Origin of the sequence: Cryptosporangium aurantiacum (genome assembly GCF_900143005.1) — a bacterium.
GTDB lineage: Bacteria > Actinomycetota > Actinomycetes > Mycobacteriales > Cryptosporangiaceae > Cryptosporangium > Cryptosporangium aurantiacum.
Genome location: NZ_FRCS01000010.1, coordinates 113405 through 222913, shown reverse-complemented (window position 1 = coordinate 222913; position 109509 = coordinate 113405). Strand labels below are relative to the sequence as shown.

Below are 109509 nucleotides of genomic sequence, written 5' to 3'. Positions count from 1 at the left end.
CCAGGGCGCGGCTCGTCGTCCTCACCGAACGGGGCTGGGCGTGCACCCGCGCCGCCGACGCGGCCGCTGCCGAAGCCGTCGGCGCCTGGGTGGAAGTTCTCGGCCAGGACCGGATCACCGCGCTGGTCGACGATCTGCGCCGGGTCGTCGGGCGCGGACCGCTCCGGCCTGCCGTCTGGTGAGGTGTTAAGCCCGCGCCGGAGCGGGCATCAAGCCTCCACACCGGGGAGGGAGCGGCGTGGAGTCCTTGAGCAGGTCCGATCAGGCCACCGTGGCGATGGTCGTCGTGGTAGTCGGGATCCTCGTCGCGCTCAGCCTGCGTGGCACTCGTCCGGGCGCCCCGGCGCGCATGGGCGCGATCGTCGCGGGCATCGTCCTGCTGCTCGCGCTGATGGTCGGTTTACGGGCACACGACCTGACCAAGCCGCGCTCCGCCGACCGGCCGACCCCGGCGGCATTGCGTCCGACGACCGCTCAGGCGTTCGGCGACGCGACGGTGAGCGGTGATCCGCAGAGCGGGCTGACCGTGAACGCACCGGCGGCAACCGGCGGCGCATACCTCTCGGACGCCGAGTTCTGCGACGGTCGGCTGGAGGCCAGCGTTCACGTGAAGGACGTGCGGCAGAGCACGACGCGGGCTGCGACAGAGGTCGCGGCGGTGGAGCCGCCGGCCTCGGGCCTGCTCCTCGGCATCCGGGCCGGTTCCGACCCGACGGTTCCGGCAGCGCTGTCGATCGAGTACTCCCGCGTCGATGAGCAGGTGCGGGTGGCGGACGCGCGCGGCACCACGCTCGCGGTGCTGGCCAGCGCCGAGGAGAACCCGCGCATCCGGGTCGACCTGGCCGGTGCACGCGCCCGGGTGTGGTTCGACGGCCAGCCACTGCCCGACGGCGGCGTTCCACTGGCCGGCGGGTGCGGTGCGGTGCGATTCAGCGCGTGGGGCACCGACGCGGTACTCCGCGACCTGGTGATTCGACCTGCCGGGTAGAGGCGACCGGCGATCCGGTCCGACCAGCGCTACCCGGCTGGCCGACCAGTCCGTTCATTCCGTCCCACCCCGCCGCGGAGTCCGGCCGCAACCTGCCGACCGGACGCGGTTCCGCGAGCGGGGAGCCCAGGTGGTGGGTCGTGCGTTTCAGATCAGGTCGAACTCTCCGGACTTGGCACCGACGATGAACGACTGCCAACCCGCCGCGGGCAGCACCAATGCTGGGCCACCCCGGTCTTTCGTGTCACGCACTGCAACGACAGACTCCATCAGCGCAACCTCGACGCAGTTGCCGTTACCCGTGCTCGCACTGCTCTTACGCCACGGAGCGTAGGTGAGATCGATGTTTGCCATACCTGCCTCAGCTTTCCTGCCACGACTACGACATGTCACCAGCGGCTTCGCGGATCCGGAGTACGGATTGCTCCGGCGTGAGCGCTATGCCACACAGCTTTTGGTGCACGAGGGTATACCCATCCACCTGGTCCGGTTCCTCCAGAGCGATACCCACAGTGAGGTTATCCAGGTAGACGACAGAATTGTCGTCAGGATCCGGGAAACTAAGGATGACATAGGGTGTCGTCATCGCGGGGTGCCCGCCGACCGAGAATGGCAACACTTGAACGGTTACGTTGGGTAGCGCCGCTAGCTGAGCTATGTACTCAAGTTGCTCGCGCATCACCGTTACGCCACCGAACGGCCGCAACAAAACTGCTTCGTTCAGAACGACGGACAATTCAGCCGGGGAATCTCCTCGGAGTAGATCCTGGCGACGCAGCCGGGCCGCGACTTTGCGGTCGACGTCGTCGTCCCCCGCGGTGGCCCGGAAGGCCGCGCGGGCATAGGCCTCGGTCTGCAGGAGGCCGGGCACGGCCTCCGCCTCGTAGGTGCTGATTCGAACCGCCTCGGCCTCCAGGCCGATGTAGAACTCGAACCAGGCCGGCAGCACGTCGGCATAGTTCTGCCACCAGCCGCGCTGCTGTGCGCCACGTGCGATCTCGATGAGCGGTTCGGAATCGTCCCCGGTGATGCCGTAGAGGGCCAGTGCGGCCCGGACATCCCTGGGCTTGATCCCGATCTGAGCGGTCTCTATGCGGGACAGATTGCTGCGTGACATGTCGAGCTGACGGGCGGCTTGCTCGAGCGTCATCCCCGCCTTCTCGCGGAGGTGGCGCAGTTCTCTGGCGATACGACGGCGACGAACCGTGGGGCTTCCTGACACGGCGCGAGTGTGGCACCACGCGAACCGCCACACCAGCCTCGAAATCGCACCACGCCGAAGTGGGAGTTGCATTGCAGGGGACACAGATGCACTATCGAGACAGAGGTCGTCAGCATGTGACCCACGGCGTCTACCGGGACCGCCGAGGTGTCACCGCATTGGTCTTTCCGTGCGGTGACGCGTGCCCAGCACCCGAGACCCGGAGAGACCCAGATGGCAACGACCGTTGTCGGTTACTTGCGACCGCCGCGTGCAGGCGCCGTGGATTCGCACGCCGAACTCGAAGCACTTCGACGCTACGCCGAAGACCGCGCCTTGGAACTACGACACGTCTATGCGGACGCGATCGGGCCCGGTGCGATCACGGGTAGGCGCGGTGAACGAAGTGGATTCGCGGCGGCCTTGGCTGACGTGCGTGAACGCCGCGCCGACGGGGTCCTGCTGCTCGACGTCGCGCACCTGTCCTGGCATCCGGACATCCGCGACTCGCTGGCCTATCTCGTGGAAGACGCCGGCGGTCGCCTGTTCGTAGCCGACGAAGCGCTCGCCTCGGCGCAGTCCAGAACGTGACCGGTCGACCGTGACGGCGCAAGGAGTACCGACGAGCATGACCCCGGCCGCATCGGGTGGCGCGGGACGGCACGGCTTCGCCGCGCCCGTCACGCTTCCGGCCGCACCCACCACTCCGACCGCTTGGCCCCGGCTGTCGGTCTCCGCCCCCGAAGAGCATGCGGACGCCGTCCGCCTGCTCGCCGCACTCGACATGCCGTCGCCGACCATCGAACGCGAACCGAGCCGGCCGCGCAGCGACGTCTCCCGCGTGGTCGTCGGGTACCTCCGAGCGGTGGTGACCCCGACGGACCCGCTCGCGGCGTTGGCCAGAGGCACCGATGACGTCGACGACGATGCGACCGCGCCGCTGGTCGAGGCGATCGCGCAGTACGCCAGGGAGCGCGGGCTGACGCTGCTGCGGGTACACCGCGACGACGTCACCGACGACGACGCCCGGCGGCCGGGGTTCTCCGCCTGCCTGCGTCACCTGTACCTGCGCGAGGCGTCGGCGATCGTGGTGCCCACGTGGACACACCTGGCGCCCAACGACGTCCTGCGCCGGGCGCTGTGCCACAACGCGACCTCGGCGGGCGGAACCATCCAGGTCATCGACCCGGCGGCGGACTAGAACTCACCCGAGAACACGGACGGACCGGAGGACTTTCCGGTCCGTCTTTTCGTGTCCGGAGTGGATCGAAGAGAACGGCGAAAGCGACACAACCCTCGCAGCTGTTCTTCGGGTTAGGTAACGGGCATCTGGGCGAAACCGACCGAACGGCGGAACGACACGTCTCCCAACGGATCTCCCCGACTCACTCTGCTGGGCAAAACTCCTTAATTGCACAAATAGTGATTGGCGTAAGGCTCAATCGGGGCCGAATAAACACCGATGCGTCTGCTTTGCTCATTCCGCCTGAAACATCAGAGGAGGCAGGAAATGGGAAGCAAGGCACGACGGACGGCTCTTTCGGTCGCTGGGCTGGCGCTCGCCAGCGGCGCCACGCTGGGTCTCGCCGCGCCGGCGTCCGCGGCGACGCACACCGGTGACGAGTACTCCGGTGGTAGCTACCAGAACGACTGGGGTTCGGACCACGAGTCGTCGAACGCGGTCGCCGGGTCGTACACGAAGGTCGAGAAGACCGAGGTGAAGTGGGCTTCCGCGGATAAGAAGAAGGACTACTCGTCCGGCCGGTCGAAGGGTGACTGGCACAAGAAGGACCACCGCAAGAAGCACGACGAGTGCGACGACGAGTGCGACCGCGGCTGGGACAAGGACAAGGGTCACTTCCACGGCAAGCACAAGTGGAAGCACGACCGGGTGAAGGGCTTCCACCGCAGCTACAAGGCCTGCAAGTCGGCCGGCAAGCGTGGTGTGCACAAGGGGTGGTGGGACTCCTACGACTGCGACTTCACGAAGCGCGGTTACAAGGGTTGGCACCAGAGCTGGAACAAGTGGGGCAGCAACGACTGGCGCTGCCGCGGGACCTGGGTCCTGAACACCCAGGGCTACTGATCAGGTCGAATCGGACCTGATCCACCGGCTCGATCCGAACGCCTCGGGTGCCACGGTCACGGCACCCGGGGCGTTCGGCCGTTCCATGCTCAGGCGATCGCCGGAAACAGCGTCAGCGAGCCGGACTCGGCCGTGACCCCGGCGTATTCGTTGACCAGCTCGGGCGCTGCACCGGCCGCCGCGTTGCGAACCGCCCCGGTGCGACCGTCCAGAATGACCGGCTTGCCGGCCAGCACGCCGTAGACGGCGCCGTGCCAGGCCGCCGTCACCCGCGGAGCCGCCCGCTCACCGACCGGCAGCTCCCAGATCTCGGTCAGGTCCGACCAGTTGTAGCCGACCGCGATCGTCCGCGTGCCGGACGCCCCGCAGACGACCAGCGTCCGGGAGTCGAACCAGCAGTCCTGGTAGGCACTCAGATCGTCGCTGTCGCCGGGATAGCGACTCTGCCCGGTGGCCGGATCGAGGAAGTCGAAGAACGGCTCGGTGCTGCTGAACTCCCGGCCCTGGACGGCCATCAGCCCCGGGCCCAGCGGGAACGACCGCCCCTGCTGCGCGGCGACCGGGCTGGACCAGAGCTGGACGCCGTCGGTGAGCCGCAGTCCGACCGTCCGCGTCTTGGTCTCGGTGGCGTCCTCGCCGAGTTGACCGGCGACCACGGTGCCGTCGACGACCGTGGGTTCGAAGAACTGCGTCTTCCACCGGGTCTTCCGTGTCTGCGGATCGACCACGTACGTGGTGGTGGAGGTATCCAGGACGATCGAGTCGGCGGTGACGCCCACCAGCCGGACGTCGCGGACCGGGTCGCCCGGTAACACCTCGATCGTCGCGGTCCAGATCTCGTTGCCGGTGACCGGGTCGACCGCGACCAGCGAGATCGCCCGGTGGCTCGTCACCCGGGGGCCGGTCGGCACGGTGATCGCCGCTGCGGCGTAGACCCGGCCCTCGAACAGGGCCGGCGTTGCGATCTGGGTGGATTCCGCGCTGGTCACGCCCGGCATCGGGGTCACCCAGCGCTCGTCCCCGGTCGCCAGGTCACGGCCGGCCAGCGAGGACTCGTCGACGTAGACCAGCGTCGCGCCGACGAAGACCGCGGCCACCTCGGGCTTTCCGAGTGACCCCCCTCGCCGCGGCGCCACGGCGAGGGTCTGGCCGGAGTTGAGGAACTTGGCGGGCGGATCGAAACGCTTGGGTTCGGGGGCGACGGCACCGGGTGGAGCGGAACTCGGAGGGTCGTCGTCCGGGACGCCACGCGGATCACCCCCGCACCCCGCGGTTACCAGGAGCACGGTTGACACCACTCCGAGCAGAGCTCTCCGGCGCACCACAGCCCCCTTGAAGACTGAACTGGACGCACGGTAGCCAAGGTTGCGCTCCGAGATCAGGCGATCACGGATTTGCGTCCAAGCGACGGTGGTTTCCGCATTGTGTGACTGGTCGTATCCGTCCGGTACCTATCGGGCTTCGAGAATCCCCAGGTTGAGACGGGCGCGGCGGCCGACGTGGGTCGTGGCTCCGGGCGGCAGCGCGTCGAGCGACCAGGCAGCGGCGGCGGCGGCGTCACCACGTGCGGTGGCCACCGCCGCGCGGACGCCGTCCTCGGTACTCACCACGACGAACGCCTGCGCCGGAGCGCCGTCCCGGCCGTGCTCGACCGTGGCGGTCTCGACTACCACGTCCACATCGCCCAGCTGGGCGGCGTCCACCACCGGAAGGCCGCCCGTACGGGCCTGCACCGGACCACTCGCATACGCCACCGCGGACGAGCCGAGGACCACCACGTGCTGATAGGTGAGGAACCCACCGTTCGCGTGCACCAGCGCGAGGCGGTCGCCGCTACGGATGCGCTCGACCGCGCGCGCGAGCGCGTGCAGCGAGTAGCTGTTCAGCGGTCCGCCGAACGAGGAGTGGCCGCCGGTGACCGAGAGGACCGCGTCGCGGGGCAGCCCGAGCGCGAGCCCGGCGAGCTTCGGGACGATCGGGAAGCAGCTGTAGATGTCGACCAGGTCCAGCTCCGCGGCGGAGACGGAGGCCCGGTCGAGCGCTCCGGTCAGCGCCTCGGCCAGCGCGGTCGACCGGCCGAGCTTCGGGCGGGCCAGGACGTCGCCGACGTCGTCGACACCCGCGGCGGCACGGATGTGCACGACCTTCTCGGCGGGAATTCCGGCTGCCCTGGCGGCCGCCAACGACGTGACGATCACCGCCGCCGCCTGGTCGACGAACGGCAGCGCGTTCATCGAGAGCGGATACGGCTCGCTGACCAGCCGGTTCTTCGCGGTGACCGTGCCGACCTCGGCCGGGCTGAGCGCCTCGGTGTTCCAGGCGATCGGGTTGGTCGCCGCGATCGCGCTGAGGTCGGAGTAGAGGCGCGCCGACCAGTCCGCGTTCTCCGCCGGGGTCAGCCCGAGGTCGGCCTGCAGGCGGTTCTCGTAGAGCGGGTAGACCCGGGTGGGCAACAGCAGCCCGGCAGCCTGCATCGCCGGGCTGCCGAGGTCCGCGGCGTCGATCGGCGCCGGACCCCCGGGGTGGGCGCTCCACCCGAGGTCGGCGACCGGGTCGACGCCCGCCTTCAGCAGCGCGGCAGCCGACGCCGCCGCCTCACCGCCAACCAGTAGCGCGACGCTGCTCTCGCCGGACGCGATCCGGGACGCGGCCTGGTCGAGCAGCCGGATCGGCCACTGACCACCGATCGGGCTGTCGACCCGGTGCTTGGGGGTCGCCTCGACGCCGTCGGCCACCACGGCGGACAGCTCGTCGTACGCCCAGCTGGCGACGCGGACCGTGTAGATCGCGTCGGCGGACGTCAACAGTTCGGGTGCGCCGGCGTCTGCGGCGGCCGCGTCCAGCGCCTCGAGGATCAAGGCCAGCGGTTCACGCGCCTCGGCGACCGACCGTGTGCGGTTGGCCCGTACCTGCCCGACCCCGACGAGGACGGGTAACCGGTGGTCATCCATGTCTAGCCCTCCAAGCGGGCGGCGGCGGTGAACAGTGCGGTGAGGTGCTCGACGAGCTCCGCGGCGCCACGGCGCCGGACGGCTAGAGCACCGAGATCGGTGGGACCGCGTCGCGGCCCGGCCTCGTTCGCGGTGGCGCCCGCGATCAACACTTCGACGACGCCGCCGACGAGGAGCCCGGCCGACAGAAGGTCTTTCCGCTCGCGCGCCGGGGTGTCGTCCGGGTCGTCGGCGCGCAGCGGGCGCATCAGGCGGGCCGCGAGCTCGACAAAGCTCGAGAGCAGCAGCCGCCGCTGCTCGCGGAACTCCGGCGTAGCCAGCGACTCCATCAGCGCGACCCGCACCGTCCGCGGGTCGGCGGTGAAGTACTCGGCCAGCGCGGTGAGCACGTGCCGCGCCTGGGTCTGGACGTCACCCTCGCCGGTCGCGATCGCGTCCCGGACCACCTGCTCGACCTGGCTCGCTACCCGGTCGGTGGTGGCCAGGAACAGCAGCTCGCGGCTGGGGAACTCCTCGTAGAAGAAGCGCGGCGACAGCTTCGCGGCGCGGCAGATGTCGGCGACCGTGGAACCGGCCCAGCCGACCGTTCCGAAAACGTCGACGGCGGCGTCGAGGAACTGCTCGCGGCGGCGGGCGACCCGCTCGGCCGGGCTCAGCCCACCGTAGACGCGCTGCCCACCGGGCGGTCGTTCCTGCGCCATCTTTCCTCCCCCATCTTGAAGGGGACTTTACAACATGAACGGATGCGTTCACGATGTGCGCATGAAGACCGCCATCTGTGACTTACTCGGCATCGACCTGCCGCTGCTGGCGTTCAGCCACTGCCGCGACGTGGTCGTCGAGGTCAGCCTGGCCGGTGGGTTCGGTGTGCTGGGCGGCTCGATGTTCACCCCGGAGCAGCTCGAGACCGAGCTGAAGTGGATCGACGACCACATCCAAGGTCGCCCCTACGGGGTCGACATCATCGTTCCCGAACGTGCAGCCGCGCTGCAGCCGGGCACTCCGATCGATATGGACGCCCTGCTCGCGGCGATCCCGGCGGAACATCGGGCCTACGTGGACGAGATCCTGGCGGCACACGGGGTGACCCCCGCCGCAGGGCCGGCGACGGACGGCCTGGCGTTCGCGCAGAGCATCCCGGCGCCGGACGAGCTGCTGGACGTCGCGTTCAGCCATCCGATCAAACTGATCGCCAACGCGCTCGGCGTGCCGCCCGCGGTGATGCTGGAGCGCGGGCGTGCCGCCGGAGTGCCGGTGGCCGCGCTGGTCGGTGCGCGCGAGCATGCGATCAAGCAGGTCGCGGCCGGCGTCGACATCATCATCGCGCAGGGCACCGAGGCCGGTGGGCACTGCGGCGAGGTCACCACGATGGTGCTCGTGCCGGAGGTGGTGGAGGCGGTGGCGCCGGTTCCCGTTCTGGCGGCGGGCGGCATCGTGACCGGGCGGCAGATGGCGGCGTCGATCGCTCTCGGCGCGGCCGGTGTCTGGACCGGCTCGGTGTGGCTGACCACGCCCGAGGCGGAGACCGCGCCGCACACCAGGGAGAAGTTCCTGGCCGCGACGTCGCGGGACACCGTGCGCTCGAAGGGGCGGACCGGTAAGCCGTCGCGGCAGCTGAAGTCGCCGTGGACGGACGCCTGGACGCGGCCGGGTAGCCCGGAACCGCTGCCGATGCCGCTGCAGACGCTGATCAGCGAGCCCGCGCTGCGGCACGTGGACGCGCTGGCGGCGGCCGGCGACGCTGGGGCGCAGGATCTGGCGACCTACTGGGTCGGGCAGGGCGTCGGGTTGATGAACGAGGTGAAGTCGACCCGGGACGTCGTGTACGACATGGCAACCGACTACGCCGACGCGGTAGAGCGCGTAGCCCGCACCCTGGAGTAACCGGGGCGGGTGCCGTGGCGCGGCTTGGCCGCGCGGGGTTAGGCGTCGGCGGCGCGGCGGATCGGGGCGGCGCCGCGGAACGGGACGCCGGCGTCGTCCAGCCACCCCGGCCGGAGCGCCGCGGCCGACGCGGTCGCGAGGTCGAGCGCGAAGCTCATCGCGTCCGGGTGGCGCTGCTCGGGGAACCCGTTCAGCGACCGCTCCAGGACAGCGGCGATGCCGGGCGGGATCGCGCCCATCCGAGCCCTGGGCGTTCCGTTGGCGCTGGGCAGCGGCGGCGTCTGGCCGCTGAACATCCGGTAGAGCGTCGCCGCGAGCCCGTACAGGTCGGTGCGGGCGGTGATCTCGTCGGCATTGAGCTGCTCCGGCGCGGCATACCCGGGCGTCAGCGCGAGGATGCTAGCCGGCTCACCGTCCCCGCCCGCGAGCAGCTTCGCGATGCCGAAGTCGGTGACCTTGACCGCCCCGTCCTCGGCGAAGAGCAGGTTGCCCGGCTTGATGTCCCGGTGCACGACCCCCCGGGAGTGGGCGACCGCGAGCGCGTCGGCCACCGCGAGCCCGATCGCGCAGATCGGCCCGGGCCGGCCGAGCAGCTCCGCCCGGCGCGCCGCGGCGCTGCCACCGGACAGGAACTCCATGACGATCAGGTTGAAGCCCGCGTGCTCGACGTACTCGTAGACGCGGGCGACGTGCGGGTGGTCGAGGCTCTCCATCACCTGGGCCTCGCGCAGGAAGCGGGACTGCGAGTCCGGCACCAGCTCGGTCTCGGTGAGCAGTTTCAGCGCGCGTAACCAGCCTGCCTGGCGGTGCTCCGCGAGGAACACCATGCCGCAGCCGCCCTGGCCCAGCTCACGCCGCACCGCATAAGCGGGGAGGGCGGACTCGAGCATCGCGATCGCGTCCGCCACGCTCGGCCGCCCGTCGTCCGGCACCCCGACCGGCGTCGACCTCCCTGGCGAAGGCGTCGGGCCGTTGGGCGTCGTCGGATAACCCGGCGTCGCCGGCCCGTCGGCCGCCGTCGCCGGGCCACCGGCCGCAGGCCCGCCGGGCGTCGGACTGCCGGACGGCGGGCCGCCAGATGGCGGGCCGTGGGGTGGCGTCGGGCTCGGCTCGCGGGTCGTCGGGGGCGTGGGGGCGGTCGGCGTCGCCTGCGCCGTCGGCGTCGTCGGAACGGCGGGCGTCGTCAGCGCCGCGGGATCCACGACCGTTGACGTGGCAGGCGGTGTCCCGCCCGAGAGCACGGTCGGCGCGGACGCGGTAGATCCGATCGGCGCCGTGGGCTCCGCGGACCCCGGCGGCGGAACGGTGCCGCCCAGCGTCTCCAGCCGGGTGGCGAGCTGAGCCTCCCGGCGCCGGATCCGACCCACCCGGCGGCGCAACATCAAATACCGCCCGACCGACCGCCAGATCCCCACCACGACCAGCGGCACCGCGAGCAGCGTCAAGACACCGAACGTCTGCCCGCGCCCGTCCTGTCCGGACGCGTAGGAAACCACGGCCACCGACGCGAACACCGCCAGCCCGACGACCATCAACACCAGGCTCACGACGTCGGTGCGGTCCAGCGCGCCACGCTGGCGCGCGGTCACCTCGTCGAGCTCAGTGCGCACACTCCGAATCTCGGCGCCGAGCAGGGCCGACTCGGCCTGGTGGTCGCCCTGCTGCCACATGAGCGCCAAGGTACTGCACCGGCGCAGGCAGTTACCGGCGAAAGCATCGGAACATCACACACCGTAAGGAACGGCCCGGCCAGAGCGCCGCTCGCCCGACCGTCGACGGCACCGGTCACAGAGCGCGATCCCACCCCCGATACGACACCTCAGCCGTTCGTTGACATCGCCGTTCCACCGGACGGTGTAACCGTTCCTCGGCCGGTCAGGGCGGTTGTCCACACCTCGGCGTCGCTGGTCCCGAGCCGCGCGCGAGGCGGGTAGGGTGCTTGGTGCTCCCCGCCACTCCCGCCCCAGGAGGCGCTCTCCCGATGCCCGGCGCCGCCGATGGATTCGTCCACCTGCATGTGCACACTGAGTATTCGATGCTTGACGGAGCGGCGCGCCTGAAAGAGATGTTCGCCGAGGCCGAGCGGCTCGGGATGGGCGCGGTCGCGATGACCGACCACGGCAACACCTACGGTGCGTACGACTTCTTCACCAAGGCCACCGCGGCCGGCATCACACCGATCATCGGCACCGAGGCCTACATCGCGCCCGCGAGCCGGTACGACAAGAAGCGCATCCAGTGGGGCCGCCCCGACCAGAAGAGCGACGACGTCTCCGGCTCGGGCTCGTACACGCACATGACGATGTGGGCCCGCAACAACGACGGGCTGCACAACCTGCTCCAGCTCTCCTCGCGCGCCTACACCGAGGGCTACTTCGTCAAGTGGCCGCGGATGGACGCCGAGCTGCTCGCCGAGCACTCGAAGGGTTTGATGGCCACGACCGGGTGTCCCTCCGGTGAGGTGCAGACCCGGCTCCGGCTCGGCCACTACGACGAGGCGCGCGCGGCGGCAGGCAAGTACCAGGACATCTTCGGCAAGGAGCACTTCTACCTCGAGCTGATGGACCACGGCCTCCACATCGAGCGCCAGGTCCGCGACGGTCTGCTCCGGATCGGCAAAGAGCTCGGCATCCCGCCGGTCGTCACCAACGACTCGCACTACACGCACGAGTCCGAGGCCACCTCGCACGCCGCCCTGCTGTGTGTCCAGACCGGCTCGACGCTCGCCGCGCCGACCTTCCAGTTCGACGGCACCGGGTACTACCTGAAGTCGGCTGCGGAGATGTACGGCATCGACTCCTCCGACGCGTGGCAGGAGGGGTGCCGCAACACGCTGGCGATCGCCGAGAAGGTCGACACGGCCGGCATGTTCGTCAAGAAGAACCTGATGCCGAAGTTCCCGGTCCCGGAGGGCGAGACCGAGGAGAGCTGGTTCCGGCACGAGGTCTGGGAGGGGATGAAGCGCCGCTTCCCGAACGGTTACGACGAGCAGCACCGCAAGCAGGCCGAGTACGAGATCGGCGTCATCCTGCAGATGGGCTTCCCGTCGTACTTCCTGGTCACGGCCGACTTCATCAACTGGTCGAAGGCCAACGGCATCCGGGTCGGCCCCGGGCGTGGTTCGGCAGCCGGTTCGATGGTCGCGTTCGCGATGGGCATCACCGACCTCGACCCGCTGCCGCACGGCCTGATCTTCGAGCGGTTCCTCAACCCCGACCGCGTCTCGATGCCCGATATCGACATCGACTTCGACGAGCGTCGGCGCGGTGACGTCATCCGGTACGTCACCGAGAAGTGGGGCGCCGACAAGGTCGCCCAGATCGTCACGTACGGCACGATCAAGGCCAAGGCTGCGATCAAGGACTCGGCACGCGTCCTCGGCTACCCGTACGCGGTCGGCGACCGGATCACCAAGGCGATGCCGCCCGCGGTGATGGGGAAGGACATCCCGCTCTCGGGCATCTTCGACCCCAGCCACAAGCGGTACAACGAGGCCGGTGAGATCCGCGGACTCTACGAGAGCGACCCGGACGTCAAGAAGGTCATCGACACCGCCCGTGGCCTGGAAGGGCTGATCCGGCAGGCCGGTGTGCACGCCGCCGGCGTGATCATGTCGGCCGAGCCGCTGACCGATCACATCCCGGTCTGGATGCGGGCCTCCGACGGCGCGATCATCACGCAGTTCGACTACCCGACCTGCGAGACGCTCGGCCTGCTGAAGATGGACTTCCTGGGCCTGCGGAACCTCACGGTCCTGGACGACTGCCTCAAGGCGATCGTCGCCGACGGCGGCCCGGACATCGACCTACTCGATCTGCCGCTGGACGACCCGGCGACCTACGAGCTGCTCGCGCGCGGCGACACGCTCGGCGTCTTCCAGCTCGACGGCGGGCCGATGCGGTCGCTGCTGCGGCTGATGCGGCCGGACAACTTCGAAGACATCTCCGCGGTGCTCGCGCTGTACCGGCCGGGCCCGATGGGCGCGAACTCGCACATCAACTACGCGCTGCGCAAGACCGGCCAGCAGGAGAAGACCCCGATCCACCCGGAGCTGGCCGAGCCGCTCGCCGAGATCCTGGACACGACGCACGGCCTGATCGTGTACCAGGAGCAGGTCATGTCGATCGCGCAGAAGGTCGCCGGGTACACGCTCGGCAACGCCGACCTGCTCCGGCGCGCGATGGGCAAGAAGAAGAAGGAGATCCTCGACAAGGAGTTCAAGCCGTTCTCCGAGGGCATGAAGCAGAACGGCTACTCCGACGCGGCGATCAAGGCACTCTGGGACGTCCTGGTCCCGTTCTCCGACTACGCGTTCAACAAGGCTCACACCGCCGGGTACGGGCTGGTCTCGTACTGGACCGGGTACCTCAAGGCCAACTACCCCGCGGCGTACATGGCGGCACTGCTGACGTCGGTCCGCGACGACAAAGACAAGATGGCGGTCTATCTCAACGAGTGCCGCAAGATGGGCATCAAGGTCTTCCCGCCGGACGTCAACGAGTCCGACGCGAACTTCACCCCGCGTGGCACCGACATCCGCTTCGGCCTGGCCGGCGTCCGGAACGTGGGCGCGAACGCGGTCGACGCGATCATCGCGGCGCGCGGCGAGAAGGGCGCGTACAAGGACTTCTACGACTTCCTCAAGAAGACGCCGGCGATCGTCTGCAACAAGAAGGTCGTCGACGCGCTGATCAAGGCCGGTGCGTTCGACTCGCTGATGCACACCCGGAAGGGTCTGCTCGCGGTGCACGAGGCCGCGGTCGAGTCGTTCGCCGAGATCAAGAAGAGCGAGGCGGTCGGCCAGTTCGACCTGTTCGGGTCCGGGTTCGGGGGCGACAGCGGCGGCGAGGACCTCAGCGTGGCGTTCACGCCCCCAATCAGCACCGACGAGTGGCCCAAGAACGAAAAGCTGGCGACCGAGCGGGAGATGCTGGGTCTCTACGTGTCCGACCACCCGCTCTCCGGGGTCGAGCACCTGTTGGCGGCGAAGGTCGACTGCCCGATCTCCGCGCTGGTCGGCGACGACTACCCCGACGGCAGGCAGGTGGCGGTCGGCGGCCTGCTCTCCGGGCTGCAGAAGCGGGTGACCAAGCAGGGCAAGCTGTGGGCCAGCGCGCGCCTGGAGGACCTCGAAGGCGGTATCGAGGTCCGGTTCTTCCCGGCCACCTACGAACTCGTCGGCCAGCACCTGGTCGAGGACGCGATGGTGCTGGTGAAGGGGCGGCTCGACAAGCGGGAGGACCAGCCGCAGCTGCTCGCGCAGGACCTGGCGCTGCTCGACCTGGGCGAGGCCGACTCGGAGAAGCCGGTCGTCATCCTGCTCTCCGCGAACCGGGTCAACGACCAGCTGGTGGCCCAGCTGCGCGAGACGCTGTCGATCCACCCCGGGACGACCGAGGTGCACCTCAAACTGCAGCACAAGGCACGCGCCACTCGCTGGAAGCTCGGCGACAATGTCCGGGTCACCCCGACCCCGGCGCTGATGGCCGATCTGAAGCAACTACTCGGACCGGCGGCGATCGAGTGAATTCTTTTCGACCGACCCCTGCGGGCGGCGCTCAGCCTGCGGAAACAGGTGAGGTTGAAAAGAGTTCATCAGACGTGGCCAGGTGCCCCCGGTGCTCCGGGCCGGCGCTGCTCGCGGTCGATCTGTGCCCTGATGAGGCGAGCTCGGCGGGGAGGGCAGTGCTGTGCGCGGCGTGCGACCTCGACCATCCGACGGGTGGTCCGGTCGTGATGTGGTTCGCGGTGCACGGCCGCATCAACACCGCTGCCCAGGTCGAGGAGTTGGCCGCGCTGCTGCTGCCGTGGGTCGAGACGGTGGGGCCGCCGTCGGTCGACAGCGTGGCGCTGCAGGCGACGGTGGACGCGTGGGCGGCGTCGGTGGCGTCGCCTGCCGCGACCGGTGCGGGGCTGATGTGTGACTTCTGCGAGGCCGCGGTGCCGCGCTGGGCCTACCGTGCGGGTCCGGCGGTGTCGGTGCCGGCCGGTGACTGGTTCGCCTGCGACGGCTGTCGCCCCTACGTGGACGCCCGGGAATGGACCGGGCTGGCCGGCGTGGTGGGCGGCGACCGCACCGACGACTGGGTGGCGTTCGCGGACGCCGAGCCACGTGCCGCCCGCCCGTGGCCCCCGAGAGCCCGCATCTACCGCTGGCCCTGACCTCGCCGTCACGACCGCCGCGCGCCCGCCACCGACCCGCACCGCGCCCTCAAGGCGCCGTCCTATCTAGATCAGTGGAGTTACTGCCGCTGGGGCGACAGCGGCTCCACGCTGTACCACTGTGGACGGCCAGCCGACGCGCGGTTGGGCTGTCGTTCGAGCATCAGTGGCGGCGGATGTAGACCCCGGCGGCGGTGAGTGCGGCGCCGGCGATGCTGCCGGTCGTCGTCAGCGCGACGGCCGAGGCGTCGACCAGACCGAGCCAGCAGACCGCGGGGATCCCGGTCGCGCCAGTACCCGCGCAAATCGTCGCGATCAAGCCGGAGCCCGCGGAGCCGCCTCGCTCAGACGAGCGGCGGACCCTCCGACGAGGACGCGGTCGCGGCCGCTCCGGCGGTCCGCTTCGGTCCGCCCGGCGCGGCGGAGCCACGCGTCCAGGACGGTGCGCCGCGCCGTGGCGAGTGCGGTGCGGGCTGCGGCGCCGATCCAACCCGGTCATGACGTCATCCCCCTCGTTTGTTCGGTGGCCGCGATCACATCAACTATGGCATGCACGTGCAGCAGCGCGTGCAGGTGCACGTGCATAAGCTGCCTGTACCGATCCCGAGGCGCACTCTAAGCCGAGCCGACCAGCGCGGATATTCTTCGTACACAGGTTCTATCCACAGGTGTGGAAAGCTTGGGGAGTGCCGAAGCTGCCGGGAACCGACCTGCCGATCGTCCAGTCACCGATGGCCGGTGGCGCCACCACACCCGAGCTGGTCGCGGCCGTCGCTGACGCCGGTGCGCTGGGATTCGTCGCAGCCGGTTACCTCAGCGCGGAGCAGCTGCGCGACCGGATCACCGCGGTCCGCGAGCGCACTCGCGCACCGTTCGGCGTCAACCTGTTCGTCCCCTGGCCCGATCGCGCCGACAGCCGGGCGGTGGATGCCTACGCCGAACGTCTCGCGCCGGACGCCGAGCGGCTCGACGTGGCGCTCGGCAAACCGCGCTGGGACGACGACGACTGGGCCGCCAAGGTCGAATTACTGCTGGCTGATCCGCTGCCGGTCGTCGGCCTGACGTTCGGGTGCCCGACCGACGGGACGATCGCGGCACTGCAGAACGCCGGTTCGGCGGTCGCGGTGACCGTCACCACCCGCACCGAGGCAGCCGACGCCGTCGCCGCGGGCGCTGACGCGCTGCTGCTCCAGGGCGCCGAAGCCGGTGCGCACCGCGGCTCCTGGACGCCCGACGCCGAGCCGGTCCCGCTGGCCACTCTGCTCGCCGAGGTACGCCCGCTGACCGACGTCCCGCTGGTCGCGGCCGGTGGCCTCGCCGACGTGGACGCCGTCCGCCGGATCCTCGCGGCAGGCGCTACGTACGCCCAGGTGGGCACCGCGCTCCTCCGCTCGCCGGAGAGCGGCGCGCCCCCGCTCCACAAGGAAGCCCTGGTCACGCGCACCGGAACCACGATTACCAGGGCTTTCACCGGCCGCCGCGCCCGCGGTCTGGTCAACGGATTCATCCGCGACCACGGGCCGGACGAGGTCGAGGCGTACCCGCAGGTGCACCACGTCACCCGGCCGCTGCGTGCCGCCGCCGCGAAGGCCGGCGACCCCGAGCGGATGGCGCTCTGGGCCGGCACCGGCCACGCGTCCGCGCAGGACGCACCGGCGGCGGAGATCATCCGCGCCCTCACCCCCTGATCCTTTGGGTGCAAGCACCCTGGCCGGGGCCGCGACCGGACCGTTACCTAGTAAGCGTGCTAACCGGTCGGGCCACGCGGGTGGGTCGTCATCGTTTCCTGGTCACCGCCGCGGTGGTGACGGTCGCCGCCGGGGCGTTCGCCGCTGAGGTCCAGCGGCCGCTCTGGGTGGCCGAGCCGGTGCTCGCTGCCGCGAACGCGTTGGTGGCGTCGTTCTTCGCGCTGGTGGCGACGTTGATGGACGGCTTGCGCCCGAGTGTTGCTGGTCGGGTGGCGGCGTCGGCGTGGGGCGCCTGCGCGCTGCTCTGGCCGATCGGATGGCTCGGCTGGTGGGCAACGGAGTCGACCGAGCGCCTCGGGTCGGGTGCCGCCCTCGCGTTCTGGCCGGTGCTCGCGGTCGCGGTCATGCTCGCGGCCCGCGCGACGACCGGCACCGCACGGCGCGTCGTACTGGCGCCGCTGGCGCTGGTGGTGCCGGTCGCGCTGCTCGATATCAACACGCTGGCCCTCGACGCCACGCTCGCGCTCCTGGCCGGCACCACCGCGGCGGCGACACTCCGGTTCCGCCTGTTCCAGCTCAGAGTCGTCGAGCACGTCGCGGCGCTGCCGTGGCCGATCACCGGCGACGCGGTGCAGTCCGCGCTCCGGCGGCTGCTCGATGATCCCGGGCTGGAGATCTTCTACTGGTTGCCGGGCGCGGACACCTACGTCGACGCGGCCGGCCACGAACGGCGCGCGGCGGCCGCGCGGGACGAGCGGCTGGTGGTCAACGTCGCCGGATCCGCCCCGGAGCCCGTGGCGGTGCTGTACGCCGATCCCCGGCGAGTCCGGTTCCCCGACCGGGTGCCCGAGACCGTGACGTTGATCGGCCCGGAGCTGGAGGCCGCCCGGCTGCAGGCCGTCGCCAACGCGCACGGCACCCAGTCCCGGGCGCTGGAGGCGGGGTGGGCCGAACGCCGGGAACTCGAACAACTGCTGCACGACGGCGCGCAGACCCGGCTCTCCGCGCTGACCATGCGGCTCGGCGCGGCCCGCAGCCGCACCGACGCCCAGGCCGGCGAGGTGCTGGCCGACGCGCAGGCCCAGCTCGGCCTGGCGCTGCGCGAACTGCGAGAACTGGCGCACGGCATCCACTCGATGACGCTCACCGAGTCCGGTCTGGGGGTGGCGCTGGAGTCGGCGGGCGGACGGTACGGGATCCCGGTACGCGTCGCGGTGCCACCGGGCCGATTCACGCCGACGACCGAGGCGCTGGCCTACTACGTGGTCTGCTGGATGCTCACCAGGTACATCCAGCGAGCGGACGGGGTGGTCGACGTGACTGCGACGACGGACGGCGTCCAACTGCAGTTACGGATCACCGGCCGACCGGATCCCTGCGCGTCCGCACAACGGCCCAGCGCCGCCGAGGCGCTGGACAGCTCGATCGCCCTGCGGGTGCGGGCCGCAGGCGGGTCACTGTCGATCACCGAACTGCCGACCGACCGTCTTGTCGTCGACGTCGATCTCCCGTGCCGGTGAGGGTCCCACGGTGACCACCCTCGACCGGACGCCCCGGGTCGCGATCGCGGACGACGCCGCGCTGTTCCGCGAAGGTCTGCGGCTGTTGCTGGAGGCCGCCGACGTCGAGGTCGTGCACCAGGCCCGGGACGGCACCGAGCTGCTGTCGCTGGTGGACGACGACGTGCCCGACGTCGTCATCCTGGACATCCGGATGGCTCCGCACCCGGAGGGTGGGCTGGACACCGCCGAGAAGCTCCGGGAGCGGTATCCGCGGATCGGCATCCTGATGCTCTCCCAGTACGCCGAGGCGCCGTACCTGATGCGGCTGCTCAAGCGGCTGGGATCGCGTGGGCTCGGTTACCGGCTGAAGGATCAGGTCGCCGACGTCGAGACGCTCCGGAGCGCGCTGCTGCGCATCATGGCCGGCGAGACCGTGGTGGAGCCGGAGCTGGTCGATCGTCTCGCTGCCGAGGGCCCACACGAGTTGGACCGGCTCTCCACCCGGGAGCTGGAGGTCCTGCGGTCGATGGCCGAGGGGCATTCGAACGAGGGAATCGCCGCCGAGCTGCACCTGACCACGAAGACCGTGGAGAACAACATCGCCCGGATCTTCACGAAGCTCGACCTGCCCGCCGACACCACGCAGAACCGTCGAGTGATCGCCGTCCTCCGGTACTTCCGGGCGCTAGACCGGTAGCCGGATCGTCACCCGGGTGCCCTGCCCCGGCTCGCTGTGCAGCTCGGTCCCGCCGCCGAGAGCCGCGATCCGCTCCCGGAGGTTCTCCAGGCCCCCGGCCGGGCTCAGCCGGGCGGTTCCGCTCCCATCGTCGGTCACCCGGCCGACCACCACGTCCCCGTCCTGCTCGACCTCGACGACGATCGACGAGGCCCCGGCGTGCCGTACCGCGTTGGCCACCGCTTCGGAGAGGGCCAGGAACAGCCCGGACTCCAGCGCCGCCGGGAAGCGGGTGGCGACGACCTTGGCGTCCACCAACCCGGGAAAGCCGTCGGCCAACGCGCGCAATGCACCGCGCAGGCCGTCGGACTCCAGTACCGCCGGGTTGATGCCGCGCGCGAACAGGCGGACGTCACGCGACGCCGCGTCGAGCAGCCGCCTGCACTCGGCCAGCAGCGCCGCGACCTGTGGATCGTCGTTCCGGTGCATTGCGACCGCGAGCCGCTGGAGGGTGGCCGTGATCTGCACCTGTACGCGGTCGTGCAGGTCGTGTTCCAGCCTCCGGCGGGCGCGCGTCTCGGCGGCCAGCGCCTCGGCCTGGGCGTGACGCGTCCGCCGTAGCTGCTCGACGACCGTCGCCTGCTGCGCCCGCACGACGGCCTCGAGCTGGGCGTTCTGCAGCGCCGGACGTCCGGCGCTGATCGCGGCGTCCACAAAGCGCCGGCTCGCGCCCAGCGACCGATCGACGTCGACGACGGCCAGCGGGCTACCGTCGGTCGACGCGACCAGCCGTAACCACCGCCCGTCCGGCGTACCGGCGGCCCTGGTCGCAGCACGGCTGAGGTTCACGGTGGTCGGATGGCCGGCGGTGTCGACCCAGCCGCTCTGGTCGGGCGACCAGAACAGCAGCTCCAGCGTGGGGTCGCGAAGCACCGTGCGGAGCGCGTCCCGGATCCGGACCACGGACGCCGGCTGGGTCTGCCGGAGCAACCGGTCGGTGACCGACGCGGCCAGCCAGCGCTCGTAAACCCCGGCGCCGAGCAGGGCAAGCGGCACCACCAGCGCGACGGTGCCCTGGACGAGCGCCGCGTCGTAGGCGGCGTCGAGCTCGACCAGCGCCTGTCCGCGCTGCGTGGCGGCGACGACGAGGCCGACACTCGCGACGACCACCACGACGCCGATCGTCGTCGGCCGGGCGAACGCGGTCGCCCGCCGGACGCGGAAGCCGAGCACCGCCGCATAGGTCAGCGCGAGCACGACCGTCGCGGCCGACACCGCGACCAGCACCCGCTCGAACGCGTCCCGGTCGCCGAGCAGCGTCGGCCACGCCACGTCGGCGGAGTAGCCGAGCCACTCCGGCCGCCCCACGACCGTGACCAGCAACTGTCCGATGCCGATCGCCGCCACCGCGCCGTAGGTCCACCACGTCTCGACGCGGTGCTGCAGGCGCCCGGTGGGATAGAGCAGCACGGCCACGCTGAGCGTCAGGAAGAACGTCGCGCTCGCCCAGTCGGCGAGCAGCGGGAACACCCCGGCGTTCCGACCGGCGGCGCCGGACACGGCCCAGGCCAGCCCGGCGACGATCAGCAACGCTCCGGTCGGCCGGGTGGCCGTGGAGCCGAGGAGCGCGGCGCCGGCCGCCGCCGTGACGCAGCACTCGGCCACCGCGAGCGCGCCGTGCCAGGGGTGATCGGCCCAGTACGGCAGGCCGCAGCCGAACGCGATCGCGCCTGCTAACGCGGCGATGGCGAGCACACGCAGGGCCGAATTGGTGCGTCGAGCCACAGACACCCCCATCCGGTGATCATTCTGTTACCCGCTTTTTTGGCCTTCCGGGCAATGCCCACATGCGACGGACGTGGACGGTGTTCACCTGCGGTCGTGCGGACCGAACTGATTTCCCTAGAGTGATAACCCCCAGTGATGGCAGGGGATTTCCCGATTATCAGTCGGGTGGACACCCTCGCCGGGCTTGCGTCGAGCAGAAACGCTGATGAACAGCGAATCTGACGCGACGTGGGGAGATGTGTCGATGCGAGGAAACGGACTGTCCGGTCAAAGTCGGACCCGTCTCTCGTTACTGATCGTAGCCACCACCGCTCTCACCATTCTCACTGGTTGCCAGAGCGACGAGCCGTCGGAGGAAAACGGCACCACCCGTTCGGAGTCCCAATGCGCCCGAGTGGCCGACGTCGCCCCGGAGGCGAGTGCCCGCAAGACCGCGCTCGTCGTCGACAACACCGCGTCCGGGCTGTTCGGCTCCTTACCGCCGGGCGTCACGTCGGCGCTGCGCGCCGCGCAGGAGCGAGGAGATTCCCTCGTCCTGGTCGGCGTCGACGGTGCCGGCGCGCCGCCGTCACGCACGATCGCGCTCGACCCGGCGCCCGGGTCGGACTCACAGGCCTCGCAGCGGGCCCGCGCGCTGACGCTGGAGTGTGTCCCGACGTGGGCTCGCGGTGACGACCTGCGGCCCACCGGACCGGGTAGCCGCATTCTCAGCGCGCTCGGCCGAGCCGCCGAGGACCAGCCCGAGACGATCCTGGTGGTCTCCGACGGCGTATCGAACAGCGGCGAGTTCGACCTGAACAAGCAGCAGTTCGACGTCGAGCCGAAGGGCCTCGCCGACGCGCTGCGGGACGCGAACGCGCTGTCACCCGCCCTGCGGGGGAAGAAGGTCGTGTGGGCCGGGCTCGGTGACACGTCGGACGAGCAGAGGCTGCCGCAGTCCGCGCGGACGTCGCTGGAGAAACTCTGGGGCGCGGTGCTGAAGGCCGCGGGCGCCACCGTGACGTTCGAGTCCGAGCACGCCCCCAGCACGACGCCGGCGCCTCCCGGGTTGCCGTCCGACCCGATCACCGTGCCCGCCGCGACCGAGGTGCGGGACGGCTGCGCGACCCGGGTGTCGATCCCCTCGTCGCTGCTGTTCGCCGCCGACAGCGCCGACCTGCAGCCGGAGGCGGACGGCGTCCTCGACCCGGTCGTCGACCAGCTGCAGAAGGACGCCGAGGCGACCGCGATCGTGGCCGGCCACACCGCGAACTACGGCGACGCGGGCTACCGCAAGGACCTCTCGACGCGCCGCGCGCAGGCCGTCGTGACCGCCCTGTCCGCCCGCGGAGTGAACACCGCACGGCTGGAGTCGGTCGGCTACGGCGCCGAACGGCCGGCCGTCGAGGAATTCGTCAACGGTCGCCACGACACCGCCGCGGCCGCACGCAACCGGCGGGTGGAGATCGAGATCCGACCCGGAGGGTGCACGCGATGAGCTTCTTCGCCCGGTTGTTCGGCACCCGCGGGGTCGAACGTCAGCGTCAGCGTGTCCTTCAGCGTGAAGCGGCCGCCTCCGGCGGCATGACGCCGGGCCAGATCGGTGTGCTCGTCGAGGTCAACTCGACGATCGCTGCCGCGGACGCGAAGGCCTCGCGCCGGCTGTTGCGGAAACAGCATCGCCTGGACGCCGCCGACTTCGCCGCGGTGCTGGCCGGTCAGCGCCTGGACGCCACCCGGGCCGACCCGATCTGGCGTGGCCACCGCCGGGCCGCGTCGAACGGGGCGTCCGACCGTCGTACGGAGGTGTTCCACGAGGACTTCGACCCGCATCGTCCGCTGATCACGAGCAGGGTGCTCACGGTCGTCGAGATCATCTTCATCGTCGTCGAGGTCTTCTTCTGGTACTCGATCTTCGACGACATCGTGGAGCCTGGCACGCCCTGGTACGACCCGTCGAAGGTCGGGGCAGCGCTGCTCGCGGTGTTCATTCCGGTGGTCGGTGTCGCGACCGCGCGGGTCGTCGGGCCGCTGGGGCACCGGTGGCTGGCCGGGTATCCGGGGGTGGGGCGCAAGGACCGGATCGGTGCGGTGTTCGCGGCGATCGCGTTCGTGTTGGCGCTGGTGGCGGTCGGTTGGCTGATCAACTTCCGGTTCGACGAGGAGACGGCGCCGATCGGGTCGCTGCCGCCGCCCGCGCTGCCGATGGCCGCGGTGTTCGTCGCGGTGCTGCTCGCCGACGCCGCGGCCCGGGTGTTCCTGGTGTCGGAGATCCGGGAGCAGACGCAGGAGCGGTCGCGGGTGTTCGACCGGCTGGTGGTGGCGAAGACCAAGGCCGATCTGGCTCACCACCGGGCTTGGGAGGACCTGCGAGCGGAAGTGCAAACCCATTTGGACGCCATTGAGCGCGTCGTCGCGGTGGGGGCGCGCATGATCGCGGACGCGAGGGCCGTGCCACCGCAGTACGCGACCCCGCAGTACCTACCGCCCGTCTACGCACCACCGCAGTACGGGCAGTGGCCGCAGACACAGGCTCCGGAGGTAGCACAGCAGCAGCCGGTCCCACCGACCGAACAACTGCCGGCCGGCCCGGGCGCGGAGCCACGAGCAACCGCGGCCGACGCGCAGCCGGCCCCGCCGCCCGACGCGGTGCAGGCGACTGAGAACGCACCGACGCAGCAGCTGCCCGCCACCCAGCCACCGACCGCTCTCGGCCCCTACCCGGTCACGCCGGTTCCCCCAGCGGTCGGCGACCCGCGTTCGGCACACCTGGGCAGCTGGGCCGAGAACGGGACGCGGGACGGGCTCACCGGCCTTCCCTCGACCGAGCCGCTCACGCTGTTCGGCACCGGCATGGCGATCGGCCCGCTCCGCCGGATCGAGGACGCGATCGAGCACCTGTCCCGGTGCCGTCCGGAGGACTCCGCGTCCGCTGCGCGGCGGATCACCGAGCTCCGGGAGCGCCTGTTCCACCTCGAGCCGTTCGGCCCCCGGGGAACCGCGGTGACGCCTACGCAACCGCTGCCGGCCCGCGACCCGGCGGACCCCATCGACCCGATGCCGGTCAACGGATACCAGCCACCTGCCCCGGCCCCTGCCCCGGAGCAGCGCCCGTGACAACGCTCGCGCCCGGCCCACGCTTCGGGCGGTCGCCACGCCTGGGTGAACCGAACCGCCGCTTCCGGCTGGCGCTGATCGCGCTGCTGCTGCTCGTACCGCTGCTCTGGCTGCTGTTCACCAGCTGCCAGAGCGAGGAAGAGAACGGCACCGCGCCGGTCAGCGGCGCCCTCGGCGACTACGCGCTGGAGGGCCGCCGCGGCCCGGAGTGCCTCCGGCTGACGCTGATGGTGGACTCGTCCGGCTCGATGCAGGACTACGCCGGGGCGCGCGACGCCGCGTTGAACCGGCTGGTCCCGTGGCTCGCCAAGAACCTTCGCGACTCCGACGAGCTCGCGGTCATCGACTTCGCCCAGACGGCCAACGTCCGCCTCCCTCCGACCGCCGCCAGGTCCGTCGGGTCAGCACCGGGCGCTCCGGCCGTCGCCGACGGCGGCGGGACCCTGCTCGCGCCGGCCCTCGCCGAGGTCGACAGGTTCCCCGCGTCCAAGTGCGACACCGCGGTGCTGCTGCTCTCCGACGCTCAGGTCTCCGATCTGCCGCTCGGCGAGCCCGCCGGGCGGACGCTCCTGCAGCAGCACGACGTCAGCGACATCGAGTTGCTCGTGCCCGGCCACGCGATCGACGTCCCGGCCGGCTGGACCACGGCCTTCCCGGCGGCGCAGCCGCGCAAGTTCGACGGGTACGACCCGGACGCGACGGCCGTCGCAATCGGACGGACGGTCGCCGAGCTGACCGGCCAACAGCTCGCCCGCTCCCGCGCCTCCGCGACCCCGAGCCGGTGAGCGCGGCAGCACCGCGCTGACACACTTGCCGACATGGTCGACTGGTACACGCAGGCCGAGGTGAGTAGCGACGTCGTCCGGATCTCCGAGCCGCACGTCAACGAACTGCTGTCGGCGAACCTCTGGTGGTTGCGCGGCAACGACCGCGACATCGTCATCGACGCCGGGCTCGGTGTCGTCGCCCTGCGGGAGGCGATTCCGGGCCTGTTCGAGCGCTATCCGATGGTCCTGCTCACCCACGCGCACCTGGACCACGTCGGTGGGGCGTCCGAGTTCGGTGACCGGGCCGCCCACCCCGCCGAGGCCGAGCTCTTGGCGGCGGGGGTACCGGCGAGCCTGTACGGCGCGGAGCTCTACGACAAGCTGGGGGTCGACGCGGCGGGAGAACCCGTCCCGGAACTCCTGATCGACGCGCTACCCCGTCCCGGCTACGATCCGGCCTCCTACCGCGTCGAACCCGTGGCCCTGAGCCGCGTGCTCGAGGACGGCGACCGCATCGACCTGGGCGGGCGCGTGCTGACCGTGCTGCACCTTCCCGGCCACACACCGGGAAGCATCGCTCTGCTGGAGGAGCGGACCGGGACCCTGTACTCCGGCGACATCGTCTACGACGGCTTTTTGATCGACACCCTGCCGAACTCCGACGTGGCTGCCTACCGGCGAAGCATGGAGTTCCTCACCGACCTCGACGTGTCCGTCGTCCACCCCGGCCACGGACACAGCTTCGACCGGACACGCCTTCGCCAGCTGGCCAAGTCCTACCTGCGCAGAAGAGCTCAATGATCGCGCGCATGTCGCAGCGGGAGCATGGACCACTTCAGCCGTTTTAGCACGGATTCCCCCGTACGCCCCATCCGGCGGGCATATTGCCTTAGCCTGAAAGGCGGGGAACCGCAGAAGCGGGATCGAGGGGGATACATGGTCCAGAAGGAGACCGCCTACACGCTACTCAAACGATTATCCACCGGAATGCAGCTCCTGCTGCTCTCGGTGATCGCACTGGCGGCACTCGGTCTGCTGTGGTGGGCGGAGTCGACCTCCGGCGCGACGAAGTCGTTTCTGAGTGCGGTGGGAACCGGCCTATTGACGTCGGCGCTATTCGGTCTGGCGCAAGCCCTGATCACCGGCCGGGTGACAACTGAACTCCTCCGCGCCTCTGTGGTCAACGAAGTGAGCTCATCGCTTTCGGCGTCCAATCGAAATTTCTTTCCCACGCATGATTTCCCGGCTTCCTCGGTACCGGATCCTTCCTTCAACGGAATACTTGAATCGGATCTCGAAGATTCATCGCACTACTGGTTCCGCGGCCTGTCCGCCAGGTACACGGCGACCCGGCTGCTCCTTCACGGCAGCGCGAGCCTCCAAGCCCACTTGATTCTTCCCGATCCACAAACTCCCCTGTCCATTGCAGGGCGGGTCGACTACGAGGATCGCCACGGCCTGCGGGCAGGAATGACCTACAACCAAGTACGGGACGCAGTGGCCAAGGAAGTGGCGACCGGCCTGGTCGGGCTCTTCCGTGCGCGGACCCGGTGCGCCGGCATCCGGCTCATACTCGTCTCGACCCCGTCGCTCGATAGGTTCGAGATCTTCCGCGACTCGATCTGGATCACGCTGTTCAGCGATCGCGCATCCGACAAGCGGTTCCCCCGATCGCTCCGGTTCTCCGGCCAATCGGTGCTGTACCGGATGCAGGAAGCGGAGTGCGCGCAGATCGCGTCGCACCCGTCCTCGCGGATCGTGGACATCGACCGCCGGTGGAACGACAGCCACCTGGCGGCGTTCCTGACTGACGCCTTGGGAAGAGCAGTCTCGGACAGCGAGCGGGCGGATCTGATCAGCGCCAACGACGAATTTGTGCGTAGCTACCGGCGGATTCCGCGGACGGGAGGGCAGCGGTGACCCATAGCGCACCGGAAGGGGTGCTGCAACGACTCCTCGGCGGCGCCGAGCACCTGGACGCGCCGATGGCTGACCTCCAGCAGTGGCATTCCGCGCTGCTCGGACGCATGAGCGATCCGCGGTCGGTGATCAACGAGGTCTATGCCCTGCTCCAGGAAGAGAACCGGAGCGACGCGATCCGGGCGGCCGCCAGGGAGACGCCCACACACTACGTCTGGCCGCTGCTGGGCGCTCACCGTGAGGATTTCGGCGTCTACCTACACGAGTACAAGCAGGAACCGAGATCCGCCAGCTATGCGACGACCATTCATAATCATCGCTACGACTTCGTGTCCGGAATCCTGCGCGGGGGGTATACGCAGGACACTTTCTCGGTCACCTTGAACGACTCCGAAGCAATTGCCACCGATATCAACTGCATCTCCTCCGAAGAGTTCCGGAGAGGCACCGTCAACTCGGTGAATCGCCATTCATGGCACCGTTTACGTCGAGTTTCTTCTGGTACTCTCACCCTCGTCATCAAGGGTCCAGCGATAGCGCCGTACAGCATATCAGCCGAAGAAGGCCACAACCGGGTCACCTATCATACACCCGTCGAACGTCGACTCCCGATGGTTATTCACTCGCTCGAGGCTGCCCTTGCAGAGTTGTCCTAGGAGAATGCCATGATCGATCCGACGACAGTTCCAAATGTACGACGGGAAGTGTGCAACCTGTACGACCGACGAAATCATGACGTGCCGTTCCACGGGTGGCACCACATTGAATTCGTCACCTCGAAAGCACGTGACTTCGCGTTGGAGCTGGGAGCCGATGCGACCCTTGTCGAAGTTGCCGCGCTGGTTCACGACCTGAACTACCTCGTCGACACAACGACAAGTGCGGCCAGCGGGAGGGATCTACGACAGAAGATACTCGAAGCGTCCGGCGCGTCCAGCCCGGAGATCACTACCATCGAGCAGATCATCCTGGACGCCGAAACGCCCACCCGGGACGGCCACATCTCGGTCGAAGCCAAGGCGCTGAGTGACGCGGACACGCTGTTCAAGGCGCTTCCGATTACGCCGATAGTCCTCGCGCCGCTCTACATGTCGGAGACCCGCCGTGGCCTCCGGGCCCTCGCCGAGAAGATCGTCAAGGAACAGGTTCCGCTGAACGAGGACGAGATCTACTTCTACTCGCCCTCGGCGCGGGCCCGGTACGGCGAATGGGGTGACGTCAACCTGAAGCTCTGGCGGTGCGTGCTCGATTCCCTGGACGACCCGGACGTGGTCAAGTTGCTCGACGTGATGTCCGTCGACGTCTGAGGGGGCGGGTCGTCAGGTGATCTCGCGGCGCTCGGCGGCGTCCAGAACTGCTTTGGCCCACTGATACTGCTCGCACGGCCACGCCGGCGCGTTGATCAGATGGAGGGCGCTCGCGCACATGCCGTGCGAGGAGTCGGTGGGCGCGTGCATCGGCAGGATCCGGTGGGCGGTCTCGACGTCTTCCGAGGTGGCGTCGCGGCTCCAGCCCGGAGGCCGGAACGAGCGGTCGGTCGATCTCACCGGTGCGACTGCGGGGTACTGAGCCATCGGAGGGCTCCTTCCACCGAGGGAACGGGCCTCTCCCGGCGGTAGGGAGGACACGGGGCCGGCGACCGGGTAAGCCACGCCGCGCGAACCCACGCACCGCCGGGAGAGGAGCTGGGTCGGCTGTCGTCCGAAGTGGAGCCGGAAGAGCAGCCATCGCCTTTCGTCGCAGCTCCCGGACGGCGCGACGAGGCGGATGCCTCTAGCCTGATACGCGGCGGACGTGGCAGATAGGCCGCTCCGCTGCAGCGCTGCTGCATTCGCGCTGAAAACACTGCACGTTCCGATACGGAAGACGCGCATCCGGGCACCGTCGACCACCGCGAGCCGGAGGCCGGATGACCGCTGTCACCCACTGGACGGGACGAGAGGCGCGCGCACTGCGGGAGGCGTTGCGCCTGAGTATCCGCGATTTCGCCGACCGACTCGGCGTCGCGGCACGCACGATCTCCAACTGGGAGTCGGCAGGTGCCGGCATCCGGCCCCGCCCGGACATGCAGGCGGTGCTCGACACCGCGCTCGCCCGCGCGTCGGTCACCGAGCGAGATCGCTTCTCCTACCTGCTCACCGGAACCGACGACCCGGACGTCGACCTGCTGACCCCGGACCCGGCACCGGATGCGCCGTTGCCCGCGCTGACCGCGGACGACCTCAGCAAGATCACCGCGGCGCTGGAGGATGCCCGGCACTACTTCGACGGCGACGTGGTCCGGCAGTTCGGGGACCGGCTGCGGATGCTCGCCCGCGACGACGGCTCCTGGGGCCCGCGGACGGCGCTCCCGGCGGCGTTGGGGCTGGTCGGCGCGATCGACCGGAGCGCCAGATCGGTCCGGTCCGACGTCCGGCGTCAGCTGCTCGGGGTCGGTGCGCGGGCCGCGGAGTTCACCGGCTGGCTGTACCGGGACGCCGGTGGCCGTACCCAGGCGTCGTACTGGCGCGACCGCGCCACGGAGTGGGCGCAGGAAGCGGGCGACCTGGCGATGCAGGGATACGTGCTGCTGCGCAAGAGCCAAGCCGCCTGGGACGACCGGGACGCGCCGCGCATGCTCACGCTCGCCAGGGCCGTCCAGGAAGGACCGTGGCAACTGCCGGATCGCGTCCGCGCCGAGGCCGCACAGCAGGAGGCGCGCGCCCAGGCGATGCTGGGCGCGCACCTGCCGACGATCCAGGCGAAGCTGTACGAGGCCGAGGAGCTCCTCGCCGTCGGCGGCGAGGTGGACGCCGACGAACTGGGCGCCACCTACGCGTACCCGCTGTTCTCGGTGCAGTCGGCGCTCTGTTACTGCGAGGCCGGTGAGCCCGAGCGCGCGTTGGAGTCGCACGCTCGCTGGCAGGCCTACCACGGCTTCTCCCGGCGCGACCGGGCTTACTTCCTGTCGCTGATGGGGACGTCGCTGGCCCGGGCTGGGCAACCGGAGGAAGCAGCGCGGGTGGGGCTCGCGGCGCACGACACCGCGTCCGAGATCAGCTCGTCGCGGATCCGCGCGGAGCTGCGCCGCCTGGTCGGCGTGCTCCGTCGCGGCACCGAGCGTCCGCTCGCCGTCCAGCGTCTGTTCGACACGGTCCGGTCCTGGGCACGCTAGGCCTTCTCGACCGCCATCTGGATCTCGTTGACCCACTTCTCCGGATCGTCGGAGTACTCCAGGAGCACCTCGCGGGAGTGCCCGAGCATCCGATAGCCGTGCGCGGAGATCCAGGTCGCGAGCGCCTGGTAGCTGGCGTCGATGGTGTCGACCGAGCCGCGGTGCACGATCGTGGCAGCGTCCGGGATCGCTGCCAGGTCCACGACCTGGAACCCGTAGGACGGATCGGCCTCGACCGACACCGTGAACCCGGCGTTGATCCGGATCGGCTGTCCGTCCTCGCCGGTGCCGTCGTAGAACGAGATGCCCGGGCCGGTCGGGGTGACGCCCGCGGCGTCCAGCGCGGCGCAAAGCTCCTGGTAGAGCGGTTGGATCACCGGGCTGATCTCCCGGCTCTCGTAGCTGGACACGGTGCCCTGCAGCGCGGCGACCCGCACCGAGGGGACGGACTTCACGACGATCTCGTCGGTGCTCATAACACCCTCGCTCTCGATCATTCGGAGCCTCACCTCGACCGCGCGCAACCGGGCCTGGTCGGCGGCCAGCTGAGCGTCGAGTTCCGCCCGGCGCAGCCGCAGCATGCCGCGCAGCTCGTCCACCCCGACGTCGTCGTGGAGGATCGTCTTCACCTGCGCCAGCGAGAACCCCAGTTCCTTGAGCGCGGTGATCCGGTTCAGCGTGTGCAGCTGGTCGGCGCGGTAGTAGCGGTATCCAGACAGCGCACGTGCCGGCTCGAGCAGCCCGAGCCCGTCGTAGTGGCGCAGCATGCGCACCGATACCCGGCCGAGTGCGGCAAAGTCTCCGATACTGAACATGACCCGCCCAACGTTGCGCCCTGACACCGTGTCAGGGTCAAGCCATCAATGCTGATCATGCGCCCGTCTCGTCGGCCAGGCGCTGCAGGTAGCCCGCGAACCGTTCCCGGTCGGACGCCGCCCAGCGGGCGGTGAGCTGTTCGAATGTGGCGCATTGCCAGTCCCGCGCCGCGGTCAGCAGCTGCTCACCCGCGGGTGTGAGCCGCAGCGCGGTGCGGCGGGCGTCCGCGGCGGCGCGGGCCCGCGCCAGATAACCCTCGGCGGTGGCGACCGTGACCATCCGGCTCGCGCCGGACTGGTCCAACCCCAACTGCCGGGCGACGTCGTTCACGCTCGCGTCCGCTCCGGCGGCATGCACTGCTTCGACGACGAGCACGAGCTGGGGGTGCGGCACGACGTCGGCATCGGCGGCGGGGCCGCGGGCCCAGCGCCGGGACCAGAACCGCACCAGCCGGAACAGCGCGGGCCCACCGTCGGTCATGCCACGACCCTAGCGTACGTATGCGGATCGCATCTATATTGAATGCGTATCGCATACGTTCAGAAGGAGTCAACCATGCCCGTCGTCCTCAACCACACGATCGTCCGCGCCCGCGACAAGGACGCCTCGGCGGCGTTCTTCGCCCGGCTACTCGGCCGCGCTCCGGGTGCCCCGGCCGGCCCGTTCACGCCGGTACGCGTCAACGACGACCTGACGCTGGACTTCGACGACCGCGGCCCGTTCGCCGCCGGGCACTACGGCTTCCTCGTCGACGACGAGACGTTCGACGCCGTGCTCGGACGGCTCGACGGAGTCCCGTTCGGCTCGGGGCCGGAGCACGGCTGGGACCGTCGCATCAACCACCTGGCCGGCGGGCGCGGCGTCTACGTCGGCGACCCCGACGGTCACAGTTACGAGTTCTTCACGGCCGTGCCGTAGTAACGAGGACGCGAGGCACACTTCGGACGCCCGACGGCGGAGCGGAACGTCGCGCGCTCAGCCCCGGCGGGCGCGGACGAGCTCGCCCACGCCCGCCAGGCAGGCGTCGATCTAAAAGGCGGTCGCGGCGGACCAGCGGGCCAGCAGGCTGGAATCACCGGTGATCTGCGGGACCGACGGGCGACCCCAGAGGAACAGGTAGAGGCCCGCGACCGGGGCGGTCGCGGTGACGTCGGCGTCGGACGCCGCGCCGATCCGGGCCCAGTCGAACTCGGCCGCGCCGATGTTGATGCGCCACCGGGCGTCGACGTCGGTCGCGACCAGCTCGATCGATTGCCCCTCGCCGCGGACCGCGCCGAACCCGGCCAAGCGGGGAGCGTACGGAAGGATCGTCAGCAGTTCCTCGACGCCGTCGGTGGCGACCACCGGGTCGATCGTGATCGGCGCGTTCAGTGCGAGTGCGGCGTCCACGCGATGGACGGTTGCCTCGTGGAGCATCCGGCGGGCCCAGAACAGCGTGGGTCGGGTTGCTCCGCCGAGGGTCCACACCTGCTGGTGCGCGGGCGCTGCCACGAGTGCGCTGATCAGCGCGTCGACACCGGCCGCCACCCAGTCGGACAGCGCGGTCGCCGTCGTCGGGATGTCCTGCTCGTAGTCGGAGAACGGCAGCCTCTCGGTTGAACCGGAGGAGATCATCGCGGTCACCCACCGCTCGGTGGCACCGACGTGACCGGCGAGCTCGGCGAGGTCCCAGGCGGGGCAGCTCGGGACCGGCGTGGTCAGATCGGCGTCCGACAGGAGCGCGGCTAACCGATCGATCTCGCGGAACAGCGCTTTGCAGTATTCCCCGTGGTCCATGTCGTGACGGTAGCTCGCCGCGAGCCGCGACGCCGTGACCGGTCCGCGCGTCGCGTCGACGTAATCGCGGTCTGGACCGATCCACCTTCGACAGTCGGCACAGCGTCCCGCGAGTGTCGTCGCTCATATCTGTATCGGAAACGGGTACGCAAAGTCACATCGATGTTGTGATGGCGTAAGAGAAGGGGTCAGGCCTCACCGGGAGGTGCCAGATGTCCCCGAACGATTTCACTTTCCGTAGCCACGACGGTACTCAACTCATCGGCACCCTCGTCGAACCACCGAGTCTGCCCACCCACGCGACGGTGCTCGTCCACGGCGGCGGCGTGAGCCGTGACGAGGGCGGGTTCTACGTCCGGCTCGCTGACGCGCTGGCGGCGGCCGGGATCCTCTCGCTCCGATTCGACCTGCGCGGACACGGTGAGAGCGGCGGCTGCCAGGCAGAGCTGACGCTGGCCGCGGTGGCCAACGACGTCCGGGCGGCGCTGGACGAGGTGGGGCGGCTCGGCGTCCCGGCTACGTTGGTCGGGACGAGCTTCAGCGGTGGCATCTGTGCGCTGGTCGCGGCGTCCGGGGTGATGCTGCGCAGCCTGGTCCTGTTCAACCCGCTCTTCGACTACAAACGAAGATTCGTGGACGAGAAGCCGTACTGGTCCGGGGACCGAATCAGCCCGTCGGCCGCCGCGGAACTGGACAGTCGCGGGTACGTCGAGCACTCACCGTCGTTCAAGCTCGGGCGCGCACTGCTCAACGAGGTGTTCTACCTCTCCGCCCGGGACGCGTTACCCCGCATCGCCGTTCCGACGCTGCTCGTGCACGGCAGCCAGGACACGTTCGTCAACATCGACTCGTCACGCGAGGCGGCCGACCAGCTGTCCGCCAAGTGCACCTTGATCGAGATCGACGGCGCCCAGCACGGGTTCGCCGTCCACGACGATCCGGGTTACGCCGAGCCGCAGACCCAGGAGTGGCAGGCGCTCGTCATCCGCGAGACCGTCAGCTGGATCACAAGCCACTGACCAGCGCGTCTCGCTCAGCGGGGCGAATCCTCGTCGGGAGGCGGAGCGTCGGCAGCCGGCGGATCAGCGGCCGGGGCTTCGGCGGGTGGGGCTTCGGCGGGTGGGGCATCGTCGGAGAGCACGCGGAGGTTGGCGCCAGCGACGGAGGCCGCAGCGGGCTGGTGGGTCTCCGCGGCCTTCTCGTACCAGGACCGCGCCTCCTCCACGTCACCGAGTTCCTCGGCCAGTACCCCGAGGTCGACCATCGCGTTCGCGGCCTGCACCGAGTCCTCGCTGTCCAGCGCGTCGGTGAACCACTGCCGGGCCTGCTCGGAGTTGCCCTGCTCCTTCTCCAGGACGCCGAGCCCGCGCATCGCCCGGGGTGCCTCCGCAGCGTCACCGCTGTCGACCGCCTGCTGGAACCACTTCCGCGCCTCGTCCGCCCGCCCCTCGGCGGCCTCCAGCACTCCGAGGTCGACCATCGCCTGCACCGATCCGGCCGTGATCGCCTTCTCGTACCACCGCCGCGCGATCGCCACGCTGCCGCCGCGGTGCGCCCGGTACGCGATCACGTACAGCACCTGCACCGGGACGTCGTCCAGCTGGTCGAGCAGGTCACGGGCCCGCGGGTAGTCGCCGCGATCGAACGCGGTCAGACCCATCGCACGGCGGGCGTCCGGCTCGAAAGCCCTGGCGACGTACTGCCAGAACGGCCCGCTCACCGCTCGCCGCTGCCCGTCGGCGACCGCCGACAGCAGCCCGCTGCCGTAGTAGTACTCGCTACCCTTCGCGAACACCTCGGTCACCAGACCCAGCTCCAACGCCCACTCGATCGCGCGCTCGCGCCCGGGCGTCGACACCGCGGCCCGCCCGTCGAGGTGGGCCAGCTCGCGCCGGTAGTCGGCGTACAGCGTGGCCAGGATCTTCCCGGTCAGTGGCGTCGGCGGGTCCATCCGGTGCCAGTCCGACAGTGTGTGCAGCAACGCCTGCCGGTCGAACCGGATGCTGCGCTCGTCGCTGTCGCCGGACAGCGCTGCCTTTACCGGCTCCAGCGGCACCAGCAGCAGCCCGGCCCTGGTCGGCTTCGCGTCGGCCGGTACGTCGTACTCGGCCTCGCGCAGAGCGTCCAGCTCAGCAGTGGTGAGGGGACCGACCTCGACCGCCGCACCCGCGAGCGGGTCGGGCAGTCGGGCGCCGCCGAGCAGGCCCGAGCGCGCGGTGACGAGCACCCGAACACCGGCCGGCAGCGTGACCTGGCCGAGCTGCCGCAGCAGCTCGGTGCCCGCGTCGTCGAGCCAGAGCACCGCGCCGTTCTTCGCGTGCCGCTTCGCGACCGCGACCAGCTCGGCGAGCGGCACCCGTGGGTCCGGGTGGAACGCGAGGAGCGTGTGGTCGGGTAGGTGGGTGCGGGCCGCCTCGGCCAGCGTGCGGCTCGTGCCGACCAGCCTTTTTCCGTGGACGACGATCAGCGGGGCGTCGTCGGCGAACAGCTTCTCCAGCGCGGCGTCGGCTTCGCGGGGCACGTACGTGCCGTGCGGCTCGTGGACACCGAGGTCACCGAGCGAGACGTCAGCCAGGCGCGGCGGCCGGCCCCGGTCGTCGGCGACCCTCTGCACGGGTTTCGGGTAGGACCGCCCGGTCAGGGACCATCCCGCCACACCGCTCTCCTCTCGCCGCCCCCGAAGTAACCACCGTACTGCGCCGGTCCGAGCGCGGGTGCGCCACGGAGTGGCCCCATCGGAGGTCTGCTTCCAGCCCCCAGCAGTGTCAAATCCCCGGTGCCAGAGCGTCCACGATTTGCCACCGCTCCAGCGACCCCGACCCGCGGACCTGGGCGCTCGCCTACTCGACGAAGAGGCAGAAGGGGTGGCCGGCGGGGTCGCCGAAGACGTAGAGCGGCTCGTCCGGGTCGTCGAAACGGTCGAAGAGCTGGGTCGCCCCGAGTTCCAGCGCGCGCTTCCGCTGTTCGATCAGCGTGGTCGTGTCGGACACCGTGATGTCGAGGTGGAGTTGCTGCGGACGCGGCCCTTCCGGCCACGTCGCCCGCTCCAGCTTGTCGACCTGCTGGAACGCGAGCTGCGCACCGCCCGGGTTACGCAGGACGAGCCACTCCTTGTCGCCGTTCTCCGGCTCGTCACCGGGTCGGTACTCCAGGCCGAGCAATTGCCGGTAGAACTCGGCCAGTTCGCGCGTGTTCTCGCAGTCGAGCACCGTCTGTCGCACGATCGGATAAGTCATGCCGCGAGCGTTCCGCTCCGCCCGCCGCGCCAAACGTTTGCCTTGACGTCGACGGCAAAGCTTAGCGTCCGCGACGTGAAATTCGGCGTCAGCTACAGCACCGCGACAGCGGGGACGGACCCGGACCGGCTCGTCGGCTTCGCCCGGCATGCCGAGGCGAGCGGCTTCGAGTCGTTCTACGTGAACGAGCATTTGGTGCTCTACCCGGGAGCCAAGATCGGGCCGATGGCACTACCGCCGACCCTGCCGTTCGCCGACCCGCTCGACTGCTTGAGCTTCGTCGCCGCGTCCACGGAGCGCATCCTGCTCGGCACCGCGGTGCTGCTGCTGCCCTACCGGCACCCGGTGGTGCTGGCCAAACGCCTCGCGACAATCGACACCCTGTCGAAGGGGCGGATGCGTCTGCTGACGGTCGGCGTGGGGACGCTCCCGGGCGAGGCCGCGGCGGTCGGCGTCGACTTCGCGAGCCGGGGGCGCCGCACCGACGAGGCGATCGACGTGCTCCGACTGCTCTGGGCCGGCGACGAGCACGGCGTGAGCCACTCCGGTGAGTTCTTCGCGTTCGAGAACATCTGCATCTACCCGAAGCCGTACGGCACCACGAACTTGCCGATCCACGTGGGCGGATCCAGCCTCGCTGCGGCTCGACGCGCCGGGCGCCGGGGTGACGGTTTCTTCCCGGGCGGTTTCCTGTCGCCGGAGGAGCGGACCGCGCAGTTCGAGATCGCCCGGGCGGCTAGCCCCGACCCGGACAGCTTCGAATACACCCGGTGGGGCTCGATCGATCTCACCCCGGCGCAGGTCGAGGCCTACGCCGCGCAGGGTGTGACCCGCCTGGTCGTCGGCGCCGGGACGACCGACGAGCTGTCGGCATTCGCCGAAAGGTTCCAGCTGGTTCCGTGAACCGCTACGCCCGGCACGTGCGATGAAGGGGCGTGAGCACTTCGCAGAGCGATGGTGACCTGCTGTCCCGGGTGGCGGCCGGTGATCGCGCTGCGTTCGAGGAGTTCTACCGCCGCCACGCCGGATGGCTGGTGCTGCGCCTGCGACACCGCTGCGCCGACCACGCAGTGGTGGACGACGTCGTCCAGGAGACGTTCCTGGGGATCTGGCGCGGCGGAGCCGCGCGCTACCGCGAACAGGGCGACGTCACCGGCTGGCTGTGGCGCATCGGGTCTCGTCGCCTGGTGGACGCCTTGCGCAGGCAGGGCGCCAAGGAGCGCGTGCGGCAGGTGCTGGCGCGGTTCCGCGGTTCCGCGGAACCATCCGCTGAGGACCTCGTGCTGCGGGGCGTCGAGCACGGTGACCTGGCCGGTGCGCTCGCCCGCCTCTCACCGGAGTTACGGGCCGTGCTCCAGGCGACCGTGCTCGACGGGCTGACGACCGGCGAGGCAGCGATCCTGCTCGGCATCCCGCCCGGAACCGTGAAGACGCGGGCCATGCGCGCCCGACGGCAGCTACGCCAGGAGCTGGCATGAGTTGGCATCTCGCATCGTCTGATCTGGCCGCTTACGCCGCCGGGGAGCTGACCCCACCCGCACTCTGGTCGGTCGAGGCCCACGTGGCGTCCTGCGCGGAGTGCCGTGGCTCGCTCGCGTCGATCGTCGGTCCCGACCTGGTCGACGCCGGGTGGGAGCGGTTGGACGCGTCGCTGGACGCCCCGCGCCCCGGCGTCGTCGAGCGGACGCTGGTGGCGCTCGGCGTTCCGGAGCACACCGGGCGGCTGCTGGCGGCCACACCGGCGCTGAGGGGGTCCTGGCTCACCGCGGTCGCCGTGACACTCCTGCTGGCCGCCCTGCTGGCCCACTACGTCGAACCCGTCGTATTCCTCGCGCTGACACCGCTGCTGCCGCTGATCGGCGTCGCCGTGTCGTTCGGACCCGGCATCGATCCGACCTACGAGACCACCGTCGTCGCGCCGTTCTCCACGTTCCGGCTGCTCCTGTTGCGGTGCGCGGCCGTGCTCTCGGTGAACACCGTCCTGGCCACCGCTGCGAGCCTCTCGATGGCCGAGTACGGCATCCGGGTCGTCGGCTGGTTCCTGCCGTCGCTGGCCCTGACGATCCTGACGCTGCTGCTCACCCCGCGCTTCGGCGCGGTGCCCGCCGCGGCCGTGGTCGGGCTGGGTTGGTTCGGCGCGGTCCTGAGCAGCGGCGGGTTGAACTCCACGTCCTCGGCGCCGTACTCGGTGGCCGGACAGTCCGCCATCGCCGCAGCCGCCGTCGCGGCTGCGCTGGCCCTGCGGCACCAGATCGCCGCGTTCGACCGCGCCCGTCCGACCGTGTGGAGGTCTCGATGACCCTGAGTTCGACCGATGTTGCCGTACGCGCCACCGGCCTCTCTCTCCGGTACGGACGGACGATCGCGCTCAACAACGTCTCGTTCACGCTGGGCGCCGGGGTCACCGGCCTGCTCGGCCCGAACGGAGCGGGCAAGACGACGCTGTTGCGGATCGTCGCGACCGCGGTCAACCCCGACTCGGGCAGCCTGTCGGTGTTCGGGCACGACCCGCTGACCGGGCCGGGCCGCCTGGCCGCCCGGCGCCGGATCGGTTACCTGCCGCAGGACCCCGGTTTCCACCGCTCGTTCACCGCGTTCGAGTTCGTCGACTACGTGGCGATCCTCAAGGAGCTGACCGACCGCCGGCGCCGACACGACGAGGTGCGGCGCGCCCTGGACGCCGTCGGGCTCAGTGCTCGCCGCGGCGACCGGATCCGGACGCTCTCCGGCGGGTCCCGGCAGCGGGTCGCACTCGCGGCCGCGCTGGTCGGGAACCCGGACGTGCTGATCCTGGACGAACCGACCGTCGGCCTCGACCCGGAGCAGCGGATGCGCTTCCGCGAGCTCTTCGCCGACCTCGGCGAGGAACGCACGGTGCTGCTCTCGACCCACCAGACCGAGGACGTCACGTCGCTCTGCCGCGAGGTGATCGTGCTCGACCACGGTGGGGTCCGGTTCAGTGGTCCGCCTGCCGAGCTCACCGGGCTGGCCGACGGCCGGGTCTGGACGAGCGACGCGCGCGCGCCGGGCGCGCTGGCGTCGTGGCGGACCGGCACCGGGATGTTCCGGCACGTCGGGGATCCACCGGTAGGTGCCGAACTGCTGGCGCCGACGCTGGAGGACGGCTACCTGACGCTCGTGGATCTGGCGGCCGCCCAGTGACCGCGCTGCTGGACTCGCCGGTCGAGACGGGGGTCGACCGCGGCCGGGCGATGCGGGCGCTGGCCCGGGTCGAGGCCGTCCGCATGCTGCGTTCGCCGGTGACGATCGCCGCCGCGGTGCTGTTCCTCACGCCGTGGACGTACGGCTGGGTCAGCGGGTCGATCAACCGCTACCCGGTGCTGGCCGACGACGTCGTCACCGCGCAGTTCCTCGCGCTGCTGATCCTCGCCAACGGCGCGCTGGTCACCGCCAACCTCGCCGCGTTGCGCCCATACCGGCACCGGGCCGACGTCCTGTTCGACGTCCTCGTGCTGCCGAAGGCCTGGCGGACCGGAGCGCTCCTGCTGGCGGTGCTGGCGCCGACCGGGCTGGCGCTCGTCCTGACCGGGTTGCGCACCGGCGTCCTCGCGGCGCTGCCCGGCGCGGCCGGTGCGCCTGCCTGGGCGGATGTCCTCACCGGACCGGCCGTCGTCGCGCTGTTCGGGACGCTGGGCGTGCTGCTCGCCGGGGTGACCCGTTCCGCGGTGGTCGCGCCGGTGGTCGCGCTGGTGGTCACGTCCTGTGCGTTCATCGCGCCGGTCGGCGCCGCTTCCGGGTCTCGCGTCCGGCTGCTGCTGCCGATCATCTCGCCGGAGTTCCCGATGCCGGTACCGTCCGACCTGGCGGAGCGGCCGGCCGCGCGTCACCTGCTGTACCTGGTGGGGGTGATCGCGGTGCTGGCGGTGCTCGCGCTGGTGCGGTCGGGCGCGCGTCGGATGTGGGTGGCGGGGGCCCTGGCAGTCATCGTCGCGGTCGGGGGCGCGGCCACCCAGTACCGGACCGACCCCTCGCTGCGGGAGGTCCGGCTGACCGCCACGAACACCCCGAACGCGCTGCAGACCTGCCGGACCGTCGGTGACGTGCGGTACTGCGCGTTCGACGACTTCCGGCCGTGGATCGAGGACTGGGACGCGGTGCTCCGGAGCGTGCGCCGCGCGGTGCCGACAACCGTCGGCCCTCCGCTCGTCGTCCGGCAGCGGGTTCTCGCCGAGGGCTACCCGGAGAGCGGGACCGTGACCAGCCTGGAGGAGGAGCAGGAGCGCGCCGAGGTCGTGGAACGCGCCAACGTGGACGCGGGCACCCCGGAGGCGATCCCGATCGGCACCGAGTGGGGCAACGACCGGTCCGCCGCGGTGTTCGCCGGCGCGGTCGCCTACCGGCTGATGACCGGGCGCTCCTGGCGGGACGGGCTCCCGGTGTGCGGCTCCCGCGGTGCGCTGCTGATCTGGCTCGTCGGTCAGGCGTCGGAGCGAACCGCCGCCGGGCTGCGGGAACTGGACGAAACGAGCTGGAACTCGCTGGTGCTCGGCGACTCCAGCGGTTACGCGATGATCGGCGTCCCGGACCCGGACGCCGCAGCCGGGCTCGCGCTGCTGGACAAACCGGACGCCGCACAGTTGGTGCGGCAGCACTGGGCCGAACTAACCGCACCCAGTACCGACGCCGACCGGTTCGCCGCGCTCGTCGGCGTTCCCGCCGCAGAGCAGCCCCCGGCCGAGGAGCGAACGCAGTGCTGAAGCTGGCGCTGGCCGCGGCGTGGCCGACCGTGCGGGCGGCTCGCACCGGGCCGTTCCTGCTCGCAGCCGCCGCGGGGCTCGTCCTGCTGGCCGTGCCCGCGGTGCTGACCACCGCACTCGACCCCGACTCGCTGACGCTGCAACTCCGGCTGGCCGCCGTCTGTGCCGGGGTCGGCGCGGTGTTCCTGCTCGACGACCCGGCAAAACCCACAACAGTGGTGGTTCCCGGACGAGCCTGGGTCACCACCGCACTCCGGGTCGGCCTCGCGCTCGTCGGCGCCGCGGTCTGGTGGGTGGCGGCGCTGGGCATCGTGCTGGTCGGTGCCGAGAACGGCGCAGGCGACCTGCTGCAACTCCCCGGCACCACGCTCGAGGCCGCGACGATCGTCGTCCTGGCGCTCGCGCTCGCAGTGGCCGGGTACCGGCTGGCCGATCGCGGCGTCGCCAGCCCGATCACCGGCCCGACGCTGCTCGTCGTCGTCGGTGGGGGTGCGCTGTTGCCGCCAGGACTGGCCCTGTTCGTCGGGGTCACCGACCCGCGCTGGGCCGCCGCGCACGACCGCTGGGGGTTCGTGCTGGCCGGCGCGGGCGCGGCGCTGCTGATCGGGGCCGTCGTTCGTCGGTAGTGTTCCGGCGCGATGGACACCGTCGGCATCACCGCGTTCGCCGCCGGACTGGTCATCGCGATCGTGACGGCGCCGGTCGGAGTCTCCGGCGCGGTGTTCCTGCTGCCGGTGCAGCTGTCCGTGCTCCAGGTGCCCAACCCGGCGGTGACGCCGACGAACCTGCTGTTCAACGTGGTCGCCGGGCCGGGGGCCCTGTGGCGGTACGCGCGCTCGGGTCAGCTCGCGGGCCCGCTGACCCGCCAGTTGGTGGCGGGGACGGTTCCCGGCGTGGTGCTGGGGGCGGTCGTCCGGGTGTTCCTGCTCCCCGGCGCGGTCGTCTTCCGGCTCGTCGCCGGGTGCGTGCTGCTCCCGTTGGGCGTCTGGTTGGTCATTCGGACGCTACGCGCGAACCGCCGCCCGGCGAACCGGACACCGTGGGCGGCGTCGACGGTGACCGGGCTGGCGTTGGTGATCGGCGTCGTCGGCGGGATCTACGGCATCGGCGGCGGTTCGATCCTCGGGCCGATCCTGGTCGGCCGGGGCCACCCGGTCGCGGTGGTGGCACCGGCCGCGCTGGCCTCGACGTTCGCGGCGTCGATCTGCGGCGCGACGGCGTACGCGGTGCTCTCCCTGTTCACCGGCGGCTCGATCGCCCCGGACTGGACGCTGGGGCTGCTGGCGGGCCTCGGTGGGCTGGTCGGCGGGTACCTCGGCGCCCGGCTGCAACGCCGCCTGCCGGAAACCGGTCTGCGCCTGCTGCTCGGCGCGATCGCGGCGGTGATCGGTGCCCTATACCTGGTGCAGGGGGCAACCATTTAGGCTCCTCGAAGCTCGTGAACCGGCGCTTGCGCCTCCCCCGAGGGGAGGCGCCACGCTGAGGTCGTGACGCGCTACTCGATCGGTGACCTGGCCCGACGCACCGGGCTCACGGTCAAGGCGATCCGCTTCTACGCCGACCGCGGCATCGTGCCACCGTCCGGCCGGAACGCGGCCGGCCACCGCGTCTACGACGAGGACGCCGCTGCCCGCCTTCGCCTGGTGCGGAGCCTGCGTGACCTCGGCGTCGACCTGGCCACGATTCGCCGGATCCTCGAACGCGACGTCACGCTGGCCGACGTCGCGTCCCGCCATGCCGACGCGCTCGACGTCCAGATCCGCGCACTCCGCTTCCGCCGCGCCGTGCTCACCGCGATCGCGGCGCACGGACCCGACATCGAGGAGATCAGCATGGTGCAGCGTCTCGCCACCCTGTCCGAGGACGAACGACGTCGGCTCGTCGACGAGTTCCTCACCGCGACGTTCGACGGCTTGGAGCGCACCGACCCGGCTTTTGTCGGGATCCGCCGCTCGCTGACCCCCACGTTGCCGGACGACGCCGACCCGGCCGTCGTCGACGCCTGGATCGAGCTCGTGGAGCTGGCGCAGGACCCCGAGTTCCGCGCCTCGATGCGCCGGCTGGCCGAACAGCACGCCGCCGACCGTGAGCCGGGCACCGTTCCGCGGCCGGAGGCGGTGGCCGTGGTCCGTGCACATCTCCCGGCCGGCACCACCGCAACACCACCGTCCTCGCCGGCCGCCGCCCGGGTAGTGACCACCGTCGCGGGGGCGTACGCACGCGTCACCGGCGAACCGGACACCCCCGCGCTGCGGAAACGCCTGCGCGCCCGCTTGGAGCTCGCGAACGACCCGCGGCGCGAGCGCTACGAATCGCTGCTCGCAACGGTCAACGGCTGGCCGCCGAACGACCCGGTCGAGCCGACGCTCACCTGGTGCATCCAGGCGCTCCGGGCCCACCCCGGAACAATGACAGGGTGACGCTGCCACCGTTCGTCTCGCCGACCGACCCCGCCGCGGGCCGGGCCGATCTGTTCCTGCGCTACCTGGACTACTACCGGGAGAGCGCGCTGGCCAAGGCGTCGGCATTGCCCGAGGACGCGCTGCGGTCCAGCCTGCTTCCGTCCGGGTGGACGCCGCTGGAGCTGCTGAAGCACCTGCGGTACGTGGAGTTGCGCTGGATCGAGTGGGGCTTCGAGGGCACGGCCGTCCCGGAGCCCTGGGGTGACCGCCGCGACGACCGCTGGTACGTCGCCCCTACCGAGACCGTCGACGAGGTGGCTGCGGAACTCCGTGCCCAGGGCGCCCACACCCGCGCGGTCGTCGAGGGGCACGACCTGGCGGCCGTGGGTGCTCCCGGGCCGCGCTGGGACGGCGCTCCCCCCGCGACCCTGGAGCGCGTCCTGTTCCACCTGCTGCAGGAGTACGCGCGGCACGTCGGCCACCTCGACATCGTCGCCGAGTTGTCCGGCGGGCCGACCGGGGAATGAGCGTGGTTAGGTCTCGGTATGCCTTCCGCCGATGACGTCGTGTCCGCGCTGAGGCCGGCGCAGCCGAGGCTCGGGTGGATCGATGCGGCGTACTCCGCCTGCCTCGCCTCACGGTTGTGGCGGTTTCCGTGCCAGGACACGGAAACCGCCGCAACGACAACCCGCGCGACGCGGAAACGGCCACATCCATCTGGTGGGGAGCGGCGCCCGCCCCGGGAGAGTTCGTGGTGTGAGGCGAGCCCAGGCCGGGTCAGCGCGGACCGGGGCGGCCGTTCTGCAACAGCCACGAGTAGCGAGCCTCAGATCGCATCGTTCCGGGCGCCGGGGTAGTCCGCTCCTGCGGGCCTGCCAGGGCTGGAGCGATCCGCATCCGTCGTCGAGGATGGCACCTGCAGCAGGCACATCGGCCGTGGCGGAGAGACAATGCGCCTACTACTCGCAGTCGTCGGCGGGCTGCTGCTCGTCTGGCTGATGCTGCTCGGCGCGCTGTGGCTCGCCGGACGTCGCGGAGACCCGGTCACGCTCCGAGAAACCGTGCGCCTGCTGCCGGACGTCGTCCGCCTGCTGCGCCGGCTGTCCGCCGACCGCACGCTCGGCCCGGGCATCCGGGTACGGCTCCTCTTGCTCCTGGGTTACCTGCTGATCCCGATCGATCTGGTGCCCGACTTCATCCCGGTGATCGGGTACGCCGACGACGCGGTGGTCGTCGCGCTGGCGCTGCGGTCGGTGGCGCGGGCCGCGGGACCGGACGCGCTGGCCCGCCACTGGCCGGGCGGCGCGACCGGCCTGGCCACGCTCCATCGGCTATGCGGGCTGCCGCCGCCCGAAGGTCACTCTCCCTCGGGCTCCCAGAGCGGCAGCTGACGCGGCCCGGTGGTGCCGACCGTGCTGTACTGCCCGCTCTGCAGGCACCGCGCGCACGTCACTGGATCGTCGGTCGGTACCAACGCGTCCAGCTCGAACCCGGCCACGCCCACCCGGCAGGCCGGTGCGGGCACCCGGATCTCCCCCAGCCACCGCTCGGGGTGGACGGCGTGCACGACGGACGACCCGCGGACCCGCCCGTTCCGCCCGACGAACCGCTCCACGACCTGGGCGGCGACGCTGGCGAACGCCTCCACGACCGATGTCATGCCCTCCGGTGTACCACCCGGCTCCGACAATTCATCCCGCTCAAGCTGCGATCTTCGTCGGAGTGACGTCGTCGACGACCGGCGGAGCGTCGTCCGCCGCTCCTTCGGTCGCCCGGACCAGCGCGACACCGACCAGCACGACCAGCCCACCGATCAGCTGCGTCACACCCGGGACCTGGCCGACCGACAGGGCGGCGAACAAGACCGCGAACAGGACCTCGGTCAGCCCCACGAACGAGGCCACGGTCGCTCCGAGCAGCCGCGCCGCCCCGACGCCTGCCGTGTACGCGATCGCGGCCGCCACCACCGACAGCCCCAGCACCGGCACCAGCCAGCTCATGCGCTGGCCGAACAGCTCGACGTCGCTGCTCGCCGCATGCACCGGCAGCGCACCGACCAGCGCGAACGCGCCGAGCGTCAGCGAACCGACGACCATGCCGCCCCAGGCGACGACGAGCGGCGGCACCGCGTCGTCCTGGCGGGCCGAGAGCACGAAGTAGACCGCCAGCCCGGTGCCGGCGAGCAGCCCCCAGATCACCCCGACGGCGTCCAGGCCACCGGACGGATCGAGCACCAACACGAGCCCGCCGATCGCGGCCGCCACACCCAGCAGCGTCAACCAGCGCGGACGCCGCCGGTGGCGCACCCACATCCAGAGCACGACCAGCACGATGCCCATGTACTCCAGCAGCAGCGCGACCCCCACGTCGAGCCGCTGCACGGCGTTGAAGAAGAACAGCTGACAGCCGGCCACCGCCACCGCGCCGTACAGCGCGACAACGCCGAAGCTCGACCGGAGCGCGCGCCATCGGCCCCGCAGTTGCCACAGCGCCGGGACGGTCAGGATCAGGGCAGCGAGCGAGATCCGGGTGGTCACCACCGCGCCGGACGTCCACCCGGACGACATCAGCGCATCGCCGAAGCTGCCGGACGTACCGAACGCCGTCGCGGAGATCAGCGCCAGGCCGAGCCCGACCGCTCCGCGTCGCTGCCCAGCGTAAGAGGCAATCCTCGTTACACTCATGACGCGAACCTAGGAGCCGAGCCGGTAAGGAGTCAAGATGCTTTTTGCTCATGACACCGAGGCTTCTCTGATGGCGGCCGCCGAGCTGGTGAACACCGCGCACGAAACGCCGGATGCGCTCGCCCGCCCCGCCGACGTCGTGGCGTTCGTCGAACGGTGGAGCTACACCGGCCGGGTCGCCGGCGACCAGGCGGAGTTCGATGCGGTCCGCGCGGTGCGGCCGCGGTTGAAGCGGCTCTGGCACGCCGACCGCGACGAGGTCGTCGTCGAGACCAACGCGATGCTGCGGGAGACCGGCGCGCTGCCGCAGCTGGTCCGGCACGACACCTGGGACTACCACCTGCACGCGATCTCGGCCGAGGCCGACCTGGCGGTCCGGATCCTGGTCGAGACCGGAATGGCGATGGTGGACGTCGTCCGCATGGACGAGCTGGGACGGCTCCGGATCTGCGCCGCCGACGACTGCGACGACGTCCTGATCGACCTCTCCAAGAATCGGTCGCGCCGGTTCTGCGACAGCGGGTGCGGAAATCGCACGAACGTGGCGGCGTATCGCGCACGCAAGGCGGCTCGATGACCGGGCCTACCCTGGCTCACGTGGCAACAGAATCAGAGCCGACGGCTCTGGAGTGGGAGTCCTATCTCGGCGAAGGCCCGATCAAACTGCCGCGTAAACGGGTCACCGCCGACCTGGTGGTCCGCGACGTGGCCGGTCGGATCCTGCTCGTCGATCCGCACTACAAACTCGGCTGGGACGTTCCGGGCGGCATGGTCGAGGTGAACGAGGCGCCGCATGCCGCCGCCGCCCGCGAGATGCGCGAGGAGTTAGGGCTCGACCTGGTGCCCGGCCGGCTGCTGGTCGTCGACTGGATGCCGCCGCACGAGCCGTGGGACGACGTCCTCGCGTTCGTCTTCGACGGCGGAACCCTCACCGAAGCCGAGGCCGCACGCATCCGGGTGGTGGACGGCGAGGTCACCGCCTATCGGTTCTGCGAGCGGGTGGAGGCCCGGAAGCGGCTGCTGCCGTTGGTCGCGGCCCGGATCGACGCTGCGCTGGAGGCGCTACGCACCGACACGATCAGCTACCTCCACCGCGGACAACCGGTGGGTGAGTTCAGTGAACCTCCCGGGGGCCGAGGCGCAGCAGATGGCTGCGGATGATCGAGCACGGCGCTCCGAGCGCCGCCGCATAGTTCCCGTTGCTGTGCGCAGCGAACGTCACGACGGTGATGCCCCCGAGGTCGGTGGGGAGCACCGGCGGGTTATTACGGTCACACAAGAGAATCGTGCGTTCCCGCCCGACGATGCCGATGCTCATTCCGATCTCGAGCAGCAGATTGTTGCGCATCGCCGCCATCTGCCTACCCCGCGACCTGACTTGATCGTCCGCAGTCATGATGATGAGGCAGAAGTCGGATTTCCGCAGCCAATCTTCGATGTGACCGATGATTATCTGCGAGAGCGCCGACGGCGCCTGTCTCCAGGTTGCGACTTCGCAATCGTCGTCCAGGTTGATCTGGGCGGCGCGCGCCAGATCGTCCCCTTCGAGAGAAGCCATTATCGCCAAGGATGGTCGATCCACCGGACTTCCTTTCGATCGTCGTGAGTGGCGTTGGCAGCGCGCCTTACTCGCGCCACGCCTCGAAGAGCGCCTTGATGCGGGAGGGCGAGTTGTTCGGGATGTTCAGCTTGCGCGCGATCGCCTGACGCCGGTAGTGAATGCCCTGAACCGAGTACCCGAAGTCTTTCGCGATCTGCTTCACGGGCCGGTTGTCCAGCTCCGCTTCCAGCAGCGCGATGTCCCGCGAGCTGAGCCGTCCGGGTCCGGCTATTCGCGCGGTGAGCCTCAGCTGTGATTGCAGTCCCGGCCCGACCCAGGTGACGCCGCCGAGCGCGCCGTCCAACGCGGGTATCAGGTGGCCGCGGATGTTCTCGCTCAGCAGGAACGCGCTGACGCCGCGGGCAGCCGCAGCGGCGACAAACGCGTCCACCTCGATGTTGACCAGGATCACGACCGGGGTGGGGCGCGGTGAGGCTCGCCGGACCTCGTCGAGTTGCAGCAACCCGCCCACGCGGTTGTCCCAAACAACGGCGGACGGCCGTTCGTTCGTCACCGCGGTCACGGCGTCCTCGGCTGTAGCGACGTCCTTCTGGACCGCGTAGCGGGCGCTCCGCTCCAGCACGACGCGGATCCACGCCATCACGTCCGGATCGCCTGTGACGGCGATGACCTGAGCCTTCGCGGAATCTTCCGATCCGAGCCTCACCGAACGGACGCTCTCTGCGCGACCGGCTCCGCGGTGTCGAGGTCGGTGGCGTTGAGCTCGTGCAGGCCGTGTCGTAGATCTACGAGCGCCTCGGCGCCGATGAGCTCCACCCGTTCGATCGAGAACGCCGCCACGGTCGGCTCGGTCGCCAGATACTCGCCCGCGACCGCCGACCGACAGATCATCGAGTTCAGCGCTCCAGCGGTCTCCTCGTGGAGCCGTCGGGACGAGTGGTAGCGAGCCGCCTCGGCGTGCTGCAGTTGCCTCGCGAGAGTCCACCGTGCGGCCCACCAGAAACACGCGGTCGTCAGCGCGTAGATCACGACGACCGCCGCCATCGCGAACGAACTCGGCTGGACGGATATCGCCTTGATCGTGAGAGCGGCGCCCGCCCCGAGCGGGATCGCCGCGATCAGCGCTGCCGCGTATCGCCGCGGGCCGACGGTTGCTCCCACGACCCGATAGAGCGCGACCCAGACATGGATCGCCGGAATGAATTGGGGTATCGAGTCGTGGATGGAGATCGCGCCGAGTACGGTGGCGCCGGCACTGACGACGATCAGCGTCAGGAACGGAGAGCGGTGCCAGGCCAGCGCCGCGTAGGTCGGCAGCGCGATGGCCAGCACGACCAGGGTTCCCGCGGTCAGGTCGAGCAGCTCAGGAATATCGTTCCGATTCCAGAAGAAGATGAGGTCGACGAACAGGATCAGCAGAGCGAATGCCGCAGAGCGCCAGGAGACCCTCACCGCTCGGCCTTCCCAGCGGCAGCGGCCGTAATCTTCGTGTCGTCGGATTTCAGTGGCACGATGGCGTCGCAAATGATGCCGACGCATTTCGAAGATTCGCCGGCAACCGCGTCGACTTGGCCGGCGCCGGCGGTACCGACAAAGCCTGCGACGGTGAGCGCGGAAAAGAGTCCGATGGCCGAGAAACCGGCCAGGTGTTGTGATCGCATAGGCACACTGAACCCAGGTCCGGTGAAAGGAACCAGCAAATGGGCGGCGCGTCGCGCGATTCTGTAGTTTGCTCTAGGCCGGATGGACTCGGGGCGCCCGGACGGTGGTGAGCATGGGACGGTTGCTGACCACGCGAGAGCTCGGTCGCACCACGTTGGCCCGCCAACTGCTGCTCGAGCGGGCCGCCGTGCCGGTCGTCCCCGCGGTGCACACGTTGTTCGGGCTCAACGCGCAGGGGCCGAACCTGCCGTACCTGGCGCTGTGGAGTCGGCTGGCGCCGTTCGCGGTCCCCGACCTCACGGCGGCGATCACCGACGGCAGGCTGGTGCGGTCGACGCTGATCCGCGCCACCCAACACCTGATGACCGCGTCCGACTTCGCGTTACTACGGCCGTTGCTCGGCCCGCTGCTCCGCCGCGTCCAGCGGAACGCGTTCGGCAAACGCACGCAGGGCGTCGACCTGGACGTCCTGATGTCGGACGCCAGGGAGCTGCTCGCCGACGGGCAGGTGCTCACCCGCCCGCAGCTCGGCCGCCTGCTGGCCGAGCGTCACCCCGGCACCGACGCCACGGCCCTGGGCTGGACCGTGCAGTACCTGGTACCGCTGATCCACCCGGCGCCCAGCGGTACCTGGAACGTCTACGGCGCCACCCCGTTCGCCCTACCGGCGTCCCACCGGGAGCCGACCGTGGACGATGCCGCCGAGGTCGTCCGGCGCTACCTCGCCGCGTTCGGGCCGGCGACGATCGCCGACGCCCGCGCGTGGTCGGGCATCAGCGGGCTCCGCGAGGTGTTCGCGGCGATGCGCCCGGAACTCCGCACGTACACCGACGAGTCCGGGCGCGAACTGTTCGACGTCCCGGACGCGGAGCTGACCGATCCGGACGCCCCCGCGCCGGTGCGGTTCCTCCCCGAGTTCGACGCGCCGCTGCTCGCGTTCGCCGACCGCACCCGCGTGATGACCGACGCGGTGCGCGCAGAAGTCTGCAACGGCGCGGCCGTCGCTGCCACGGTGCTGGTCGACGGAACAGTCGCGGCGACCTGGGAGCTACGCGAGGCCGTTCTCACCGTGCGGCCGTTCCGCCCGCTGCCGGTCGGTGCGCGTCAGGAGATCGAGGCCGAGGGCGCGCGTCTGCACACGTTCCTCAGCCCGGACGCCGCTGAGCGAGACGTTCGGGTGCTCTACCCGTGAGGCTGCCGCCAGCGTGGTGCAGGCTGATAGGAAGGTCGTCATGGAAGCGTTTCGCAAGGCCGTCGAGTCCGGTGACGCCGCAGCTCTGGAAGCCCTCCTCAGCGACGACGTCGTGTTCAACAGCCCGGTCGCGTACAAGCCCTACCCCGGCAAGCCGCTCACCGCGGCCGTTCTGCGAGCCGCGCTGCGCGTCTTCAAAGACTTCCGGTATGTACGAGAGATCTCCGACGGCCAGAACCACGCGCTGGTGTTCCGCGCGACCGTGAACGGCAAGGAGGTCAACGGCTGCGACTTCCTGCACGTCGACGACAACGGGCTGATCGACGAGCTGACGGTCATGGTCCGTCCGATGTCCGGCGTGCAGGCGCTGGGCGAGGCGATGGGCGCCGAGTTCGAGCGCGTCCAGCGCGAGGCCGCAGCCGGCTGACCTAGCCGACGGCCAGCCCCAGCACGAGCGACCCCACGGCCAGAGCCAGGAACGGCTACGGCATCGCGCTGGCACCGCAGTCGGCGTCCCGGTTCTACGCCCGGCCGGGCGTCGTCTACCGCCCGGTGACCGGCGTGAGCCCGAGCCAGGTCGCGATGGCCCGGTGTGCACCCGGCGACGCCGTGGCGCGGGCCTTCGTCCGCTGCTGCCAGAACACGGCATCATCAATGCGTGCCTCCGACCACGATTCACATCGGTAACGACCGCACCGTCCAGCGCCTGGGTTTCGGCGCGATGCGCCTCCCGACCGAGCCGACCGCCGCGCGTGCTGCCGCGATCGCCGTCGCCCGGCGCGCGGTGGCGCTCGGCGTCACGCTGATCGACACCGCGCACCTCTACGGCTGGGGCGCCAACGAGGAACTGCTCGCCGAGGCGCTGCACCCCTACCCCGACGAGCTGCTGATCACGACCAAGGTCGGCGTCGTGAAGACCCCGGAGGGTGGCGAGCTGTGCGGACGCCCCGACGTCCTGCGCCGGCAGGTCGACGAAGGGCTCCGGCGGCTGCGCCTGGAACGGGTCGAGCTGTTGCAGCTGCACCGGGTCGACCCGGAGGTCCCGCTGGCCGACCAGGTGGGGACGCTGCGCGAGTTGCAGGCCGCGGGAAAGATCGGTCATCTCGGGTTGTCGGAGGTGACCGTCGACCAGCTGAACGAGGCGCGGACGATCGCTGAGATCGCGAGCGTCCAGAACCGGTACAACGTCCTCGACCGGGAACACGAAGCCGTGCTCGACGCCTGCACCGCCGCGGGCATCGCGTTCCTCCCGTGGCGGCCGGTTCATCCGCTGCTGGACGCTCCGGACGTCACCGCCGTCGCCGCGGAACTCGAAGCTACGGCCGCCCAGGTATCGCTCGCCTGGCTGCTGCACCGGTCGCCGGTGATGCTGCCGATCCCCGGGACGGCGTCGATACCGCACCTGGAGGAGAACGTCGGGGCCGCGACGCTGTCGCTGACCGACGATCAGCTGCAGCGGCTCACCGCCCTGCGCTGAACGCCGCCACGACACGCTGGAGGTTCACATGTTCACGGTGACGCTGGGGGACGACGGCGCGCTGTTGCGGCGCCTGGAGCCGTGGCGGTCCGACGAGTTCCTGGCGAACATCAACCGTGGCCGCGAGTGGATCGGCCGCTTCATCCGACTGGCCGACGTGGTGACCGACGCCGCGTCCGCCCGGACGTTTCTGCAGGCCTACGCGGAGAAGGCCGCCGCGGACACCGGACACATCTTCGGCATCTGGAGCGACGGAGTCCTCGTCGGCGGGGTGCTGTTCCGGTCGATGAACGTCCATGAGGGCACCGCCGAAGCGGGGTGCTGGCTGGAGCCCGCAGCAACCGGCAAGGGCCTGGTCACGCGTGCCGCACGCCGGATCATCGACTGGGCGATCGAGGAGCGTGGCATCCACCGCGTGGAGTGGCGGGCAGCGTCGGGCAACGAGCCGAGCATCGCGGTGGCCCGGCGGCTCGGCATGACGCGAGACGGCGTGCTGCGCGAGGGCGACCTCCACCGCGGCCAACGCCACGACCTAGAAGTCTGGTCCGTCCTGGCCCCCGAATGGCGCTCCGCCGAGCGAGCGGGCTAGGCGGGGGCGACGCGGCGGATCGCGTGGGCGAGGATCTCGCGGGCTCGCTCGATCGGTAGGCGGTACAGCGCAACGTCCGTCCCCAGCCCCCGTGCCAGCACCCACAACGCCTGCCCGTCCAGCGACGGATCGACATCCGCCCCCACCCGCCCGGCCTCCTTCGCCAGCGCGACGACGTGCACGGCCAGCGCCAGCAGCTCATCGTCGCCCTCGACCAGGACCTCCGCCAGCCGCTCGTCCTCCCGCGCCCGCGCCGCGTACGCCAGGTGGACGCGGATCGCGTCCCGCGTCTCGGGGTCACCGCCGAGCAGCTCGTCGAGGACGGCGACCAGCGCCGCCCTCGGGTCGTCGTCCGGTTCGTCGCTCAGCCGCGCGGCGATCCGTTGCTCCATCCGGCGGTGCGCGTCCTGCAGCGCGAAGAGCAGCAGGTCGTCCTTGGTGCGGAAGTAGTACTGGACCCGCCCCATCGAGACGCCGGCCTCCGCCGCGACCGAGCGCAGCGACACCTCCTCCAACCCGCCCCGGGCGATCAGGTCCCAGGCCGCACGACTCAGCGTGGTGCGGTTCAGCTCGTGGTCAGCGGTGCGGGGCACGAGCCGAGCATAACAATGCGACCGCATGGTAACGTCGAACGTGTCCAATGCAGTCGCATTGTTATGAGGTGAGGTCCATGACCCGCAAGACCGTCGACGGCTGGCAAGGGCTCTTCTGCTTCGTCGGCGTCACGCTCGGCGTGATTCCGCTGGCTCAGTACGCGTTCGGCATCCGCCGCGGTGGCCTACTGCGGTTCGTTCTCGGCCAAGACCCGGGTGCGGCGCTCTGGATCGTGCCGCTGACGATCCTGGGCCTGGCGATCACCGGGGTGCTGCTGTTCGAACGGTTGAAGCCGCGGGCCTAAGCGGTGGTTCGCCGCTTTTCCCTGGCTACGGCGTTGCCGTGTGCCAAGGCCACCAGCCGCTCAACTTCCGGCAGCGTGCGGTCCGGATTCAGCACACACATCCAGCCCTGGTTGCCGTAGACCGGGTGCGGCAACAGCTCGTCGACAGCCGTGTAGTCGAAACGATGCGCGGACAGCTCCCGCGGCGGGAAGCCGAACCGCCGCTCGAACTCGGCCCGCCCGACGTGCAGGTTGAGCCGGACGACGTCGGGCCGGTCGAGCTGTGACTCCTCGTCGTAACCCGGCATGTTGCGGATCACGATCGTGGCGAACGGCCGGTACTGGTCGTCGCCGAGGAAGAAGAAGTAGTTGCCCCAGTTGCTCTCCGGCGCCTGCGACCCGTACTCGGCCTGCAACGCCGTCACGTCCGGAAGCGTGCTGATTCGCGCAGCCAACGCGGCCGCCCGCGCCGCAGCGGCCTCCGAGACGGTCGCCGTCGGCTCGGGAGCCTCGCCGGGAGCCGCGGCAACGTGCAGCACCGCGTCGGTCGTCGCGAGGTCCTCGCCGTCCAGCGGGAAGTAGCGGTAGTCCGGCGCGTCGGTCCTCGCCTGCTTCCCGCTGGTCACCTCACGCACCGCGGTTCCCCCGAACAATCCGCTGCCCAGAGCGTCCAGAGCGTGTTCGTACGTACCGGGGGGAGGCGACCCCAGACGGAGCCGTGGGCTCGCGCCGAGGCTCCCCGTGATGAGCGCGTAGCGCTCGCCGAGCAACGAGGAGAGGATCGAGCCGGCGCTCGACCACTCCAGGTTCTCGCCGCCCATCTGCATCCGGCCCACGTGCCGCTGCACGTGGCGGTTGTGCGTGTGGACGAGCGTCGGCCCGCGGTGCTGCTCGACGACCCGGATGTCGAGCAGGTTCTGCGCCATCCAGGCGTCGCGCACGGCGGCCATCCGGGAGAGCGGATCGGGTCCACCGGCGGCGATCTGCGCGTGGTAGCGCAGCAGTCCGAGCGCCGTCGACGCGCAGACCGCCGCCCGCCGCCACGCCGACACCGACGAGGCCGCCACCAGCCGCGGCGTCGACGCGTACAGCGCGACGATCAGATCGTCGGTCGCCGCCCGCAGCGCCATCGCCTCGGGCGAGGCCCCGATCGACAGCGCGGGATCGAGCACCTCGTCCCACGGCTCGTCGTCGCCGATCAGGGCGTCGATCGAGTTCCAGCGCTCGGGAGCGACGTACTCGCACAACTCTCGCAGGTACGGTCGCGGACTCGGCGCGTTCGTGATGTCCAGCGGGGTGTCGAAGCCGTGGAAGGTGAGCGGCTCGGCGTGCGACTCGTTGTAGGCACGCATCCAGTCGATGAGCTCGCGGTTCCCTTCCAGCAGCCCGAAACCGTGGCTGAAGTCGTCGGTCCGCACCGACTCCGCCCGGCCGCTGACATAGTCGTCGATGGTGAAGGCCGCGAGACGGTCGGTCTCCAGCGCGATCGACCGGAACCCACGGTCGACCAGCGCGGCGAAAATCTGGTTGCGCTGTTGTTGGAACGCCGGTTCGGCGTGCGACGGTTCGCCGAGTGCCAGCACGGTGGGGTCGCGGACGAGCAGGGCATTCAGAGCGATTTCCATAGCTTCTACCGTATCTTTGAACTAGCGGTTGAGACTTTTCCGCCAATAGCCCGGGAGGAGTGCCCTGAAAGCTCAAACCGGAGTGCACACCTACCGGCCGGTGGAGCTCGCCCGCGAGCACGGCCTGACCGCCCAGGCGATCCGCAACTACGAGGAACGCGGTGTGCTCCCGCCTGCCGAGCGCACCGCCACCGGCTACCGGATCTACACCGACCTGCACGCGATCGCGCTTCGCGCGTATCTCGCCCAACTGCCTGCCCACGGGTACGCGACCGGCGGTGAGATCCTCCGCGCAATCAACAACAACGCTGTGGACGACGCCCTGCGCGCCGTCGATCGCAGCCACGCCCAGCTACTGCGCGACCGGGAGACGCTGGACGTCGTCGAGGCCGCTATCGGGGTGCTGACCGAGCCGGCCGCCGACCGTCCCGACCGGCTGCTGCCGGTGAGCGCGGTGGCCCAGCGGCTGAGCGTGAGCCCGGCGACGCTCCGGAAGTGGGAGCGGGCCGGGATCCTCACGCCGCAGCGCGACCTGGCCACCGGCTACCGCCTTTACAGCGCCGACGACGTCCGCGACGCCGAACTCGCCCACCTGCTCCGACGCGGCGGGTACCTGCTGGCCCACATCGCGACCGTGGTGGAGCAGGTCCGCACCGCGGGCGGTGTCGACGCGCTGGCGGCGTCGCTGGCCGGATGGCGGGAGCGGCTGACCGATCGCGGCCGCGCCATGCTCACCGCCGCCGGCCGGCTCGACGACTACCTGCGGTACCGAGAACAGAATTCGACTGCAACCGACTGATCGCGCGGGCGTGTACCCCTGTGAGAGCACACGACGACAGACGGGGGTCGCCGGTGGAGTCCGAAAGCGAGACGGAATTCGCGACGTTCTACGCCGCGCACTTCCCATCGCTGTGCAAGCAGCTGTACGCGTACACCGGCGACCGAGGCGAAGCCCAGGACGTCGTCCAGGAGGCGTTCTCCCGCGGGTGGGCGCGCTGGTCGACGATCCGGGGTTACGACGAACCGTCGGCCTGGGTGCGCACGGTCGCCTGGCGGCTGGCGATCAGCCGGTGGCGAAGAGCCCGCCGCGCGCTGTCGTTCCTGGCCGGGCAACGCGAGGAGCCGGTGGTACCGCCGCCGGACCCGGCGCACGTCGCGCTGGTCGCGGCGCTCTCGACGTTACCGACCAAACATCGCCGGGCGATCGTCCTGCACTACCTCGCAGATCTCCCGGTCGCGGAGATCGCCGCGAGCGAGCGGGTCGCCGACGGCACGGTGAAGTCCTGGCTGCACCGAGGGCGCGCCGCGCTCGCGGATCAACTGGCCGAGCCGACGTTGGAACGGAGGGCGCAGTGAACGAGAACGTCGTGGGACAACTCCAAGATCTACGGGCCGCGCCGGACGAGCCGTACCAGGGCCTCGGTTCGGCTGCCGCCCGCGTGCGCGCCGCCGAACGGCGTCGGCACCAGCGGGGTGCAGCGGTGGCCGCCATCCTGGTGCTGGTGATCGCCGCGGTGGGGGTCGTCCTCGGGTTCCGCCGGGATACCACCGACCGCCTGCAGCCGGTGACTCCGCCCCCGAACCAGGGGGCTACCTACCACAACGAGATTCCGCCCACGAAGAGTCCGGAACCCGGTTCGCCCACGACGTCGCTGGGCCAGATCGACTGGGCGAATTCGGTGATGGACCTGCCGCCGAACGAGATGTGCCCGCACCGCCGGGTGCAGTTCACCGACGGCAAGGCGTCGCTCGGCCACTGGCAGTACTCGATCGTGCGCTTCGGCCCTCCGCTCTACGGCGACTTCGACCGCGACGGCTTCACCGACGCGGTGGCAATCATCGAGTGTCACGGTGACGACGACGTCGGCGGGCCGGAATCGCGGTTCTTGATCGCCGCCTTCGCCGGGAACGCTAAGGGTGGCCCGACGCCGATCGGGGTCGTGGACGCAATGCAGGCCTACATCGACCCGGTGCTCAGTTCACGGCACCAAGGCAGCACGATCGTCATCGACTACCGCCCGGCACATGACATGCCGCAGGTGTGGGCGTACCGCTGGAACGGCACGAAGTTCATCAGGTCGAACTGAGCTACACCGCCGGTCGCCGCACGGAACGGTGCGGCGACCGCGCGGCCTCCTGGTGCCGGGCCCGAACCGGGCCGGGCGGCCGGCGTCGGGTCGCCTAGTTCGCGGAAGCGGCCCACTCGTCTTTCGTGAGCGCGTACTCGACGTCGCCGTGCTCATCGCCGGGAACGTGGTCGGGCCAGTCGTCGCGGCACGCGCCCACGTACCGCAGCCCGGCCTTCTCCATTACGCGGCGGGACGCGCCATGGACCGCCAACGCCTCCGCGAACACCCGGTCGACGCCGAGCTCGGTGAAGCCCTTGCGGATCAGCGCCCGCGATCCCTCGGTGGCGTACCCTTTGCCCCACGCCGAGCGACGCAGCCGGTAGCCCAGCTCGATGCCCTCGCGGACACTGCCGTCCGCGCGCACCGGCTTGTCGTTGGGCCGGAAGATCAGCCAGCCGAGGAACTCACCGGTCGACTTCTCGATCGCCGCGAAGTAGCCGAAGCCCTCGTACTGTTCGTAGAACGACTTCCAGCGGGGCAGCACCTCGTCGCGGACCTCTTCCAGCGGCGTCGGCTTGCCCCCGGTGATGAACCAGGTCACCTCAGGATCGCTGTTGACATCGACGATCAGCTCGAGATCATCGTCGGTGAAGTGCCGCAGTATCAGGCGTTCGGTCTCCAGGAAAACCCGCATGCACTCATCCTGGGTGGTTCGCGCCACTCATTTACCGGGCGTCTCCCCACGCGTCGACCTGCAGTTCGTCACCGACCGAGACCTTCCCGCCGCGCAGCACCGACAGTTTGACGCCGAACGCCACCCCGCCGGAGTCGCGGCGGAACGTCGCGAGCGTGCGCAACGGCTCCGGGCCCTGCTTCCGGCCGGTGTCCTGGTCCACAGTGACCACCGCACACCGAAGGCAGCGCTTCGCGAACGCCAACTCGGTGTCACCGACCCGGAACCGCCGAAGCCGGTCCTCGGTGAACGGCGCGTCCCATCCGTCGACCACGAGGTTCGCCCGGAACCGCCGCATCGGCAGCGCCGGTTGCCCGACGGCGGTCAGGCGCGCGTTCAAACTTTCGAGCGACGCCCGGGAGAGCAACATCAGCGGCGCGCTGTCGGCGTAACTCGCGGTGCCGTCGACGGCGCCCTTGGTTACCCGCTCGTGTTCCGGGGGCACCCGCACCAGCCGGTACTGCCCGCCGAGCACGGTCGCGAGCCACTCCGCGACCGGCGCGCCCTGGTCGATGCCGGTGAAATGCTCGCCGAACAGCGTCACCGGCCGCCGGGGCCCGGTGACGTCGATCGGAACCGCGCAGGGCTCGACGTCGGGGGCGTCCAGCGTCAGGGTCGTGCCGTCGTCGCTCACCGCGGGACGGATGACGGCGAGCCGCGGGAGGGCACGCTGGGTCTGGTAGTCGCCGTCCGGGTCGGTCACCAGGAACGCACGGTCGTGCGACGGCCCGGCCGGAGCGATCGTCACCGAGCCGGCCGCGGTCGGCGCGCAGGATTTCACCGGGTAATAGGCCAGCTCAACGATGGTTGCCACCTGTTGGACCCTAGGCTGTCCGACCGTGGGCGAACACAACCCCCGGGCCGCCGACCTGCCGCAGTTTCCGTGGGAGCCGTGGTCGGTGGACGACGTGGTGCGGGGGTTCGCGGGGGCGCCGGTGGGCTGGTGGCTCCCGGCTGGACGTTCACATCGCGCGCGACGGGGAGTTGTTCCCTGCGAACGACCACCCGCTGCTCCCCGGCGACCACAACCTCTGGGCCCGCCACCCGGGTGAGCAGGTCTGGCGGGTCCAGATCAACCTCGAACCGATCACCGCGGGCACCTGGGCGTACCGTCGCGACCCACGCGTCACCCGCCCGGTCGCCGAGGCTTCCTGGCGATCCGGGCGGGTGACCTGCATCAACCCCGCCGTGCAGCTGCCCTGGAAGGCCCGGTCGCCACGGGACCGGGACGAGCAGGACTATCGACTGGTGCATCCGCGGCTGCCCGCTGCCGAGCGACGCTGGCTCCGGGACGCCGTCCGCCTCGCTCATCCGGAGTCGCCGTGGGCGGCCGGTGACTGACGTCGCGAACTCGTCCCCTCAGCCCAAGTCGGCGCGCCGGATGCGGAGGGTTCCGAGTACTGCCGGGAGCGCGATCCAGAGCAGGGACGACGTGAGCAGTTGCGCCCACTCACGGCCGGTGACGCCCGGCTCGGCCAGCGGCGCCCGCGACTGCCCGATATCCAGCCACGGCGACACGGAGTCCAACCCCGGCACGATCCGCCCCACGAACGTCCAGGCGAACGGCACCACGTAATAGACCACGATCGCCGGCGCCGACTGCCACAGCAGAAGGCCGAACGACGTCCCGAACATCATCGTCAGCCAATTGACCAGCGTTAATTGGACGACCACGGCGCCGGAGAAACTCCAGTCCCCACCGGACGCGAGCCCGGCGAACGCAACCGCGAACCCGACCGCGGTCGTCGCCAGCGACAGCAGGCCGGCGGCGGCGAGTTTCGCGGCGACGATCCGCTCGCGGGCCGGCACGAGGACGAACGTGGTCAGCGCCGTCCGCTGCGACCACTCGCCGGTCACCAGGAGCAGGCCGAGCAGCGGCGTCAGCACCGAGACCGGCTGCTGCGCGTTCGCGACCACCGAATTCCACGTCTTGACGTCGGCGAACCCGAGTTGCAGGCCGACCACCAGGGCCGCGAGCACGCCGATCGTCACCAGGAGCCAGACGCCGGCCCGGGTGTCGGTGGCCTTGCGCAGCTCGACGAGCGTCAGCCGGGCGCTCATTCCACCGCTCCGGTCAACCGGAGGAAAGTCTCCTCCAGATCATCGGCGCCCAGGTCGTCGCGACTGCCTTGCGCCACGACCCGGCCCTCGGCGATGACGACCAGGTAGTCCGCGGTGCGGTCGATCTCGGCGAGCAGATGGGAGGAGAGCAGGACGGTGCCACCGCGGTCGGCATGTTCGCGCAGCAGGCGGCGCATCCATCGGATACCCCCCGGGTCGAGGCCGTTCGCCGGCTCGTCGAGAACGAGCACCTCGGGCTCGCCCAGCAGCGCGTGTGCGATCCCGAGGCGCTGGCGCATCCCGAGCGAGTATCCGCGCACGCGCTTCCGGGTCGCTTCCTCGGTCAGCCCGACCAGGTCGAGAACCTCGTCCACCCGATCGCGGCCCAGGCCGAGCACCTGCGCGGAGAGCGTGAGGATCTCACGGCCGGTACGACCGAGGTGATGTGCCGAAGCATCTAGCAGGACGCCGACCCGCCGCCCGGGATCAGGCAGCGCCCGGTAGGGCACCCCGTCGACGAGAGCGGCCCCGGACGTCGGCGCGCTCAACCCACAGACCATGCGCAGGGTGGTGGACTTGCCCGCCCCGTTGGGGCCGAGAAAACCAGTGACCGTGCCCGGCTCGCAGCGGAACGTGACGTCGTCCACGACGAGCCGGCCGTTGTAGCGTTTGGACAGTTGCCGGATGTCGATCATGCCGTCGAGGGTGGGCGGAGCGCGGGTGGTCGGGCATCGGTCGCCGGACACCGCACGCGGGCGATTAAGACGGCCCCGGGCACCGACTTTGGTAGGGGCACCGCCCGGTCTTCGGACGCTGCCCGCACCGACCCGGCGCCCCTACGCTGGGGCCATGTCCCGCATCCGCGCCCGGTGGTGGGACGTCACGTGTATCGCGCTGACGCTGGCTCTCGGGGCGTTGTTGCTGCGGTTCGGGGACGCGATGGCCGATCCCGCGCCGCTGCTGCCCTGGCAGGTCCACGCCGTTCTGGGCACGCTCTGCTGCGTCGGGCTGTGGTGGCGTCACCGTTGGCCGCTGGGACTGGCCTGGGCGTGCGTCCCGGCCGGGGCGATCTCCGGCATGGCGGCCGCGCCGATCACCGTCGCCGTCTTCGCCGTGGCTGTGCACCACCGTGCCCGGACGGCGCTGACCGTGGCAGTAGCCAACCTCGCGACGGTCCCGGTGTTCTTCCTGCTGCAGGCGAATCCGAGGTTCCCGATCTGGGTCGACTTCGTGCTGCGCGGTGCGTTTCTCGCGGCCGCTGTCGGCTGGGGGTCTGCTGTGCGCGCGCAGCGTCAACTGGTCGGCTCCCTGCGAGAACGTGCGGCTCAACTCGAGGCTGAGCAGCACCTCCGCGTCGACCAGGCCCGGCTGACCGAGCGGACCCGCATCGCACGCGAGATGCACGACGTCCTGGCGCACCGATTGTCGCTGCTCAGCCTGCACGCCGGGGCACTGGAGATTCGGACCGACGCGCGCCCGGAGGAGGTGTCGGCTGCGGCGGGCGTGATCCGTGCGAGCACGCACGAGGCCCTGGAGGAGCTCCGCTCGGTCATCGGTGTGCTCCGCGAGGAACCGTCCGGCGTGACCGGCGCCGAGCGACCGCAGCCCGGCCTGGCCGACCTCCCGGAGCTGATCGAGACCGCTCGTGCCGCCGGCACGAAGGTGGACTTCGCGTGTCCGATCGAGAAGGTCCCGGCCACCCTGGGCCGCACGGTGTACCGGCTGGTCCAGGAGGGGTTGACGAACGTCCGCAAGCACGCGCCGCACACCGCGGCACGGGTGCGGGTCGCCGGAACGCCGGCGGAGGGCCTTCGGGCCCTGGTCACGAACCCGCTGCCGCTGACACCACCGTCCACCGGTGTCCCCGGCGCCGGCATGGGCCTCGTCGGCCTCCGCGAACGCTTCGCGCTCGCGGGCGGCCGCTTGGAGTACGGTCCCGACGAGGACGGCTGCTTCACGCTGGAGGGATGGTTGCCCTGGCCGAAGACCGACCCATGATCCGGCTGGCCATCGTGGACGACGATCCGCTGGTGCGGGCCGGGCTGCGAATGCTGCTCGCCGCCGCCTCCGACATCGAGATCGTGGCCGAGGCCGCGGACGGCGCAGAGGCCGCCGTTGCGGTGGACGCGCACTCGCCGGACGTCGTCCTGATGGACATCCGGATGCCCAAGGTCGACGGGTTGATCGCGACCGAGCGGCTGCGGTCGCGGGCGAACCGACCCCACGTCATCGTCTTGACCACCTTCTCCGCCGACGACTACGTGCTGCGGGCCCTCCGTGCCGGGGCCAGCGGGTTCCTCCTGAAGGACACGCCGCCGCGCGACCTCATCCAGGCCGTGCGCACGATCGTGGCCGGCGACGCGATGCTCTCGCCGTCGATCACCAAGCAGCTCATCGAGCACGTCGCCGACCCCGGCGCGGGAGCGCGGCAGCAGGACGCCCGCACGCGGTTGGCACGGCTGACCGCTCGCGAGCGCGAGGTGGCGCAGGCCGTGGGCCGGGGACGGTCGAACGCGGAGATCGCGGCTGACCTCCGAATGAGCGTGCCCACCGTGAAAGCGCACGTGTCGCGGCTGCTCACCAAGCTCGACGCGACCAACCGCGTTCAGATCGCCCTGGTCGTGCACGACGCGGGTGCGCGCTGACATGAGTGACGTCCGCCGAGCCACCGAGGAGGACGCCGAGGCGGTCTTCGTGTTGGCCGCGGAGATGGCGGTCAGCTTCACGGTGGAGCGGGAGGCGTTCGGGCGCGGTCTGTCCTCGGTCCTGAACACCGCAGGGGCGCACCTGCTCGTCGTCGGCGCCGTTGAGGGGTACCTGCTCGGCTTCGTCCACCCGACGTTCTACGCGAACGGTCCGGTGGGCTGGGTCGAGGAGATCGCCGTGCGGCACGACCGGCGACGCCACGGGCTGGGCGCCCGGCTGATGGCAGCGTTCGAGGATTTGGCGCGCTCCGAGGGGTGCGTGCTCACCGCGCTCGCGACGCGACGCGCCGCCGATTTCTACGCGGCCCTCGGGTACCAGGCCGGCGCCGAGTACTTCAGCAAGCGGCTCTGACCGTCATCCCGCCGCCGAGGCGGCGGGGGTGGGGGTAGGAGCTTCTTCGTGGCGCAGGCGGTAGAACGCGGAACCGAGCAGGGCCACTGTCACGACGGTGATCGTGAGGTCGCCGATGAGGGCTTCCGTGGGGGACGCCGGTGCGTAATTCGGTACCACGTAGGCTCCCGCCGCGGCGAGCACCAACGGCCCGGAGAACGCGGCCAGCACGTGTCGGTGGGTCCATCCGGGACGGTGGGACCAGCGCACGATCACAACGACCGCGATCACGATCGCCAACACGTTGATCGCGACTCCTCCCCACCCAGGCACGAGGTCCGCGGTGGCCGCCGCAGCCAGCGTCACCACCGCACTCCAGAAGGCCCGCGGCGCCCGCCGCTCCGGACGACTCCAGGCGACCGGCCGGGGCAGGCGCCAGGCCACGGACGGCGGCCACGACCGCGGCCACAGCGCGAGCCCGATCAGTGCGACAACGAGCGTCGCCGCGAACGCGAGCTGGTACGGCTCGGCGGAATAGCCCTTCACGGCGTCCGAATGAATGAGCAGGCTGCCGAGCACGAACAGAACCCCCACCACCGCGAGGCCCACCGGGCCGAGCCAGGGCTCACGACGGCGGTCGGGTGCGACGAACGACTCGACGATCGCGATCGGCACGCAGATGCTGAGCACGATGTGGTTGCCGATGTAGTTCAGCGCGTCGCCGGCGCTGACCTCGATGCCGGGTAGAAGGGTCGCCCTCGGGTCCCGGATGAGGTCGGCGTACTCGGTGTCGGCGAGGTAGTCCAGGTTGAACAGTGCCTGGTCGACGATGCCCGCCTGGTAGATGCCGAACGCGGCGCCCATCAGCGCGATCGCCGGCCAGCCCCGGCCGGTGCGGCGCACGGCCTCGCGGATCAGGACGGCGGCGGCGCCGTAGAGCGGGCTGAGGAACACAACGACGAGCAGGTAGTCGGAGAGCGCGAAGCCGCCCCACGAACATTCGGCGGTCCACGGCGCCAGCACCCACAGTGCCAGCACGAGGGCGATCCGTCGTCGGCGAGACATCGGCGCTCCTTCTGGTCTGCGCCGACCGTCCTGCCGACGCAGATCCAGGGTTGCGCCGGTGCCTACCCCGGCTCAGCGGCCGGGAGTCGAGCGGGTATCGACCAAGGTCGACGGACGCGTCAGCCGGCCGCCGGGCGCGAGCGCTCGGCGGAGGTTGGCGAAGGCAGGAAGCGTCATCGGACACCCGCCGGGAGTCCCTTGACGATGGCCAGGAGCTCGTCGACCGACCACTGGTCGTAGGCGTGCTCGCCGTACTTCTGCGCGACGACGGTGCCGTCGGGGGCGATCAGGAAGTCGCCGGGCAGGCCGAGACGGCCATTGGGCTGGGTGGGCGACGGTAGGCGCTCACGGGCCACCAGACCGCGGACGACGGCTCGCACGATCGTCGTCCATACCCGTGGGTCCAGCAGGGCCCGGCGTCCGGACTCCACGCCGAACTCGCGGTAGAGGTGCTTGTCCGGGTCGGCGACCGCAGGGAACGGCAGGTCCGCGGTGTGTTCCCGCAGTTCGTCGGCGGGCGAATGGAACACCACGACTTCCTGGACGCCGTTGGCCACGATCTCGTCGTGGCGCTGGACGATCGTCCGTAAGTGCAGGTTGCAGACGGGGCATCCGGCGAACCGCCGGAACTGCAGATGGACGTGTTTTCCGGCGAGGGGCACGCGGAGCGGCGCGCCGTTCACCGGCCGAAGTTCACGGATAGGCACGTGCTTCATCGCCGACCTCCTCGTAAGCGTACGTCCTACGCTTACCACCGTAGGCGTAAGGCGTACGCTGTCAAGTCCTATGCCTCGACCACGTTCACTCACCACCGACCAACTCGCGTCCGCCGCACTAGCCGTCACCGACCGCGCCGGGCTGGCTGGGCTCTCCATGCGCACGGTCGCCGGCGAGCTCGGCATGAGCACGATGGGTCTCTACCGGTACGTCGCCGACCGGGACGAACTCGAACGGCTCGTCGTCGACCACGTCTTCGACACCGTCGCGACCGGACCGCCGCCCGCGGACTTGCCGTGGGAGGACCGGGTGACGGACGTCGTCGTACGGGTCCGAGACGCGTTCGCCGCCCACCCGGCGGTGGTCGCGCTCACGCTCGTCCATCGGCATCAGTCGCCCGGGGTGCTGCGGTGGGGCGAGACGCTCCTCGCGGTGCTCACCGACGCCGGTTTTGCCGACCGGCAGCGGCTCGTCGCGGTCCGCGCGCTGTTCAGCTACCTCGTCGGCGCGCTGCAACTCGAACACCTCGGACCGCTGGCCGGACCGGGCACCGAGGCACTGGCCCACCTGCCACCGAACGAATTCCCGTACACCGCCGACAACGCGCGGCTCGCCAGGAGCCTGGGCCCGGACGAGGAGTTCACCGAGGGCCTGCGCCTATTGCTCCGCGGGATGATCGAACCGTGAGCACACTGCCCTTACGTTTCCGGCCGGTCGCCGAAGGTGACCTGGCGCTCTTCCAACAGCTCCGGACCGATCCGGAATTCGCCGGGTTGGACTGGAGCGGTTTCCTTGACCCGGGCCAGCCCCGGCGGCGGTTCGACCAGGACGGTTACCTCGGCGCGGATGACGGCTGGCTGGTGGTCGACGCGGACGACGGGACGACCGTGGCCCTGGTGAACTGGCGGCGCGGAATCCTCGCCAGCACCGGAGCGCACTGGGAGATCGGGATCGTCGTGCTGACGACCTGGCGGGGTCGGGGCATCGGCTGGCGAGCCCAGGCCATGCTGTGCGACTACCTGTTCCGCCACACGCCGGTGCAGCGGATCCAGGCCGGCACCCACCCCGAGAACATCGCCGAGCAGAAGGCGCTGGTGAAGGCCGGTTTCCAGCTGGAGGGTGTGCTCCGCGCCTGCGAGTTCCGCGACGGCGAATGGCGCGACGGCCTGCTCTACAGCCGCCTCCGCTCCGACCCCGCACCGGCCATCGACTGACGATCGCTAGCGCGGTCCGTCCCGAAACTGAACAATCGGGGGCGTGACCACCCCCGTCATTCAGAAACGTCCTTGGTGGACGGCGTTGCTGGTGGTCAACTACCTCTCGGGTGCCCACCTCGCGCTGGTGTTCGCCCTCCGCCCGCTGGCGCCGGAGATCCTCCCGGGCCCCATCCTCGTTTTGGTCGTGTTCGGCGGAGTGCCGGGCACCGGGGCCGCGATCCTGGTCGGCTGGCTGGTGCTCGCGCTGAGCAAGCGCAGCCCGGGCCGCCGGCCGTCGGTCGACGCGCTCGTCGCCGCCGGGGTCGGCGCGCTGGTCGCCCCGTTCTTGCTGATCGCGGGCGGGGTCCTCGTGCTCTGGGGGACGCGGTGACCGCGCGTCCGACCGCACTGCTGCTGGTGCCGCTGCTCGTGGCCCCGGGGCTGTGGGGAGGCTTGCAGCTGTATCGCGCGCTCTGGTACCTGATGGCCGGCTCCAGCCCGTTCGACCAGGTCCAGCCGGTGTTCCTGGCCGGGCTAATCGTCCTCGGCGTTGTCATCGGCTGGGCCGTCCTGCTGACCGACCCACCGCGCTCGCTCGGTAGGGACACGGCCCGCGCGGCAGCGCTGGGAATCTCGACCGTGCTGCTCCCCGCCTGTCAGCTGGCGCTCGTCCTGCCGGTTTTCGGGCACAGCTTCGCGGCCTGAAGCGCCAGCCGCACGGCCTCCTCGACCGCTGAGTACGCGCCGTCGGGCCGGTCGAGGACGAGTTCCCCGGCCGGATCCAGCGGCGGCTGCGCCATGAACCGCGGGATCCGGCCGGTGTGCGGCTGGGCGGCATGGACCAGGAACGGGTGGCAGAGGTAGACGTCACCGGCTGCACCGGTCGCGTAGACGACCGGCCGATCCGCGGACGCCGGCCAACGGTCACGCCCCGGCCCGGCCCTCCACAGTCCTCCGTGGGATGTCGAATCAATATCCGCGGGCGACGGCGACCAACTGGCGGTGATACCGGGGCTCCTCCGCCTCGGTCACGAGCGCCGCCGCCAGGTCGCCGTAGGAGAACGTCGTCCCGGGCAGTACTGCGGTTCCACCGGTGACGGACGGGCCACCCGCCGGCTCGTCGGTCAGCATCACCGGGGGTGGGGCCAGGACGACCCAGTCCACCTCCGGCGGCGCCGCGCGGAACGCGTCCAGCTGGGCGACGTGGCCGAGGGAGAACGCGCGGTGCTCGGCCGGGAAGCCCGGCGTGTCGTGGACCGGCACCCCCGGCGCGGCGTCGAGCGTCGTCCCGATGCCGGCGGCGAGCAACCGTCGCGGACGTGCAGCGGTCAACGACCGGGCCGCCTGGGAGAAGAATTCGACGGCGGGGACGTCCAGCCGGACCGCGGTCATGACGACGGCGTCCTGGCCGTCGACCAGCTCGGCCACCCTCGACGGGTCGGTGACGTCACCCTCGACCGCACCGTCGCCCGGGTACCGGGACCGGTCCCGGACGACCGGCGTCACCTCGTGCCCCCGCTCGTTCGCGTACTCGACCACTCGACGCCCGGCTCGTCCGCCTGCTCCGAAAACCACGATTCTCATGGCGCGGACCGTAGGCGCCGAGGTGCCGGTACCCGCAACGGTACCGGCGCTGACCTGCCTATTCTGGGTGGGTGCGGCAGACACTCGACCCGACCATGTTCGACGGCTGCGCAGAGCCGACGTCAATACCCGTGCGGGTGGGCGACAAGTGGACCGCGCAGATCCTGGTCTGCTTGAAGGACGCTCCGCGGCGTTTCAACGAGCTGCGCCGGCCGCTCAAGCGCCTGACGCCGAAGGTGCTGAGCGAGTCGTTGCGCTCGCTGGAGCGCAACGGGTTTGTCAGCCGCACCGTGTACGGCGAGCAGCCGCCGCACGTGGAGTACGCGCTGACGCCGCTCGGCCGGTCGCTGCTGGAGCCGCTCGCGGTGGCCTGCGCCTGGAGTCGGGAGCACGGCGAGGAGCTGACCCGGGCACGCGCGGCCTACGAAGCGGGTGGACGTACCGCCCCGGAGTGAACACCGCACTCCGGGGCCGCCCAGCCGAACTCAGCGCACGGTCCGGAAGAACGCCCGGACCTCCGCGACGAACACCTCCGGCACCTCCAGCGCCGCGAAGTGCCCGCCCTCCTCGTACTCCTCCCAGTGGACGATCGTGTTCAGCGGCTCGGCGTACCGCCGGATCGCGATGTCCTCGGCGAAGTTGGCCACCCCGGTCGGCACCGTCGACGGCGTCGGCCAGTCCTTGCTGTGCATCGACTCGTAGTACATCTGGGCCGACGACGCTCCGGTATTCGTCAGCCAGTACAGCGTCGCGTGGTCGAGGACGTGGGTCGCGGCGATCGAGCCGGCCGGGTGGGCCCAGTCGTGGAACTTCTCGCCGATCCACGCCAGCTGCCCGACCGGGGAGTCGGCCAGCGCGAAGCCGAGCGTGTGCGGCCGGGTGGCCTGGACCTGGAAGTAGCCGTTGCCGTCGGCCATGAACTGCTGCAGGCGCTGCAGGCGCACGGCCTCGGACTCGGAGACGTCGGTCGGGGTCTCGTCGAACGGGATGAACCCGACCGTCGCCGCGTTCACGTGCACGCCCACCACGCGCTCGGGAGCGACGCGGCCCAGGTCCGGGCCGATGATCGCGCCGAAGTCGCCGCCCTGGACGCCGTACCGCTCGTAGCCCAGCCGTGCCATCAGCTCGGCGTAGGCGGTGGCGATTCGGCGGGCGTCCCAGCCGACGCCGGCCGCTCCGGTGAAGCCGAAGTTCGGGTGCGACGGGATCACCAGGTGAAACGGCTCGTCCGAGTTGATCAACGGCTCGATGACGTCCAGGAACTCCACCACGGACCCGGGCCAGCCGTGCAGCAGGATCAGCGGGAGCGCGTCCTCGTGCGGTGAACGAATGTGCAGGAAATGGATCCGCTGCCCGTCGATCTCGGTAGTGAACTGGGGGTGTTCGTTGAGCCGCCGTTCGATCGCCCGCCAGTCGTAGGACGTCGTCCACTGCTCGACGAGCTCCGCTACCCAGGCGGTCGGGACGCCGCGCGACCAGCCGACATCCGGGACCTGGGTCGGCCACCGGAGGTTACGCAGACGCTGAGCGAGGTCGTCCAGTTCGGACTGCGGGACGTCGATGCGAAACGGTGTGATCGTCATGGCTTCACGCTGTCAGCCAAGGAGGTCAGGTCCAGTCCTCGTTGGCGCGCAGAATGAAACCATGTTGGAAACTTCCGCGCGCCTGCTTCGCCTGCTGTCGTTGCTCCAGCAGCAACAGGACTGGTCCGGCCCGCAGCTGGCCGAGCGGCTCGGTGTCACCGTGCGGACGGTCCGCCGGGACGTCGATCGGCTCCGCGAGCTGGGTTATCCCGTGCACGCGACGATCGGCAACGTCGGCGGCTACCGGCTGGGCGCGGGCACGCGGATGCCGCCGCTGCTGCTCGATGACGAAGAAGCCGTCGCGGTGGCGATCGGGCTGAGCACCGCGGCGAACGGCACCGTCGAAGGCATCGAGGAAACCTCGATGCGCGCGCTGTCGAAGCTCGAACAGATCCTGCCGCCGCGTCTGCGCCACCGCGTCTCGTCGCTGAGCGCGGCCACGGTCGCGGCCAACCGACCCGGTGCGGTGGTGTCCGCCGAACTGATGACGACGCTCGCCGGCGCCTGCCGCGACCACCAGCGGCTCCGCATCGACTACCGCAGCCACGACGGCACCGAGACGATCCGCCTGGTCGAGCCGCACAAGCTCGTCCACGCCGGTCGGCGCTGGTACCTGGTGGCGTTCGACGTCGACCGCGACGACTGGCGCACGTTCCGCGTCGACCGCCTCCGGCCCTGGACGCCGCCCGGCCCGCGGTTCACCCCGCGGACGCCGCCGGACGAGAACATCGGCGCATACGCGTCCTGGGCGGTCGGCGTCCAGCAGTACCGCTACCAGGGCCGGTTCACGATGCACGCGCCCGCCGACCAGGTTGCGGCACGCGTCCCGGCCGACACCGGGCTGATCGAGGCGATCGACGAGAACACCTGCACGCTGCGGTCCGGGTCGAACTCGCTGGACGGGCTGGCGCTGCACGTGACGCTCCTCGGCTTCGAGTTCACCGTGCACGAGCCGCCCGAACTCGTCGAACGGTTCCGCACGCTGCACGGCCGAATGGGCCGCGCCGTGGAGAGCTGACATGCTGCACCCATGTCTCCCCACGTCCTCGACCAGCCGTTGCGCGAGCAGTTCGACGCGTTCCTCGACGAGCACCGCGACGCACTGAACGGTTGCCTCGAGGGCCTCACCGAGGAGCAGGCGCGCCGCTCGTTGGTGCCGTCCCGGACGACGTTGCTGGGCCTGGTGAAACACGCGACGTTCGTCGAGAAGGTCTGGTTCGACGAGGCCGTCACGTGCCGGTCGCGGGCCGAGATCGGCATCCCCAGGACGCCCGACGAGTCGTTCGTCCTCGACGACGCCGACACGATCGCGAGCATCCGGCTGGCCCACCGCGAGGCCTGCGAGGCGTCGCGCCGGGCGGCGTCGGCCCTGGCGCTGGACGACGTCGTGCACGGCAACCATCGGGGGCCGCTCCCGATGCGCTGGGTCTACCTGCACGTCCTGCGCGAGCTGGCACAACACTGTGGCCACGCCGACATCCTGCGCGAGCAAATCCTTAGCTCGTAGCTGCTACGTTCACTTTCGTGCGCCAGCAACTGTTCGTCACCCCGCCGCCTCGCGCCTGAGCGGGGTTCGCGCGATCGGGTCCCGCTCTTCGCGACCGGTGTCCTCGATCGTTGCTGGAGCTTCCGTTGTCTTCTCGTTCTTCCTTCGCCCTGCTCGTCGCTGCCGGTGTCTGCTGGGGCACCGGCGGTGTGACCGGCCGCGCCCTCACCGAGGTCGGCCACGTGTCCGCGCCTGCCGTCGCCGCCTACCGGCTCCTGCTCGGCGGCGGGCTCCTCGTCGCTGTTCTGCTGGTCGTCGGCCGGATGCCGCGCGGTTCCCGCGCGTGGCGCCGGATCGGCGCGGTCGCGGCTCTCGCCGCGGCCTTCCAGGCCTGCTACTTCGGGGCGGTGGCGATCAGCTCGGTCACCGTTGCGACGCTGATCGCGATCGGCTCCGCGCCGATCCTCGTTGTGGTGTCCGACGCGCTGTCCACGCGTCGCCTTCCTACTTCAGCGGACGTTCGACCGGTGGCCACCGGCGTTCTCGGCCTCGCTCTGCTCGTCGGCGCGCCGACCGGCCAACCGCTCGGGGCGACGCTCGCGGGCGCCGCGCTCAGCGTGCTCGCCGGTGCCGGGTTCGCACTGCTCACGCTGCTCGGCCGGCGGCCCGTCCCGGAGCTGGACGAGGCCACCTCGACCGGTTACGGCTTCCTGCTGGGTGGCACCGGACTCGCCGTCGCTGCCGGCACCACCGCGGGCATCGGCGTCGACCTCTCGCTCGCCTCGGCCGCGCTGTTGTTCCTGCTCGCCACCGTCCCGACGGCGGTGGCGTACCTGCTGTACTTCCGGGGACTGCGCGGTAGCAGCGCGGCGACCGCGACCGTCGTCGCGCTGCTGGAACCGCTGACCGCCGCGGCCCTGGCCGTCACCCTGCTCGGCGAATGTCTGAGCCTGTCCGCCGCGGCCGGAGCGGCCCTTCTCCTGGCGTCCGTAGTGGATGTCGGAGTGTTCGGAGGAGAACGTTCGGGGCGTTCTCGGGCCGATCGAGCCGCGCGGTGATCCGGGCCAATCTAGTGGCACACGGGGAACGGCCCCGGACAACAAAATTCAGGAGGCTGGACGACATGAGCGGCTGCTACGACTACGACTACAACAACCACTGCAACGACTACGACTACAACGACTGCTACAAGCCGCGCCGCCGTCGCCGCCACCACAAGAAGCGTGACTACTGCTGGGACTACGGCTACTGAGCCGACAAACGCGAAATGGCCGGGGAGCGAACATCGCTCCCCGGCTTTCGCACGCTGCGTGTCTCGTCGCTGACGGGTGCACCCGAGCGATCCACAGTGGTCGAATTAGCGCCCGGGAACGCGGAATCGTCCCCTAGGATGCCGTCCGGATGCCGTCCGGCCGAGGGCGGACGCTTTGAAGGGGCATGAGATGGCCGACCAGGACCGAGCAGCTCCCACCGGCATCGACGTCACGAAACCCAGCATCGCGCGGGCCTACGACGTCGTCCTCGGAGGTAAGGACAACTTCGAGATCGACCGTGCCGTGGTCGGCGAAATGCTCAAGATCGTGCCGCAGCTGCCCGAGGTAGCCGCCTATAACCGGCAGATCCTCAAGCGCGGCGTCCGTTTTCTCGTCGAAGAAGCCGGCATCCGGCAGTTCATGGACCTCGGCTCCGGATTACCGACGCAGGAGAACACCCACCAGATCGCCCAGGCTTCGGCGCCGGAGTCCCGCGTCGTCTACGTCGACAACGACCCGATCGTTCTCGCCCACGGCCGGGCCATCCTCGCTGAGAACGACAACACGAGCGTGGTCACCGCCGACCTGCGGGACCCGGAGACCGTCCTCGCCAACGCCGAGGTGAACCGCCTCATCGACTTCTCGCAGCCGGTAGGTGTCCTGCTCGTCGGCATCCTGCACCACCTGCACGACGGCGAGGACCCGCAGGGCGTCGCCAAGGCCTACATGGACGCCGTGCCGTCCGGCAGCTACCTGTTCATGACCAGCTTCTGCGCGTCGTTCCCGGAGGCCGCCGCGCTCGAGGAGACGTACCTCAGCGTGCTGGGCACCGGTCGATTCCGCTCGCTGGAGGAGCTGCAGGGCTTCTTCGGTGACCTCGAGATGGTCCCGCCGGGCTTGGTGTCGCTGCCGGAGTGGCGGCCGGACGAGCCGATCGTCGAGGAGCTGACCGTCGCCGAGCGTCTGATGGCCGGAGGCATCGCCCGGAAGCGCTGAAACCAGCCACAATGCGTCGATGACGTTCACCGATCTGGAAGTCGCCTACCTGCGGTCACAGCCGATCGCCCGGTTCGCCACGGTCGGCGCGGAGGAGCAGCCCGACGCCGTCCCCGTGGCCGTGGAGTTCGACGGTTCGGTCTTCTGGGTCGGCGGCACCGGCGAGGCCGTGCTGGCGACGCGGAAGATGCGGAACGTACGGGCGGGCCGGCGCAAGGTCGCGTTGATCTTCGACGACGTCGTGTCGTTCGACCCGTTCATCGTCCGAGTGTTGCGTGTGTACGGCGTCGCGGACGGGCCCGTCGAGCGAACCGGCATGGTCGGTCCCGGTTACTTCCTCCGGATCACCCCGACCGTGTCGTGGAGCTGGAATCTCGACGGGGAGCCCGAACCGGCGGGAGAAAACTGGTACGAGGCTCGTCGTACCGTGCATTAGTGAACTGGAGCCGGATCGGGCCGCCGATCGACGTACGACCGCTCTTCGCCGTCGAACGGGCGGAGCTGCTAGCGGTGCTCGGCACGCTCGACGAGGAGCAGTGGCTGGCTCCGACGGTGTGCCCGGGCTGGAGCGTCCACGACCTCGTGGCGCATGTCGTCCACGACTACATGCGGCGGCTCTCCGGCGGGCGGGACGGCTGGTCGGCCGGCTGGATCCCGGTGCCCGATGGGGACATCGCGCCGGTGCTCAACCGGGCTAACGACGAGTTCGCCGCCGCGCTGCGCGGGATCAGCCCGCGGGTGCTGATCGGGCTGGTAGCCGGGCTCGGCCCGCAGCTCGACGACTACTGGGCCACGCGCGACCTGGACGCTCCCGGAATCTCGGTGTCGTGGGCGGCGCCGGACGTCCCGGCGCCGGCCTGGCTCGACATCGCTCGCGAGTACACCGAGTTCTGGGTGCACCAGCAGCAGATCCGGGACGCCGTCGGGCGCCCGGGCGCGGACTCGCGTCAGCTCACGTACCCGGTCGTGGACGCGTTCCTGCGTGCGCTGCCGCGTGCCCTGGCGGACGCCGACGGCACGTCGGTCACGGTGGCGGTGTCCGCTCCGGTCGACGACGCGTGGACGGCGCGCCGGGGCCCGGACGGCTGGACGCTCGCGCGGGGTGAGTGCGACGCACCGGACGCGCGCGTGAAGGTCGGGCCGAGGACGCTCTGGCGGGTCGCGACGCGCGGGATCGAGCCGGATGAGGCGCTCGAGAACGCCAAGCTCGAGGGCGATCACGAGCTCGCAAGGGCCGCCCTGACCCTGGTCTCCATAGTCCGCTGAAGCCCACCTCATTGGGACGTCCCAAGGTTTACACGGCACCGCAGCCCGAACACCGCTCGGGAGCGAGCGAGTCGCCGCGCCACCGTCGCATGCGGGGCTCGATGTCGCGATGTTGCTATCAAACCAACATCGCGACCAGAATGTCGCTATCATTGCGACACGATGATCTACACTCCGGCACCTCTAACCGGTGAAGACCGTAGCGTGCTCGCGGAGATCCACGAGATGCGACGGCAGCTGGCGAGCGTTCTGCGCGCGCCACGCCGCTGGCAGGGAGGCCTGCGGCGCACGATGCTGGCCCGCGCGATCCGCGGATCCAACAGCATCGAGGGGTACCTCGTCGAGGAAGACGATGCGGCAGCCGCCCTGGATGACGAAGAGCCGCTGAGCGCCGACGAACAGACCTGGGCCGAAATTCGCGGATATCGCCAGGCGCTCGGCTACGTCCTCCAGATGGCGGTCGACGCGCACTTCGAAATCGACACCTCCGCGATGCGCAGCATGCACTACATGATGCTCGCGCACGACTTGCGCAAGAGCCCTGGTCGATACCGGACGGGCCCGATTTACGTCCACGACGAGAAGCGCGGGCTCGTCGTGGACGAGGGTCCGGATGCCGATCGGGTCCCTGCGCTGATGGCCGAACTCGCGGAGAGCATTCGAGCGGATGCGGATCTCGATCCCTTGGTGCGCGGCGCCATGGCGCACCTCAACCTGGTGATGATCCATCCGTTCCGCGACGGGAACGGGCGGATGGCCCGCGCCCTTCAGACCCTGGCGATCTCACGGCAGACCATCGTCGAGCCCGCGTTCTCCAGCATCGAGGAGTGGCTGGGCCACAACACAGAGGACTACTACCAGGCACTCGCCGTCACTGGCCAAGGTTCGTGGCGCCCCCGGTCCGATGCCCACCTCTGGGTTGCGTTCAACATTCGGGCCCATCACATGCAGGCCCAGACCGTCGCTCAGCGGTTGAGCGAAGCCGCCGACATCTGGGAAGAGTTGGACGGACTGGTAAGCGACCACCGCCTTCCGGAACGAGTGACCAACAGCCTCTACGAAGCGGTGCTCGGGTATCGGGTTCGGCGCTCGGGATACATGAAGATGACCGAGGTCGAAAAGCACACCGCAACGCGCGATCTGGGACGACTGGCCGAGTTGCAGCTGCTCCGCCCACAGGGCGAAACGCGGGGGCGCTTCTACGTCGCCGGCGACCGTCTCCGGGAAATGCACACGGAACTTCGTCGACGTCGTCGGCCGCTGACCGATCCGTATCCGTGGTTACTCCGAAAGCTGGTCGAGGCCGCGCCCAGGGTCCTCAACGCTTCAGGCTCGCTGGCTGAGTAGCCACTCGTCGAACGTCGTGGGGGCGATCCGGGCATTCTCGCCGGGCAGCATCACGTTGCCGGCCATCTCCTCCCCGAAGATGCCGGTTGACCAGCTCGGCGCCAACCGGACTTCGCGTCCCCGCGCCTCGTTCGTCCGACGCGCCATGTCCACCAGGTCCTGCGGCTCCGGTCCGACGAGATCGGCGTCCCGGCCGCGCGGCTCGCCCACCGCGATCTCGGCGAGCACCGCGGCGACGTCCTCGGGAGCGATCGGCTGGACGAGCAGCGGCGCGATCGTCGCGACGCCGTCGCGCTCGGTCCAACTCGCAACCATCGCCGCGAAGTCGTGGAACTGCGCCGCCGGCAGGATCGTCCACGGCACGACGCCGGCACTCACCAAACGCTCCTGTTCGCGCTTGCCCGCGTAGTGCGCGTTGCCCTCCACACGGTGGACCCCCGCGATCGACAGCAGCACGTGGTGACGGACGCCTGCGCGTTCCTCGGCAGCCAGCAGGTTGCGCGTGGCTGCGCCGAAGTACGCGACGGCCTCGTCCCGGTCGGTCGCGGGGCCGTTGGTGGCGTCGACCACCACCTCGACGCCTACCAGCACGTCGTCCAGACCCTCGCCGGTCACCAGGTCGACGCCGCCCGACCGGCTGATCCCCACGACGTCGTGTCCGTCTCGCTCGAGCGCGGCGACGGTGAGGGCCCCGATGTTGCCGGTGGCCCCGGCGACTGCGATCCGCATGGCGACTACCTCTCTCCTGGCGGGTGTCGTGTCGAACCCTAATCCGGATAAAAAAGATCCGCAATATCAGCGATACACTAATCACTGTGAAGCTTCCGGTGAGCACCGAGTGGGTTCTGCACTGCGCGACGACGTTGGCGCAGTTGGAGCCGGGCGCCACGGCCTCCGCGGCGCAGCTCGTGGCGTACTACGGCCTGCCCGCGGCGTCGCTCGCCAAGCAGTTGCAGGCGCTGGTGCGGGCCGGTGTGCTCACCGCGTCGCCGGGTCCTCGCGGCGGCTTCCGGCTCGCGCGTCCCGCCGCCGACATCACGCTGCTGAACATCGTCGAAGCCGTGGACGGCCCGTCCGAGCCCTACGTCTGCCAGGAGATCCGCCAGCAGGGACGCGGCGCGCTCCCGCCCGACGAGTGCCGCAGCACCTGCGTCCTCGCCGCCAGGATGGCCGACGCGCACCAGGCGTGGCGGAACAGCCTCTCCGGCGTGAGCCTGGCCGACGTCCTGGACTCGCTGCCCCCGTCGGCGCCGGCCCGGACACGGTCACTTCTCGCGTCGGTGAACGCGTGAGTCCCCATCACGCGGGTGCCGACCGATATGGTGCAAGAGCCGTCGGCGGCCCCTCCCCCTCTGGGTTGCACCGAAGGGCCGCCGACGACTCGCTCCAGGTTGGACCGAAGCCTCACCGGAGAGGTTAATCCGGGCATTGACCCGCCACAGCCCCGTCGAGCGTGGCGCGTCAGGACACGGCGACTGCCTCGATCTCGAGCAGCCACTTCTCGTCGTAGATGCCGGTGATGATGACGGTGAGCGCCGGGCTGTGGCCGCCGAGCACCTCGTGCCGGATGCGGGCGTTGGCCTCCCGGTACTGCCGGTCGGAGAGGAAGACCGTCACCTTCGTGAGGTTCTCCAGGCCCAGGTGTGCGGTGTTCAGTACTCCGACGACGTTGCGCCAGGCCAATCGGCACTGGTCGTCGAAGGTCTCGGGAACGTGGCCGGTCTCGTCCTCGGGCACCTGGCCGCTGATGAACAGGATGTTCGATGCGCCGGTCGCCAGGGCGCCCATGCCGTAGGAGCGGGGTTGCGGGTCAAGAGTCGTGATCTCCACGCCAGGAACCGTAGCCAAACGTGTGCAAAGGGTGTTGCCTAACGGGATCACCGGACGACACTCGGGAGGCTCGTGTGGACGCCAAACCACTGCGCTGGCTCGCCGCGACGGTCACGACCGGAGTACTCGTGGCGGTGGGAGCCACCACTCTCGCCGCGGATGCATCGAACGAACGGCAGAAGGCCCGCAGCGTCATCTTCGTCAACGGCGACGGCATGGGTCCGGCGCACCGCGAAGCGGCCCGGCTCGCGCTCGAGGGCCTCGACGGACAGTTGGTCATGGACAGCCTGCCGGTGTCCGGGCAGCTGACCACCAGCCCGGACGACCCGGCGAACCCGATCACCGACTCGGCGGCGGGCGCCACCGCATGGACGATCGGCCAGCGGACCTACAACGGCTCGATCGGGTACGACGTCAACAAGAGGCCGGTGCCGACGCTCGGCTACCGGGCGAAGCAGGCGGGCAAGGCGACTGGCCTGGTGACCACCGCTCAGGTCACCGACGCCTCCCCGGCCGCCTGGTTCGCGAACGTCCCGGACCGGGGTCAGCAGGACGAGATCGCCCGGCAATACATCGACGTCAGCAAGCCGGACGTCATTCTCGGTGGCGGCGAGGACTGGTGGCTGCCGGCAGGCAACCCGGGCGCGTACCCCGACAAGCCCGCGGAGGACCCGACCGAGGGCAGCCGCAGCACGAAGGGCGACCTGATCGCAATAGCACGACAGGCCGGCTACCGGTACGTGTCGACGGCGGCGCAACTGCAGGCCGCCCCGGACGGCAGGCTGCTCGGGCTGTTCGCCAACCAGGAGATGTTCCAGCAGCGCGAGGAGGGCCAGGGTGACGTCTACAGCCCGGTCGTCAGCCTGGCCACGATGACCTCGAAGGCGCTCGCCACGCTGAAGAAGGACCGGGACGGGTTCTTCCTGCTCATCGAGGAGGAGGGCGTCGACGAGTTCTCCCACGACAACAACGCGGCCCGGATGCTGCAGTCGATGGGCGAGCTGGAGAAGGCCGTCGCGGTGGCGAAGGCGTACGTCAACGCGCACCCGGACACGCTGCTCGTCATCACCGGTGACCACGAGTGCGGCGGCCTCACGGTCGAGGACACCGGGACCACGGATGAGTCCGGCGACGCGATCTCGAAGGAAGACGGGCCGTTCGCGATCCCCGGCAGCCCGCTGAAGTTCAACCTCGACTGGACGACCAGCGGCCACACCGGCGTCGACGTGCCGGTCACCGCGGCCGGTCCGTACGCGACGTTGTTCACCGGCAAGCACCCCAACACGCACGTCCACGAAGTGCTTTCGAAGATCCTGACGAAGTAGCGCGCGGCCCGGCCGGTGGGAACACCGGCCGGGCCCTCCGCTATCTACGGGTGCAGTTGACCCGGCTGGTGGTCACCGTGGACATCCGGTGCGTGGGGCTCGACCACGTCACCCGCTGGCTAGCGGTGGCGACGCAGCGACCGGTGGTGCGGGTGACGACCCGCGTGCGGACCCCAGAACAGGGGGCGTTGACCGTGATGCTGCCGCCGAACAGCGGCGCGACTCGAACCACCGTGCAGCCGTCGGCCCGGGCCGGGTGAGCGAACGCCACCACCGAGAGCGGCACGAGCACGGACGCGCCGATCACCCCCGTCATCGTTCGTCGAACACTCATCGTGTTTCCTTCGTCGGCGTCCTGATGTCGCGACCAGGAAAGCGCCGGAAGGCCTGCGACGGTATTAGGGAAATCCCCAATTCGTCCCGTTCGACGGTAAGCACAACTAGGCATTGATACGCCGTTTCAGCAGCGCCAACGAGCACACAGGGTGTACCGATACAGGTGTAATGCCCTACTTTGGACAACGCCGCAGTCACACGCGGCTTTTGCCCGGAGCGACCGCAACTGGAGTTGGTGGCGATCACTACGGCGACCACAGTGTGCTCGATAGCAGACCCAGAACTCATCGGCAGGGACGCTGAGCGGCGGTACCTCGACGATCTACTCGACGAGTTGCCGGTCGCCGGTCGTGCGCTGCTCGTCCGCGGTGATCCCGGCGTCGGCAAGACCACGCTGCTGGACTACGTGGAACACAAAGCCGCTTCCCGGTACCAGGTGTATCGGGTGCGAGGGGTGGAAAGCGAAACGACGCTCCCGTTCGCCGCGCTCGGTGAACTGCTGCTGCCGCTCCGCCGACGCTTCAGCGCGCTGCCGCGCGCCCAGCGGGAGAACCTCGAGACCGCGCTGGCGCTCAGCGAGCTGGTGTCCGACTCCGCGGTGAACCCGTACGCCGTCTGCGTCGCTACGCTCAACGTCCTGTCGCTGGCCGGACACGACCGGCCATTGGTGGCGCTCGTCGACGACCTGCAATGGGTGGACGCCGACTCGGTGAACGTCTTTCGCTTCGTGGCCCGGCGGGTCACGTCCGACCATGTGGCGTTCATCGCCGCCACCCGCAAGCTCTCCGAGGAGCCGCGAGGACACGCCGTCCTCGACGTCACCGGCCTCTCCGAGCGGGAGTGCCGGTTGGTGCTGGACAGTCACAGGCTCGTGGTCGCACCCGGCGTCCTCGACGCGTTGGTCGGGTTCTCCCGCGGGAACCCGCTGATCCTGCTGGAGTTCGCGTTCCGACTGAGCGAGGCGCAGCGTCGCGGCGAGGAGCCGCTGCCCGCGGCACCCGCCCGCGGCGGCCGCGCGGAACAGGGTTGGACGTCACGGATCCGCGCGTTGCCCGCTCCGACCCAGCGGGCACTCGTGCTGGTGGCCGCCGCGCGCGAGCCGACGGTGGAGATCGTCGACCGGGCGCTGGGGGCGTGGAAGCTCGCGCCGGACGACCTGACGGCAGCCGAGGAAGCGCGCCTGGTCCGGGTGGTGGCCGACCGCTACGAGCTGGTCCATCCGATCTTGCGCAGCGTCGCGCTGAGCAACGTCCCGGTCGGCGTCCGCAGGCAGGCCTACCGCGCGCTCGGCGAGGGAGCCACCGGCGCCACCCGGGCCTGGTATCTCGCCTGTGCGGTGTCGCGGCCGGACGAGGACGTCGCGGCCGGACTCGTCCAGGCCGCGCGGGAGGCTCGACAGTGCGGTTCGTACCTGGCCGCGGCGCAGGCGTGGCGCCGAGCCGCGGAGCTGACGCCCGCCCGCTCGAACCTCACCGCGGGCCGCCTGCTCGACGCCGCCAGGGACGCGTTCGCGGGCGGGGCCTGCGACGACGCCGCGCGGTGGTGCGAGGAGGCACGCGCGACGGCGACCGATCCGGCGTTGCGCGCGGACATCGCGCTGCTGCACGGGCGGGCGTTGACCTGGATGGGCAGCGTCCGGCACGCACATCGCCTGATGAGCACGGCCGCCGAGGCGATCGCACCGACCGACAGCGTCCGCGCCGCCGCACTCGCCCACGAGGCCGCCCTCCCCGCCGTCATGCACGCGGACCCGGCAGGCGCGATCGCCGCCGCGCGCCGGGGCATGGAACTCGCGACATCCGCCGCGGGGGTCGAGCGGTGCGCGCTGTTCCTCTGCCAGGGCCTCGCGCTCACCCACCGCGTCGAGGACGCCTGCCGGGAGCTGGACCGCGCCCTCGCCGCGTTCGAGGGCACCGATCCGGCCGCCACCGGGATCGAGCTGACGAACCTCGCGCAGGTCTGCTTCTGCGTCGAGCGCTACGAGGACTCGCAGCGTCTCCTGCACGCGGTCCTCGACGGAGCGCGCCGGAGCGGCAACCCGGTCGCGTACGCGTTCGCTTTCGGAGTGCGCAGCGAGCTGGGCTGGTGGCTCGGGCAGTGGTCGGCTGCCTACGCCGACTGCCTGGAAGCGACGGCAAAAGGCCGGGCGCTGCGTCAGCGGGGTGTGGTGGCCGCCGGGCTGCTCATGCAGGCCCGCTTCGACGCCGCCCGCGGCGACCACGCCGGTTGCGAGCGGCGCGCCGCCGAAGCCATCGAGTTCACCGACTTCACTGACGTCCGGTCGATGCAGATCTACCGCGAAGCCGCGCTAGGGCTGGACTGCCTGAGCCGGGGCGCGGGCACGGATGCGGCGGTCCACCTGGGCCACGCGCAGGAGATCTTCGTCCGCTTCGGGCTGGGCAACCCGAACGTCACGCCGTTCGCCGGGGACGCCGTCGAGGCTCACCTGCGCGCCGGGAACCCGGGCGCGGCCAGGGACACGCTCGCCTGGCTGGAGGAGTGCGCCGACCGGACCGGCCTGCGCTGGCAACGGGCGGTGAGCGCGCGCTGCCGCGCGCTGCTCGCCGACGACCCCGACGCCGCGGACGCCGCCTTCCGCGAAGCGCTGGCAGAACACGATCGCCTGCCGACGCCGTTCGACCACGCGCGGACGCTGCTCTGTTACGGCGAAGCGCTGCGCCGCACCCGGCAGAAGGCACGGTCACGGGGTCCGCTGCTGGCCGCGCACCGGATGTTCTCCTCGCTCGGGGCGGCACCGTGGACCCAGCGCTGCCTCGCCGAGCTAGCCGCGAGCGGCCATCACCCGCCGCGCGCCCGGCGAGCCGGCGGGCTGGACCGGCTGAGCCCGCAGGAGCTCCAGGTCGCCCGCATGGTCGCGGCCGGGCTGACGAACACCGAGGTCGGCTCCGCGCTGTTCGTCTCGCCGAAGACCGTGGAAGCGCACCTGACCAGCATCTACCGGAAGCTGCGGGTGCCGTCCCGCACCGGGCTGACGCGCCTGGTGACCGAGAGCGGGCTGTCCGACTGTTGAGCTCAGACGTGGGCGGTGACGCCGGGAACGTCGTCGAGCCGGTACCAAACCGGCAAGCCCCGTTCCTGCGCGATCGCGACGTCCTGATCCGCGCCGGTCGACGCGCCGGGCAGGCGGAGGACGGCGTCGCAGTGCTGGAGCAGCCGCTGCGCGGTCGGGTACATGACCTGCTCGGCGAACGGATCGGTCGGGCCGGCGGCGCCCGCACCGCGCAGCACCGGCAGCGCGACCCACTCGCCGATCATCGGTACGTGCCCGGCGCGGAACAGCGGCCAGGCCGCCTCTTCCAGCGAGCGCAGGTTCGCGGCCATCAGCTCGGGGTCGTCGCCGGTGCCGGAACGATAGGGACCGGCGATCAGGATCAGCAGTGGTTTGGTCGTCGTCATGGGCGTAGACTACGTGCAAGATCGTGCACGAACAAGAAGGACTATGCATGCTCGCCGCTCAGAGGCAGGAACTCCTACTCGGTCGATTGCGCATCGAAGGTCGTGTAGTGGCCAAGGACATCGCCACTGAACTGGGGATTTCCGAGGACAGCATCCGGCGCGACCTTCGAGAGCTGGCCGCCGCCGGTTTGTGCCAGCGGGTGTACGGCGGGGCGCTGCCGGTCTCCCCGGCGATTGCGGATCTGCAAACGCGCACAAACGTGCAGCCGGACAGCAAGCAGCGGGTCGCTGCCAGGGCCGCGCAACTGATCACGCCGGGCAGCACCGCGATCCTCGACGGCGGCACCACCGCACTCGCCGTTGCCAGAGCACTGCCGCCGGACCTGCAGGCGACGATCGTCACTCACAGCCCCACGGTCGCGGCCGCGCTGGTGGACCACCCGGCGGTCGAGATCCACGTCATCGGTGGACGGATCTTCAAGCACTCGGCGGTGGCGTGCGGAGCGGCCGCGGTCGAGGCGGCGGCCGGCGTCAACGCGGACGTGTTCCTGATGGGCGTCACCGGTGTGCACGCCACCGCCGGGCTGACCACCGGCGACGCCGACGAGGCGGCGATGAAGCGAGCGCTGTCCCGCCGATCGGCGGACACCTACGTGCTGGCCAGCGCGGAGAAGATCGGCGCCGCGTCGCGGTTCGCCGTGCTCGCGTTGACCGATGTGGCCGGCGTCGTCACCGATGTCGCCGCCGACCACCCAGCTCTCCGTGACCTCACCGCGACCGGAGTCCCGGTGATCACGGCGAGCGGCTAACGACGGTGCTGCAGTGCCCAGTTCAGCGCGTAGTCGGCGACCGCTTCCCAGCCGGGCTCGGCGCACGTCCAGTGCGACCGGCCGGGGAACTCGTAGTACTCGGTGAGCGCCGACGACTTCGCGTAGTGCTTCGCGTTCGACTTGTTCACCGACGGCGGCATGATGTGGTCGGATCCGCCGCCGATGAACAGCAGCGGCGCCCGGTCGTCGTTGGAGTAGTCGACCCAGGTCTCCTGGTGGCCGGGCTTGAGGTTGGCGATCAGCCCGTACGCCCAGATCCAGTTGCCCGGTGCCGGGATCGCGTACCGCTCCCAGGCCTTGTCGGACTCCTCGCGGGGCAGCGTGTTCGCGAACGCGTAGTGGAACTCCTCCGGCGTGAAGCCCACCGCGCGGTGGAAGGTGGCCGGGTTCTTCAGCGCCGGGAACAGCGACTTGACCTGCGAGAGCGGCGTGACGTGGACGCCCTCGGTCGGCGCCGAGTCGATCACCACGCCGGCGCTACCGAGCCCGCGGGCCAGCAGCAGCTGGGTCAGCGTCCCGCCAAAGGAGTGCCCGATCAGAATCGGCGGGGCGTCGAGGCCCTCGATCACGCCGGCCAGGTGATCGACGGTCTCCGGCACGGTGAGCTCGGCGATGATCTCCGGCTTCTCGCGGAGCGCCTCGACCTCGATCTCGAAGCCCGGGTACGCCGGGGTGAGGACGCGGTAACCCTTGGCGCCGTAGTAGTCGACCCAGCCTTCCCAGGAACGGGGGGTCATCCAGAGGCCGTGGATTAGGACGATCGTCTCAGTAGAGGACATGACGCCGATGCTCGTTGCCCGGCGTCGTCGCTCGTATCCCGTGGAACGCGTAGTCCTTGGCTACCGATAGACCTGGCGCAGCCTGCGGCGGGACGTCACACCGAGCTTCCGGAAGACCTTACGGAGGTGGTAGTCGACCGTGCTCGCACTCAGGAACAGCTGGGCCGCGATCTCGGCGTTCGTGGCACCGTCGCGGGCGAGTGCGGCGATCGTCGCCTCCTGCGGGGTGAGCGCCGACCGGGCAGGCTCCGGTCCGCGCTGCGCGGTCTCGCCGGTCGCGGCCAACTCCCGGCGGGCGCGCTCGGCGAACGCGCCGGCGCCGATCTCTTCCAGCAGCTCCAGCGCGGTCCGCAGTTGGTCACGGGCGTCGCGGCGACGCTTCTCCCGCCGCAGCCACTCCCCGTAAAGCAGGCGGGCCCTGGCGACGTCGAGCCGCGCCTCGGTCTCCGCGAGCCGCTCGACCGCGCCACGGTAGAGCTCCTCGGCGCCGCCGCCGTCCGCGAGCAACGCCCGCGAACGGAGCAGCAGGCCGTGGATCCAGGGTGTCGCGGCGACGTCCGCGCGGGAGCGCAGCATCTCGAGCGCGCGCTCGGCCAGCTCGCGGTCCCCCGACCGGACCGACGCCTCGATCAGGTCCGGCAGCACGCGGGTGTGGACGCAGAACACGTCGTCGTCGATCAGATGCCGCAACAGCGCGCGGGCCTCCGCCGGGTGTCCGGTGCCGAGCGCCAGGATCGCTTCGGCGTACTCCGCGATCCGCACCACCGACCCGTGCCCGAGCGGCACCGAGGCCTGACCGACACCGCGCACCCTCACGCTCAGGTGCTCTGCGGTCGCCCGCCAGGCCAGCAGCTCCGGATGCTGGTACATGTCCCACTGCTCCGCGGTCGCACCGAGCGCGGAGCGGATCTGGCACCCGTCGGCGACGAGTTGCTCGGCGACCGTGAGCCGTCCGAGCTCGGTGTGCGCCATCGAGTGGGTGAACAGCGCGGAGTCGAGTTCCCAGAGCGCACCGGTGCGGCGCGCGATGTCGATGGCGCGGCGCAGGACGGCGTGCGCCGAGGCGTAGTCCCGCCGGATCGTGCACGCGGTCGTCGCGACGACCCACGCTTCCAGCAGCTCCTCGTCGGGGATCCCCGGTGCGAGCAGCGCGGCGACACCGCGCTGCAGGATCGGAGCGCCCCGCGCGTAACCGTGCACGGCGAGCGTGGCGAACCCGACCGCGAGAAGGTCGCGCGGTTTGGTCAGCGGCTCGGAGTAGGGGTGCGCGAGAACGGCCGCGGCCACGTCGGCGGGTGTCGTCCCCCGAATCAGGTGCTCCGCGTTGATCGCCCACTGCACGGCCCGGAACAGCGCGAGCCGGGTGAGGTCGGGCTCGGCGTCCCCGAACGCCTCGGCCGCCGCCAGGCAGATCGCCGAGGCGTCGGCCACCGACCCGTCGCCCAGCGTGATTCCCGCGTAGGCCCTGGCGATCAGCGCGCGGCCGCGGTCGACGTCGTCGAGCCAGGCCGGGGCCAGTGCGTCGAGCAGCGCCCGGGCCTGGAGCGGTGCACCGCTGGTCACCGCGGCCTGGGCGGCCATCACCGCGCGGCGGGCGCGCTCCCGGTCGTCGGCGGTGAGCTCGGCGGCGCGGGCCAGGAAGCTGACCCGTGCGGCGTACCCTCCGCGGGCGGCGGCTCGCTCGGCGCAGTGTTCGAGTTGGTCCGCGACGGCCGCGTCCGGCCCGAGAGTGGCCGCGGCGAGGTGCCACGCCCGCCGATCCACGTCGGACGATCCGGTCGTCGCCGAGGCCAGCGCCCGGTGCGCGGCGCGCCGATCACCCGGAATCGCACCACCGTAGATCGCCGATCGCACCAGCGGATGCCGGAACCGGACCTCGGTCGTGATCGACACCAACCGCGACGCCTCCGCCGCTTCGGCTGCCCCCGGGACCAGGCCGAGCGCGGCTGCGGCGTCGGCGATCCGGCCGTAGTGGCCGCTGGGCTCGGCCGCGGCCAACAGCAGCCAGCTCTGGGTATCGGTCGGCAGCGCGTCGATCTGCGTGCGGTAGTGCGCTTCCAGGCGCGGTCCGACCGGTAACGGCTCGGGCAGCTGTCTGCCGCCACGGAACTGGTCGGCGGTCAGTTCCTGGCCGAGGTCGGTGAGCGCGAGCGGGTTGCCGCCGGTGGCCCGGACGATCTGGTCGGCCACCCGCGGGTCCAGCGCACCCGGCACCACCGACCGGAGGAGCTGCCCGGCCGCGGCCGTACCGAGCCCCTCCAGATCGAGGGTGGGCAGCCCGTCCAGCGCCGTGAACGGCGTCCCGGTGCGCACGGTGAACACGATCCCGAGGCCCTCGGCGTGCACCCGGCGGGCGACGAACGCGAGCGCGGTCATCGAGTCGGCGTCCAGCCACTGCGCATCGTCGACGCAGCAGAGCACCGGACCGGCGGCGGCGACCTCGGCGAGCAGCCCGAGCGTCGCGAGGCTGACCAGGTAGCGGTCGGCGGCCGGCCCGTCGGCCAGCCCGCAGGCGACCGCCAGCGCGTCACGCTGAGCCGTCGGCAGGCGGAGCCGCCGGTCGAGGTGGGGGATCAACATCCGGTGCAGGGCCGCCCACGGGAAGTCGGCCTCCGACTCGACGCCGGCCACGCGGACGACGGTCGTGGAGTCGTCGGACGCCGCAGCGGCGTGGTCGAGCAGCGCGGTCTTGCCGATGCCCGCCTCGCCGCGCAGTACCAGGACTCGGCTGAGCCCGTCGGCCAGCGAGGTCAGGACGTCGTCGAGCCTGGCCAGTTCGGCCTCCCGCCCCCACAGTTCCACGCGGTGACCGTACTTCCCCGGTCGGGACACTGAACCGTTTCAGGCCAACCGTTCCAGTTCGGCAACGAGGAAGACACGCTCAGAACACTGCGACACAAGCTCCGGTGTCCGCGTCCCACCGGCGGGTGGTGCCGTCGTAGCCGACGCTGACCAGCCACCGCCCGTCCGCGGCCACCGCAAGATCGCTGACGACGTCGTGGTGCCCGGCGAGCGCGGCGAGCGGCCGCCCGTCCGGCGTCCAGGTGCGTACGGTCCGGTCGTGGCTGGCGGAGGCGAGCCAGCTGCCGTCGGCAGCGAACGCCACGGCGCTGACCAGGTGCGCGTGGCCGCGGAGGCAGCCGGCGGGTCGGCCGGTGCCGGTCTCCCACAGCCGGACGGTCTCGTCCTGGCCCGCCGACGCGAGCAGATCGCCGGCCGGAGCGACGGCCACCGCGGTCGCGCCGGGCGGATGCGCGTGGATGGTGCGGAGCAACTCGCCCGTGGTGGCGTCCCAGGTGCGAATCGTGCCGTCCCGCCCGCCGGACGCGAGCCAGTCACCCGCGATCGCCACCCCGGTGACGCAGTCGGTGTGGCCGTGCAGCAGTAAGCGCTGGAGGCCGGTGTCGGTCTCCCAGATCCGAACCGTGCCGTCGTGTGCCCCGGTGGCGAGCCAGGACCCGTCCGGGGCGATCGCGACCGCGCTCACCCAGCCCGTGTGGCCTTCGAGCGTCGCGCGGTGCGGACCGGAGGCGGACCAGAGGCGGACGGTCCAGTCACCACCCGCGGTGGCGAACCAGCCGCCGTCGGCCGCGACGGCCACCGCCGTGACGCAGTCCGCGTGCCCTTCCAGCCGCAGGCGCGACCGGCCGGACGTCGCGTCCCGGACGTGGATGACGCAGTCGTCGCCGACCGTCACCAGCCAGCGCCCATCCGGGGCGATCGCGACGCCCCGCAGCCACTCGCCGTGCGCGATCGACCAGACGGTGGGACCGGAACTGGTCATTCCCTGACTGTAGGACTCGGGTGGCGCCGCCGAAATCGGCTGAATTCCCGGCGGGAAGGTGCAAAGGTCGGAGGCCATGAGCTACCCGCCGCCCAGCTACCACGGTGACACCGGAGAACTGACGGCCACGTACCGAACCCCCGATGCGAAACCCGAGCTGACCTACGCGAACGGCAACACCGCCCACTACCTGGCGACACACGAGTCCACGGGCGGGCTGTTCGGGTTGTACCGCTGGGAGATGGGGCCGGAACCCAGCGGGCCTGGACCGCACTTCCACCGGACGATCTCGGAGTCGTTCTACATCCTGTCCGGCAGCGTGCGGATCTACGACGGACGCCGCTGGATCGACACGCGGCCGGGCGATTTCGTCCACGTGCCGATCGGCGGTGTGCACGGGTTCCGCAACGAATCCGGAGAGCCGGCGTCGATGTTGCTGCACTTCTCGCCGGGCGCACCGCGCGAGGGGTACTTCGAGGGGCTGCTCACGATCGCGGACAAGAGCGAGGAGGAGAAGGCCGCGTTCTACCTCGAGCACGACAACTTCTGGCTCTGACCTGCCTCAGTTCCGGTCGGCGCCGTGCGCCAGGCCTGGGCACCGGGATGCAGCCACTCGGTGATCGCCGGCCGGACGTCCGCCGCGATGTCGTCGCGGTCTACGGCGACTGGGCCCGCGAGATCGCGGTCGTCCAGCTCCTCGGCTTCCCGGCCGGACGCTGGGGCCTCGGTGGTAAGCCCGTCGAGGCCCCGGCACCCCGGGTGGCGTTCGGTATCCGCGACGGTGTGTTCAGCCGCCCCGACGCCGCGGACCTCCTCGGCAGGTTGGCCGCCGGTGTCTCCGACGCGATCGCGGGCGTCGTCGGAGAACGCGTCCGCGCGGGTGTCACCGTGGAGTTCGTGGGCGCCCCCGACGGCCGAACCGCCGTCGCAGGCACCCTGGTCACCCCGTGACCACTCACGAGTCGTCGCTCGGTGGGTCCTCGCCGACGAGGCCGTCGACGGACTCGCGAATCAGGTCGGCGTGGCCGACGTGCCGCGCGTACTCCTCGATCAGGTCGATCAGGACCCGCCGCAGGCTGGGCCGGACGCCGGTGTCGGACTGCCACTTGACCAGCTGACCGACGTCACCGCCCTCCAGTGCCGCCGCGATCGCCGCCCGCGATCGCGCCACCGCATCCCCCCACAGCGCCCTGAGCTGCTCGGGCGAGTCGTCGGCGGCCGACCGCCACTCCCAGCCCTCACCGTCGTACTTCTCCCAGACCGACGGGTAGTCGTCACCCCGCAGCCGCACGGTGAAGTACATGTCCTCGACCAGCGCGAGGTGCTTCAGCAACCCGCCGAGCGTGACCGTGGAGGCGCCGACCGTCGCGTTCATACCGTCCGCGTCGAGGTCGCCGCACTTCCACGCGAGCGTGGCGCGCTGCCGGTCGAGCGAGCCGAGCAACGTGTCGACCTCGCTGCCCGCGACCGGCGGTTCCGGATGTGGCACCGCGGTCACGCCACCGTCAGGCAGAACGGGTGGCCCGCCGGGTCGGCGAAGACGCGGAACCCCTCGGGGGCACCTTCCAGCCGCCGCGCACCCAACGCGAGCACCTTCTCCTCGCCCTCGTCCAGATCGTCGACGAGGATGTCCCAGTGCGCCTGCTGCGGATGCGCCGGATCCGGCCACTGCGGCGGCGTGTAGTCGCTGACCTGCTGGAACAACACGTTCGCTGGAACATCGCGATAACCGGTACCGGAGATCATCACGCCCTCCGGCCCCTCGTAGGTGATCTCGGTGCCGGTCAGCGCGGCGTAGAAGCGAGCGAGCCCGGGGGCATCCGGAGCGTCGATCGTCACCGCGAACAGCTCCATCGCCGGCCCGACGCCGTCCCGCTGGCAGAGGTCGAACGGGTGGCCCGCCGGGTCGGCCAGCGTCACCCATGTGGCCCCCTCACCCAGCCGGGTCGCCCCCAGCGACACCGCGCGCTCGGCAGCCTCCTGGTACCCGTCGACGAGTAGGTCCAGATGGAACTGTTGCGGGCGTTCCTGGCCCGGCCACTGCGGTGGGACGTGATCGGGTGCGAGCTGGAACGCGACGTCCTTGCCCTCGGGCGTGCGCGTGACGATCCAGTCCGGTTCGCTACGGATGATCGGCCATCCGGTGAGGTCGGCGTAGAACGACGCGAGCTTCGCGTGGTCCGGCGCGTCGATTGCGACCATTTCCAAGCGTCCAATTCCCGTCATGTCGGCCATCCTGCCCCGGCACACCGACAGAACAAACACATCGGTCCGTCCCGAGTGGAACCCGAGGTTTAGGATCGGCGCCGAGACCACCGGGAAGTGTGGGAAGTGGGGACGACACCGTGGCCGACGCCGACTGGATGACTGCTGCCGCCGCCGAGGCCGTCGATCGGGACCCGGTCGACCTCCGCACGGACCTACCGCACCCGGCGCGGGTCTACGACTATCTCCTCGGTGGGAAGGACAACTTCCCGGCCGACCGCGCCGTCGCGGAGAACGGCCGGCGCGAGAACCCCGCGAGCGACGTCGCCCCCGGCGCCAACCGCGACTGGCTCCGGCGGACCGTCACGCACCTGACCGCGGAACTGGGCATCCGGCAGTTCCTCGACATCGGCACCGGGTTACCGACCAGCCCGAACGTGCACGAGGTCGCGCAGGCGATCGACCCGGCCGTCCGCGTGGTCTACACCGACAACGACCCGATCGTGCTCACCCACGCGCGGGCGCTGCTGGCCAGCGCCCCGGAAGGCGTGACCGACTACCTCGACGCGGACTTCCGTAACCCGCAGCAGATCCTCGAGGCCGCGAAGCGCACGCTCGACTTCGACCAGCCGATCGGCCTGCTGCTCATCGCGATCGCGCACTTCGTCGGCGACGCGGACGAGCCGCACCGGGTCGTGCGCGAGCTGATCGACGCGCTGCCGTCCGGCTCCTACCTGGCGCTCTCGCACCTCACCGGCGACTTCCTGCCCGAGCAGTGGAAGAAGGTCGAGGAGATGTACGCCGCGCGTGGCGTCACCATGCAGGTGCGGCCGAAGTCCGAGGTCGAGCGGTTCTTCGACGGCCTCGAGCTGGTCGAGCCCGGTCTGACGCTGGTGCACCGCTGGCGTCCGGACGAGAAGGACCGGTTCGCCGACCGCTCCGACGCGCTGGTGTCGGTCTACGGAGCGGTGGCCCGCAAGCCCTGACCGAGCGCGGCCCAGAAGTCGCGATAGAGGTCCGACTGGATCGGCATCCCGGCCCGCTGGGTCATCAGGATGCCGATCGTCTCGGAGGTCGGGTCTACCCAGAACGACGTCCCCAGGCCACCGTCCCAGCCGAACCGCCCGGACGGCGTCACCGCGAGGCCGAAACCCCAGCCGTACTGCTCGAAGAAGCCGGGGAAGAACCGCGCGGTGGCCTTTTGGTGCGGTGTCAGCTGGTCGGACGTCATGTCAGCCACCGACCGCCGGGTCAGTAGCCGGTCCGCGCCGACGCGTCCGCCCGCCAGCAACAACTGCCCGAACGCCAGCAGGTCGTCGACGGTCGAGACCAGCCCACCGGCCGCGGACGGGTAGGTCGGCCGCTCCCGCCACTCGGTGCCCCACTGCCCCGGGTCGTAGACGTGAAGTTCCCCGCTGCGCGGGTCGGGCGCGAACGCCGGCGGCACCCGGTCGAGCTTCTCCGCGGGCACGAAAAACCCGGTGTCGGCCATCCCGAGCGGGTCGAACACCCGCTCCTGCAACACCTGCTCCAACGGCTGTCCGGACGCTCTGGCGAGCAAAATTCCCAGCACGTCCGCTCCGGTGCTGTACGTCCACCCCTCGCCCGGCTGGTGCACCAGCGGCAGCGTGCCGAGCCTGCGCAGCCACTCGTCCGGGCTGTCGGAACTCTCCGGGACCGGTGGCCCGTTCATGATCCGGAGCTCGTTGGCCGCACGGCGCAGCGGCGCGTCGCCCGCGCCGAAGAACAGCCCGAAGCCCCACGAGTTGGTCAGGAGGTGCCGCAGCGTGACCGGCGACTTCGCCGGCACCGTGTCGTCCGGATCAGCAGTGACCGTGCGGATCACCCGCCGCGAGGCGAGCTCGGGCAGCCACAGGTCGACCGGGTCGTCGAGCCCGAGCCGATCCTCCTCGGCCAGCATCAGCGCGGCCGCGGAAACGATCGGCATCGTGATCGCGCCGATGCGGAAGATCGTGTCGCGGCCCAGCGGGCCGCCATCCGGGCCGGTGACCCCGACCTTCTCGACGGTCACGTCGCCTCGCCTGCTCACCAGAGCAACGGCACCCGGCGCCTGACCGGCTTCGACGTACCGGCTCAGGACGTCGGAAACCTGCGCCGTCGACAACTCATTCATGCCGACAGCATGTCAACCCGGCGGCCGGACGATCAGTCCTGCTCCTGGATGACGAGCAGCATCGTGCCTGCCGGGTCGCGGAGATAGGCGACCCGTTCGCCCCACGGCATGTCGGCCGGGGCGGTCACCACCGCATCCCCCGCGGCTGCCACCGCCGCGTCGAGGTCGGGAACGTAGAGGCACAGGTCGACCGCGTGACCGGTCGCCGGGAGCGGAACCTCGCCGTACAGCGCCGGCCCGTTGCCGAGGCCGAGCGCGACCTGGCCGGTTCCGATCCGCAGCGTGAGGTAGACCGGCTCACCCTCGTCGGGGAAACGGTAGTCGAGCTCACCGCCGAAGACGCGTTCATAGAACGCCCGCACCGGCGCGAGCTCGCGGCAGTTGACGATCGGGAACACGCTCACGGTCCGCGTGTCCCACTAAGCGCATACGTCGGTACGTGGCCAACTTTCTCGGGCTCGGGCTCGGGTTCCGGCTCGGGGCGCCGCCGGGTCCAGAGGGCGGCACACGCGAGCAGCAGGGCAACGGCGCACGCGCCCATACCGAGCGCCAAGCCCGGGTGGCCGGGCGCGGCGACCGGTCGACGTGGCTGCTGCATCACGTACGGGGTGTTCAGCGACCTCACCCGCTCGGCGACGACCTGCCCGGCGGCGACCGCGACGTCCTCGGCCACGGTCTTCTCCCGAGCGGTCGCATGGACCGTGATCGCACCGCCCTGGCGCGACACCTCCAGCGAGATCCGCACGTGGTCGGCCTGGTCCTGGCTCAACCCGGCACGGCGCGCGACCACGCTCGGGAAGTCGGGGGAATTGGCCACGACCGCGAACGACGGCACGAGCTGCCCTCGCGTCACGAGGTCCCGCTGGTACGACGTCAGCCAGTCCTCGTCGGCCGCGGTCACCGACACCCGGCTCTCCAGCTCCGCGCTCCACGTCGTCGGGATCGCCCGGACCACCGACACCGCGGCCAGCACCGCGAACACCGCAGCCGCCGGCACCAACACCCGGGGCGTCCACACGCGGAGGTCGGCCGACCGCGGCGGCGGGGGCGTCCCGGCGCGTTCGGACTCCGGCAGCGCCGCCACCGCCCAGCGCACCCGGACGTCGAGCGCGGCCGCGATCCCGGCCAGCAGGAGCAGCACCCGCAGGTCGGACAGGTGCAGGAACACGCTGGAGGCCAGCCACCCGGCCACCGCCGACGCGACGCCCACCGCCAGCAGGTGCTCTGTCCGGCGTCCGATCGAGCGGGCCAGCTGCGACACCCGCCAGCAGACGAAGAAGATCGCACCGAAGAAGATCGCCCACGCCGCCAGCAGCACGAGCCCGCCGTCCGCGGCCTGCTCCAAGTAGAAGTTGTGCGAGGCGACCACGATCGTCACCGGATCGCCCTGGTCGGAGTACCGGTCGTACTGCGGGAAGAGCGACCCGTAGGTGCCCATGCCGTGCCCGAACCCCGGCGCGTCCAGGAACATCCGCCACGCGGCCTCCTGCAGCCGGGCGCGGGTGACCAGCGACGGGTCGGCCGCGGCGATGTTCGAGGACGCGGAGACATCGGCGAGCGTGGCCAACCGACCCCCGACGCCACTCACCGGCACCGCGACGAGCAGCACCAGCGGCAGATACGCCAGCTGTCGGCGGTACTTCCCGCCTGCCGCGATGAACCAGACCACGACCGCGGGCAGCACCGCGAGGAACCCGCCCCGCGACTGGGTGAGGAACAGCCCACCGATCAGCGCCAGCGTGGCACCGACCCAGAACAGCTTGGTCAGCCCGCGGTTGATCGCCCACAGGCTCAGCGCGAGCGGCGTCACCGTGACCAGGATCCGCGCCCAGAAGTTCACGTCGCCTGCGGTCCCCGCGTGCCGCGGGGTCATCGCCCCGTCCTCCTGCACCAACGGCACGTTGCTCAGGCCGTAGAGATTGCCCGCGTTGTCCAAAAAGACCTGGTGGACGATGGTCAGCGCGGCAATGAGCGCCAGCCCACCGACAACCGCGGACAGCACGGCCTTCCACGACCCGGTGGCACACAGCAACGCGTAGATCAGCGCGAAGTAGACCAGGCCGTTCGCGTAGTCCATGAACAGCGTCCAGCTCGCCGGTGGGTCGGCGGAGTTGAACATCGTGACGAACCAGGCAGCGACGAGCACCAGCAGCGCCGTGAGGACCGGCGACCACCCGACCTTCAGCTTTCCCTGCCGCCACAATACGAACAGCGCGAGAACAACCAGGGCGAGCATCGGCTTGAACGGGCTGATCCCGGCGTTCGCCTCGATGACGGCGTTGAGGTTCGTGGCGTCGAGTGCGACCGTGACGACCAGGATGATCGCCGGCCTGAGCAGGGCGACAGCGACCAGCGAAGCCGCGACGACCCCACCTGCGACGAGACCGGCGATTGTGGAGACCACTGCGCTCCTGGACGATCCGAGGGCCCACATCTTCAGAGCACGACCCTGGCGAGGCTACCTACACTTTCAAGTCGTGAGGTTTCACGCCAGTCAGGTACTCCGTTCGTGGACGTAACGCACCGGAGCCGGGAACGCGGTTGAATGACCCGCGAAGCGGCCACCGGCCGTAGCGAGGGGGAGCCGATGGCGGAATCCGCCCGGATCAGGCGAGCGGTCTACATCACGACGACCGAGCCCGAGCCACGCTCGTACGGCAAGCGGGTCGTGATGGGCGGCATCCTCGACTACCTGTGCGACACGCTCGGGGGCGAGAACGTCCACCTGATCCTGATCGCCAAGCCGGACGTCGAGCTGCGTCCGACGCGGTACCGGATCCACCTCCTCCCGAAGCCGCGCTCGTCGGAGCAGGCGTGGTCGCTGGTGAGCCGGGTCGCGGCCGGGCCGCACACGTCGATCCAGGAGGCCGCGGTCTACGCTCCCCGGATCGCCAGGGAGATCCGCGAGCTACTGGCCACGATCGACGCCGACCTCGAGGTCTGGGACACGATCCGCACCGGCCAGTACGCCGCCGGGGTGCCGCGCAGGCGCCGCCTGCTGTACGAGGACGACCTGTTCTCCGAGCGATACAAAACGATGCTGCGCGAGCTGAGCGGGCGGAGCAACAAGCAGGTGAACCCGCTCGGTGAGTTCCACAAGATGTTGCCGCGCCCGGCGCGTCCGCTGCTGAGCCGACGTGCCGTGTATCGGCCGCTGCTCCGGCTGGAGAGCCGGCTGGTCGGCGCGTCCGAGCGCAACCAGCCCGGCTGGTTCGACGCGACGCTGCTGGTCAACGACGAGGAGACCAACCGCCTGCGTACGTTCACCGGCCGCACCGACATTCACACGCTGCTGCCGATGCTGCCGGAGGTGGCGCCGCGCGACCGGGCGCCGGTGGGCGCGCGGTTCGCGTTCCTCGGCGGGCTGGACTACGCGCCGAACACCGACGGCCTGACGTGGTTCTTGACCCACTGCCGTGAGCAGGTGCTGGCGGCGCTGCCGAACTTCGAGTTGCTGGTCATCGGCAAGGGCACCGAGGTCGGCGTCCCGGAGGCCGCGGCCTGGGGCGAGCACGTGAAGTTCGTGGGCTGGGTGGACGACCTCGGCGAGACGCTGGCCGGCTGCTCGGCGCTGCTGTCGGTGCTACGAGTGGGCAGCGGTATCAAGATCAAGGTCCTCGAAGCGCTGTCCCGGTCGTTGCCGGTCGTCGCGACGCCGTACGGCGTCCAGGGCACCGAGGTCGGCGAGGAGAACGGGTGCCTCATCGGCTCGACCCCGGCCGACCTCGCGGCGCTGCTGGCCCGCGCCGCCGACCCCGACACCAACCAGACGCTGTCCGCGGCCGCCCGCGAGACGTGGGAGAAGCGGTTCGCGCCGGACGTCATCCGCCGCAGCTACGACGAGTTCTTCTCGTGACTCGCACTACTGCGCCGGTTGACGCGAGCCGGCGGGGGCCACCCGGTTGCGGACGGCGCTGAGGACGCCGAGGACCTCGCGCCGCGCGGTGAGCCCGCCGACCACCGCCGCGGTGACCCCGCACGCCGTGGTCAGCGCCAGCAGCGACCAGAACGAGTCCTCCGGCAGCACCGAGCGGAGCGGCAGACCCACGGCGGCGATCGCCGCGCCGGTGGCGAACGCGGGCGCCAGCGTCCGGGCCATCGCGGCTGCCGCGACGCCGGTGACCCGCACCGCGAGCGTGACCCGGATGATCGCGTAGACGATCTCGAAGCCGATGTGGACTGCGGCGACCGCGGCGATGCTCTGCTGCGCGGCCACCCCGAACGCGATCGTCACGAGGATCGTCGCCGGGATGTCCAGGGCGAGCAGCAGGCCGGGTCTGCCGAGAGCCGAGAACACGTCGCCGCTGGCCCACCCCAGCGACTGGCAGGCCAGCGCGAGCGACACCAGCGCCATCGGCACCACCGCAGGCTCCCAGGTCTCCGAGAACACGACCGGGATCGCCAGCGGCGCCAGCACCGCCAGCGCCACGCCCGCCGCGAGGCCGAACAGCGCGACCAGCCGCGTCGCCCGCAGCATCGTGGCCCGCAGTTTCTCCAGGCCTTCGATCCGCGCCCTGGCGTAGACCGGGAACGCCACCGTGGTGAAGATCCACAGCACGTTCGCGATGATCAGCTCGGGCAGCCGGTAGCCCATGCCGTAGTAGCCGAGCGCGGCCGAACCGAGCACGGCGCCGATGAACAGGTAGTCGACGCTCGACCGGAACGACCCGAGCACGCGAACGCCGGTCACCGCACCACCGAACGACACCAGCGTCCGGATCCGGCTCCAGCGCAGCCGGAAGTCGGGACGGATCGGCACCAGCGACCAGAGGAACACCATGCAGGCGGCCTCACCGGCGATGATGCCGAGCGCGATGCTCCACGCGCCGAAGCCGGTCAGCGCCAGCGGGATCGACACCACGACCCGGACGGCGGCCCGGGTCAGATCCGCGACGGTCCGTTTCTTGAACAACATGTCGCGTTTGAGGATCGCGTCGTTCACCTGGGCGGCACCGCGGAACAACGGGTAGAGAAAAAGCACTGCGAACAACTCTGTCTGGTCGGATTCGCCGAACAGTCGCGCAATGAACGGTGAAGCCGCCACGCCGATTGCACAGATCGCTGCACTGAGCACCAGATTGAGGCCAGCAGCGAGCCGAACTCGCGCGTTGATTCCGCGTTCCTGTTCGTACACGAGCGCGTAGCCGACGCCGAGATCGAGAGCGGCGTCAAAGAAGGTGATGATCGTCAACCCCGCAGTTACGAGGCCGAAATCCTCCGGAACCAATAGGCGCGCTAGTAACGCGGTGAGCGCCAGTACCACCAGACGGTTACCGCCCCACGCCAGCGTCGTCCAGAGAAAACCCCTGGTGGCAGCGCCCGCGAGGCTCGGCTGAACGGGTGGTTCACGGTCCTCTCTTCCGGGATCACGCGCGTCGACATCACCCTCGGAAGCGCTGGACTGTGACACCTTTCCTCCCCCCAGACGGTTGAATGTCCCATTCGCGCACCACCAATTGGTGGGCATCGGGCGATCTGACGGCCCGGAACCGCGATCCGAACGCATGCTAACGTGGGCGCCGAAACCAACACCCAGGCCTATTCGTCCCGTCGTTGCCGATGGGCACGCTGCGTAATGTTCTGCAACCAGACATTGTCGATGTGAACATATGTCGGCCTCGCTACCTGACGTGTCCACGGGTGGGAGTCATATGGTTCGAGTACTGACGCTCGTCGACGCGTTTCGGTTAGGGGGAGCCGAAACACTGATCGCGCAACTCGGTCGTGTCGCGGGCGCGGCCGGGTTCGAGATGGACGTGCTCAGCCTCCTGCCTCCTTCCGACGAGCACTCGAAGCTCGAACCCCTGTTGCGCGAATCCGGGCTGGAGCCCCGCTATCTGGGCGTTCGCCGCACGCTCGACCCCCGTGCGCCGCGCCTGCTGGCCGCCGCGATCAAGGAGTCCGGCGCGGACGTCGTCCACGCCCACCTCGAGATGGCGATGACGCTCGGAGTGCCGGCCGCGAAGCTCGCCGGACGGAAGGCGCTCTGCACGTTCCACCACGTCCACCGGCCGTTGCCGGGTAGGGCCGCCTGGCGGGAGAAGCTCGCGGTCGAGGTGGCCGGCCGCTCGCACCGCACGATCTTCGTGTCGGAGGCGTCCCGGACGTCGTTCGCGGAGAAGTACCGCCGATCCGGTCGGGTCCCGAAGAACTGGATCGTCGTCCACAATGGCGTCGATCTGGCCCACTTCTCGCCCGGACCGTCGCTGATGCCGCCCGAGTTCGGCGTCACCGGACGGCCGGTCGTCACGGTGCTGGCCGCTCACCGCGACTTCAAGGGCATCACGCACGCGGTGCGCGCCTGGCCGAAGGTGCGCGCGGCTCGCCCGGACGCACGGTTACTGCTGGTCGGCGCCGGCAACGAGACCGAAAACCTACGGCGCCAGGTCGCCGAGGCGGAGCTGACCGAGGACGTGATCTTCGCCGGCGCCCGCTCCGATGTGGCCGAGATCCTGCGCGCCTCGGACGTCGTCCTGCTGCCCTCCACGTACGGCGAGAACCTGCCGACCGTGCTGATCGAGGCCGCCGGGTGTGCTCGTCCGGTCGTCGCGAGCCGGATCGGCGGCATCCCCGACATCGTCGAGGACGGCGTCACCGGCGTGTTGACGCCACCCGGCGACCCGAACGCGATCGCCGACGCGCTGATCTCCCTGCTCGACGATCCGTCCCGCCGGGCCGCGATGGGCGTCACGGCCCGCGCCCACGTTGAACAACATTTCGACGCCGTGAACTGGGCTCGACAGCTGCGAGCGCTGTACGAGGAAGCCGCGGCAGGAAGTGACAGTCACAGAGCGGGGACCGTCGCGTGACGGTTCCTGTTCGCCCACGCGTCGTCGTGGTCGCCGAAGCCGCACCGATGCGGGGTGGCATCGCGACGTTCGCCGAGACGATCACCGGCGACCCACGGCTGGCCGCCGAGTTCGACGTCGAGCTGCTGAACACCGCACGGACCGCCACCCGTCAGGGCGGCAAGCTGGTGTTCTCCAACATCACACACGCGCTCAGCGACGCCTGGAAGACGTTCCGGGCCGCCCGCCGCGCCGACATCATGCACGTCCAGCTGGTGGCCGACCCCGGCCTGCCCACGATCCGGGCCGCGGCGCTCTGCCTGGCGGCGCGGGCGGGTACCCGCGGTGTGATCGCGCACGTCCACTCGGCCACCGGTAACGCCGGGCGTCCCGAGGTCGCCGACTACAGCGCCCGCGACCGGCGGATCCTCCGCGCGGTAGGGGTCAGCGCGCTGGTGCTCACGGTCTCCGAGGCCGGCACTCGGACGTTCGCCGGGATCCTGCCGAAGACGCCGGTCGAGACCGTCGACAACGCGGTGGACGTCGGTAGCTTCGAACCCGCCGGGCTCGACGCCGACGTCCCGACCGTGCTGTTCGTCGGGGTCGTCTGCGCCCGCAAGGGCGTACCGGAACTGGCTGCGGCCTGCGCCGAGCTCCGCACGCGGGGCGTGTCGTTCGACCTGGTGATCGTCGGTGGCCAGGGCCCGACGCCGGACGAGGAGTACGGGCGGGTCACCGCCGCCCTCGACGCCGCCGGGCTGTCGGGCGCGTGTGTCGGGCCGGAGTACGGCGAGCAGGTCCGCGCGCGGCTGCGGCAGAGCGACGTGTTTGTGCTTCCGTCCTATCTTGAGGGCCAGCCGATGGCCATCCTGGAGGCGATGGCCGGCGGCCTGCCGGTCGTGGCCACCGCGATCGGCGCGGTACCGACGCTGATCCGGGACGGTGTCGAAGGTCGGGTGATCGAGCCCGGGGACGTACCGGCCCTCACCGAGGCTCTGGCGGACGTACTCGCGTCGAAGCAACGGCGTCAGACGATCGGCGCAGCAGCACGGAAACGCGCCGAGGAGCGGCATGATCTGCCGATACTGAGCGCCCGCCTCGCCGACGCGTACCGGTCCGTACTCGCCGGGCCGCGACGCCGGGGCCGCAGGACGCAGCCGAGCACCGAAGATGGGACGTCCAGTGAGTGATTTCCAGCCGTTGCGACGCAGCCTGCTGATCGCGGCTGTCGCGGCGTTACTCGTGTTGGCCGCCGGCGTGGTCTTCGCGCTGACGCAGCAGGGCCGCTACAAGGCGGAAACCACGCTGATCGTCCTGCCTGCCAGCACGCTGGCCGCCCAGGACCAGGCCAGCTTCCTGGAGACGCTCAGCCGCGGCCAGGTCGTCGCCACGATGGCCGAGGTGGCCCAGAGCGGCCGGTTCGAGACCGAGGCGGAGAAGGCGCTGGGGCTCTCGACCGCCGAAGCCGCCGACACGACCGTGACGGTCACCGTCGTGCCGTCCACGTCGGTGCTGCTCGTCGAGGCCGAGGCGAGCACCGCGCGGATCGCGGAACAGCTGGCCGACCGGACCGCGGCGCTGAGCGCGACCTACCTGCAGTCGATGATCAAGCCGTACGCCGCGACCCAGGTGCGGCCGGCCGCGAACACCGCGTACTCGGCGGGCACCGCACCGTGGATCGTCATCGCCGGCACGGTGATCGCGGCCCTGGCGGTGGCACTGGCCGTCCAGCAGGCCGCGTACCAGGTCCTGCAGCCCCGCCGCCGGTCGCGCCGGCCGCTGCGGCGCCCGCCGTTCTCGGCCGCGGACCCGAGCCCCGCCGCCGCGGCGACCCCGGCTCCGGCGACCCCGGCTCCGGCCACCACGGCTCCGGCCGCCCCGCCCGCGCCCACGCCCGCTCCGGCTGGGCCGCCCGCGCCGGCTGCCCCCGCCGCTGCTCCGGCTCAGGCCGGCGCGGGTGACAAGACGTCGACGACGACGGACCCATCCACGACCGAGTCCGACTCGACGAACGAACGGGTTCTGTTTTCGTGACTGATCGCACCGTCTCCGATGGTCCGCTGACGATCGTCCTGGTGGAGTTCCTCCCCAGCGGCGGGATGTTCCAATTCAACTTCATGCTGGGCGAGGCGCTCGCCGGGCTGGGCCACCGCGTCACGCTGCTGACCGGCCCCGAGCCGGAGTTGTCGACCCAGGTGCCCGGCTTCACCGTCCGGTCCTACTTCCCCACCTGGCATCCCGGCGCGGACACCGGCGAGGCCACCTGGTTCCGCAAGGTCCGCCGAGTGTGGCGGGCGGCGCGGCTGACGTACTCGTGGACGAAGCTGGTGCGGTACGTCCGCAGCGCCCGGCCGGACGTCGTCCAGCTGGGCGAGATGCGGTTCGCGCTCGACAGCTTCTTCGCCGTCCGGCTCGCGAAGGCGCGCCGGCCCGGCACGGTCATCGCCGAGGTCGCCCACAACCCGACGCCGTACGACGTCAGCGGCGACCACGACTCGGTCGAGAAGTCCGACCCGGTGACGATGCGGGCGCTCCGCGCGGCGTACAAGTCGTTCGACCTGGTCCTGACACTCGGCCCCGGCCCGCGCGACGACCTGGTGAAGGCTTATCCCGAGGTGCGGCGCACCGCGGTGATCGGCCACGGCGAGTACTCCGCGTTCGCCGGGGACGCCGCGGAGACACCCGGTGCGGCCTCCGCTCCGCCACGGGTGGTCTTCTTCGGCACCTGGACGCGCTACAAGAACATCCCGATGCTGCTCAACGCGTTCGCGAAAGTCCGCGCGGAGTTGCCGAGCGCGGAGCTCGTGGTCGCCGGTCCGGTGATGGGCGACATGGATCTGGATGCGGTCACGAAACATGCCGCCGATATCCCCGGCGTCCAGTTGAAACCGGGATATGTCGCGATGGAGGATGTGCCTGGTCTGTTCGCCGGAGCCCGGGTCGTCGCGCTTCCCTACGAGATCGTCAATATCAGCGGCGTCGTACATATGGCGTATACGTTCGCCCGGCCGGTCGTCGCTACCGACGTCGGTTCGATGCGGGACGTCGTCATCGCGGGTGAGACCGGATTGCTCGCAGAACCCACTCCGGACGGATTCGCGGAGGCTCTTCTGGTACTGCTCCAGTCACCCGCCGACGCCGAGCGCATGGGGATCGCCGGATACGAGTTCATGAAGCGCGAATTGTCCTGGGAGAGCGCTGCGGAACGCGCTGTCGAGGGCTACCGCAGTGCTCGCACGACCGACGAAAGACCAGAGTAACCCGGAGAGGCAACCGGAATTTCCGCCATAATCCGGTCGCGCGAACGACACCGGGCCACACCAACGACGTCCCGTCACACGCCGGAAATAAAATCAACCGACCAGGCCATCGTTGTCAACCATTCAGGCACACCATCAGTCCGATAGCCGACCGTCCACCTGCAGAGCAGCAATTTGACCAGGTCAGCGTCCCCGCAATGGGGTTAATCGCTCGTAAAACATGGCGATCTTTTCCCGCTCGGGGGCGACAGCGGATGCGGAAGGAGCGATCATGATGTGACGCCGCCATTACGCGTCTTTATGTGACCGGAGCATTACGTCCTTGATGCGAGTGATCCCGACAGCCCAACTGCCGTCAACCGACCACGGGCCGCGCAGCCCGTTTTCCAGGGGTGGGAATGGTGTCGCAGGTAACTGGTGAACACCCGGTGGTCGATCTCGATCCGGCTGCTCCGGTGCAGGACGCCGAACCCGGCGCCGCACTCAGCCCGGCCGGACGGAAGCCGCAGCCGCTGACCGATCCGCCAGCACCGAAAGCTCCGCACGACGGTTTCATCAAGCGGCGCCTGCGCAGGTGGGTGCCGCACATGAAGGCGTACTACATCGTCCTGCCGGTCGACCTGGTCATGCTGTCGATCCCGGCCATCTGGACGCTGGGCAACCTCAAGGCCGTCCTCTCGATGGCCCTGCTGACCGTGGCGCTGTTCGCGACCGGTGGCCGCTACCGCGCCCGGCTGCACCTGAGCATCCTCGACGAATTACCGCTGCTGCTGGGCCGGCTGCTGACCGCCGCCGCAGTGGTCGCCGTGATCACCTCGATCCGGCACGAGGACACGGTCATCCTCGGCAACTTCCTCCGCGCTGCCGCGGCCGCGATGGCGCTGGTCATCGTCGGTCGCTTTCTCACCGGCCAGGTGATCCTCTATGGACGCCGGGCGCGGCTGGTGGCACACGGAACGGTCCTGGTGGGCTCGGGGGAAGCCGCGATGGAGCTCACCGACCTGCTGCGGCGTTATCCCCAGTACGGCCTGCGGGTCGTCGCGCACGTCAGCGACGCGGGGCCGGCGGGAGGTATCGACGTGCCGTGGCGCGGTGGCCTCGACGAGATCGAGAACGTCATCAGCGCCACCGGCTCCGACGTGCTCCTGGTCGCCGACACCCCGGACGACGCCCGCCTGGTCGAGCTGGTGCGCCGCCCGCGCGCGGCGCGCTGCGACCTGCTGGTCGTGCCGCGGATGCGCGAGTTCCACACCCAGACCGGACTGCCCGACCACATCGGTGCGATCCCGATCATGCGTATCCGGCAGCCTCGGTTGGACGGTCCGATGTGGCTGGCGAAGCGGGCGGTCGACCTCGTCGTCGCGACGGTCGGCCTGATCCTGCTCAGCCCGCTGATGGCCGTGATCGCGATAGCCGTGCGGCTGGAGGGCGGGCCGGGCGTCCTGTTCACGCAGCAGCGGATCGGGCGCGACGGGCAGCCGTTCGACCTGTACAAGTTCCGGTCGATGCGTCCGGTGAACGAGGCGGAGTCGGCCACCAACTGGTCGATCGCGCACGACAACCGGGTCGGGCCGGTCGGCAGGGTGCTGCGCCGGACGTCGATGGACGAGCTGCCGCAGCTGTGGAACATCCTGCGCGGCGACATGACGATCGTCGGGCCGCGCCCGGAGCGTCCGTTCTTCGTGGAGCGGTTCTCGGCGGAACACCGCCGGTACGCGTACCGCCACCGCGTACCGGCGGGACTCACCGGGCTCGCGCAGGTCAGTGGCTTGCGCGGGGACACACCGATCTCCGACCGTGCCCGGTTCGACAACTACTACATCGAGAACTGGTCCCTCTGGCTCGACGTGAAGGTGTTCATCCGAACCTTCATCGAGGTCCTCCGGGCGGGAGGACGTTAGGCGAGGTACGGACGCAGGGCGGTGGCGGCGTCGAGCTGGGCCTGCACGGACGCCTGGAGGTCGGCGCCGAGCGCGAAGAAGTTGTGCGGCACGCCGGAGTAGCGGTTGAGCGTCGTCGCCACGCCTGCCTCGGACAGCCGCGCCGCGAACAGCTCACCCTGGTCCCGCAGCGGGTCGCGGTCAGCGGTGACGACGTGCGTCGGCGGTAGCGTGGCGAGCGCTTCCGCCGGCGCCTCCAGCAGTGCGAACCGCGGATCCGTCGCATCGGTCGGCTGTCCGAACAGGTGCGTCAGGAACCAGTCCAGCGACGGCCGGTCGAGCGTCGCCGCTTCGGCGGAGTCCAGCATGGACGGTGTGTCCTGCGCCGCCGTCGTCACCGGCACGATCATCAGCAGCGCCACCGGGCGCGACCCGCCGGTCAGGCTCAGGCAGGCCGACGCGGCGATGTTCGCGCCCATCGACTCTCCGGCCGCGACTACCAGCGCCGGATCCGCCCCGAGTTCCCGGGCGTTGGCCAGGACCCACTCCAGGACCACCCGGTAGTCCTCGTGACCGGCCGGGAACGGGTGCTCGGGCGCCAGCCGGTAGTCCACGCTGACGACCACGCTGTCGAGTTGATCGGAGAGCGCCTGCGCGGTCAGGTCGACCGCGGCTCCGAGCACGCCGCCCCCGCCGTGCGCGTACACGACGACCGGCAGCGTCTCCTCCGCGCCGGCCGGCCGGAACAGCACCACCGGCACGCCGTCGATCGTCCGCTTCCCCACCGGCGCCGGCTCCGGTGCCGAGAGCACGGCTCCGATCGATCCGCGCTGCCGTGCGTCGGCCACGTCGAGCGAGTCCAGCGGGTCCGGCTCCAGCTGCGCGAACGCGTCGATCACCCGCTGGGCGTCGTGGTCGAGCAGCCCGGACGCGTCGGTGGTCAGGCGATCGGTACGCCCGGACGACCGGTCGCGGAGCCCGTCGATCACCGACGTCACCGCATGGACGATCCGGGACGCGGCCGGGGACACCGGCGCGTCGGGGTGCACGTGGCCGGACGAACGGCGCCGCGCCGCCAGGTAGTCCGCGCCGAGCGCATGCAGGTCGGCGCCGGACCGGCGAAGTACCGGCAGCAGCTCATCGGCCACCTGGGTGAAGTGCACGCGGGTGCCCTCGATCAGCCGGAGCAGCGCCTGCGCGAACTCCGGCTCGCCCGGCTCCGCAGCCTCCAGCACGGCCAGCCGCTCCTTCGCAGCGTGCTGGCCGCTCACCGCCTCGTCGACGATCGCAGAGACCGGCCGCCGCCCGGCGTCCCCCTCGAATTTGGCGACCGCGGGGAGCACGACCTGTTCCATCCCCGCGGACAGCACCGAGAATCGGTGGACCACCTGATCGGCGAGGGTCCGGCGATCGCCGGACCCCGTCTCGAGGTGCTCGAGCAAGCGCAGCACGGCGGCGTGGTCGTTGACGACCGCGCGGTCGACGTCACCGGGGAGCGTGGGATGTAGCAGGGCCATCGCGTCCTCTCACTTCAAAGGGGATGAGCGTTCGCTACCCGTTCCGGGTGCCAAACATGTCTGGACCATCTGCGGGGTAAGCGGCAGTAGGGCGGAAAGAGAGGGGCAGCCGGTGGGGTCCGTGGTCGTCGCGACGTTCAACATCCAGCACGGGAGGACGGAGGCGGGTGCGGTCGAACCCGGTCTGCTCGGGAAGGCCTGCGCGGAGCTGGGCGCTTCGGTGATCGCGCTCCAGGAGGTCGACCGATGTACTACGCGCTCCGGCGGCACCGATCTCACCGCGCTGGCCGCGGAGGAGACCGGCATGCAGTCGTGCTTCGGCGCCGCGATGGAGATGGAGGGCGGCGAGTACGGCAACGCGCTGCTGGTCGACGGTGACCTGGGCGACCGCGAGGTGGTGATCCTGCCGCAGACGTCCCGGTACGAAGGGGCCGAGCAGCGGGTCGCCATCCTTGCCCACGTGCACACCGCAGGCGAGACGCTCTCGGTCGGCGTCACCCACCTCGACTTCCGGCCCGCGCTGGCGGAGATCCAGCTCGCGGCCGTGATCGACGTGCTCCGCCGTCGGCCGGGTCCGCACCTACTGATGGGCGATCTGAACTTGCCACCGTCGGTGGTGGTGCCCGCCGTCGAGGCCGCCGGTTGGACCGCGACGGCCGGGCTGGAGACGTTTCCGCTGCGCCATCCCGACCGGACGATCGACTACGTGATCACCCAGGGGCTCACGGTGGAGTCACTGCACACCCGGATCCTGCCGGTCGGTGACCACCGGGCACTCGTCGCGACCGTCACGCCGGTTCACTCGCCGACGGAGTGAGCCCGCGGGACCCTCAGGCCGCGGGGGCCGGCCCGCAGGCCGGTTCCGCTGCGCAGCGGGGCCCCCGCGGCCCCGCGGCTCAGCGGCGGAGCGGCCCCCGCGGCCCCGCGGCTCAGCGGCGGCGCAGGCGGGTGAAGCAGCAGCGGCCCGGGCGGCGGCGCGGAGCGAGCCGCCGCACCCGGAGCGCCTCCTGCACCGCGGTCAGCGTCGGCCGCTCGGCCGGGCGCCGCGCCATCATCCGCAGCAGGATCGGCTCCAGCCACGCCGCCCGCTCCGGCTTGCGCGGCGTCCCGTACTCGGGCGCCATCAGCGTCGCCCAGCCGTCCTCGCCGTGGAACGCGTGGTCACCCTCCACCGCGTAATACAGCGTCGCGCCGAGCCCGAACACGTCCACGGCGGGGCCGGGCGGCTCGCCGCGCACCTGCTCCGGCGCCGCGTAGCCGGGGCTCCCCTTGGCGGCCCGGCACGAGGACGACGACGCGACGGCGAGCGACTGCGCGATGCCAAAATCCGTGAGCCACGGGTGGTCGTGGGCGGCGAGCAGCACGTTCGCCGGCTTCACGTCCCGGTGGACGATGCCCTGCTCGTGGGCGGCGTCCAGCGCGGACGCGAGACTCCGCCCGATCCGCGCGACGGTGTCGACCGGCAGCGGACCGCTCTCCTGCACCTGCTGCTGGAGCGTCGGCCCCTCGATCGCCAGCATCACTATCCACGGCCGGCTGCGGTGCTCCACCACGTCGTACACCGGAACGATGTGCGTGTGGCTGAGCGCCGCCGCGGCCCGCGCCTCCTGGAAGGCCGCCGCCGTGAGCCTCGTCGTGCCGACGGCGTCCAGTGGCGCCAGCCGGACTTCCTTGATCGCCACGGATCTCCGCAGCACTTGATCCGTCCCGAGCCAGACGGCCCCCATTCCCCCGGCGCCCAGCTCTCGATGCAATTCATATCGGCCCGCGATCAGCCGCATCGGTTTCCCCCACCTATGCCAGCATCCGCTCTAATAATAAGTACGTTAGGCAACTTCCGATGCGAGTCCAAACCAAATGCATCATCTTCATCTTCCAACTAGGTTCGCTTAATAGAGACGACAGAAGCGCCGATACCGTGACCAGGATGATCGTCCGTTCGGCCGAGGCGCCGATCAACCGAAGCGCGGATCAGGTTTCCCGCAATTCCCGAAGGTGCGGGATTCCCACTCGGAGAACAACAGTCACCAAATGTTCCACGATTTCCTCGGCGGTCGCTTCCAGCGATCCGGTCAGCCAGGTGAGGACGAGCTCACCCAATCCGCCGAGCGAGAACAACGCGTCCCAGCGCAGTTTCCGCTCGTCCGCACCCGGCCGCAGGTAGGGCTTCACCGCGGCCAGGCTGAGTTCCGCGCACACGTGGTAGGTAGCGCGGCGTCGCTGCTCCAGCGCGGCGCTGCCCGCCGGGTCGACGAGTCCGATCCGGGCACCGCGCGGATCGTCGGCCAGCGTGTGGACGAACGCCCCGATCACCGCGCGCAGTTGCGCCTCGGGAGTGGCGGGCGCTTCCGTCATCGCCCGTTCGGTACGCGCGACCAGTTCCTGCAGCGCTTCGTCGTAGACCGCGAGCAGCAACGCCTCGACGTCCGGAAAGCTCTCGTAGAAGTACCGGTCGTTGAGGTTCGCCCGCGCGCAGACACCGCGCATCGTGACCGCCGCCCAGCCGTGGTCACCCCACAGCTCCCGGCCGGCCGTGAGCAAGCGTCTGCGGCGCTCGGACCGACGTTCGTCGGCCGAGGCTCCCTTATACGGACGCCGGGCGCTTGCCACACCAGCGATGTTGACGGAACGGGGGCGGCTAGGTCTAATTGGTGGCAGGTGCCACCAGATTACTCCCCGGGGAGGATCCATGGACCGTCCCTCAGCTGCGACGTCACGGGCAGCACGTCCGGCACCCGAGCCGTTCGGGCCGGACTCGATGGTGTGGCAACACTTCGGCTCCCGGCTCGGATACCTGCACGGCGCCGCCTACGGCATCCTCCAGAACATGTATCCGGCGCTCGGCGCCGGCGTCACCCAGCACTCCGACGTCTACGACGACCCGTGGGACCGGCTGATCCGCTCGCTCCCCCAGATCCTCGGCGTCGTCTACGACGGGCCGGAAGCGCTGGCGACCGCCGAGCAGATCCGCCGCTACCACGAGCCGATCACCGGCATCGACGAGCAGGGCCGCCGTTACCACGCGCTCGACCCCGAGACGTACTACTGGGCACATGCCACGTTCGTCCGCGCGATCTTCTACGGCATCGAGATCGGCGGCATCGAGCTCACCGCCGCGCAGAAGGAGCAGCTGTACCGGGAGTCGGTCGACTGGTACGCGATGTACGGGTTGAGCATGCGCCGGTGCCCGCCGACTACGCCGCCTTCTGCGCGTACTGGGACCGGATGTGCGCCGACGTCCTCGAGCCGACGCCGGCCGCGCTCCGGCTGTTACGCCTCTTCGACGACTTCGGCGCGGCGCCGTACCCGGGCGTGCCGCGGCTGCTGTGGCGGGGTGTCGCGCCGTTGATCTCCCCGCCGCTGCGCTGGCTGAACTACGGCGTGTTCCCGCCGGTCGTCCGGGAGAAGCTGGGCATCACCTGGACGGACCGCGACGAACGCCGGTTCCGCCGGGTGATGCGGACGATGGGCGCGGTGTGGTCGCGGATGCCGCCGCGGATCCGGCTGATCTCCCGTGCGTACGCCGCCCACCGCCGGGTTCGCGCAGCCTGAGCGCTCAGACCAGTGGAAGCGGGTGCCGGAGCACTCCGGTGCCCTTCGCCCGGCCGGCCAGGATCCGGGCGAACTCCACCGCGTCGATCTCGACCGTCGTCCCCGGGTCGGCGGGGTCCCGCACGAACTTTCCGCCCGCCGGACCGGTCAGCCGTAACGTGAACGGCTCCGAGTGGGTCGTGGCCCACTCGGCCACCAGATCGGCGATGATGCGCCCGTCGTGCTCGGGGCTCGTCCACGGTTCGCGTCCGGTCGCACCGGCGATGTCGAGCCGGTGCATCCACACGCTGCGTGTGAAGCCGATGCCGTAGAGGTAGCCGATCGGCTTCCAACCGAACCGGACGCCGTCGATGCGGCCCAGCGGCAGCACCGGCAGCGCGCGAATCAGCGCCGGGACACGCTGCCGCGCGTGCAACGCCCGGTACGACGCCGCAGCCCAGAGGTCCGGCAGTTCGCTCGGGTCCAGCCGTGCGCCCTCCGCCAGCTGCGCGGCGTTCGCGCGATCACGCCAGCGTCGCTGTCCGCTCCGGCGCCCCGCGCGGACCTGTCGCACCAGTTCCCGGACGGACGCCTGCGCGCACGCCGACCCGAGCACGTGCACGGCGACCGCCCGGACGTCCCAGCCCTCGCACTCGGTCGGGCGCTCCCAGTCGTCCGGGCCCAGGCCGTCGAGCAGGGCGTGGAAGCGATCGTGCTCGACCACCGTGAGATCCATCGCCTCCGCGTGGTCGATCCGCGCGAGGACACTGATCGGCGTCTCGACATCCGGAGCGCTCATGGTGGTCATATAAGGGGTAAGCGCGCGGACGCCGCAAGGCCGTCGGAATTTCTCGGACGAGTTGTCGATTCGGCGCGGGGCCGTTCGTGTAAGGGCTGACGACTCGAACCGATCGAACGGAGTTCCACGATGGCTCAGTACCTGCTCAGCGTGTACCAGCCCGAGGGTCCGGCGCCGGAGCCGGAGGCGTTGGCCGGGGTTTTCGAGAACCTCGGCAAGCTCCA

Annotated in this window: 119 protein-coding genes and 4 pseudogenes (2 of these 123 only partly in view); 75 read left to right on the top strand and 48 right to left on the bottom strand. The window is 70.5% G+C overall.

From position 1 onward, the window contains the following. Together BUB75_RS29655 and BUB75_RS29650 are read left to right on the top strand one after the other, a co-directional pair. Positions 1-182, top strand: partial view of a MarR family winged helix-turn-helix transcriptional regulator gene (locus tag BUB75_RS29655; RefSeq protein ID WP_073261391.1) — the 3' portion only. The gene continues 262 nt to the left of window position 1, outside the view; 182 of the gene's 444 nt are visible here — the last part of the coding sequence; its start codon lies off the left edge, out of view; the stop codon is at positions 180-182. Positions 183-247: 65 nt separating this feature from the next. After that, entirely contained in the window at positions 248-988 is a 741-nt protein-coding gene (locus BUB75_RS29650; protein WP_143175483.1) for a hypothetical protein, read from the top strand. A gap of 147 nt (positions 989-1135) precedes the next feature. Here the strand turns inward: BUB75_RS29650 and BUB75_RS48225 are convergent, their stop codons facing one another. Both BUB75_RS48225 and BUB75_RS29640 read right to left on the bottom strand, forming a co-directional pair. Then, the gene (locus BUB75_RS48225; protein ID WP_073261385.1) at positions 1136-1342 is read right to left on the bottom strand and encodes a DUF397 domain-containing protein; all 207 of its coding nucleotides are present in this window, start codon (positions 1340-1342) and stop codon (positions 1136-1138) included. Between the two features lie 25 nt (positions 1343-1367). After that, positions 1368-2210, bottom strand: a complete 843-nt coding sequence (locus BUB75_RS29640; protein ID WP_073261600.1) for a Scr1 family TA system antitoxin-like transcriptional regulator — start codon at positions 2208-2210, stop codon at positions 1368-1370. Positions 2211-2423: 213 nt separating this feature from the next. Between BUB75_RS29640 and BUB75_RS45580 the strand changes: the two genes are divergently transcribed. The 3 genes from BUB75_RS45580 to BUB75_RS29630 all read left to right on the top strand — a co-directional run bounded on the left by BUB75_RS45580 (position 2424) and on the right by BUB75_RS29630 (position 4275). After that, on the top strand, positions 2424-2780 hold the full coding sequence (locus tag BUB75_RS45580) for a recombinase family protein (protein WP_143175482.1): 357 nt from the start codon (positions 2424-2426) through the stop codon (positions 2778-2780). 37 nt (positions 2781-2817) lie between these two features. Next, complete coding sequence (locus tag BUB75_RS29635) at positions 2818-3390, top strand: hypothetical protein (protein ID WP_073261383.1); 573 nt, start codon at positions 2818-2820, stop codon at positions 3388-3390. A gap of 309 nt (positions 3391-3699) precedes the next feature. After that, positions 3700-4275 (top strand): hypothetical protein, encoded by a 576-nt coding sequence (locus BUB75_RS29630; RefSeq protein ID WP_073261379.1) that lies wholly within the window; start codon positions 3700-3702, stop codon positions 4273-4275. An 89-nt stretch (positions 4276-4364) separates the two neighbouring features. On the opposite strand, the gene BUB75_RS29625 is transcribed toward BUB75_RS29630, so the two are convergent. The 3 genes from BUB75_RS29625 to BUB75_RS29615 form a co-directional block, all read right to left on the bottom strand. Next, positions 4365-5570 (bottom strand): outer membrane protein assembly factor BamB family protein, encoded by a 1206-nt coding sequence (locus BUB75_RS29625; RefSeq protein WP_143175481.1) that lies wholly within the window; start codon positions 5568-5570, stop codon positions 4365-4367. Positions 5571-5726: 156 nt separating this feature from the next. Continuing rightward, complete coding sequence (locus tag BUB75_RS29620; protein WP_073261374.1) at positions 5727-7226, bottom strand: hypothetical protein; 1500 nt, start codon at positions 7224-7226, stop codon at positions 5727-5729. 2 nt (positions 7227-7228) lie between these two features. Next, a complete protein-coding gene (locus tag BUB75_RS29615) occupies positions 7229-7927 on the bottom strand; it encodes a TetR/AcrR family transcriptional regulator (protein WP_073261371.1) in 699 nt (232 codons plus the stop codon). A gap of 61 nt (positions 7928-7988) precedes the next feature. Between BUB75_RS29615 and BUB75_RS29610 the strand changes: the two genes are divergently transcribed. Then, positions 7989-9110 (top strand): nitronate monooxygenase, encoded by a 1122-nt coding sequence (locus BUB75_RS29610; protein WP_073261368.1) that lies wholly within the window; start codon positions 7989-7991, stop codon positions 9108-9110. A gap of 38 nt (positions 9111-9148) precedes the next feature. On the opposite strand, the gene BUB75_RS48220 is transcribed toward BUB75_RS29610, so the two are convergent. Continuing rightward, the gene (locus tag BUB75_RS48220) at positions 9149-10780 is read right to left on the bottom strand and encodes a serine/threonine-protein kinase (protein ID WP_073261365.1); all 1632 of its coding nucleotides are present in this window, start codon (positions 10778-10780) and stop codon (positions 9149-9151) included. A 311-nt stretch (positions 10781-11091) separates the two neighbouring features. Between BUB75_RS48220 and dnaE the strand changes: the two genes are divergently transcribed. Both dnaE and BUB75_RS29595 read left to right on the top strand, forming a co-directional pair. Then, positions 11092-14637 carry a DNA polymerase III subunit alpha gene (gene dnaE / locus BUB75_RS29600; RefSeq protein ID WP_073261362.1) on the top strand — a complete coding sequence of 1182 codons (3546 nt, stop codon included), beginning with the start codon at positions 11092-11094 and terminating at the stop codon, positions 14635-14637. Continuing rightward, entirely contained in the window at positions 14634-15272 is a 639-nt protein-coding gene (locus BUB75_RS29595; protein ID WP_281248389.1) for a DUF6300 family protein, read from the top strand. The genes dnaE and BUB75_RS29595 overlap by 4 nt, the downstream gene beginning before the upstream one ends. Before the next feature lie 163 nt (positions 15273-15435). On the opposite strand, the gene BUB75_RS46545 is transcribed toward BUB75_RS29595, so the two are convergent. Next, positions 15436-15591, bottom strand: a complete 156-nt coding sequence (locus BUB75_RS46545) for a hypothetical protein (RefSeq protein WP_178380005.1) — start codon at positions 15589-15591, stop codon at positions 15436-15438. A 367-nt stretch (positions 15592-15958) separates the two neighbouring features. Here BUB75_RS46545 and BUB75_RS29590 point away from each other — a divergent pair, with 367 nt between their 5' ends. The 3 genes from BUB75_RS29590 to BUB75_RS29580 are packed head-to-tail and all read left to right on the top strand — an operon-like array spanning position 15959 to position 19159. Next, positions 15959-16960: a nitronate monooxygenase gene (locus BUB75_RS29590; RefSeq protein WP_218617833.1), complete on the top strand. Its 1002-nt coding sequence runs from the start codon at positions 15959-15961 to the stop codon at positions 16958-16960. A 56-nt stretch (positions 16961-17016) separates the two neighbouring features. Further along, complete coding sequence (locus BUB75_RS29585) at positions 17017-18480, top strand: sensor histidine kinase (protein ID WP_143175479.1); 1464 nt, start codon at positions 17017-17019, stop codon at positions 18478-18480. 10 nt (positions 18481-18490) lie between these two features. Further along, entirely contained in the window at positions 18491-19159 is a 669-nt protein-coding gene (locus BUB75_RS29580) for a response regulator transcription factor (RefSeq protein ID WP_073261599.1), read from the top strand. Here BUB75_RS29580 and BUB75_RS29575 read toward each other — a convergent pair. Further along, positions 19148-20923, bottom strand: coding sequence for a sensor histidine kinase (locus BUB75_RS29575; protein ID WP_143175478.1), 1776 nt, complete (start codon positions 20921-20923; stop codon positions 19148-19150). The two genes, BUB75_RS29580 and BUB75_RS29575, sit on opposite strands and share 12 nt — an antisense overlap. A 397-nt stretch (positions 20924-21320) precedes the next feature. Here BUB75_RS29575 and BUB75_RS29570 point away from each other — a divergent pair, with 397 nt between their 5' ends. The 7 genes from BUB75_RS29570 (at position 21321) to BUB75_RS29540 (ending at position 28016) form a co-directional block, all read left to right on the top strand. Then, positions 21321-22403, top strand: coding sequence for an OmpA family protein (locus BUB75_RS29570; RefSeq protein WP_073261347.1), 1083 nt, complete (start codon positions 21321-21323; stop codon positions 22401-22403). Then, complete coding sequence (locus tag BUB75_RS29565) at positions 22400-24022, top strand: hypothetical protein (protein ID WP_143175477.1); 1623 nt, start codon at positions 22400-22402, stop codon at positions 24020-24022. Before BUB75_RS29570 ends, BUB75_RS29565 begins: the two co-directional genes overlap by 4 nt. After that, the gene (locus BUB75_RS29560; RefSeq protein ID WP_073261342.1) at positions 24019-24807 is read left to right on the top strand and encodes a vWA domain-containing protein; all 789 of its coding nucleotides are present in this window, start codon (positions 24019-24021) and stop codon (positions 24805-24807) included. The genes BUB75_RS29565 and BUB75_RS29560 overlap by 4 nt, the downstream gene beginning before the upstream one ends. Positions 24808-24840: 33 nt before the next feature. Next, positions 24841-25590, top strand: coding sequence for an MBL fold metallo-hydrolase (locus BUB75_RS29555; RefSeq protein ID WP_073261339.1), 750 nt, complete (start codon positions 24841-24843; stop codon positions 25588-25590). Between the two features lie 135 nt (positions 25591-25725). Continuing rightward, positions 25726-26709 (top strand): hypothetical protein, encoded by a 984-nt coding sequence (locus BUB75_RS45575; RefSeq protein ID WP_143175476.1) that lies wholly within the window; start codon positions 25726-25728, stop codon positions 26707-26709. Then, on the top strand, positions 26706-27365 hold the full coding sequence (locus BUB75_RS29545) for a hypothetical protein (RefSeq protein ID WP_143175475.1): 660 nt from the start codon (positions 26706-26708) through the stop codon (positions 27363-27365). Before BUB75_RS45575 ends, BUB75_RS29545 begins: the two co-directional genes overlap by 4 nt. Positions 27366-27374: 9 nt before the next feature. Continuing rightward, on the top strand, positions 27375-28016 hold the full coding sequence (locus BUB75_RS29540) for an HD domain-containing protein (RefSeq protein ID WP_073261333.1): 642 nt from the start codon (positions 27375-27377) through the stop codon (positions 28014-28016). 12 nt (positions 28017-28028) lie between these two features. On the opposite strand, the gene BUB75_RS29535 is transcribed toward BUB75_RS29540, so the two are convergent. Next, the gene (locus tag BUB75_RS29535) at positions 28029-28283 is read right to left on the bottom strand and encodes a hypothetical protein (RefSeq protein WP_073261330.1); all 255 of its coding nucleotides are present in this window, start codon (positions 28281-28283) and stop codon (positions 28029-28031) included. 335 nt (positions 28284-28618) lie between these two features. Here BUB75_RS29535 and BUB75_RS47245 point away from each other — a divergent pair, with 335 nt between their 5' ends. Beyond that, positions 28619-29863, top strand: a complete 1245-nt coding sequence (locus tag BUB75_RS47245; RefSeq protein WP_073261328.1) for an NsdA family TPR-like regulatory protein — start codon at positions 28619-28621, stop codon at positions 29861-29863. Here BUB75_RS47245 and BUB75_RS29525 read toward each other — a convergent pair. Together BUB75_RS29525 and BUB75_RS29520 are read right to left on the bottom strand one after the other, a co-directional pair. Continuing rightward, positions 29860-30678 carry a MerR family transcriptional regulator gene (locus BUB75_RS29525; protein WP_073261325.1) on the bottom strand — a complete coding sequence of 273 codons (819 nt, stop codon included), beginning with the start codon at positions 30676-30678 and terminating at the stop codon, positions 29860-29862. The two genes, BUB75_RS47245 and BUB75_RS29525, sit on opposite strands and share 4 nt — an antisense overlap. A 55-nt stretch (positions 30679-30733) precedes the next feature. Beyond that, positions 30734-31159, bottom strand: coding sequence for a MarR family winged helix-turn-helix transcriptional regulator (locus BUB75_RS29520; RefSeq protein ID WP_073261323.1), 426 nt, complete (start codon positions 31157-31159; stop codon positions 30734-30736). Positions 31160-31234: 75 nt separating this feature from the next. Between BUB75_RS29520 and BUB75_RS29515 the strand changes: the two genes are divergently transcribed. Further along, a complete protein-coding gene (locus tag BUB75_RS29515) occupies positions 31235-31597 on the top strand; it encodes a VOC family protein (protein ID WP_073261321.1) in 363 nt (120 codons plus the stop codon). A gap of 111 nt (positions 31598-31708) precedes the next feature. Here the strand turns inward: BUB75_RS29515 and BUB75_RS29510 are convergent, their stop codons facing one another. After that, the gene (locus BUB75_RS29510; RefSeq protein WP_073261319.1) at positions 31709-32455 is read right to left on the bottom strand and encodes a maleylpyruvate isomerase family mycothiol-dependent enzyme; all 747 of its coding nucleotides are present in this window, start codon (positions 32453-32455) and stop codon (positions 31709-31711) included. 212 nt (positions 32456-32667) lie between these two features. Here BUB75_RS29510 and BUB75_RS29505 point away from each other — a divergent pair, with 212 nt between their 5' ends. Continuing rightward, a complete protein-coding gene (locus BUB75_RS29505) occupies positions 32668-33474 on the top strand; it encodes an alpha/beta hydrolase (RefSeq protein WP_073261317.1) in 807 nt (268 codons plus the stop codon). 14 nt (positions 33475-33488) lie between these two features. Here the strand turns inward: BUB75_RS29505 and BUB75_RS29500 are convergent, their stop codons facing one another. Both BUB75_RS29500 and BUB75_RS29495 read right to left on the bottom strand, forming a co-directional pair. Further along, positions 33489-35111, bottom strand: a complete 1623-nt coding sequence (locus tag BUB75_RS29500) for a tetratricopeptide repeat protein (RefSeq protein WP_073261315.1) — start codon at positions 35109-35111, stop codon at positions 33489-33491. Between the two features lie 184 nt (positions 35112-35295). Then, on the bottom strand, positions 35296-35691 hold the full coding sequence (locus BUB75_RS29495) for a VOC family protein (protein ID WP_073261313.1): 396 nt from the start codon (positions 35689-35691) through the stop codon (positions 35296-35298). Between the two features lie 75 nt (positions 35692-35766). On the opposite strand from BUB75_RS29495, the gene BUB75_RS29490 reads away from it, so the two are divergent. The 10 genes from BUB75_RS29490 (at position 35767) to BUB75_RS48580 (ending at position 44202) form a co-directional block, all read left to right on the top strand. Next, positions 35767-36594 carry a TIGR03619 family F420-dependent LLM class oxidoreductase gene (locus BUB75_RS29490; protein ID WP_073261311.1) on the top strand — a complete coding sequence of 276 codons (828 nt, stop codon included), beginning with the start codon at positions 35767-35769 and terminating at the stop codon, positions 36592-36594. A 32-nt stretch (positions 36595-36626) separates the two neighbouring features. Next, entirely contained in the window at positions 36627-37169 is a 543-nt protein-coding gene (locus tag BUB75_RS29485; protein WP_073261310.1) for an RNA polymerase sigma factor, read from the top strand. Continuing rightward, entirely contained in the window at positions 37166-37990 is an 825-nt protein-coding gene (locus BUB75_RS29480) for a zf-HC2 domain-containing protein (RefSeq protein ID WP_073261309.1), read from the top strand. Before BUB75_RS29485 ends, BUB75_RS29480 begins: the two co-directional genes overlap by 4 nt. Continuing rightward, positions 37987-38853: an ATP-binding cassette domain-containing protein gene (locus BUB75_RS29475; RefSeq protein ID WP_073261308.1), complete on the top strand. Its 867-nt coding sequence runs from the start codon at positions 37987-37989 to the stop codon at positions 38851-38853. Before BUB75_RS29480 ends, BUB75_RS29475 begins: the two co-directional genes overlap by 4 nt. Then, complete coding sequence (locus BUB75_RS29470; protein ID WP_073261307.1) at positions 38850-40409, top strand: hypothetical protein; 1560 nt, start codon at positions 38850-38852, stop codon at positions 40407-40409. Before BUB75_RS29475 ends, BUB75_RS29470 begins: the two co-directional genes overlap by 4 nt. Then, positions 40403-41035, top strand: coding sequence for a hypothetical protein (locus BUB75_RS29465; protein ID WP_084741872.1), 633 nt, complete (start codon positions 40403-40405; stop codon positions 41033-41035). Before BUB75_RS29470 ends, BUB75_RS29465 begins: the two co-directional genes overlap by 7 nt. Positions 41036-41047: 12 nt before the next feature. Further along, positions 41048-41833: a sulfite exporter TauE/SafE family protein gene (locus BUB75_RS29460; protein WP_073261305.1), complete on the top strand. Its 786-nt coding sequence runs from the start codon at positions 41048-41050 to the stop codon at positions 41831-41833. Positions 41834-41896: 63 nt separating this feature from the next. Next, a complete protein-coding gene (locus BUB75_RS29455; RefSeq protein ID WP_073261303.1) occupies positions 41897-42829 on the top strand; it encodes a MerR family transcriptional regulator in 933 nt (310 codons plus the stop codon). Further along, on the top strand, positions 42826-43338 hold the full coding sequence (locus BUB75_RS29450) for a DinB family protein (protein WP_073261301.1): 513 nt from the start codon (positions 42826-42828) through the stop codon (positions 43336-43338). The genes BUB75_RS29455 and BUB75_RS29450 overlap by 4 nt, the downstream gene beginning before the upstream one ends. A gap of 423 nt (positions 43339-43761) precedes the next feature. Beyond that, entirely contained in the window at positions 43762-44202 is a 441-nt protein-coding gene (locus tag BUB75_RS48580) for a YkvA family protein (protein WP_073261299.1), read from the top strand. Here BUB75_RS48580 and BUB75_RS29440 read toward each other — a convergent pair. Together BUB75_RS29440 and BUB75_RS29435 are read right to left on the bottom strand one after the other, a co-directional pair. Further along, a complete protein-coding gene (locus tag BUB75_RS29440) occupies positions 44169-44471 on the bottom strand; it encodes a hypothetical protein (RefSeq protein WP_073261297.1) in 303 nt (100 codons plus the stop codon). The genes BUB75_RS48580 and BUB75_RS29440 overlap by 34 nt on opposite strands. A 40-nt stretch (positions 44472-44511) precedes the next feature. Further along, complete coding sequence (locus BUB75_RS29435) at positions 44512-45495, bottom strand: EamA family transporter (protein ID WP_073261295.1); 984 nt, start codon at positions 45493-45495, stop codon at positions 44512-44514. A 37-nt stretch (positions 45496-45532) separates the two neighbouring features. On the opposite strand from BUB75_RS29435, the gene BUB75_RS29430 reads away from it, so the two are divergent. After that, on the top strand, positions 45533-46072 hold the full coding sequence (locus BUB75_RS29430; RefSeq protein WP_073261293.1) for a CGNR zinc finger domain-containing protein: 540 nt from the start codon (positions 45533-45535) through the stop codon (positions 46070-46072). A gap of 20 nt (positions 46073-46092) precedes the next feature. Continuing rightward, complete coding sequence (locus BUB75_RS29425; protein WP_218617832.1) at positions 46093-46656, top strand: NUDIX domain-containing protein; 564 nt, start codon at positions 46093-46095, stop codon at positions 46654-46656. On the opposite strand, the gene BUB75_RS29420 is transcribed toward BUB75_RS29425, so the two are convergent. The 4 genes from BUB75_RS29420 to BUB75_RS45565 all read right to left on the bottom strand — a co-directional run bounded on the left by BUB75_RS29420 (position 46610) and on the right by BUB75_RS45565 (position 48717). Further along, the gene (locus tag BUB75_RS29420) at positions 46610-47053 is read right to left on the bottom strand and encodes a TIR domain-containing protein (protein ID WP_073261289.1); all 444 of its coding nucleotides are present in this window, start codon (positions 47051-47053) and stop codon (positions 46610-46612) included. The two genes, BUB75_RS29425 and BUB75_RS29420, sit on opposite strands and share 47 nt — an antisense overlap. A 67-nt stretch (positions 47054-47120) precedes the next feature. Next, entirely contained in the window at positions 47121-47762 is a 642-nt protein-coding gene (locus tag BUB75_RS29415; RefSeq protein WP_073261287.1) for a helix-turn-helix domain-containing protein, read from the bottom strand. Then, entirely contained in the window at positions 47759-48508 is a 750-nt protein-coding gene (locus BUB75_RS29410; RefSeq protein ID WP_073261285.1) for a hypothetical protein, read from the bottom strand. The genes BUB75_RS29415 and BUB75_RS29410 overlap by 4 nt, the downstream gene beginning before the upstream one ends. Further along, the gene (locus BUB75_RS45565; RefSeq protein WP_143175474.1) at positions 48505-48717 is read right to left on the bottom strand and encodes a hypothetical protein; all 213 of its coding nucleotides are present in this window, start codon (positions 48715-48717) and stop codon (positions 48505-48507) included. Before BUB75_RS45565 ends, BUB75_RS29410 begins: the two co-directional genes overlap by 4 nt. A gap of 113 nt (positions 48718-48830) precedes the next feature. Here BUB75_RS45565 and BUB75_RS29405 point away from each other — a divergent pair, with 113 nt between their 5' ends. The 5 genes and pseudogenes from BUB75_RS29405 to BUB75_RS29385 all read left to right on the top strand — a co-directional run bounded on the left by BUB75_RS29405 (position 48831) and on the right by BUB75_RS29385 (position 51976). Further along, on the top strand, positions 48831-49910 hold the full coding sequence (locus BUB75_RS29405; protein ID WP_073261283.1) for a winged helix DNA-binding domain-containing protein: 1080 nt from the start codon (positions 48831-48833) through the stop codon (positions 49908-49910). A gap of 40 nt (positions 49911-49950) precedes the next feature. After that, positions 49951-50337: a nuclear transport factor 2 family protein gene (locus BUB75_RS29400; protein ID WP_073261282.1), complete on the top strand. Its 387-nt coding sequence runs from the start codon at positions 49951-49953 to the stop codon at positions 50335-50337. A gap of 50 nt (positions 50338-50387) precedes the next feature. Further along, a pseudogene (locus BUB75_RS48575) lies at positions 50388-50597 on the top strand (LysR family transcriptional regulator); the annotation flags it as partial. Beyond that, positions 50569-51387, top strand: coding sequence for an aldo/keto reductase (locus BUB75_RS29390; protein ID WP_073261280.1), 819 nt, complete (start codon positions 50569-50571; stop codon positions 51385-51387). The pseudogene BUB75_RS48575 and the gene BUB75_RS29390, both read left to right, overlap by 29 nt. Positions 51388-51415: 28 nt before the next feature. After that, positions 51416-51976, top strand: a complete 561-nt coding sequence (locus BUB75_RS29385; RefSeq protein ID WP_073261278.1) for a GNAT family N-acetyltransferase — start codon at positions 51416-51418, stop codon at positions 51974-51976. Here BUB75_RS29385 and BUB75_RS29380 read toward each other — a convergent pair. Further along, positions 51973-52569: a TetR/AcrR family transcriptional regulator gene (locus BUB75_RS29380; protein ID WP_073261276.1), complete on the bottom strand. Its 597-nt coding sequence runs from the start codon at positions 52567-52569 to the stop codon at positions 51973-51975. The two genes, BUB75_RS29385 and BUB75_RS29380, sit on opposite strands and share 4 nt — an antisense overlap. 77 nt (positions 52570-52646) lie before the next feature. Between BUB75_RS29380 and BUB75_RS29375 the strand changes: the two genes are divergently transcribed. After that, a complete protein-coding gene (locus BUB75_RS29375) occupies positions 52647-52874 on the top strand; it encodes a hypothetical protein (RefSeq protein WP_073261274.1) in 228 nt (75 codons plus the stop codon). On the opposite strand, the gene BUB75_RS29370 is transcribed toward BUB75_RS29375, so the two are convergent. Then, a complete protein-coding gene (locus BUB75_RS29370) occupies positions 52871-54478 on the bottom strand; it encodes a DUF6194 family protein (protein WP_073261273.1) in 1608 nt (535 codons plus the stop codon). The genes BUB75_RS29375 and BUB75_RS29370 overlap by 4 nt on opposite strands. Positions 54479-54560: 82 nt before the next feature. Between BUB75_RS29370 and BUB75_RS29365 the strand changes: the two genes are divergently transcribed. Genes BUB75_RS29365 through BUB75_RS29355 form a run of 3 tightly spaced genes read left to right on the top strand, consistent with a single transcriptional unit; the run spans position 54561 to position 56565 of the window. Continuing rightward, complete coding sequence (locus BUB75_RS29365; protein ID WP_073261271.1) at positions 54561-55277, top strand: TioE family transcriptional regulator; 717 nt, start codon at positions 54561-54563, stop codon at positions 55275-55277. A gap of 53 nt (positions 55278-55330) precedes the next feature. Then, positions 55331-55834, top strand: a complete 504-nt coding sequence (locus BUB75_RS29360) for a SigE family RNA polymerase sigma factor (RefSeq protein WP_073261269.1) — start codon at positions 55331-55333, stop codon at positions 55832-55834. Next, a complete protein-coding gene (locus tag BUB75_RS29355) occupies positions 55831-56565 on the top strand; it encodes a hypothetical protein (RefSeq protein ID WP_073261267.1) in 735 nt (244 codons plus the stop codon). Before BUB75_RS29360 ends, BUB75_RS29355 begins: the two co-directional genes overlap by 4 nt. Positions 56566-56659: 94 nt before the next feature. Here the strand turns inward: BUB75_RS29355 and BUB75_RS29350 are convergent, their stop codons facing one another. After that, positions 56660-57241, bottom strand: a complete 582-nt coding sequence (locus BUB75_RS29350; protein ID WP_073261266.1) for a GNAT family N-acetyltransferase — start codon at positions 57239-57241, stop codon at positions 56660-56662. Between the two features lie 31 nt (positions 57242-57272). Continuing rightward, a complete protein-coding gene (locus tag BUB75_RS29345) occupies positions 57273-58094 on the bottom strand; it encodes an MOSC domain-containing protein (RefSeq protein WP_073261264.1) in 822 nt (273 codons plus the stop codon). A 170-nt stretch (positions 58095-58264) separates the two neighbouring features. On the opposite strand from BUB75_RS29345, the gene BUB75_RS29340 reads away from it, so the two are divergent. Beyond that, complete coding sequence (locus BUB75_RS29340) at positions 58265-58621, top strand: hypothetical protein (protein WP_073261262.1); 357 nt, start codon at positions 58265-58267, stop codon at positions 58619-58621. Positions 58622-58639: 18 nt separating this feature from the next. Here the strand turns inward: BUB75_RS29340 and BUB75_RS29335 are convergent, their stop codons facing one another. Together BUB75_RS29335 and BUB75_RS29330 are read right to left on the bottom strand one after the other, a co-directional pair. Beyond that, positions 58640-59341 carry a hypothetical protein gene (locus BUB75_RS29335; protein WP_073261260.1) on the bottom strand — a complete coding sequence of 234 codons (702 nt, stop codon included), beginning with the start codon at positions 59339-59341 and terminating at the stop codon, positions 58640-58642. Between the two features lie 41 nt (positions 59342-59382). Further along, a pseudogene (locus BUB75_RS29330) lies at positions 59383-60036 on the bottom strand (ABC transporter ATP-binding protein); the annotation flags it as partial. 154 nt (positions 60037-60190) lie between these two features. On the opposite strand from BUB75_RS29330, the gene BUB75_RS29325 reads away from it, so the two are divergent. Genes BUB75_RS29325 through BUB75_RS29315 form a run of 3 tightly spaced genes read left to right on the top strand, consistent with a single transcriptional unit; the run spans position 60191 to position 62398 of the window. Beyond that, a complete protein-coding gene (locus BUB75_RS29325; protein WP_178380004.1) occupies positions 60191-61339 on the top strand; it encodes a sensor histidine kinase in 1149 nt (382 codons plus the stop codon). Then, positions 61336-61986 (top strand): response regulator transcription factor, encoded by a 651-nt coding sequence (locus BUB75_RS29320; RefSeq protein ID WP_073261257.1) that lies wholly within the window; start codon positions 61336-61338, stop codon positions 61984-61986. Before BUB75_RS29325 ends, BUB75_RS29320 begins: the two co-directional genes overlap by 4 nt. A 1-nt stretch (position 61987) precedes the next feature. Then, positions 61988-62398 carry a GNAT family N-acetyltransferase gene (locus tag BUB75_RS29315; RefSeq protein WP_073261255.1) on the top strand — a complete coding sequence of 137 codons (411 nt, stop codon included), beginning with the start codon at positions 61988-61990 and terminating at the stop codon, positions 62396-62398. Positions 62399-62401: 3 nt separating this feature from the next. On the opposite strand, the gene BUB75_RS29310 is transcribed toward BUB75_RS29315, so the two are convergent. Together BUB75_RS29310 and BUB75_RS29305 are read right to left on the bottom strand one after the other, a co-directional pair. After that, positions 62402-63442, bottom strand: coding sequence for a hypothetical protein (locus tag BUB75_RS29310; RefSeq protein ID WP_073261254.1), 1041 nt, complete (start codon positions 63440-63442; stop codon positions 62402-62404). A gap of 173 nt (positions 63443-63615) precedes the next feature. Continuing rightward, a complete protein-coding gene (locus BUB75_RS29305) occupies positions 63616-64158 on the bottom strand; it encodes a peroxiredoxin-like family protein (RefSeq protein ID WP_073261252.1) in 543 nt (180 codons plus the stop codon). A 70-nt stretch (positions 64159-64228) separates the two neighbouring features. On the opposite strand from BUB75_RS29305, the gene BUB75_RS29300 reads away from it, so the two are divergent. From BUB75_RS29300 to BUB75_RS29285, 4 genes are read left to right on the top strand one after another with little or no spacing between them, the layout of a single operon-like run. Beyond that, on the top strand, positions 64229-64846 hold the full coding sequence (locus BUB75_RS29300) for a TetR/AcrR family transcriptional regulator (protein WP_073261250.1): 618 nt from the start codon (positions 64229-64231) through the stop codon (positions 64844-64846). Beyond that, positions 64843-65373: a GNAT family N-acetyltransferase gene (locus BUB75_RS29295; protein WP_073261248.1), complete on the top strand. Its 531-nt coding sequence runs from the start codon at positions 64843-64845 to the stop codon at positions 65371-65373. The genes BUB75_RS29300 and BUB75_RS29295 overlap by 4 nt, the downstream gene beginning before the upstream one ends. A 43-nt stretch (positions 65374-65416) precedes the next feature. Then, a complete protein-coding gene (locus tag BUB75_RS29290) occupies positions 65417-65746 on the top strand; it encodes a hypothetical protein (RefSeq protein ID WP_143175472.1) in 330 nt (109 codons plus the stop codon). Beyond that, a complete protein-coding gene (locus BUB75_RS29285; RefSeq protein ID WP_073261244.1) occupies positions 65743-66060 on the top strand; it encodes a hypothetical protein in 318 nt (105 codons plus the stop codon). The genes BUB75_RS29290 and BUB75_RS29285 overlap by 4 nt, the downstream gene beginning before the upstream one ends. Here the strand turns inward: BUB75_RS29285 and BUB75_RS48570 are convergent. Together BUB75_RS48570 and BUB75_RS29275 are read right to left on the bottom strand one after the other, a co-directional pair. Next, a pseudogene (locus BUB75_RS48570) lies at positions 66012-66269 on the bottom strand (hypothetical protein); the annotation flags it as partial. The gene BUB75_RS29285 and the pseudogene BUB75_RS48570 overlap by 49 nt on opposite strands. A 55-nt stretch (positions 66270-66324) precedes the next feature. Continuing rightward, positions 66325-66939 (bottom strand): NAD(P)-dependent oxidoreductase, encoded by a 615-nt coding sequence (locus BUB75_RS29275; protein WP_073261242.1) that lies wholly within the window; start codon positions 66937-66939, stop codon positions 66325-66327. 71 nt (positions 66940-67010) lie between these two features. Here BUB75_RS29275 and BUB75_RS29270 point away from each other — a divergent pair, with 71 nt between their 5' ends. Beyond that, positions 67011-67394 (top strand): winged helix-turn-helix transcriptional regulator, encoded by a 384-nt coding sequence (locus BUB75_RS29270; RefSeq protein ID WP_073261241.1) that lies wholly within the window; start codon positions 67011-67013, stop codon positions 67392-67394. A gap of 30 nt (positions 67395-67424) precedes the next feature. Here the strand turns inward: BUB75_RS29270 and BUB75_RS29265 are convergent, their stop codons facing one another. Next, positions 67425-68522 (bottom strand): epoxide hydrolase family protein, encoded by a 1098-nt coding sequence (locus BUB75_RS29265; protein WP_073261240.1) that lies wholly within the window; start codon positions 68520-68522, stop codon positions 67425-67427. Between the two features lie 61 nt (positions 68523-68583). Between BUB75_RS29265 and BUB75_RS29260 the strand changes: the two genes are divergently transcribed. From BUB75_RS29260 to BUB75_RS29230, 8 genes are all read left to right on the top strand, one after another. Continuing rightward, complete coding sequence (locus tag BUB75_RS29260) at positions 68584-69540, top strand: helix-turn-helix transcriptional regulator (protein WP_073261239.1); 957 nt, start codon at positions 68584-68586, stop codon at positions 69538-69540. 12 nt (positions 69541-69552) lie between these two features. Next, positions 69553-70029, top strand: a complete 477-nt coding sequence (locus BUB75_RS29255) for a DinB family protein (protein WP_073261238.1) — start codon at positions 69553-69555, stop codon at positions 70027-70029. Positions 70030-70154: 125 nt separating this feature from the next. Beyond that, positions 70155-71066, top strand: coding sequence for a DMT family transporter (locus tag BUB75_RS29250; RefSeq protein ID WP_084741891.1), 912 nt, complete (start codon positions 70155-70157; stop codon positions 71064-71066). A gap of 65 nt (positions 71067-71131) precedes the next feature. Continuing rightward, entirely contained in the window at positions 71132-71260 is a 129-nt protein-coding gene (locus tag BUB75_RS48215) for a hypothetical protein (RefSeq protein WP_281248387.1), read from the top strand. A 190-nt stretch (positions 71261-71450) separates the two neighbouring features. Beyond that, positions 71451-72257 (top strand): SAM-dependent methyltransferase, encoded by an 807-nt coding sequence (locus tag BUB75_RS29245; RefSeq protein ID WP_073261236.1) that lies wholly within the window; start codon positions 71451-71453, stop codon positions 72255-72257. 19 nt (positions 72258-72276) lie between these two features. Then, entirely contained in the window at positions 72277-72693 is a 417-nt protein-coding gene (locus tag BUB75_RS29240; RefSeq protein ID WP_073261235.1) for a PPOX class F420-dependent oxidoreductase, read from the top strand. Beyond that, entirely contained in the window at positions 72693-73523 is an 831-nt protein-coding gene (locus BUB75_RS29235) for a maleylpyruvate isomerase family mycothiol-dependent enzyme (protein ID WP_073261233.1), read from the top strand. The genes BUB75_RS29240 and BUB75_RS29235 overlap by 1 nt, the downstream gene beginning before the upstream one ends. Positions 73524-73685: 162 nt before the next feature. Further along, a complete protein-coding gene (locus BUB75_RS29230; protein ID WP_073261231.1) occupies positions 73686-74870 on the top strand; it encodes a Fic family protein in 1185 nt (394 codons plus the stop codon). Here the strand turns inward: BUB75_RS29230 and BUB75_RS29225 are convergent. Then, entirely contained in the window at positions 74850-75599 is a 750-nt protein-coding gene (locus BUB75_RS29225) for an SDR family oxidoreductase (protein ID WP_073261229.1), read from the bottom strand. The genes BUB75_RS29230 and BUB75_RS29225 overlap by 21 nt on opposite strands. 86 nt (positions 75600-75685) lie before the next feature. Here BUB75_RS29225 and BUB75_RS29220 point away from each other — a divergent pair, with 86 nt between their 5' ends. Next, positions 75686-76162 carry an RrF2 family transcriptional regulator gene (locus BUB75_RS29220; RefSeq protein ID WP_073261227.1) on the top strand — a complete coding sequence of 159 codons (477 nt, stop codon included), beginning with the start codon at positions 75686-75688 and terminating at the stop codon, positions 76160-76162. A 169-nt stretch (positions 76163-76331) separates the two neighbouring features. On the opposite strand, the gene BUB75_RS29215 is transcribed toward BUB75_RS29220, so the two are convergent. Then, on the bottom strand, positions 76332-76700 hold the full coding sequence (locus BUB75_RS29215) for a RidA family protein (RefSeq protein ID WP_218617831.1): 369 nt from the start codon (positions 76698-76700) through the stop codon (positions 76332-76334). A gap of 74 nt (positions 76701-76774) precedes the next feature. On the opposite strand from BUB75_RS29215, the gene BUB75_RS29210 reads away from it, so the two are divergent. Further along, on the top strand, positions 76775-78025 hold the full coding sequence (locus BUB75_RS29210; protein ID WP_084741867.1) for an alkaline phosphatase: 1251 nt from the start codon (positions 76775-76777) through the stop codon (positions 78023-78025). A 40-nt stretch (positions 78026-78065) separates the two neighbouring features. Here the strand turns inward: BUB75_RS29210 and BUB75_RS29205 are convergent, their stop codons facing one another. After that, positions 78066-78359, bottom strand: coding sequence for a hypothetical protein (locus tag BUB75_RS29205; protein ID WP_143175471.1), 294 nt, complete (start codon positions 78357-78359; stop codon positions 78066-78068). A 261-nt stretch (positions 78360-78620) separates the two neighbouring features. On the opposite strand from BUB75_RS29205, the gene BUB75_RS29200 reads away from it, so the two are divergent. After that, entirely contained in the window at positions 78621-81392 is a 2772-nt protein-coding gene (locus BUB75_RS29200; protein WP_073261221.1) for a helix-turn-helix transcriptional regulator, read from the top strand. 2 nt (positions 81393-81394) lie between these two features. Here the strand turns inward: BUB75_RS29200 and BUB75_RS29195 are convergent, their stop codons facing one another. Continuing rightward, entirely contained in the window at positions 81395-81778 is a 384-nt protein-coding gene (locus BUB75_RS29195) for a DUF4406 domain-containing protein (RefSeq protein ID WP_178380003.1), read from the bottom strand. 47 nt (positions 81779-81825) lie between these two features. Between BUB75_RS29195 and BUB75_RS29190 the strand changes: the two genes are divergently transcribed. Next, positions 81826-82587, top strand: coding sequence for a DeoR/GlpR family DNA-binding transcription regulator (locus tag BUB75_RS29190; protein WP_073261219.1), 762 nt, complete (start codon positions 81826-81828; stop codon positions 82585-82587). Here the strand turns inward: BUB75_RS29190 and BUB75_RS29185 are convergent. The 3 genes from BUB75_RS29185 to BUB75_RS29175 form a co-directional block, all read right to left on the bottom strand. Beyond that, on the bottom strand, positions 82584-83387 hold the full coding sequence (locus BUB75_RS29185; protein WP_073261217.1) for an alpha/beta hydrolase: 804 nt from the start codon (positions 83385-83387) through the stop codon (positions 82584-82586). The genes BUB75_RS29190 and BUB75_RS29185 overlap by 4 nt on opposite strands. Positions 83388-83447: 60 nt before the next feature. Beyond that, positions 83448-86189, bottom strand: coding sequence for a helix-turn-helix transcriptional regulator (locus tag BUB75_RS29180; RefSeq protein ID WP_073261215.1), 2742 nt, complete (start codon positions 86187-86189; stop codon positions 83448-83450). 79 nt (positions 86190-86268) lie between these two features. Then, positions 86269-87171 (bottom strand): WD40 repeat domain-containing protein, encoded by a 903-nt coding sequence (locus BUB75_RS29175; protein ID WP_073261213.1) that lies wholly within the window; start codon positions 87169-87171, stop codon positions 86269-86271. A 76-nt stretch (positions 87172-87247) separates the two neighbouring features. On the opposite strand from BUB75_RS29175, the gene BUB75_RS29170 reads away from it, so the two are divergent. After that, positions 87248-87727, top strand: coding sequence for a cupin domain-containing protein (locus BUB75_RS29170; RefSeq protein ID WP_073261211.1), 480 nt, complete (start codon positions 87248-87250; stop codon positions 87725-87727). Between the two features lie 47 nt (positions 87728-87774). Next, positions 87775-88122 carry a hypothetical protein gene (locus BUB75_RS29165; protein ID WP_073261209.1) on the top strand — a complete coding sequence of 116 codons (348 nt, stop codon included), beginning with the start codon at positions 87775-87777 and terminating at the stop codon, positions 88120-88122. A gap of 4 nt (positions 88123-88126) precedes the next feature. On the opposite strand, the gene BUB75_RS29160 is transcribed toward BUB75_RS29165, so the two are convergent. Both BUB75_RS29160 and BUB75_RS29155 read right to left on the bottom strand, forming a co-directional pair. Continuing rightward, complete coding sequence (locus BUB75_RS29160) at positions 88127-88669, bottom strand: mycothiol transferase (RefSeq protein ID WP_073261207.1); 543 nt, start codon at positions 88667-88669, stop codon at positions 88127-88129. Next, a complete protein-coding gene (locus BUB75_RS29155; protein ID WP_084741864.1) occupies positions 88666-89373 on the bottom strand; it encodes a VOC family protein in 708 nt (235 codons plus the stop codon). The genes BUB75_RS29160 and BUB75_RS29155 overlap by 4 nt, the downstream gene beginning before the upstream one ends. Before the next feature lie 143 nt (positions 89374-89516). On the opposite strand from BUB75_RS29155, the gene BUB75_RS29150 reads away from it, so the two are divergent. Beyond that, the gene (locus BUB75_RS29150; RefSeq protein ID WP_245806322.1) at positions 89517-90362 is read left to right on the top strand and encodes an SAM-dependent methyltransferase; all 846 of its coding nucleotides are present in this window, start codon (positions 89517-89519) and stop codon (positions 90360-90362) included. Here BUB75_RS29150 and BUB75_RS29145 read toward each other — a convergent pair. From BUB75_RS29145 to BUB75_RS29135, 3 genes are read right to left on the bottom strand one after another with little or no spacing between them, the layout of a single operon-like run. After that, complete coding sequence (locus tag BUB75_RS29145) at positions 90335-91510, bottom strand: serine hydrolase domain-containing protein (protein WP_073261204.1); 1176 nt, start codon at positions 91508-91510, stop codon at positions 90335-90337. The genes BUB75_RS29150 and BUB75_RS29145 overlap by 28 nt on opposite strands. Positions 91511-91542: 32 nt before the next feature. Next, a complete protein-coding gene (locus BUB75_RS29140; protein ID WP_073261202.1) occupies positions 91543-91914 on the bottom strand; it encodes a VOC family protein in 372 nt (123 codons plus the stop codon). Further along, positions 91911-93914 (bottom strand): O-antigen ligase family protein, encoded by a 2004-nt coding sequence (locus BUB75_RS29135; RefSeq protein WP_073261200.1) that lies wholly within the window; start codon positions 93912-93914, stop codon positions 91911-91913. The genes BUB75_RS29140 and BUB75_RS29135 overlap by 4 nt, the downstream gene beginning before the upstream one ends. A gap of 141 nt (positions 93915-94055) precedes the next feature. On the opposite strand from BUB75_RS29135, the gene BUB75_RS29130 reads away from it, so the two are divergent. Beyond that, the gene (locus tag BUB75_RS29130; RefSeq protein WP_073261197.1) at positions 94056-95366 is read left to right on the top strand and encodes a glycosyltransferase; all 1311 of its coding nucleotides are present in this window, start codon (positions 94056-94058) and stop codon (positions 95364-95366) included. Positions 95367-95372: 6 nt separating this feature from the next. Here BUB75_RS29130 and BUB75_RS29125 read toward each other — a convergent pair whose 3' ends face one another. Continuing rightward, complete coding sequence (locus BUB75_RS29125) at positions 95373-96977, bottom strand: lipopolysaccharide biosynthesis protein (protein WP_245806321.1); 1605 nt, start codon at positions 96975-96977, stop codon at positions 95373-95375. Between the two features lie 184 nt (positions 96978-97161). Here BUB75_RS29125 and BUB75_RS29120 point away from each other — a divergent pair, with 184 nt between their 5' ends. The 5 genes from BUB75_RS29120 to BUB75_RS29100 all read left to right on the top strand — a co-directional run bounded on the left by BUB75_RS29120 (position 97162) and on the right by BUB75_RS29100 (position 103459). Then, positions 97162-98319, top strand: coding sequence for a glycosyltransferase family 4 protein (locus BUB75_RS29120; RefSeq protein WP_073261193.1), 1158 nt, complete (start codon positions 97162-97164; stop codon positions 98317-98319). Beyond that, complete coding sequence (locus BUB75_RS29115) at positions 98316-99488, top strand: glycosyltransferase family 4 protein (RefSeq protein WP_143175467.1); 1173 nt, start codon at positions 98316-98318, stop codon at positions 99486-99488. The genes BUB75_RS29120 and BUB75_RS29115 overlap by 4 nt, the downstream gene beginning before the upstream one ends. After that, positions 99481-100332 (top strand): hypothetical protein, encoded by an 852-nt coding sequence (locus BUB75_RS46540; RefSeq protein WP_178380002.1) that lies wholly within the window; start codon positions 99481-99483, stop codon positions 100330-100332. Before BUB75_RS29115 ends, BUB75_RS46540 begins: the two co-directional genes overlap by 8 nt. Then, the gene (locus BUB75_RS29105; protein WP_084741862.1) at positions 100329-101558 is read left to right on the top strand and encodes a glycosyltransferase family 4 protein; all 1230 of its coding nucleotides are present in this window, start codon (positions 100329-100331) and stop codon (positions 101556-101558) included. Before BUB75_RS46540 ends, BUB75_RS29105 begins: the two co-directional genes overlap by 4 nt. Positions 101559-102145: 587 nt before the next feature. Further along, positions 102146-103459 (top strand): sugar transferase, encoded by a 1314-nt coding sequence (locus BUB75_RS29100; protein ID WP_073261591.1) that lies wholly within the window; start codon positions 102146-102148, stop codon positions 103457-103459. On the opposite strand, the gene BUB75_RS44475 is transcribed toward BUB75_RS29100, so the two are convergent. Continuing rightward, the gene (locus BUB75_RS44475; protein WP_084741861.1) at positions 103456-104955 is read right to left on the bottom strand and encodes an alpha/beta hydrolase fold domain-containing protein; all 1500 of its coding nucleotides are present in this window, start codon (positions 104953-104955) and stop codon (positions 103456-103458) included. The genes BUB75_RS29100 and BUB75_RS44475 overlap by 4 nt on opposite strands. Positions 104956-105067: 112 nt before the next feature. Here BUB75_RS44475 and BUB75_RS29090 point away from each other — a divergent pair, with 112 nt between their 5' ends. Continuing rightward, positions 105068-105772 (top strand): endonuclease/exonuclease/phosphatase family protein, encoded by a 705-nt coding sequence (locus tag BUB75_RS29090; protein ID WP_084741860.1) that lies wholly within the window; start codon positions 105068-105070, stop codon positions 105770-105772. 112 nt (positions 105773-105884) lie between these two features. Here BUB75_RS29090 and BUB75_RS29085 read toward each other — a convergent pair whose 3' ends face one another. Both BUB75_RS29085 and BUB75_RS29080 read right to left on the bottom strand, forming a co-directional pair. Then, the gene (locus BUB75_RS29085; protein WP_073261189.1) at positions 105885-106736 is read right to left on the bottom strand and encodes a serine/threonine-protein kinase; all 852 of its coding nucleotides are present in this window, start codon (positions 106734-106736) and stop codon (positions 105885-105887) included. A 190-nt stretch (positions 106737-106926) separates the two neighbouring features. Beyond that, on the bottom strand, positions 106927-107565 hold the full coding sequence (locus BUB75_RS29080; RefSeq protein WP_073261187.1) for a TetR/AcrR family transcriptional regulator: 639 nt from the start codon (positions 107563-107565) through the stop codon (positions 106927-106929). Between the two features lie 7 nt (positions 107566-107572). Here BUB75_RS29080 and BUB75_RS48905 point away from each other — a divergent pair. Further along, positions 107573-108507: pseudogene (locus BUB75_RS48905) on the top strand (oxygenase MpaB family protein). A gap of 4 nt (positions 108508-108511) precedes the next feature. Here the strand turns inward: BUB75_RS48905 and BUB75_RS29065 are convergent. Beyond that, positions 108512-109285 (bottom strand): maleylpyruvate isomerase family mycothiol-dependent enzyme, encoded by a 774-nt coding sequence (locus tag BUB75_RS29065; RefSeq protein WP_073261589.1) that lies wholly within the window; start codon positions 109283-109285, stop codon positions 108512-108514. A 129-nt stretch (positions 109286-109414) separates the two neighbouring features. Between BUB75_RS29065 and BUB75_RS29060 the strand changes: the two genes are divergently transcribed. After that, positions 109415-109509 carry the beginning of a YciI family protein gene (locus BUB75_RS29060; RefSeq protein ID WP_073261181.1) on the top strand. 286 nt of this gene lie beyond the right edge of the window, so the window shows 95 of its 381 coding nt (coding positions 1-95); it begins with the start codon at positions 109415-109417; the stop codon falls past the right edge of the window.

What these genes read in the sequence shown, in the direction of transcription:
- BUB75_RS48225 (WP_073261385.1), bottom strand. Translation starts at nt 1,342, where the DNA reads ATGGCAAACATCGATCTCACCTACGCTCCGTGGCGTAAGAGCAGTGCG.
- BUB75_RS45580 (WP_143175482.1), top strand. Translation starts at nt 2,424, where the DNA reads ATGGCAACGACCGTTGTCGGTTACTTGCGACCGCCGCGTGCAGGCGCC.
- BUB75_RS29635 (WP_073261383.1), top strand. Translation starts at nt 2,818, where the DNA reads ATGACCCCGGCCGCATCGGGTGGCGCGGGACGGCACGGCTTCGCCGCG.
- BUB75_RS29630 (WP_073261379.1), top strand. Translation starts at nt 3,700, where the DNA reads ATGGGAAGCAAGGCACGACGGACGGCTCTTTCGGTCGCTGGGCTGGCG.
- BUB75_RS29620 (WP_073261374.1), bottom strand. Translation starts at nt 7,226, where the DNA reads ATGGATGACCACCGGTTACCCGTCCTCGTCGGGGTCGGGCAGGTACGG.
- BUB75_RS29615 (WP_073261371.1), bottom strand. Translation starts at nt 7,927, where the DNA reads ATGGCGCAGGAACGACCGCCCGGTGGGCAGCGCGTCTACGGTGGGCTG.
- BUB75_RS29610 (WP_073261368.1), top strand. Translation starts at nt 7,989, where the DNA reads ATGAAGACCGCCATCTGTGACTTACTCGGCATCGACCTGCCGCTGCTG.
- BUB75_RS48220 (WP_073261365.1), bottom strand. Translation starts at nt 10,780, where the DNA reads ATGTGGCAGCAGGGCGACCACCAGGCCGAGTCGGCCCTGCTCGGCGCC.
- dnaE (WP_073261362.1), top strand. Translation starts at nt 11,092, where the DNA reads ATGCCCGGCGCCGCCGATGGATTCGTCCACCTGCATGTGCACACTGAG.
- BUB75_RS29565 (WP_143175477.1), top strand. Translation starts at nt 22,400, where the DNA reads ATGAGCTTCTTCGCCCGGTTGTTCGGCACCCGCGGGGTCGAACGTCAG.
- BUB75_RS29555 (WP_073261339.1), top strand. Translation starts at nt 24,841, where the DNA reads ATGGTCGACTGGTACACGCAGGCCGAGGTGAGTAGCGACGTCGTCCGG.
- BUB75_RS45575 (WP_143175476.1), top strand. Translation starts at nt 25,726, where the DNA reads ATGGTCCAGAAGGAGACCGCCTACACGCTACTCAAACGATTATCCACC.
- BUB75_RS29540 (WP_073261333.1), top strand. Translation starts at nt 27,375, where the DNA reads ATGATCGATCCGACGACAGTTCCAAATGTACGACGGGAAGTGTGCAAC.
- BUB75_RS29535 (WP_073261330.1), bottom strand. Translation starts at nt 28,283, where the DNA reads ATGGCTCAGTACCCCGCAGTCGCACCGGTGAGATCGACCGACCGCTCG.
- BUB75_RS47245 (WP_073261328.1), top strand. Translation starts at nt 28,619, where the DNA reads ATGACCGCTGTCACCCACTGGACGGGACGAGAGGCGCGCGCACTGCGG.
- BUB75_RS29525 (WP_073261325.1), bottom strand. Translation starts at nt 30,678, where the DNA reads ATGTTCAGTATCGGAGACTTTGCCGCACTCGGCCGGGTATCGGTGCGC.
- BUB75_RS29520 (WP_073261323.1), bottom strand. Translation starts at nt 31,159, where the DNA reads ATGACCGACGGTGGGCCCGCGCTGTTCCGGCTGGTGCGGTTCTGGTCC.
- BUB75_RS29515 (WP_073261321.1), top strand. Translation starts at nt 31,235, where the DNA reads ATGCCCGTCGTCCTCAACCACACGATCGTCCGCGCCCGCGACAAGGAC.
- BUB75_RS29510 (WP_073261319.1), bottom strand. Translation starts at nt 32,455, where the DNA reads ATGGACCACGGGGAATACTGCAAAGCGCTGTTCCGCGAGATCGATCGG.
- BUB75_RS29505 (WP_073261317.1), top strand. Translation starts at nt 32,668, where the DNA reads ATGTCCCCGAACGATTTCACTTTCCGTAGCCACGACGGTACTCAACTC.
- BUB75_RS29495 (WP_073261313.1), bottom strand. Translation starts at nt 35,691, where the DNA reads ATGACTTATCCGATCGTGCGACAGACGGTGCTCGACTGCGAGAACACG.
- BUB75_RS29480 (WP_073261309.1), top strand. Translation starts at nt 37,166, where the DNA reads ATGAGTTGGCATCTCGCATCGTCTGATCTGGCCGCTTACGCCGCCGGG.
- BUB75_RS29475 (WP_073261308.1), top strand. Translation starts at nt 37,987, where the DNA reads ATGACCCTGAGTTCGACCGATGTTGCCGTACGCGCCACCGGCCTCTCT.
- BUB75_RS29460 (WP_073261305.1), top strand. Translation starts at nt 41,048, where the DNA reads ATGGACACCGTCGGCATCACCGCGTTCGCCGCCGGACTGGTCATCGCG.
- BUB75_RS48580 (WP_073261299.1), top strand. Translation starts at nt 43,762, where the DNA reads ATGCGCCTACTACTCGCAGTCGTCGGCGGGCTGCTGCTCGTCTGGCTG.
- BUB75_RS29440 (WP_073261297.1), bottom strand. Translation starts at nt 44,471, where the DNA reads ATGACATCGGTCGTGGAGGCGTTCGCCAGCGTCGCCGCCCAGGTCGTG.
- BUB75_RS29435 (WP_073261295.1), bottom strand. Translation starts at nt 45,495, where the DNA reads ATGAGTGTAACGAGGATTGCCTCTTACGCTGGGCAGCGACGCGGAGCG.
- BUB75_RS29430 (WP_073261293.1), top strand. Translation starts at nt 45,533, where the DNA reads ATGCTTTTTGCTCATGACACCGAGGCTTCTCTGATGGCGGCCGCCGAG.
- BUB75_RS29420 (WP_073261289.1), bottom strand. Translation starts at nt 47,053, where the DNA reads ATGGCTTCTCTCGAAGGGGACGATCTGGCGCGCGCCGCCCAGATCAAC.
- BUB75_RS45565 (WP_143175474.1), bottom strand. Translation starts at nt 48,717, where the DNA reads ATGCGATCACAACACCTGGCCGGTTTCTCGGCCATCGGACTCTTTTCC.
- BUB75_RS29405 (WP_073261283.1), top strand. Translation starts at nt 48,831, where the DNA reads ATGGGACGGTTGCTGACCACGCGAGAGCTCGGTCGCACCACGTTGGCC.
- BUB75_RS29400 (WP_073261282.1), top strand. Translation starts at nt 49,951, where the DNA reads ATGGAAGCGTTTCGCAAGGCCGTCGAGTCCGGTGACGCCGCAGCTCTG.
- BUB75_RS29385 (WP_073261278.1), top strand. Translation starts at nt 51,416, where the DNA reads ATGTTCACGGTGACGCTGGGGGACGACGGCGCGCTGTTGCGGCGCCTG.
- BUB75_RS29375 (WP_073261274.1), top strand. Translation starts at nt 52,647, where the DNA reads ATGACCCGCAAGACCGTCGACGGCTGGCAAGGGCTCTTCTGCTTCGTC.
- BUB75_RS29370 (WP_073261273.1), bottom strand. Translation starts at nt 54,478, where the DNA reads ATGGAAATCGCTCTGAATGCCCTGCTCGTCCGCGACCCCACCGTGCTG.
- BUB75_RS29350 (WP_073261266.1), bottom strand. Translation starts at nt 57,241, where the DNA reads ATGCGGGTTTTCCTGGAGACCGAACGCCTGATACTGCGGCACTTCACC.
- BUB75_RS29335 (WP_073261260.1), bottom strand. Translation starts at nt 59,341, where the DNA reads ATGAGCGCCCGGCTGACGCTCGTCGAGCTGCGCAAGGCCACCGACACC.
- BUB75_RS29325 (WP_178380004.1), top strand. Translation starts at nt 60,191, where the DNA reads ATGTCCCGCATCCGCGCCCGGTGGTGGGACGTCACGTGTATCGCGCTG.
- BUB75_RS29320 (WP_073261257.1), top strand. Translation starts at nt 61,336, where the DNA reads ATGATCCGGCTGGCCATCGTGGACGACGATCCGCTGGTGCGGGCCGGG.
- BUB75_RS29315 (WP_073261255.1), top strand. Translation starts at nt 61,988, where the DNA reads ATGAGTGACGTCCGCCGAGCCACCGAGGAGGACGCCGAGGCGGTCTTC.
- BUB75_RS29310 (WP_073261254.1), bottom strand. Translation starts at nt 63,442, where the DNA reads ATGTCTCGCCGACGACGGATCGCCCTCGTGCTGGCACTGTGGGTGCTG.
- BUB75_RS29305 (WP_073261252.1), bottom strand. Translation starts at nt 64,158, where the DNA reads ATGAAGCACGTGCCTATCCGTGAACTTCGGCCGGTGAACGGCGCGCCG.
- BUB75_RS29300 (WP_073261250.1), top strand. Translation starts at nt 64,229, where the DNA reads ATGCCTCGACCACGTTCACTCACCACCGACCAACTCGCGTCCGCCGCA.
- BUB75_RS29275 (WP_073261242.1), bottom strand. Translation starts at nt 66,939, where the DNA reads ATGAGAATCGTGGTTTTCGGAGCAGGCGGACGAGCCGGGCGTCGAGTG.
- BUB75_RS29265 (WP_073261240.1), bottom strand. Translation starts at nt 68,522, where the DNA reads ATGACGATCACACCGTTTCGCATCGACGTCCCGCAGTCCGAACTGGAC.
- BUB75_RS29260 (WP_073261239.1), top strand. Translation starts at nt 68,584, where the DNA reads ATGTTGGAAACTTCCGCGCGCCTGCTTCGCCTGCTGTCGTTGCTCCAG.
- BUB75_RS29255 (WP_073261238.1), top strand. Translation starts at nt 69,553, where the DNA reads ATGTCTCCCCACGTCCTCGACCAGCCGTTGCGCGAGCAGTTCGACGCG.
- BUB75_RS48215 (WP_281248387.1), top strand. Translation starts at nt 71,132, where the DNA reads ATGAGCGGCTGCTACGACTACGACTACAACAACCACTGCAACGACTAC.
- BUB75_RS29245 (WP_073261236.1), top strand. Translation starts at nt 71,451, where the DNA reads ATGGCCGACCAGGACCGAGCAGCTCCCACCGGCATCGACGTCACGAAA.
- BUB75_RS29240 (WP_073261235.1), top strand. Translation starts at nt 72,277, where the DNA reads ATGACGTTCACCGATCTGGAAGTCGCCTACCTGCGGTCACAGCCGATC.
- BUB75_RS29230 (WP_073261231.1), top strand. Translation starts at nt 73,686, where the DNA reads ATGATCTACACTCCGGCACCTCTAACCGGTGAAGACCGTAGCGTGCTC.
- BUB75_RS29225 (WP_073261229.1), bottom strand. Translation starts at nt 75,599, where the DNA reads ATGCGGATCGCAGTCGCCGGGGCCACCGGCAACATCGGGGCCCTCACC.
- BUB75_RS29205 (WP_143175471.1), bottom strand. Translation starts at nt 78,359, where the DNA reads ATGAGTGTTCGACGAACGATGACGGGGGTGATCGGCGCGTCCGTGCTC.
- BUB75_RS29195 (WP_178380003.1), bottom strand. Translation starts at nt 81,778, where the DNA reads ATGACGACGACCAAACCACTGCTGATCCTGATCGCCGGTCCCTATCGT.
- BUB75_RS29190 (WP_073261219.1), top strand. Translation starts at nt 81,826, where the DNA reads ATGCTCGCCGCTCAGAGGCAGGAACTCCTACTCGGTCGATTGCGCATC.
- BUB75_RS29185 (WP_073261217.1), bottom strand. Translation starts at nt 83,387, where the DNA reads ATGTCCTCTACTGAGACGATCGTCCTAATCCACGGCCTCTGGATGACC.
- BUB75_RS29175 (WP_073261213.1), bottom strand. Translation starts at nt 87,171, where the DNA reads ATGACCAGTTCCGGTCCCACCGTCTGGTCGATCGCGCACGGCGAGTGG.
- BUB75_RS29170 (WP_073261211.1), top strand. Translation starts at nt 87,248, where the DNA reads ATGAGCTACCCGCCGCCCAGCTACCACGGTGACACCGGAGAACTGACG.
- BUB75_RS29165 (WP_073261209.1), top strand. Translation starts at nt 87,775, where the DNA reads ATGCAGCCACTCGGTGATCGCCGGCCGGACGTCCGCCGCGATGTCGTC.
- BUB75_RS29155 (WP_084741864.1), bottom strand. Translation starts at nt 89,373, where the DNA reads ATGGTCGCAATCGACGCGCCGGACCACGCGAAGCTCGCGTCGTTCTAC.
- BUB75_RS29145 (WP_073261204.1), bottom strand. Translation starts at nt 91,510, where the DNA reads ATGAATGAGTTGTCGACGGCGCAGGTTTCCGACGTCCTGAGCCGGTAC.
- BUB75_RS29130 (WP_073261197.1), top strand. Translation starts at nt 94,056, where the DNA reads ATGACCCGCGAAGCGGCCACCGGCCGTAGCGAGGGGGAGCCGATGGCG.
- BUB75_RS29125 (WP_245806321.1), bottom strand. Translation starts at nt 96,977, where the DNA reads ATGCCCACCAATTGGTGGTGCGCGAATGGGACATTCAACCGTCTGGGG.
- BUB75_RS29120 (WP_073261193.1), top strand. Translation starts at nt 97,162, where the DNA reads ATGGTTCGAGTACTGACGCTCGTCGACGCGTTTCGGTTAGGGGGAGCC.
- BUB75_RS29100 (WP_073261591.1), top strand. Translation starts at nt 102,146, where the DNA reads ATGAAGGCGTACTACATCGTCCTGCCGGTCGACCTGGTCATGCTGTCG.
- BUB75_RS44475 (WP_084741861.1), bottom strand. Translation starts at nt 104,955, where the DNA reads ATGGCCCTGCTACATCCCACGCTCCCCGGTGACGTCGACCGCGCGGTC.
- BUB75_RS29085 (WP_073261189.1), bottom strand. Translation starts at nt 106,736, where the DNA reads ATGCGGCTGATCGCGGGCCGATATGAATTGCATCGAGAGCTGGGCGCC.
- BUB75_RS29065 (WP_073261589.1), bottom strand. Translation starts at nt 109,285, where the DNA reads ATGAGCGCTCCGGATGTCGAGACGCCGATCAGTGTCCTCGCGCGGATC.